Source organism: Streptomyces tateyamensis, from assembly GCF_003205575.1.
In the GTDB taxonomy this organism is placed as follows: domain Bacteria; phylum Actinomycetota; class Actinomycetes; order Streptomycetales; family Streptomycetaceae; genus Kitasatospora; species Kitasatospora tateyamensis.
In genome coordinates, this window is record NZ_PYBW01000024.1 from 1 (window position 1) to 95,752 (window position 95,752).

Here is a 95,752-nt window from a genome sequence, read left to right on the forward strand (position 1 = left end):
CGCCCGGCGCGACCGCGGGCCTGTGCGAGACCGCCGAGCGGTACGGGCAGTGGCCGCCGGGCTCCGAGCAGGAGCGGCTGTGCCGCAGCGTGTACGGCTCCTGAGCCTGCCGACCTGTGGCAGCATGCGGGCCGGGGTCGGCGTCGGAGCCTGATTCCGAGTCAGGAACCGAGGAGGAGCCGGATGATCGCCGCGTTCAGTGTCACCCCGCTCGGTGCGGGTGAGGAGGTCGCCGAGGCCGTGGCCGCCGCCGTCAAGGTGGTCCGGGCCAGCGGGCTGCCCAACCGGACGGACGCCATGTTCACCTCGATCGAGGGCGAGTGGGACGAGGTGATGGCCGTGATCAAGGCCGCGGTCGAGGCGGTCAAGCCGTTCGCCAACCGGATCAGCACGGTGATCAAGATCGACGACCGGGCGGGCGTGACGGACGGTCTGAGCCGCAAGATGGCCTCCCTGGAGCGCCACCTGGCCGACTGACCGTCAGCGTGGGGCCCTGCGGGCAGGGGGTCTCACACACCCGATGTTCTACGCGCGTCACCAACAATTCACCGCCCGCCCCCTTCGAGCGCCCCCCGGTCGCTGCTGTCATGGACGCATCGCACCGGCAACCCCACGCCGGGTCAACTCCCTTGGAGCTCCCATGCGTTCGACGGACCGACGAATAGTCACCGGCGGCACCGCCCTCCTCCTCACCCTCGCGACCGGCGCCCTGACCCTGGCCGCCTCCCCCGCCGCGCTGGCCGCCACCGCCCGACCGACCGCGCACCCCGCGCTCGCCACCGCGAGCTGCTCGCAGGCCTACCTGCCGCTGCCGGACCCGTCCTGCACCCCGGGCGCGCTCAACTCCGACGTCACCCAGGACACCATCTACAGCACCATCTGCGTCTCCGGCTGGACTGCCACCGTCCGGCCCTCGACCACCTACACCAACCGCCTCAAGGCCCAGGGCATCGTCGACTACGGCTACGCCGACACGTCGATGAGCGACTACGAGGAGGACCACTTCATCCCCCTCGAGCTCGGCGGCAGCCCGACCTCCCCGCTCAACCTGTGGCCCGAGCCGCACTACACCACCAACGGCAGCGGCACCTCGTCCACCAAGGACGGCGTCGAGAACAAGCTGAAGAAGGCCGTCTGCGCCGGCACGGTCAGTCTGAGCGACGCGCAGGACGCGATCGCCACCGACTGGCGCACCGCCGTGGCCTCGCTCGGCCTCTGAGCCGCTCCCCCGTCCGGGTCACACCCGCGCACCCACCGGCGCGGGTGCCCGCCCGGCGGGGTCCGGTGTGGCGATCGTTGGCCATGACCGAACTGGACCGCCGGGCGCTGCTCGCGGTGCTGCTCGGCGCGACGGGGTGTGGGAGCAGCACCCACCCCGTCGCGCCGAGTCCGTCTTCCGCCGCTTCCGCAGCCACCGCAACGGCCACGGCCACCGCCACGGGCGCGAGCCCGGCGGCCACCACGGCCGCGAGCCCCGCCGCGAGCCCCGCCCTGCCTGCCGTCACCCCGTGGCTGCCAGGCCCGGGCGAGATCCGACCCGACGTCAAACTGCGGGCCGTCCAGGTCGTCGAGGCGCTCGGCAACTGGCCCCCGGGCGGCACCGGCAGCGCCGCCGCCCAGGCCCGGCTCGCCGCGCTCGGCGGCCTCGACCCCGCCCTCGTGGCGCAGGCCGGCCCGCTGCTCCCCGCCGCCGACCAGGCCGCGCTCCAGGTGCGGGACGCCCAGTACGGCGGGATCCTCAGCGACTCGGCGAGCGTGCTGGTCGTCTGCGACCAGTGGGCCACCGGCGCCCCGCCCGGGGGCACCACGGTGGACGTGCGGCTCAGTGCCGCCACCCCGCGCTGGCAGGTCACCGCCCTGCACCCGGCCGACCCGGGCGCGCCGGCGGCCGCGCTCTCCGCCGCCGCCCGGCAGGTGCTCGCCCAGCCCCGGATCGAGCTGCCGCCCGCCGCGCTGGCCGACCTGCGCAGCGGCCAGGTGCACGACTCCGTGCTGGAGGCGATGCTGACCCTGGCGCAGCACTACACCCTCACCGTCAGCGTGATCCGCTCCGGCCACCCGCTGGACGTCTTCGGCACCACCCGGCCCAGCGACCACCCGCTCGGGCGCGCCTTCGACGTCTGGCGAATCGACGGCCACGCCGTGGTCGACCCGGCCACCCCGCCCGACCTGGTCGACGGCTTCATGCGCGCCGCGGCGGACGCCGGCTCGGACAACGTGGGCGGGCCGCGCCAGCTGTCGGGCGGTGCGACGGCCAATCAGTTCTTCACCGACGACACGCACCACGACCACGTGCACGTGGGGTTCAGCAGCTGACCGGCGCTCATTCGGTGCCGGGCCTTCAGTCGGTGCCGGGCCTGAAGCGCAGCGCCGACCAGGTGTCGTCGACGGCGATCTGCCGCACCGGCCGCACGCCCTGCTCGATCAGCGCGGCGCCCAGGCGGTCCCGGTTCAGGTCGGTGCCGAGCCGGCCCGCCTTCGGGTAGGCCACCCAGGCGAGCGCGTCACGCCGGGCGGCCGCCAGGGCCGCCTGCGCGGGCGCTGCGCCGAGTTCCTCGGCCCGGGTGACGAAGGCGATCACCGCCTCGGCCGAGTCGGCGTCAGCGCCGGCGTCGGCTACGACGTCCCAGTCGACGTCATCGGGCTTGCCCAGCACCGCGACCCGCCGGCCGGGCTTGATCTGCAACTTGCTCGCAACGGACACGCCCACGATCCTGCCATCCGCCCGGGAGTTCCGTACCCTCGAAGCAGTCACCGAGAAGGGCCTGCGATGCGCACAGTGACCTATTCCATGGGTGTCTCCCTGGACGGCTACATCGTCGGGCCGGACGGCAGCTTCAACTGGTCGGCGCCCGACGAGGAGGTCTTCCGCTTCGTCACCGAGGAGATCCGCGGAGTCGGCGTCCACCTGCTCGGGCGGCGGCTGTACGAGACGATGCTGTACTGGGAGACCGCCGACCAGGATCCCTCGCTCGATGCCTCGATGCGGACCTGGGCCGAGCTGTGGAACCCGCTGCCGAAGGTGGTCTTCTCCACCACCCTGCAGTCGGTGCACGGCCATGCCCGACTGGCCCGCGGCGGCCTCGCGGCGGAGATCGCACAGCTGCGGGCCGAGCCGGGCGAGGGGGAGATCGCGATCGGTGGCGCGGCGCTCGCCGCCCAGGCCGCCGCGCTGGGCCTGCTCGACGAGTACCGGCCGCGGGTGCACCCGGTACTGCTCGGCGGCGGCATCCCGTTCTTCCCGCGGGAGCAGCAGCGCAGGGACCTCGAACTCGTCGAGACCCGCACCTTCGCCTCCGGCGTCGTCTACCTGCGCCACCGCGTGGCCCGGCCGGCCTGATACACCCTCAGGGCGAGCGCCAGCGGCGCTTCTTCGGCGCCGGCTCGTCCATCACCTCGGGGTGGGCCACGAAGAGCAGCAGATGGCCGCAGACACGGCAGGCCACGCCCTCCACCTCGCTGCTACGGGCGAACATCCGACCCGGCACGAACACCTTGACCAGCAGGCTCCCCGTCCGGTCCGTCCGGCAGGCCGGCTGCACCGCGCGCAGTTCCCCTCCGCAGAGCGGGCAGGCCTGCGGCGCCCGGTAGCTCGACCCGTCCGCGGGCCACTCGTCCTCGACCATCGTCCGCCCCCGTCCCCGGACCGTTGTCCGTGCCAACAGGGTAGGGCCTGTCCGGTCCAGATCGGTCGGCCCGGTCGACGCAACTGGTCGGGCCCCGCTGCCCGCCGGTCGCGGGGCTTGCCGGGTGATCTGCGGGTTCCTACACTCGTTCAGATGTTCGAGACGACGGATATTCAGCTCCCCGACGGGCGCGCCCTGCGGGTGTACGACACCCACCCGGGTGCCCGGGACCGGCTCGCCGTGCTCTGGCACCACGGCACGCCCAACGTCGGGCAGCCGCCCGAGCCGCTGTTCGCGGCCGCCGAGCGGCTGGGTCTGCGCTGGATCTCCTACGACCGCCCCGGGTACGGGGGTTCGAGCCGCCGGCTCGGGCGTGACCTGGCCTCGGCGGCCGGTGACGCGGCGGCTGCGGCGGATGCGCTGGGGGTCGGGCGGTTCGCGGTCTTCGGCCACTCCGGCGGGTCCAACCATGCGCTGGCCTGCGCGGCGCAGCTGCCCGACCGGGTGGCCGGCGTGGTCAGCGTGGCCGCGCTCGCGCCGTTCGGGGCGGCCGGGCTGGACTGGTTCGCCGGCATGTACCCCGGTGGCGAGGCCGAGCTGCGCGCCTCGGTGGCGGGCCGGGCGGAGCTCGAGCGGTGCCTGGCGGAGGGCAAGTACGACCGGGAGATGTTCACGCCCGATGACCACGCCGCCCTGGCGGGCCGCTGGCGCTGGCTTGCCACGGTGGCCGGACTGGCGATGGAGGGCGGCCTGGACGGCATGGTCGACGACGACCTGTCCTACGTCGCCCCCTGGGGCTTCGAGCTCGCCGACATCACCGCCCCCGTCCTGCTGCTGCACGGCGGCGCGGACCGGATCGTGCCCGCCGGCCACGGCCGCTGGCTCGCCGACCAGCTGCGCGCCACCTGCTGGACCCGCGCCGAGGACGGCCACCTCTCGGTGCTGACCGAGGGCGACCGGGCGCTGGCCTGGCTGGCCGAGTCGGCGCACGGCTAGGGCCGGCCCGGCCCTGGGCGGCTCGGCCCACCGGTCGACTGGGGGGCCGTGCATGGCATAGTGGCGGGACACGAGGCTGGCAGTGGGGGTTCCGGTGCGGTTCGGGTCGATGGTGCGCGAATACCGGCTGCGCCGCGGGTGGACCCAGGAGGACCTCGCCGAGGAGTCGGGCGTCTCCGTCCATGCGATCAGCATGCTGGAGGCCGATCGCCGCAAACCCCGGCTCTCCTCGGTGAACGCCCTCGCCCAGGCGCTCGGGCTCGGCGCCGCGGAGCACGCCGAACTGATCGCGGCCGCCCGGGGGCAAACCGCCCGCGGCCAGGCCGGCGGCGGCGAGCAGCCCGCAGGGCGGACCGGCGAGCCGGCCGCACCGCCGCAGCAGCAGGCGCACCGCCCGATCGCCCAGCTTCCGCCCGATCTGCCCGACTTCACGAGCCGGGCGGACGCGGTCGCGGCGATCCGGCAGGCGTTCGGGCAGGGCGGCACCGCCGGCCACACGCCCGTCTTCGCGGTCACCGGCCCCGGCGGGATGGGCAAGACCAGCCTCGCGGTGCACGCCGCGCACGCGCTGCGCGAGCGCTACCCGGACGGGCAGCTCTTCGCCGACCTGCAGGGCGCGAGCGCGAACCCGGTGCCGCCGCCGGAGCTGGTGGCCCGGTTCCTGCGGGCGCTCGGGGTCGGCCCGGCCGAGGTGCCGGACACCCTGGACGAGCGGTCCGCGCTCTACCGCAGTCTGCTGACGGACCGTCGGATCCTGGTGGTGCTGGACGACGTGGGCGACGGCGCCCAGGTCCGCCCGGTGCTGCCCGCCAGCAGCGGCTGCGCCGTGCTGCTCACCAGCCGCAGCCGGCTGCCCGAACTCGACGGCGTGGCCCGGCTGGAGCTGGCCGCGTTCACCGACCAGGAGGCCCGCGAGCTGCTCGACCGGATCGCCGAGCCGAGCGCGCTGGCCGCCGACGCGACAGCCACGGCCGAACTGCTGGCCCACTGCGCCGGCCTGCCGCTCGCGCTTCGGATCACCGGCAGCCGGCTGCTCACCGAGCCCGGCCGGACCGTACGCACCCTCACCGACCGACTGGCGGACGCCGCGGACCGGTTGGACGAGCTGCGGGTAGGCGACCGGGCGGTGCGGGTCAGCTTCGAGGCCAGCTACGCGCAGCTCGACGCCGAACAGGCCCGCGCTTTCAGACTGTTGGGCGCGGCGCCGACCCGCTCGCTGGGCCAAGCGGCCGCCACCGCGCTGCTGGGGCGCGAACCGGTGCGCACCGAAAGGCTGTTGGTCGCGCTGACCTCCCGCCACCTACTGCAACGCGTCGACCAGGCCGCACCTGTGCCGCGCTACGGATTCCACGACCTGATCCGGCTGTACGCCCAGGAACGGTCCGGGGCGGTCGACCAGTCGGGCGAACAGCGCGCCGCCGACGAGCGGTTGACGCTCTGGTACCTGCACGCCGCGCGGCGGGCCGGGCTGCTGCTGGTGCCGCACGCCCGCCAGACCCCCGTCCCGCCGCCGCCGGAGCACCTGCCGCTGCCCGAATTCCCCGCCGCCGAGGAGGCGATGGCCTGGTGCGAGGCCGAACGGGCGAACCTGGTGGACCTGGTCCGGCACACCGCCGGGTGGGCGGGCGACCGGGTCTGCTGGCAGCTCGCGCACAGCCTCTGGCCATTCTTCACGCTGCGCCGGTACTGGACGGACTGGGCAGCGGTGACGGAGACCGCGCTGGACCACGCGCGGCGCTCGGCGGACCGCGAGGGCGAGGGCCTGATGCTGGTGCAGTGGGGGACGCTGGCCCACGCCCAGGCCGACTACCCGGCGGCGATCGAGCGCTACCAGGAGGCCGCCCGCTGCCTGGGTCCGCAGGACCCGGCGGTGACCGCGATGATCGAGGCCAACCTGGGCGTGAGCTACCGCCAACTGCGCGACTTCGAGCCCGCGGTGGACCACCTCACCCGCGCGGCGGAGGCGTTCCGGGCGGCCGGCGACCGCTACGGCGAGGCGGTCTGCCTGCTCAACCTGGTCCCCGCGCAGCGCATCCTGGGCCGCCACGAGTCCGCCCTGGCCCACTCCCGGCTGGCACTCGCGGCCTTCGAGGAGCTCGGCTCGGCGTACGGACAGGGCCACGCGCTGCACGCGGCCACCCTGGTGCTGGTGGAGCTGGGGGACCTGCCGCAGGCCCGGGAGACGGCCGAGCAGGCGGTCGCGCTGCGCGAGGCGATCGGTGACCGCGACGGGGCGGCCTCCAGCCTGGAGAGCCTCGGCGCGCTGCACCGGCAGCTGGGCGACCGACCGGCCGCCGTCGCCGCCTGGACCCGCGCCGAGGCCCACTACGAGGCACTCGGCTCCCCGAAGGCCCAGGCCGTGCGCGAGCAGCTGGCGCAGGCGGCCGAGGAGTGACGGGCCGTCGGCTGGTCAGCCGCCCGTAGCTACCACCAGTCCAGTCGGCGCAGCGCGGCCACCCCCGACGGCAGCACCTGGTGGTCCCGTCCGCAGGCGAAGCCCTGACCGGGTGGGCCCACCTGGCGCCCCGTCACTCCTCGGTCAGGTCCGCGGCCAGCAGGTCCATCAGCAGGCCGTCGTGCCACTGCCCGTCGGCCCCGCGCTCGTACCCGCGCATGATCCCGACCGGCCGGAAGCCCACCTTGGCGTAGCAGCGGATGGCGGCCGCGTTGTCGGCGGCCGGGTCGATGACCAGGCGGTGGTGGCCGCGGTCCTCGATCAGGTGGCGGGCCAGCGTGCGGACGGCGTCGGCGCCCAGGCCCCGGCCGTGCAGCGCGGGGTCGAGGTAGAGGTCGATGCCGGCGTGCCGGTAGTCCGGCTCGCTCTCCTCGTCCCACTGGATGTACCCGGCCACCGCCCCCTGGTACAGCACGACCAACGACTCCCCCGACTCGGCCAGGTCCTCGGCGACGGCCGCCGCCGGGTCCGGGCCGCCGCGCCAGCGCAGGTACACCTGCGGGGTGCGCCGGATCGCCGCCAGCGCGGGGATGTCGGCGGCGGTGGCGGGCCGCAGTACCACACGGGCGCCGACCAGTTCACGTTCCGTGCCGACGGACTCGCCGTCCATCAGGAGCCTCGCCTCCGCTGCCGATCCCCCGGCGCTTGCCGTTCGGCGCCGACCACCTGGCGCCGACCCTCTGGTGGTTCGTCAGCTTAGGCCGGCGTTGGTCAGAGCTCCAGCCACTCCGGGTCGTCCGTGGTGTGCATCGCGGCCTCCTCGGCGCTCGCTGCGCCGCCGCAGATGCCGGTGTCCTCGGCGAGCACGTCGCTGCGGGCCTGGTCGGCGGCGACCAGGCGGCCGGTGCGGCGGTCACCGAACTCCGGGTCCAGCGGTTCGCCGTCGGCGCCGCCCGCGTCCCCGATGCCGTCACCGTCAGGCGGGACCACCTCGGGCAGTTCGGCGGACAGCCGCAGGTCCAGGCTCTCCCCCGTGCGCTGCTCGGCGGCCGTGGTGCCCCAGCGCTGCACGGCGAGCGGGTGCTCGGGCGGGTTGTACCCCTCGTCCAGCGCGGACTCCACCCCGCGGTCCTCCAGGGTGTCCTCCGGCTCCAGCGGCCCGATGTCGTCCTGGACCTCGGAGCCGTCCGGCTGGTAGACCTCGTCGCCCATCAAGGCTTCGTCCGACATCAGTCACTCCTCGCTGCCCGCGGCTCCTCCCAGAATCCCACGCGCCGCGCGGACTCGCAGCGGACCCCTCGCCCACGGGGTGCGGGTGCAGCCCGGGCACCGGCCGCCCGCGTCAGGCAGGGCACCGGTGCCCGGGTCAGGAATTCCCGGACTCGGAGTCAAGTCCGGGCTGCGCGTTCTCGTGCGGCCCATTCCTGTGCGCAGCGCACGAGTCCGCCGGATCGGGGACGGACGTCCTCCCCAGGTCGACCGTCCACGGGGTCCGGCGAAACCCACCGCCTCCTCCCTGGACAGGCGGTGGGCCGGTGGATCCGGGTGGCACGGCCCGGATCCGATTCGGACAGTATTGATGTGCCGAAGGCGGCGAATCAACTGGAGCGGACCCCCCTGGCGACAATGGTCCGAAAACCCGCCGACCGGCGCCGGATAAGGTGCTTTGGGGACCCCTGGACCCCGCCGATCGGCGGGGGTCGGCACCCGCCGGTCAGGGGGTGCGGAATTCGGAATTCCGATCCGTATTCGGCGGGCGATTCGCGGGGGCATCGCGGACTCCATTGTCAGGGCCATTGTCATCCCCATGGCGAGCCGCATTGCAGACGCCATTTCGATTCCATCCGGCGGGCTCGTCACGGGTCCCACCCGGGATCCCATTGCGAGCCCGAAATGGCCCGGGCGGGTCGACCCGGGAGCTGCCGACCCGCCCCAGGAGCCCCGCAATACGTTTCAGCAACTTTCGGCAAGAACTTCCAACCGGCTCTTGACGCGCCCCCGCGCGGCACGGGATCGTCTCGTTCGCGGCCACCGCCCGGGTCGGCCGCGGCTGACAGCACGTCAAGGTCCGGTGGCGATCCCGCCGGACGCAGTCGGCCGCCGCGCACTGACGAGTCGGACCTCGGACGTCGTGCGGCTCCGGCGCTGGCGCCTGCCCCACCTCCACCGGTGCAGGGTCCGCCACTCCCCCACCCACCCATCGGGACCGCCCGCACCGCCTCCTTGCGCCCTGTGCGCCACGGCCCTGCCCCGGCCTGGCGCCGGCGCCCCGAGCGGGCGGTCCCAGAGCCTCGGGAGACACCCCCATGAGCATCTTCCGCAGATCGGCCCGCCCGGGTGCGCCCGGCCGCCGTGCCCGCACCGGCCTGGTCGCCGCCGGCGCGCTGCTGGCCGGCTCGCTACTGCCACTGGGCCTGCAGGGCACCGCGCAGGCCAGCGCCCCCAACGGCGGTGACGTGATCGCCAACCTCTTCGAGTGGAACTGGCCCTCGGTGGCCGCCGAGTGCGGCTCGGTGCTCGGCCCCAAGGGCTACGGCGCCGTGCAGGTGGCGCCGCCGCAGGACTCGATCCGCCTCGCCCAGAGCAGCCACCCCTGGTGGGAGGTCTACCAGCCGGTCGCCTACGACCTGCACTCGCGGATGGGCACCCGGGACCAGTTCGCCGCGATGGTGACCGCCTGCCACAACGCGGGCGTCAAGGTCTACGTGGACGCGGTACTCAACCACACCGCCGGCACCAACCAGTCGAGCACCGACTCCTACGGCGGCGCGAGCTTCAACGAGGGCAGCTACTCCTACTCCTCGGCCGGCTACGGCTCGGCCGACTTCCACAGCTACCCGAACAACTGCCCCAACTCCAACCTGGCGATCAACGACTGGAACAACCAGCAGCAGGTCCAGGAGTGCGACCTGGTCTCGCTCTCCGACCTGTCCACCGAGTCCGACCACGTGCGCAGCATCGAGGCCGGCTACCTCAACGACCTGGAGGGCCTGGGCGTCGACGGGTTCCGGATGGACGCGGCCAAGCACATCAACCAGGCCGACATGTCGGCGATCCTGGCCAAGGTGAACAACACCCAGTGGGGCGGCCGGCCCTACGTGTACCAGGAGGTGATGCCGGGCGGCGGCGGCCAGCTGGCGATGAGCGCCTTCGAGGGCAACGGCAGCCTGATCGAGTTCAACTACGCCGGCGACCTGCGCGGCCAGTTCACCGGGAGCATCGCCAACCTCAAGACGTTCGGCCAGAGTTGGGGCCTGGAGCCGAGCAACAAGGCCACCGTGATGGTGGCCAACCACGACACCGAGCGCAACGGCTCGACGCTGAACTACAAGAACGGCGCGACCTACAACCTGGCCACGATCTTCGAACTTGCCTGGGGCTACGGCACCCCGCAGGTCTACTCGGGCTTCAACTTCAACGCCTCCGACGACTCGCCGCCGGCCGACGCCAACGGTTACGTCACCAACACCGACTGCGCCAACGGCTGGACCTGCACCGACCGCAACCAGGGCGTGGCCAACATGGTCGGCTGGCACAACGCGGCCCAGGGGCAGTCGGTGGCCAACTGGTACGACGACGGCTCCAACCTGATCGCGTTCAGCCGGGGCAGCAAGGCCTGGATCGCGATCAACAACGAGGGGTCGACGGTCACCCGGACCTACCAGACGGGCCTGGCGGCCGGCACCTACTGCGACGTGATCCACGGCAACTACGCTGCTTCGAGCGCTAGTTGCTTGGGCCCGACGGTGGTGGTGGACGCGAGCGGCAACGCGACCGTCTCGGTGGCAGCCAAGGACTCGGTGGCGTTGTACGCGATCTCCACCCCGAGCCCGAGTCCCACGCCGACGCCCACCCCGATGCCCAGCCCGAGCCCGACGCCCAGCCCGAGCGCGACGCCGACGGCTTCGCCCACCCCGACCCCGACGCCCACCGCCACCGGTACCACCGCGCCCGGGCAGGTCGCCGAGACCTTCACGGTGACCGGAGCGCCGACCAGCGCGCCGATGTACCTGGTCGGTTCGATCGCGGGCCTGGGCAGCTGGGCGCCGGCCGCGGCGGTCCCGATGACCCAGTCCGGCTCCGCCTGGACGGTGACCGTCAACCTGCCGCAGTCCACGGCGGTGCAGTACAAGTACGTCGAGAAGGACGCCAACGGGAACGTCACCTGGGAGCCGGGCGGCAACCACTCCGCCGGTACCGGCAGCGGCCCGACCGCCACCGTGAGCGACACCTACAACGGCTCCTCGGCCACCGTCTCGCAGACCTTCGACGAGACCGCCACCACCTGGCTCGGCCAGAACGTCTACCTGACCGGCTCGACCGCGGCGCTGGGCAACTGGAACACCGCCGGTGCGGTGGCGCTCTCCTCGGCGAGCTACCCGGTGTGGAGCGCGAGCGTGGCGCTGCCGGCGAACACCGCCTTCCAGTACAAGTACTTCAAGAAGGACCCGGACGGCACCATCGAGTGGGAGAGCGGCGCCAACCACACCGCCACGACCGGTAGTTCGGGCAGCTCGACGCTGAACGACAGCTGGACCGCGGCGAGTACCGGCCCGGTCGGCGTGACCTTCCACGAGAACCGGACCACCGCGACCGGGCAAAACCTCTACCTGGTCGGCTCGATCTCGGCACTCGGCTTCTGGGACCCGGCCGGCGCCCTCCCGCTCTCCGCCGCGGGCTACCCGGTCTGGTCGAAGACGGTGAGCATCTCGCCGAACACCGCCTTCGAGTACAAGTACATCATCAAGGATGCTGCCGGGAACGTCACTTGGGAGAGCGGCAGCAACCGCTCCTACACCACCGGCTCCTCCGGTGCGGTCACCCTGAACGACACCTGGAAGTAGCCGCAGACGGTCGGGCCGGGTCCGGTCGGCGACCGGGCCCGGCCCGCCCTGCGTTTTTGGGCCGGCCTGGCTCCCTCAGGCCAGTTCGAGGCGGTCCGCCAGATCGGCCCGCTCGAAGGCGGCCCGCAGCTCCTCGCGGCCCTCGGTGAAGTGGGCCCAGCTGTCGAAGTGCACCGGGACCACCCGGCGGGCACCCAGCAGCACGGCGGCCTCGGCGGCCAAGGCGCTGTCCAGAGTGAGCAGCGCGCCGTCGAAGAGCTTGGTGCGGGCGGCGCCGGCGAAGATCACCGCGGTGTCCACCGGGCCGAACCGGTCGGCGATCTCGCGGACCACGTCCAGCGAGGCGTTGTCGCCGCTGATGTAGACCGAGGGCAGGTCGGGCGCGCTGAGCAGGAAGCCGACCACCTCGCCGCTGATCGGCTCGCAGCCCTCGGGGCCGTGCAGGGCGGGGGTACCGGTGACGGTCACCGTGCCGCCGTCCGGCCGGGTCAGCTCGACCGAGGTCCAGGGGGCCAGGGCGCGGGCGGTGCCGCCGAGCCGGCCGGCACCGCTCGGGGTGGTGAGCACCAGCGGGACCTCGGCCAGCAGGGCGCGCCCGGACCGGTCCAGGTTGTCGGGGTGCTCGTCGTGCGAGAGGAGCACCGCGTCGATCGGGCCCAGGGTGGCCGGGTCGACGGCGGCGGGCGCGGTCTTCTCCAGGAAGACGCCGGGAGCCCGCTCGTAGGCCTGCGGCGCGTCGAAGCTCGGGTCGGTCAGCAGGCGCAGGCCGCCGTACTCGATCAGCGCGGTCGGCCCACCGAAGACGGTGATCGGGAAGTTCTCGTCCAGACTCTGCTTGCTCATGACGCCACCTTGTTGCTCGTTCCGCTCATCACGGAGAACTAATCGCTTTGCCGTGAGAAACACTAGATGCTCCTCACGGAGAAGTGCAAGGTTTAACATGAGAGGCATGACCGAGACCGCGCCGCCTGCACCGCCCGCCGCCCCCGGCGCCGACCACCACCCGGCGCTGGACTTCGCCAACACGCTGCTCTCACTGCCGGCCGGCCGCCGAGACCTGCTGGCCACCCCGGCCGAGGCGACCGACTGGCTGGTCGAGCGCGGCCTGGCCCCCGCCGACGCCGAGCTGTTCGAGCTGTGTACCGAACGGCTGCGCGGACTGCGCGACCAGGTCCGGGAGTTGCTGGGCGCGGCGGTGGCCGGCGCGGCCCCCTCGCCCGAGGCGCTGCAGGCGGTCAACACCGCGCTGGCCAGTACGCCCTCGGCGCCGCTGCTGGCCTGGGACGAATCCCAGGGCCTGCACCGGGAGCTGGCGCACCCGGCCGACCGGGTGGTCGAGCACGCGATGGCGGTGCTGGCGGCCGACGCCGCCGAGCTGCTCACCGGCCCGGACGCCGAGCGGCTGGCCCGGTGCGCGGGCGCGCCGTGCACCCGCTACCTGGTCCGCACCCACGCGGCGCGGCACTGGTGCTCCACCCGCTGCGGCGACCGGGTCCGCGCGGCCCGCGCCTACGCGCGCCGCAAGCAGCAGGGCTGACTGCGTATCAGGACCCCTGTGCTCAGGAGACGTGCGGCCGCGAGCCCGGTTCCTGGTGCGGGCGCGGCTGGCTCACCCGGGGCAGCACCGGCTCGGGCAGCGTGGCCACCTCCCGCTCGGCGCGGGCCAGTTGCTCGGCCGTCCCGGGCAGCGCGGGCGCCGGGCCGGCCGAGCGGTGGAACCGGAAGGCCGAGGTCAGGTCGCCGAAGGTGGCCCGCCGCCAGCTGGACAGGTTCGGCTCACGCACCCCGGTGAACCGCTCCAGGAAGCCCAGCACCGAGGTGTGGTCGAAGGGCTGGGAGGCCACCCAGCCGCCCGTCGTCCAGGGCGAGACGATCACGCACGGCACCCGGAAGCCGGCCCCGACCGGCAGGCCGCCGACGAACTCGCCCGGGATGCCGGGCCGCGGCACCGGGGGCGGCACGTGGTCGAACAGCCCGTCGTTCTCGTCGTAGTTGAGGATCAGCACGGTCTTGGCCCAGACCTCGGGGTTGGCCGCGATCGCCTCGATCTTGGCGGCCACGAAGTCCGCGCCCGCGGCCGGCAGGAAGCGCGGGTGCTCGGACTCGCGGGCGGTGGGGATGATCCAGGAGACCGCGGGCAGCCGGTCGTTGCGGGCGTCGTCCTCGAAACTGCCGCGCGGTCTCGGCTTGATGCCCTTCTCGTAGAGCGGGTGGCCGGGACCGGCCTGCTGGTAGGCGGCGAACAGCGAGAGCACGTCGCAGCCGAAGTTGTCCTTCTCCTGGTAGACCTGCCAGGAGACGCCCGCCTCCTCCAGCCGCTCCGGGTAGGTGCGCCAGGTCAGCGGCACCGGGACGTTGTTGCTGGTGATCGGGCCGCCGTGGCGGCCGTCCGGGTCGATCGTGCCGGTCATCCAGTACAGGCGGTTGGGCCAGGTGGGGCCCAACACCGAGCTGAAGTACTGGTCGCAGACGGTGAAGCTCTCGGCCAGCGCGAACTGGAACGGGATGTCCTCGCGGGTGTAGTAGCCCATCACGTAGGGGCCGTTGACGCCGTCGGCGGCGCGGTGCGCGGGCAGCCAGCGGTCCATCCGCCCGTGGTTCCACGCCTCGTGCTGCACCTCCCACTGGTGGCTGGTGGACGGGATCGCCTGGGCGCTGCTGCGCGTGGTGTCCAGGCGGAACGGCAGCAGGTGCCCGTCGGGGCTCTGCGCGTCCGGCTGGTGGAACACGTCGCGTCCGGTGTCCAGCCGCAGCGCCTGCGGGTCGTCGAAGCCGCGCACCCCGGACAGGGTGCCGAAGTAGTGGTCGAACGAGCGGTTCTCCTGCATCAGCAGCACCACGTGGCGGACGTCGCCGAGGCGGCCGGCCGCGGGGGTGCCGGCCGCCAGGGCGCGGCGCAGGTTGGGCGGCAGCACGGTGGCCGCGGACGCGGCCGCGGTCGCCCCCGCCGCGCCCAGGAGTCGACGGCGGGTCAGTTCTGGCATGGCGGCGGCCCTTTCGTCGGGTCCATTGACCCGTGGCCGACCGGCCGGGTCAAGGACCGCCGCGCGCGGCGCGACGTCAGTCGCCGGTCCGGGTGATCAGCGCGGCCAGGTCCAGGTCGGCCAGGTCGGGACGGGCGGTCAAGGCGGCGTGGACCGCCTCGCCGACCGGCAGGCGAGCGCTCGCGGTGGCCAGCGCCACGTCCTTGGCGGCGAGCCGGACCGGGAAGAGCACGCCCTCGGCGAAGGCCCGCTCGGTCAGCGCGCCCACCGGGCTGGCGGCCAGTGCTTCGTGGCCCGGGACTGGATGGCCAAGCTCGGCCTGGTCGCCGCCGGGCTCGGCGTCACCCTGGTTCCCACGCTGGCGGCCGGGGTGACCTGCGGGGCGGCGGGCAGGCCGGTGGGCCGGGCAGCGGGGAGGGCGGCGAGCAGTGGTGAGACAGCTGTCGCCCATAATGAGCGGGTGCACCAGGACCAGCCCCCGCAGGGAGCCCCGAGCAGTATCCGTTCGCTCAAGTTCGTCCAGGACCGTCTGAGCCTGCAGGTGGCCCGGGCGCTGCGGGCCGCCGTGGTCTCCGGCGAGCTGCAGCCGGGCGTGGTGTACTCCGCGCCTTCGCTGGCGGCCGACTTCGGCGTGTCGGCCACCCCGGTGCGGGAGGCGATGCTGGTGCTGGCTCGCGAGGGGCTGGTGGAGATCGTCCGCAACAAGGGCTTCCGGATCACCGAGACCACCGAGCGGGACCTGGCCGACTGGTCCGAGGTGCGCGCGCTGCTGGAGGTGCCGACCGTGGCCCGGGTCACCGCGCGGGCGACGCCGGAGCAGCTTGCCGCGCTGCGCCCGCTCGCCGAGCAGGGCGTGGCCGCCGCCGAGCAGGGCGACCTGGCCGGCTACCTGGCCGCCGACGGCGAGTTCCACGCCGCCCTGCTGGCGCTGGCCGGCAACGCGAGGCTGGTCGAGACGGTGGCCGACCTGGCCAACCGGACCCGGCTGCACGGCCCCGCCGGCCTGGACCGCACGGGCGACCTGCGGGCGGTGGCGGCGCAGCACCTGGAGCTGGTCGAGCTGATGCTGGCCGGCGACGCGGCCGGCGCGCAGCGGTGCCTGGCCCGGCACCTGGGGCAGCCGGTCGACTGAGGGCGGTGGCCCGAGGGCCCGGCGCCGGCCCTCGCGCTGGGTGGCGGTCGGAATGGATCCGCCCACGGTGCGTGTTCTTCCCGATACCAGGGAGTTGGTGTCGACGGAAGGGTGTGAGGACAGTGTCGCGTGCGGTCGATGGAGCTCAACCGCTGGTCACGGCCTGCGGGCGGGCGATCCGGGTGGGCGAGCTTCGGGTCGAGGCGCCCGGGCTGCGGGTGGCCCGGGTGACGCTGGCGGTCGGCCCGGAGCGCGGTGGCACGTCCAAGGTCTGGGCGGGCCTGACTCCCGCCGAGGCCCGCGCCCTGGCCTGGCAGCTGCTCGACCAGGCCGGCCGCGCCGAGCACGCGCTCTCCGAGCCCTGGTAGGTCCTGGGCCGCGATCTGACGGCGCCTCGGCCTGGTCGCCGACTCCGCCCCAGTCTGTGCTCAACTGGCCGTCCTGAGCGGGGCGGGCTTGCACGGTCACCGGTCCGACCAGTCGTCCGTTACGCTGGAAAATACCCGTGGGGGTATTCAGAAAGGAGACGACATGGACTACGGCATCACCGTCACGCTCGACCGGCCGTTCGCCGCAGCGGTCGAGCAGGTCCGCACCGCCCTGGCCGAGCAGGGGTTCGGCGTCCTGACCGAGATCGACGTGCAGGCCACGCTGCGCGCGAAGATCGGCGCGGAGCTCGACGACTACCTGATCCTCGGTGCCTGCAACCCGCCGCTGGCCCACCGGGCCGTCCAGGCGGACCCGCGGATCGGCGTGCTGCTCCCGTGCAACGTGGTGGTCCGCACCGCCGAGGGCCGCACCGTGGTCGAGGCGATGAATCCCGATGTGATTGTCCAGCTCACCGGCCGGCCGGAGCTCGCCGAGGTCGCCGCCGAGGCCGGCACCCGGCTGCGGGCGGCACTGGCGAGCCTGCCGGCTTCCTGACTCCGCCGGCCCTACCCGCTTGGCCAGGCTCGGCGAACGGGTGATGGCCGCCTCAATACCCGCCGGGGTATCTTGCCGATGTCCGAAGGAACGAGAACGAGCTATGTGTCGACGTGTCGTGTGCCGCAAGTGCGGCAAGGCCGGATTCGCCGGGTGCGGGATGCACGTGGAGCAGGTCCTGGCCGGGGTGCCCAAGAGCGCGCGCTGCTCCTGCACCAAGGAGGCCGGCGGCTGGCTGGCGAGGCTCTTCGGGCGGCGGTGAGCCGTTCCCTCAGTCGAACCGGATGTGCTTGAGGCCGGTCAGCGTCCTGCGCAGGCGACCACGCAGGGCACTGTCCGTGTTCGGGAGCAGCCGCAGGGCGGTGGCGGCCGCCAGGTGGTCGGCCACCTGGGCGACGGTGAGGCGGTCGGTCCACAGCTGTTCGGCGAACTGCGGCCGCTGCAGCTGCTCGAGGCAGTGGTCCAGCTTGGCGAGCGCCCAGCTCTCCCGGCGCAGCGGCGCGTCCTTGCCGCCGACCACCCGCAGCAGGTGCCCGAAGCCGCGCTCGCGCAGCCGGCCCACCACGGTCGCGCGCTCCGCGAGCAGCGCGAAGTGGTGCACCTGGTGGCCGCGTTCGCGCAGCGGGTCGAGGATCTCGGCGAGCCGGTCGGGGTCGGTCACCGTCATCGGGGCGAGCACGGGGCCCGGGTGCTCGTTGAGCGCCAGGTCCAGCACCTCCGTCACACCGTGGCGCCAGGCCGCGAACTCCTGGAAGTCGCCGCGCAGTCCGGGCGGCGTCATCCGGTGCAGACCGAAGCCGACGTGCTCGGGGTCGCAGATGACGCTGCCGGGCAGCCGGCGGTGCAGCTCGTGCGCCGTCTGCGTCTTGCCGCCGCCGAACGGGCCGTTGATCCACAGCAACATGCCGCGAGCCTACGCCCCGGATCACGGGAGGTACGCGACCTCCGGGAAGGCGGCCGAGGGGCCCTCCAGCAGGCGGCTGCGGCGGTGGCGCAGGTGCTGGTCGAAGAAGGCGAGCGGGTAGGCCTGTTGGATGCGCACCGCGCGGTCCGGGTCCAGGGTGCCGATCAGGTTCTGCAGTTGGGCGTCGGTCAGCCCCGTCAGCTTCGCCAACTGCGGGTACAGGTACTGGGCGTCGGTGTAGGAGGTGTGCACCGCGCCGGCGGCCTGGACCTCGAGCCGCCAGCCCTTGAGCCGGGCCCAGAACGCGGCCACGTGGGGATCGGCGGCGCGGGTGAACCGGGCGGTCATCATCATGAACGGGCGGTCCAGGTCGGTGGTGATCCCCGGCTCCATCGTGCCGTCCAGGCTCAGGCCCGCCTTGACCCGCGGGTCGGCGGCCATCGCCAGCGCGGTGGCCGCGCCGCCCTTGGACCAGCCGAGCAGGCCGACCCGGTCCAGGTCGAGCGCCTCGGCCAGGCCGTCGGGCAGCGGGCGCCGCCCGGCGTCGGGGTTGCGGCCGGCGGCGAGGTCCTCGATCCGGTCCAGCACGAGCCGCAGGTCGTCGGCGAAGGACTGCGAGCCCGGGTAGTAGCTGTTGTCCCAGGGCGTGCCGACCCGGCCGTCGCGGAACCGGGTGAACGCGTCCCAGGTGTGGTCCATGGTGACCACCACGTAGCCGTGGCTGGCGAGCTCCTGGACCGTCAGGGTGGCGTCGGAGCGGTGGCTGTGGGCGCCGTGCGAGTACAGCAGGACCGGGCAGCCGCGGCCGGTGCGGTGCACGGGTGCGGCGACGTGACCGCTGGTCAGGGGCCCCTGCGAGACGCCTATCGGGTAGCCGCCGTCGGTGATGAAGGCGAGCAGCGACTCGTCCGGCATCCACGGCGCCTGCGGGTGGCGGTGGGCGTCGCGGGCGGGGTACCAGATGCTCGTGGGCAGCTCGCGGTAGCGGCCGGGCCCGGCGGCGGGGTCGAGGTGGGCGTGGTCGACCAGGTTCAGGTCGACCACGCCCACCGGATGCGGGCCGGTGGGCGCCGAAAGCACCAGCCGGCCCGACCCCGGCCCCGGCGCGGCCCCGGGGGCGCCCGGCGTGCCGACCGGGGCGGCGGCCCAGCCGGCGCGCGCCGTGAGCAGCGGTGCGGCGAGGCCGGCGCCCACGGCGGCGGCGAGCATCCGGCGGCGGCTGATTACCTGACGGTCCGTCATGATGGCCCTTCCTGGTGGCGTGTCCTGTCTTCGCTGACACGCTGTCAGCTGCGGCCACCGACCCGCATCCGCCCGTCGGCGACGCTGCCGGCCGCCGGGTACACCCGGCGACGTAGTCCCCTGGGCTACCTCCCGGGGTCTGCGGTGACCGGGAGCTGGAGTTCGGTCACCCAGTCGGCGCGGTCCTCGGGGCACTCCAGGTTGACCTCCCTGGGGTAGCCGGTGGACCGGTAGGCGTTGGCGTCGATCCAGCGGGCCAGGGTCTGGCCGGTGTGCAGGACGGCGTCCATCGAGCCGCGGTGCACGATGGTGGCCGCCTGCTCCAGCGGCGGCAGGTCGAGCACCCGGACCTCGCCCTGCTGCAGCGGCGCGGCGACCTGGATGCCGGCGTGCACCAGGATCCGGCCGCCGCCCTCCGGGGCGTCCTCGTAGCGGGCGATGCCCGGGCCGGTGACCGGGATGCCGGCCGCAGCCAGGCGGCGGAACAGCTCCTCGTACAGCGGTCCGATCACCGGGCTGATCGCCCCGGGCTCGAAGCTGTCGGCGGTGGCGGTCAGCTCCGCCACCCGCACGGTCGGGACGGTCTTCAGGACTACGTCGTCGGTGGGCATCTGCCCCTCGCTCTCGATCGCTCGCAGCCTCGCCTCGACCTGGACCAGCCGGGCCGCCGCCTGGCTCATCGCCGCCTCCAACTCGGCCTGGCGCAGCCGGAGCATGGCGCGCAGTTCGTCGGTGCCGAGCTGCTCGTCCAGGGTCTGCTGGACCTGCTGCAGGGTGAGCCCGAGGTCCTTGAGCGCGATGATCCGGTTGAGCCGGGCCAGCTGGGCGGCGGCGTAGTGGCGGTAGCCGGTGGCAGGGTCGACCTGGGCCGGGCGCAGCAGTCCGGTGGCGTCGTAGTGGCGCAGCATCCGGACCGAGACGCGGCCGTGTCTGGCGAAGTCTCCGATGGTGAACATGATGGTTCCACTCCAGGCCCTGACACGGTGTGAGGGTCAAGACGGTACCCGAAGCCCTTCGCTGACCAGCGCGGATACCTCTCAGGCCACCGCCCGGATGCGGCGCACCAGCGCGCCCGCGAGCAGGGTGAGCAACGCGGTGAGGGTGTACAGGCCGCCGTAGCCGCCGGCGTGCGCGATGACGGGGGCAGCCAGCGCCGGGGCCAGCACCTGGGGGCCGGAGTTGGCGATGTTGATCACGCCCAGGTCCTTGGCCCGGTCGGCGGCGGCCGGCAGGACCTGGGTGACCAGGGCCTGGTCCACCGCGAGGTAGATGCCGTAGCCGGCGCCGAGGACGACGGCGGCCAGGATCGTGGCGGGCCAGCTGTGCACCCCGGCCAGCAGCAGCGCCGCCACCGCCATCACCGCGCAGGAGAGCAGCACCAGGTTCTTGCGCCGGCCGGTGCGGTCGGAGACCAGACCGGCCGGGATCGCGGTGAGCAGTGCGGCGAGGGTGTAGACGGCGGTGAGGATCAGCACGCCCTGGTCCGGGGAGCGGTAGTGCACCGCGTCGGTGAGGTAGTAGAGCAGGTAGAGGGTGCCGATCGCGTTCCCCAGGTTGATCAGAAAACGGGTCGCCCAAGCCCAGCCGAAGTCCGGGTGGCGGCGCGGGCTGACCCAGTAGCCGCCGAGCAGTTCGCGGGCGGTGATCGCGGCGCGCCGGCGCAGCACCGGCTCGCGGAACCCGAGCACGAACGGCAGCGCCGCCGCCACCGTCGCGCCCGCGGTCAGCGCGTAGCCAGAGAGCACCCCGGTCACCACCGTGGTCACCAGCACCGCCCCGACCACCAGCCCGAGCGACTGGCTGATGCCGGTCCAGCCGGAGACCAGCGCCCGCTGCCCGACCGGGACCTGGTCGGCGACCGGGGCCGTGGTCCCGGCCAGCATCACGTTCAGCCCCAGCTGCGCCACCGCCCAGCCGGCCGCGATCCCGAGCACGGTGTGCTGCACGGCCGTCAGCAGCAGGCCGAGCGCGCCGAGCAGCGCGCCGGCCAGGATCCACGGCCTTCGCCGGCCGAACCGACTGGTGGTCCGGTCCGAGAGGGCGCCCGCCAGCGGGTTGGCCAGCATCGCCACCAGGGCGCCGACACCGGTCACCCAGGAGAGCAGCGCCGCCTTGTGAGCGGAGTCGACGCGTTCCAGTTGCAGCGGCAGCAGGATCTGGATCGGGGTGAAGAAGCCCAGGAACACGCCCAGGTTCGCCAGGCTCAGCGTGGTGATCCAGGCCGGGCGCACCGGTCTGCCCGGTTCGGCGAGCGCGTCCGGGAGTTCGGTCCGGTCCAGCACGATCCCCACCCTTGATCAGTCAAACACGAGGGACACTCATGTTAGTGATCCGGGGCGGAACTACCAGGGGTAGCGCAGAACTTCCTCAGCCGAGCGCGGCCGTGTCCGGCACCACCAGCCCGTACGTCGGCGAGGGTGCGGGACCGCTGGGGCACGGGGGGCGCGCTCCGAGGGCCACGGGACTTGTCCGGTCTCCGACAAGACCGCCGACACACATGCGTTCGCCTACCCGACGGCGGGTAGTCACTGGCCAGCCGACCACGAGTTGTTCGGACAAGTTTTCCTGATCGGCAATCCGCCCCCTCCCCCATGTGAGGTCTGCTCATGGCTGAGCTCGATCGCCGCAACTTCCTCAAGCTGTCCGGCGCCACCCTCGCCTTCTCGACCCTGGCGCAGAGCATCGCGCGCGCCGCCGCCATCGCACCCCAGGGCACCACCGGCACCATCCAGGACGTCGAGCACGTCGTCGTGCTGATGCAGGAGAACCGCTCCTTCGACCACTACTTCGGCGCGATGAAGGGCGTGCGCGGCTTCGGCGACCCGCGCCCGGTCACGCTGCCCAGCGGCAAGTCCGTCTGGCACCAGGTCAACAGCTCGGGCAAGGAGGTGCTGCCGTTCCGCCCGCAGGCGAACAACCTGGGCCTGCAGTTCATCCAGGACCTCAACCACGACTGGACCGGCACCCACAAGGCCTTCGACAACGGCAAGTACGACCAGTGGATCCCGGCCAAGTCCGCCACCACCATGGCCTACCTGACCCGCCAGGACATCCCGTTCCACTACGCGCTCGCCGACGCCTTCACCCTCTGCGACGCCTACCACTGCTCGATGCTCAGCTCCACCGACCCCAACCGCTACTACATGTGGACGGGTTACACCGGCAACGACGGCACCGGCGGCGGCCCGGTGCTCGGCAACCAGGAGGCCGGGTACAGCTGGACCACCTACCCCGAGCGGCTGCAGCAGGCCGGGGTGTCCTGGAAGGTCTACCAGGACATCGGCGACGGCCTGGACGCGGCCGGCTCCTGGGGCTGGATCAGCGACGCCTACCGCGGCAACTACGGCGACAACTCGCTGCTCTACTTCAACAACTACCGCAACGCCCAGCCCGGCAACCCGCTCTACGACCGGGCCCGCACCGGCACCGACGCCAAGGCCGGCCAGGGCCTGTTCGACATCCTGAAGTCCGACGTGCAGGCCGGCACGCTGCCCCAGGTCTCCTGGATCGTCGCCCCCGAGGCCTACACCGAGCACCCGAACTGGCCCGCGAACTACGGCGCCTGGTACGTCTCGCAGGTGCTGGACGCGCTCACCGCCAACCCCGGCGTGTGGGCGAAGACCGCGCTGTTCATCACCTACGACGAGAACGACGGCTTCTTCGACCACGTGGTGCCGCCGTTCCCGCCCTCCTCGGCCGCGCAGGGCCTGTCCACCGTCGCCACCGCCCCCGACTACTTCGCGGGCAACTCCAGCTACGCGGCGGGCGCCTACGGCCTGGGCGTGCGGGTGCCGATGCTGGTGGTCTCGCCGTGGAGCACCGGCGGCTACACCTGCTCCGAGACCATGGACCACACCTCGATCATCCGCTTCATGGAGACCCGGTTCGGCGTCCACGAGCCCAACATCTCGCCCTGGCGCCGCGCCGTCTGCGGCGACCTGACCTCCGCCTTCGACTTCACCACCTCCAACGCCACGCCGGCCGCGCTGCCCTCCACCGCCGGCTACCTGCCGCCGGACGGCAACCGCCACCCCGACTACGTGCCCACCCCGCCCGCCACCGGCAGCCTGCCCAAGCAGGAGGCCGGCAGCAAGCCGACCCGACCGCTCAAGTACGCGCCGTATGTGGACGGTTCGGCCAACACGACGGCCGGCACCTACGCCCTGACCTTCACCGGCGGCAGCGCGGCGGGCGCCCAGTTCCTGGTCACCTCGGCCAACCGCACCGACGGACCGTGGAGTTACACCACGGAGGCCGGCAAGACGATCTCGGACAGCTGGAACTCCAAGTACTCCAAGACCGTCACCGACCTGACCGTCTTCGGCCCGAACGGCTTCCTGCGCCGGTTCCGCAACCCCGGCAAGACCCTGGGCCCGGAGGCGACCGCCCGCCACAACGCCGCCACCGGCAACCTCGACCTGACCTTCACCAACGCCGGCAGCACCACGGCCACCCTCACCGTCGCCAACGCCTACGCGGGCACCCCGCGCACGGTCACCGTGGCCAAGGGTGCCACCGTCACCCTGACCCTGGACCTGAGCGGCTGCCGCAACTGGTACGACGTGACGGTCACCTCCAGCACGACCACGGACTTCGTGCGCCGGTTCGCGGGCCACGTGGAGACGGGCGCGCCCGGCCTCTCGGACCCGGGCCTGATCACGGGCTGACCCCCGGCCGGGCGTGCGGGAGCGGGACGTCGGCCCGGTCGACCTCCCGCTCCCGCACCGGCCCGCAGGGGGCGCGATCCTGGCCCCCTGCCGGCCGCCGTAGGCTGGCGGTGGATTCGCGGACGAAGGAGTGACCATGGGACGAGTGACCGTACGGCGGCCGGTGCTGCGGCTGCGCGACGGCTCGCCCACCCAGCGGCCGGACACCCTGGCCGCCGAGGAGCCGATGGAGATCCGGGTCGGCGGTCGGCCGCTGACCGTCACCATGCGCACCCCGGGCGACGACTTCGACCTCGCGGCCGGCTTCCTGGTCAGCGAGGGGGTGCTGCACCACGCCGAGCAGCTGGCCGCCATCCGCTACTGCGCGGGCGCCACGGCCGACGGCGGCAACACCTACAACGTGGTGGACGTGGCCCTGGCCCCCGGGGTCGCGGCCCCGGACGCCTCGCTGGAGCGCAACTTCTACACCACCTCCTCCTGCGGCCTGTGCGGCAAGGCCAGCCTGGACGCGGTGCGCACCACCGCCGCCTGGACCGTCGCCGAGGACCCGCTGCGCACCACCCCCGAGGTGCTGGCCACGCTGCCCGACCGCCTGCGCGCCGCCCAGCGCGTCTTCGACACCACCGGCGGTCTGCACGCGGCCGGCCTGTTCACCGCCACCGGCGAGCTGATCGCGGCGCGCGAGGACGTCGGCCGCCACAACGCGGTCGACAAGGTGATCGGCCACGCGCTGCGCCAGGGCCTGCTCCCGCTGCGCGACACCATCCTGATGGTCAGCGGCCGGGCCTCCTTCGAACTGGTCCAGAAGGCCGTGATGGCCGGCCTCCCGCTGCTCGCCGCCGTCTCGGCCCCCTCCTCGCTCGCCGCCGACCTGGCCGCCGACTCCGGCCTCACCCTGGTCGGCTTCCTGCGCGGCACCTCGATGAACGTGTACTCGGGCGCGGAGCGGCTGACCCTCGGGGAGTGACGCGCCGTCAGTTCGCGAGCTCGCGCTCCTCGGCCGAGGCGAGGCGGAAGAAGAGCGGGGGCAGGGCGAGTTCGAGGACCGTCAGGACCATCACTGGCTCACCGAGCCGGCCTGCGACCGGACGGCGCTGCGCGACATCTGCGTCGGCGCCCTCCTCGGCGCCCTGCGCCCGCTGCTGCCCCCGGATCCGGAATCGGCGTGACGCGGCAGGCGGCAGCGGAGTACCGTCCCCGGATGCCCACGCTCTTCGAACCGCCGCTGCTCACCCGCCTGCAGTCCGCCGAACGGATCCTGATCGCCGGGGCCGGCGGCGGCTTCGACGTCTACGCGGGGCTGCCGATCACGCTGGCGCTGCGCGCGGCGGGCAAGGAGGTGCACCTGGCGAGCCTGTCGTTCAGTCACCTCTACGGGCTGGACGCGGAGGTCTGGCTCGAGCCGGAGGTGGCCCGGATCACCCCGGACACCCGCTCCGCCGAGCGGTACTTCCCCGAGCGGACGCTGGCCCGCTGGCTGCGGATCCACGGCATGCCCGACACCGTGTGGGCGTTCGCCTCGGTCGGGGTGCAGCCGCTGCGCGCGGCGTACCGGGCACTGGTCGCGCACCTGGGGATCGACGCGATCCTGCTGGTGGACGGGGGCACCGACATCCTGATGCGCGGCGACGAGGCCGGGCTCGGCACTCCCGAGGAGGACATGGCCAGCCTGGCCGCCGTGGCGGGGCTGACCGAGGTGCCGCAGCGCCTGGTGGCCTGCCTGGGCTTCGGGATCGACGCCTACCACGGCGTCAGCCACACGCTGGTGCTGGAGAACCTCGCCGCCCTGGACCGCGCGGGCGGCTACCTCGGGGCCTTCTCGCTGCCCCGCGACTCGCGGGAGGGTGCGCTCTACCTCGACGCGGTCGCGCACGCCCAGGCCGCGTTCCCGGAGCACCCGAGCATCGTGCAGGGCTCGGTGGCGGCCGCGCTCGAAGGGCGGTTCGGGGACGTCCGGTTCACCGAGCGGACCAGGCACAGCGAGCTGTTCGTCAATCCGCTGATGACGCTGTACTTCACCGTGACCGTCGAGGCGCTCGCCGCGCACAACCTCTACCTGGACCGGATCGAGCGCACCGTGCTGACCCGTCAGATCAGCACGGTGATCGAGGAGTTCCGGGACGGGCTGGCGAGCCGGCGCCCGCCCCGGATGTTCCCGCACTGAGCGGCGCGGGCGAGACGGGCGCGCCGGCCGGCTCGGCGCCGTGCGGGATGGAGCCAACCGGATGGCGTGCGGTGACATACCGTCAGGCCGACGACCGTGCAGCACCGTTTCTGCGGTGCGGGTACCTACCATGCCGACCATGAGCAGAATGATCCGTGGCCGCCTGCACGCGTGGGCCGCCGCTGCCGCCGCTGTGCTGGTCGTCACCGCCACCACCGCCGCCGCCCCGGGCGCCGCCCCGCAGGACGAGCTGCCGCCGGACATCGCCGCGATCATGCACAAGGCCCCCTACGACCACGCGCAGTGGGGTCTGCTGGAGATCGACACGTCGACCGGACGGACCGTGCACTCGCAGTTCGCGGACCAGTTCTTCACCGCGGGCTCGACCACCAAGCTGGTGACCCTCTCGGCCGCCTGGCACACCGTCGGCCCGGACCACCGGTTCACCACCCCGCTCCAGGCGGTCGGCACCCGCAACGGGTCGACGCTGACCGGGAACCTCGCGCTGGTCGCCCAGGGCGACCTCACCATGGGCGGCCGCACCCGGCCCGACGGCACGGTCGACTACGTGCCGCTCGACCACACCTACGCCAACGACCTGCCTGGGGCCACCCTCACTCCCGAGGACCCGCTGGCCGGCCTGGACCAGATCGCCCAGCAGGTGCGGGACGCGGGCATCACCGAGGTCGACGGCGACGTGGTCATCGACCCCCGCCTGTTCACTCCCCCGGCGCTGGACCCGCAGCCGACCCCGATGATCATCAACGACAACGTGATCGACCTGCTCAGCACGCCGACCACCCAGGGGCAGCCGGCCCAGCTGAGCTGGCGCCCGCAGGTGGCGCCGTACCAGGTGACCTCGACCGTCATTACCGGCGCACCCGGCAGCCCGACCGACATCAGCGTCTCCGCATCCCCCGACGGCACCCGGATCTCGCTGTCCGGCTCGATCGCCGCCGACGCCAAGCCCGCGCTGAAGATCTCCCAGGTACGGGACCCGAACGCGTTCGGCCGCACCGCACTGATCGAGGCCCTGGCGCGGGCCGGGGTCACCGTCACCGCCCCGTCGACCGGCAGCAACCCGGACGCGAAGCTTCCCGCCTCCTACGACGGCGACCAGCAGGTGGCCGCCTACGTCTCGCCGCCCTACCAGCAGTACGCCAAGCTGGTCCTGAAGGTCAGTCACAACCTCGGTGCCAACCTGGCGCTGTGCCTGATGGCCACCGCACGCGGCAGCCACGACTGCAACGACGGCTTCGGGATCGAGCGGGAGTTCCTCGCCGGTACCGCCAACGTCGACCCGGGCCAGTTCCAACTGGTGGACGGCCGCGGCGTGGCCGAGGACAAGGTCACCCCGACCGGAATCAGCCAGATCCTCACGTACTGGCTGCACTCCCCCGAGGCGGAGGCCTTCCGCTTCGCCCTGCCGATCCTGGGCGTGGACGGCACCGGCGCCCTGTCCTGCACCCACGACTGCCCCGCCAAGGGCAAGGTCTTCGCCAAGCCCGGCACCGTGATCGGCCTCGACGACCTGAACCAGCGGCTCACCGTCGGTGCCCAGGGCCTGGGCGGCTACCTGGAGACCGACGACGGCTGCCTGCACATCTTCTACGTCATGGTCAACGGCGCGTCGACGCCGGACATCCCGGGGTACCTGGACATCAACGAGGACGTGAACACCATCGCGGCACTGCTCCAGGAGCACGCCTCGGCGGACCGTTCGCACCCCTGACGCCTGACACCGAGCGCCGTCGGGCAGTCCGACCGGACTGCCCGACGGCGCTCAGCCGCTGCGGATGCTGATGAGCGGTCAGCGGTCAGCGGCCCGGCTCGACCTCGGCCGGGCCGCTGCTGTCCGGTGCCACCCGGGTCGGCGTGGTCGCCCCGTCCTGCGGGGTGCCCAGGCCGCGGCGGACCGAGTCCAGGATGGTCAGCCCCTGGCTGACCAGGCCCGCGGCGATCTCGCCCAGGCCGTCCGCGCCGTTGAGCACGTTGACGTTGGCGCCCGCCAGGCCGCCGGCCGCCTCCTTGACGATCTGCGGCAGCTGGTCGATCAGCATCCGGTCCAGCGCCACCCGGTCGTACGAGGCCGCCGCCTCGGCCTGGATCTTCATCCGCTCGGCCTCGGCCAGCGCCAGGACCCTGATCCGCTCGGCCTCCGCCTCGGCCGGCTTGACCACCTCGGCCACCAGCTGCTGCTGGCGCAACAGCGCGGCCCGCTGCGCCAGTTCGGTCTGCGCGTCGAGCACCTCCTGCTGGGCGTGCGCCTGGGCCAGCGGGCCGGCCTGGGCCGCCTCGGCCTGGGCCCGGTCCACCTCGGCGCTGTACTGCGCCCTGACCACCGCCGTCTCCCGGGCGTACTCCGCCTGCCGCCGGGCCGACTGCTGCTCCGCCTCCACCGAGGCCTGGGTCGCCTGCGCCTGGGCGATCTGGGCCTGGCGCTGGATCGCCGCCCGGTGCGGGGCCGACATCGCCGAGATGTACCCGGTGTCGCCGTCGTCGATCGACTGGATCTGCAGCGAGTCCACGGTCAGGCCGATCTTCGCCATCTCGGCCTTCGAGGTGTCCAGCACCTCGGTGGCGAGCTTCTGCCGCTCGGTGACGATCTCCTCGACCGTCATCGAGCCGATGATGGCGCGCAGGTGGCCGGCGAAGATCCGGCCGGTCAGCACGGACATCTGGTCCTGGTCGGAGAGGAAGCGCTGGCCGGCGTTGACGATGCTCTCGCCGTCGTTGCCGACCTTGAAGGCGATGACCGCACGCACCGTCAGCGCGATGCCCTGCCTGGTCACGCAGGTCTCGGCCACCTCCGCCTCGCACATCGCCAGGGTCAGGAAGCGGACCTTGCGGAAGACCGGGAACACGAAGGTGCCGTGCCCGGTCACCACCCGGAACGGCGCGCCCGACAGGCCCCGCTTCCCCCCGGAAATCAGCATCGCCTGGTCGGGGGCGGGAACGCGGTAGCCGAACATCCTGATTGTCTCCTCAAGCCTGACCGTCGGCGCTGTCGGCCCACGGATCCTCGGTCGGGTCGGTCCACTCGGCGACGTCGACCTGCCGAGCCCCACGCGACTCGATCACCAGGACCGTCGTCCCCCTCGGCAGCGGCTGCTCCGACCAGGCGAGGAAGGTCTCCGAACCGCCCCTGATCCGCACCAGCACCTCGCCGGGACCGGCTTCGCCCCGGGTGGCGATCAGCAGCACCCCCGGGGAGCCGATCACGGCCTGGTCCGACACCATCGGCGACGGCCCCTTCCTCGTCGAGCGTCCCCCGGCCATTGTGCCAGTCAGGACCGCCCTTGCCGAGAAGGCGCGCAGCCGGGTCACCGGACCGGAGCAACCGCGGGCGTGGCCGTGGTGGACGTGCGGTGCGGGGCCGAGCGCCCCCCGGCCGGCAGCAGGTACTCCGCCACTGCCAGGGCGCCGCCGGTCTGCGCGCCGGACAGGTGCACCAGGTAGGAGCCGGCGGGCGCCCGAAGCCGTTCCGCGGTGCCGGGTCGGATCATCGCCGGGTCGGTCATGGGCGCGGCACACCGACCGCCGCTACCTCCTGCTCACCGGCCCGCAGCCTGACCCGACGCCCTATCAATTGTCAACCCGGCAGCTTGAGTTCGTCCTGTTGACTGACGTCCTGTCATGACCAGACTGAGTCAGGTCCCGGTTCCCTCGTCGAGACTGAGAAGAGATCAGACCATGACGGTGTACGCGGCCCCCGGCCGGACCGGATCGATCGCCGACCTGCACAACCGCTACGACCACTGGATCGGCGGGCAGTTCGTGCCGCCCGCGCGCGGCCAGTACTTCGAGAACCCGTCCCCGGTGACCGGCGAGGTCTACTGCGAGATCGCCCGCGGCACGGCGGAGGACATCGAGGCGGCCCTGGACGCGGCGCACGCGGCCGCCCCCGCCTGGGGCCGGACCGCCCCGGCGGAGCGCGCGCAGGTGCTGCTGCGGATCGCCGACCGGATCGAGCAGCACCTGGAGATGCTGGCGGTCGTCGAGGTCTGGGACAACGGCAAGCCGGTACGCGAGGCGCTGGCGGCCGACCTGCCGCTCGCGGTCGACCACCTGCGCTACTTCGCCGGCGCGCTGCGGGCCCAGGAGGGCTCGCTCTCGCAGCTCGACGAGGAGACGGTGGCCTACCACCTGCACGAGCCGCTGGGCGTGGTCGGCCAGATCATCCCGTGGAACTTCCCGCTGCTGATGGCGATCTGGAAGCTCGCCCCGGCGCTGGCGGCGGGCAACGCCGTGGTGCTCAAGCCGGCCGAGCAGACCCCCGTGTCCATCATGGTGCTGATGGAGCTGATCGCCGACCTGCTGCCGCCCGGCGTGGTCAACGTGGTCAACGGCTTCGGCGTCGAGGCGGGCAAGCCACTCGCCGCCAGCTCCCGGATCCGCAAGATCGCCTTCACCGGCGAGACCACCACCGGCCGCCTGATCATGCAGTACGCGAGCGCCAACCTGATACCGGTCAGCCTGGAGCTGGGTGGCAAGAGCCCCAACCTGTTCTTTGCCGATGTGGCCGACCGGCGCGACGAGTTCTACGACAAGGCGCTGGAGGGCTTCGCCATGTTCGCCCTCAACCAGGGCGAGGTCTGCACCTGTCCGTCCCGGGCACTGATCGAGGGGTCGATCTACGACGGCTTCCTCGGCGACGGCCTGGCCCGGGTGGCGAAGATCCGCCAGGGCAACCCGCTGGACACCGAGACCATGGTCGGCGCCCAGGCCAGCAACGACCAACTGGAGAAGATCCTCTCCTACATCGAGATCGGCCAGGCCGAGGGCGCCAAGCTGCTGGCCGGCGGCGAGCGGGTGGACCCGGGCGGCGAGCTGTCCGGCGGCTACTACGTCGCGCCGACCGTGTTCGAGGGCGACAACGGCATGCGGATCTTCCAGGAGGAGATCTTCGGCCCGGTGGTCGCGGTCACCCGCTTCGACGGCTTCGACCAGGGCATCGCGATCGCCAACGACACCCTCTACGGCCTGGGCGCGGGCGTGTGGAGCCGCGACGGCTCGACCGCCCACCGCGCCGGGCGGGCCATCCAGGCCGGCCGGGTGTGGACCAACTGCTACCACCTCTACCCGGCGCACGCCGCATTCGGCGGCTACAAGAACTCCGGCATCGGCCGGGAGAACCACAAGGTGCTCCTGGAGCACTACCAGCAGACCAAGAACCTCCTGGTCAGCTACTCCCCCAAGGCGCTCGGGTTCTTCTAGGACGACGCAGCGCGAAGACCGAAGAGGAATCCCGGACAGGAAGACCGGTTCCCCCGCGATGACCGAGTTCTCCCAGGTCGCCGTCACGCCCGCAGCAGCCGAGCTGCTGCGGGCGCTGACCGCCGACCACGGCCCGCTGATGTTCCACCAGTCCGGCGGCTGCTGCGACGGCTCCGCCCCGATGTGCTTCCCCGCCGGCGAGTTCGCCACCTCCGAGGCCGACCACCTGGTCGGCCACCTGGAGGTCGCGGGCCTGGCCCCGATCCCGGTCTGGATGGCGCGCGACCAGTACGCCTACTGGTCGCACACCCACCTGACCATCGACCTGGTCCCCGGCCGCGGCAGCGGCTTCTCCCTCGAAGCCCCCACCGGCAGCCGCTTCCTGACCCGCTCCCGACTGCTCACCGACGAGGAGGCGGCGGCGCTGCTGACCTGAGGCGAGGTCTGACGGCCCGAGCCGGCAATTGGATGGTGTGCCGGCTCGGCACCCCCGTAGACTCCCGTTCCCGTGACTGAGCAGTGGACAGAGCAGTGGGACCGGACCGCGGCCGTGGCGGCCGACGCGAAGCTCGTCGGCGCGGCGGTCTCCGTCGCCGGGGCCGGGATGGTGGACCGCGAGGTGCTGGCCGAGGTGGTCGCCCTGTGCGCCGTCGCGGGTGAGCACCTGCTGGTGATCGGTGCCCCCGGGACGGCCAAGTCCGAGGTGGTGCGGCGGGTCGCCGGGCAGCTCGGCGGCGAGTACTTCGAGTACCTGCTCGGCCGCTTCACCGAGCCCAACGAGCTGTTCGGCTCCGTCGACCTGCGCCAGCTGCGCGAGGGCGTCGTCGAGTTCGAGACCGCCGGGATGCTGCCGCAGGCCGAGGTGGCCTTCCTGGACGAGGTCTTCCTCGGCTCCACCGCCGTGCTCAACACGCTGCTCGGCCTGTTGAACGAGCGGGTCTTCCGGCGCGGCCGCACCACGCTGGCCAGCCCACTGCGGATCTGCGTGGGCGCGGCCAACAGCCTCCCCGAGGACCCGGCGCTGGAGGCCTTCGCCGACCGCTTCCTGGCCCGGGTGTTCGTGGAGCCGGTGCCGGACGACCGGCTGGAGGAGCTGCTGGAGGCCGGCCGCCGGCCCGCACCCGCGCTACCCACCGACGGCAGCCTGCTGCCCGCCCTGGACCGGCTCGCGACGGCCGCCCGCGACTGCGCGCTCGACCAGGTCACGCCCGCGGTCGCCGCTGCCGTGCGGCGACTGCGGGCGGCCGGCGTGCCGCTCAGCGACCGGCGGGCGGTGCGGGCGCAACGGCTGATCGCCGCGGCGGCGGCGCTGGACGGCCGCACCACGGCGACCTCCCGCGACCTGTGGGTGCTGCCGCTGGTCGCGCCGACCGCCGACGCGCAGGCGCTGGCCCGGGACACCCTGGCGGACCTGGTCGGCGAGGCCGGCAGCGGCAGCCTGGTGTACGCCGCCGAGGAGCTGTCCAGGGGTGCCCGGGCCCGGGCGGGGCGGCTGGGCCGGGCCGGCGCCGAGCTGCTCGCGGAGCTCGCGGCGACGGTCGCCGAGGTGTCGGCCGACAGCGCGGCGACGGCTCCCGGCGCAGGTGCCGGCGTTGGCGTTGGCGCGACCGCCGCCGCCACGCCTGCCGTCCGTGACCTGCGGCTGCGCCTGGAGGCCACCCTGCGCGAGATCGACGCCTCCTTCGACCCCGCCGACCTGCCCGAGGAGCTGGGCGGCATACGGGCGCAGTTGGTCGCCGCGGTCCGCCCGTGACCGGGCCCGCCCGCACCGCGCTGCGCTGGGAGCGCCGGGAACCGCCGCTGCCGGTCGCCGGGGTGGCCGGCCTCGGCCCGGCCGCCGTCGGCCTGGCGGTGGCGACCCGTGAGCGGCTGGCCGCCGGCGCGGGTCTGCGCGCCGCCGCCGACTCGGACACGCTGGTCGTGCTCGGCGAGCCCGGCGAGCTGCCGTGGGCGGAGGGGGTCCGCTACCTGGGCTGGGACGGCGGCGCGCTGGTCCCGACCACCGCGCGGCCCTGGCCGTCGGCCGCGCTCTGGCGGGAGGCCCTGGTGCCGACGGCAGCGAGCGACGGCGGTGCGCCGCGCCTGGTGGTGCTGCTGCCGGAGGCGGCACTGGTCGCCGAGCTGCCGACCCGGTCGGCCGCACCCGAGGCCCTGGACCTGGTGACGGGCTACGCCGCCGCAGTCGCCTTCGACGGCGGACCGGAAGGGAGCTGAGCCGGTGACCACCGCACAGTCCACCCGCCTCCTCCCGGCCGCCCTCGCCCCCTGGAGCGAAGGCCTGTCCGTGCTGACGCCCGCACTGGCCCTGGCGATCGGCCCGCTGGTGCGCCGGATCGACACGCTGATCACCGAACGCGAGCCGCGCACCGCCCGGTCGGGCGAGCCGGACGGCTACGGCGGGCTGACCCGGCGCGGCGCGCTCGATCAGCTGCGCCCGTCCGAGTGGCTGCTCGCCGACGAACTGCCCGAGGAGTTCCTGCGTCGCTTGACGAGCCGTGAACTCCTCTACACCGCGCCGGAGTTCCGCGACCTCGGCGCACGCGGCCGAGTCGTCGTGCTGGTCGATACCGGCCCCGGCGCGGCGGGTGCGGCACGGCTGGTGCAGCTCGCCGCGCTGGTCGTGCTGCACCGCCGGGCCGCCGCGCGCGGTGCGGAGCTGGTGGTGGGCGTCCTCGGCGATCCGCCGGACGACTGGCTGACCGGCGAACTGCCCGAGCTGCTGCCGCGCTGGCTGGACGCGCGCCGCGACACCGAGCCGGACGCCGCCGCCGTGGCCCGCGCCCGCGCGGCGCTGGACGCGCCCGACGAGGCCTGGCTGCTCACCACGCCCGTGCTCGCCGCCGAGCTGCCCGGCAGCCGCCGCACGCTCACCGCCGATCCTTGCGGCTGGAGCGCCGCCGGTGCCACCCGGGTGCGCCTGGCCCTCGGTCCCGCGGTGGCCGAACTACCGCTGCCGGCACCGGACCTGGCCGTCCGCGCGCTGCGCGGCGCCGAGTTCCGCCGGGCGGCGCAGCGCGTCCCGATGGCGGTCGGCGGAGTCCGGCTGCCCGTCTTCAACAGCACCTTGCCGATCCTGCTGGCCCGCGGGAAGACCGCCGACCACCTGGTCACGACCAAGCTCAACGGCGCCACCCGGCAACCGGGCCGACCGCGGACCCACGGCTTCGGGTACCCCGTCGTCGCGGCGGCCTCGGTGGGGCGGCGCCTGATCGCCCTGGTGAAGGCGGCCGACAGACTGGAGCTGCGGTCCATCGGCCGCCCGCTCGGCCCGGCCCCCTGGCCCGGCGTCGATCTCGGACGGACCGCCCTGGACCTCCCGGACCTGAACGCGCTGCTGGCCGGGCCGGTGCTGCCGCTGACCTTCGAGGACGGCCTCGTGTCGGTCCCGCTGGCAGGCCGCTGGTGGTCCTTCTCCGCGACCGGCGAACTGCGCGACGACGGCCCGGCCGGCACGCCCGCCGACGACCCGACCGCGTTCAGCTGGGCACGTGAACCACGGCTGTTCGGCGGCGAGTTGCCGAGCGAGGTCGCGGCGGCCGAGCGGCTGGTGTTCGCCAAGCACGCGGTCGCCTGGTCGCCGGACGGCGAGCAGTGGCAGGTCCTGCTGCGCGACGGCACCCGGACCAGGCTGGTCGTGCCGGACGGCGCCGAGGTGATCGGCCTGGTCCACCACGGCCCCACCGTCGCCCTGATCACCTGCTCCACCGCCGGCGTCCTGCTGCGCAGCGTGCGGCCCGAGAGCACCCGCACACTCAGCCGGCTGTCCGGCGGCACCACCCGCCCGGTGGTCCACCCCAGCCTGCCGTTGATCGTCACCGAACCGGCGCCCGGCCGGGTCCTGGTGGGGGACGCGCTGACCGGGCAGATCCACCTGACTGTCAGGAGCGCCACGTGAACGGTACGGCGGCCGGACTCCACCGGCGTCTGGTGACGGCCGCGGCCTTCGTCCTGGACGTGCCGCTGCTCGGTGTCGACGAGGCCGCCGAGCGGGTGCTGCGGTACTGGCGGGGCGGCGCCCGCCTCAGTGAACTCCCCTGCGGTTCCTGGCTGCTGCAGCTCGCCGAACCGGTCCAGCTGCGGGCCGACCGCGGGCCGGGGCTGCCGCTGCTGGCCCGCGGCGGCGCGCTGGTCGCACTCGATGCGGTCGACGCGGTCGACCCGGTCAAGGCGGTCAAGGCGGTCCACGCGGCTGACGCGGTCAGGGCGGTCGACGTGGTCGACGTGGTCGACGTGGTCGACGTGGTCGACGTGCCGGAGGTGGCGGCCGAGGCCGGGCAGCTGGTCCGGTGGCGCGGTGGTGTGCTCGAGCGCCACCACCTCGCCGAACTGCCGCGACTCGACCCGGCCGGCTGGCTCGACCTCGCTCAGCTGACGGTCCGTACGCTGCTGCCGCTGGACACCGCGCCCGATCCGCTCCCGGTGCTCGATGCGGTGCTGGAGCCGCCGCGACCCGACCTGCGCGCGGCGGCCGGAGTGCGCCCCGCCTCAGCGCGGGCGCAGCGGATGCAGGAGCGGGGCCTGCCCGCCGCGGCGGAGACCGGTGGCCGTGGTGTCGTGCGAACCGTGCTGGGGTGCGTCTGCGCCCTCGCCGTGCTGGGCCGGTTCGGGCCGGCGGCCACCCGCGGTGGCGCGGAGGCCGTCCTCGCGCTGGTGGTGCTCGTGGCCGCGGTCGCTGTCTTCGCGGCAGCGTCCCGGCGGGCGGACACGGGCGGCGGACGCGGGCACGGGGCACCCGCCCGCCCGGCGGCGCCCGCACCCGGCCGCCGCGCCCGGCGCCGGACCTGGTGGTCGTCCCTGCTGGCGACGCTGCTCGGCCGCCGAACGGCCGCCGGACCCGACAGTGCTTCGCACAGCGCCGGTGCGGCGAACCGCCCCGCCCCGGAGGCCCGCGCCGGTCGCCGCACCGGCCGCACCGCCTGGTCCCGGCTGGCCGGGTGGGCCGCCACCCTCACCCTGCGCACCCCCGTCGCGGGGGCGGTGCAGGGTCGGCACGCCCGCTACCTGCGGGCGCTGACCGAGGCGTTCGAGCAGCGCAGGTGGGAGGACGCGCTGCGCGATGCGGTGGCCCTCGGCGGCCGGCCGGACCAGACCGAGGCCTCCTGGCTCAGCCTCGGCCTGCCCCCGCGGCGCACCGGCGAGCTGCGCCCGAGCCCGCACCGTGCGTCCATCACCCGGACCTCGCCGCTCTCGCTGCCCACCGTCCACCAGCACCTCAGCGCGCTCTACCGCCAGGCGGCCGAGGCCCTGGAGCGGGAGGGCCGGATCGACGAGGCCGCCTTCGTGCTGGCCGACCTGATCGACGCCCCCGCCGAAGCCGTCGCCCTGCTGGAGCGCCACGGCCGGCACCGCACCGCCGCCGAGCTGGCCGAGGGCCGCGAGCTGGGCGCCGAGCTGGCCGTGCGGCTCTGGTGGCAGGCCGGCGACCGGGACCGCGCCGTCCGACTCGCCGAGCGGACCGGTGTCTTCGCCGCCACCGTGCAGCGGCTCACCGCGATCGACCTGGACGCCGCGCGCGGCCTGCGCACCGCCTGGGTGCGCTCCCGTCAGGCGGCCGGTGACCGGCTCGGCGCCGTCGAAGCCGCCTGGCCCGACGAGCGGTTGCGCCCGCTGATCGCCGGGGACCTGCGGGACGGCGTCGCCCTCGGCGGCGCGGCCCGGGCGTACTCGCTCGCCCACCTGCTGGCGCTCGGCGCGGGGGAGTCCTGCGCTCCGCTGGTCCGCACCCTGCTCGCCGACCGCGCGCCCGAGCACCACGCGCAGCGCGCCCGGCTGGCCGCCGCACTGGCCCGTCGCCCCGGCAGCGACCCGGCCCTCGACCGGGAGCTGGCGACGGCGGCGGTGCGGGCCGTCGTCCGGGACGGCGGCTTCGGCCCCGACATCCACGAGCAGACCGGACGCGAGCTCTTCGACGGGCTGCGCAAGCGGGCCGATCCGCTCACCGCCGCCGACCTGCGCGCGCCGCGGGCCGCCTCGACCGGCGCCCCGACGTCCGGCGGCTCGCCGCGGGCCGTCAGCGCGGACCCGGAGCCGGGCCGCCTGCCGCTGCACGACGCGGTCGCCCTGGACTCCGGCTCGGTGCTGGTCGCCTGCGGTCACGCGGGTGTCCGGCTGCTCAGTGCCGACGGCCGGGTCCGAGCCCGCTGGGACACCCCGGCCGACCGGCTGGTGGTCGCCGACCACGGCGGCGTCGCCCTGCTGGTCGCGCGCTACGGGCGCACCAGCGAGATCTCCCGGCTGGACCTGGCCACCCGCTCGGTCCGGCGCTGGACCTCCCTGAGCGCCCGCGAGGTGGTGCGGTCCTTCGACGGCCGACTGCTGATCACGGTGGACGAGGACGGCATCGCCGTGCTCGACACCCTGGCACCCCGGCCGACCGTGGTCTGGCGCGAACTCGGCGGCGGCTCCCGCCCGGTGGGCCTGCCGGCCCGCACCCCGGGCAGTTGCAGCGCCGTGGTCGCCACACCGCGAGTGGCGGGCACGGCGTCGCGGGCGGGGACGGGCGCGGGCTCGCCGTGGTTGGCGGGCTCGCCGCCGCTGGTCGAGCGGTGGCGCTGGGAGCTGCCGGGCTGGCATCTGCGGTCCCGGCTGGCGCTGACGGACCTGCCTTCGCCCGACGCGGTGCTCGCCGACGGGACGCTGCTGGCGCTGACCGCGACCGAGGACGGCACGGAGCTGACCGCCCACCGTGAGTCGCAGCAGCCGGAGCGGCGCACCCTGCTCGGCGACCGGCGGCCGATCCTGCTCGCCGACGGCGACCTGCACGCGGTGGCGACCGGCACTCCCGAGGGTGCTGCCACGCTGGCCGTCGGGCGCGGTGCCGACCTGCGGGTCCGGTCCCAACTCAGCTTCCCGGGCGCGGACCCCGCCGGCCTGGGCCTGCGCCGGCACGGCGGCACCGTGACCTGCTGGCACCGCGACGGCCGCCTGGTCGCGCTCGGCGCCGAGGACAGCCGGGTCCTCGCCAACCTGCGCATCACGGCTGACTGACCGCCGGCCGACCGCCGGCCGGCTACCGACCGAGCGCCGACCGAAAGCCGACCGGCTGACCGCCGACCGAGCGCCGATTGGCCACCGGTTTCCCCGGGCACCCTGCTGTCGTTCCTCCGTGATCGGCGCGTAGGGTGCAGTCCCGGAGCTCAGTAGGGGCCTTCGGCCGGAACGGGGTGGACGCGTGACAGGGTCGTGGAACGGGGCCGGGCTGCCGCCCGTCGCGGCGGCGCGGGTCGCCGAGGTGCGGGCCAGCGGGACCTGGTCGTCCGCGCTGTCGACCGGCGAGTTCGCCGCGATCAGGTCGGTCGGCTTCGAACCTGTCGGCCAGGTGATGGGCTCGGCGGTCTACCACGTCGGTCGCAGCGGCCGGTACTGGGGCTACTACGACTGCCTCTATCCGGGTGCGGGCCGGGTCGGCCGCTGGTCGAGCCCCGCGGGCGTCGCGCTCTCCGGCAACGGCGCGCCCTCCGCCGGTCTGGTCCAGGTGCTGGACGCGGCGCGGCGCGCGGCGCTGGGCCGGATGACCGCCGAGTGCGCCGCACTGGGCGGGGACGGCGTGGTGGCCGCCCAGCTGAGGATGGCTCCGTTCCCGGCCGCGCCGAACTGCCTGGAGTTCAAGGTGATCGGCACCGCCGTACGGGCGGCCGGACCGGTGCGCCCGCGCTGGCCGTTCACCTGCCACCTGGACGGCCAGGGCTTCGCCAAGCTGGTCGCGGCGGGCTGGGTGCCGGTCGACCTGCTGGTCGCGATGTCGATCGGGGTGCGGCACGACGACTACACCACCAGGCGGCAGTCGAACTCCTGGTCCAACACCGAGGTCGACGGCTGGACGGCCCTGGTGCACCACGTCCGAGCCGACGCCCGGGTCCAGTTGCGCCGCCAGGCCGGGCTGCGCGGGGGCGACGGGCTGATCCTGGCCGACAGCGGCCTGGAGGTGTGGGAGGAGCCCTGCATCCACAGCAGCCAGAACAACGAGCAGCAGGACCACGTGGTGGAGAGCACGCTGCTGGCCACCACGATCGCCCGCTTCGCCACCGCGCCCGCCGCGCCGCGCACCCTCACCGTGCTGCCGCTGGACGGCAGCGGCGACCGCCTGCGCCGCCGCCTCGCCCAGGCCGCGCGCCGCTGAGCCGCCGGTCTGCTGCACCGGCCCGTTGGCGGCCGGTCCGTTGAGCCGCTGGTCCGCTGAGCTGCTGGTCCGCTGAGCCGCCGTCACATTTACCACCAAGGGGAGAATGACCCAGATGAGCACCTTCGATCCCACCGCCCAGGGTGTGCCCGCCGACGCGATGCGGCGGCTTGCCGAGCTGCAGCCCGGCAAGCCCGGCTCGATCTTCACCAGTGACCTGTCGGTCAACGAGTTCCTGCTGGTCCGCGAGGCCGGGTTCCAGCCGATCGGCCTGGTGCTGGGCAGCTCGATCTACCACGTCGGGATCCAGCTCGGCCGCTGGGGCAAGAACCAGGAACTGGAGACGCTCAGCCAGGCGATGTACCACGCCCGGGAGTTGGCGATGACCCGGATGGAGGCCGAGGCGTCCCAGCTGGGCGCGGACGGCATCGTCGGCGTCCGCCTCACCGTCGAGGCCCGGGAGTTCGGCTCGGACATCGCCGAGTTCATCGCCATCGGCACCGCGGTCAAGGCCGACCGGCCCGCTCCCGGCGGCACCAGCTGGCGCAACAACAAGGGCCAGCCGTTCACCTCGGACCTGTCCGGCCAGGACTTCTGGACCCTGATCCGGGCCGGCTACGCACCGCTCGGCATGACCATGGGCACCTGCGTCTACCACATCGCGCACCAGAAGATGGGCTCGGTCTTCTCCAACATCGGCAAGAACGTGGAGATCGAGCAGTACACCCAGGCGCTCTACGACGCCCGCGAGCTGGCGATGGCGCGGATGCAGGCCGAGGCCGAGGAGCTGCAGGCCGAGGGCATCGTGGGCGTCCAGCTGAACGCCCACAACCACCGCTGGGGCGGCCACACCACCGAGTTCTTCGCGATCGGCACGGCGGTCCGCCCGCTGCGTGCCGACCACGAGATCGAGCGGCCCACCATGGTGCTCAGCCTGGACGGCTGAGCCTGCAGACCCACCAAACCGCTTCGAGGAGTGAGATGACCGACCACGGCGAGATCGAGCCCACCGCCCAGGACCAGGGCTCGATCGACCTGCTCGCCGCCGCGCTGCGCCGCGACGCCGCCGATCTGGAGGTGTACGCCCAGGTGCTGACCGGCACCCTCGCGGACGCCCTGCCGCCCGGCGCCGTCGCGGTCGAGCGCAAGCGCAGCCTCGGCGACCGGATCGCCGGCCGGCCCGGCCACGTCGAGCGGCTCGAAGTCACCCTGGACGACCAGCGGTTGATCCTGACCGTGGCCACCGGGCGGCCGAGCGGCGAGATCTGCAAGGTGGTCCGCGGCGTGGTGCTGTCCCGCCGCCCGGTCCCCCTCGACGAGTGGACCCGCGAGCTGGCGGCCGCCGTGACCGCCGAGGCCCGCTCCAGCGCCCGCGCCCGCGAGGCCCTGGAGCGCCTACTGCTCGGCGGCTGACCCGGCCACCCGACTACCCGGCCCGCAGCAGTCGGTGACGGGCGATCAGCTCCCGGTACCAGCCGTACGAGGCCCGGGGCGTGCGCTGCTGCGTCTCGAAGTCGACGTGCACCAGGCCGAATCGCTGGTGGTAGCCCTCGGCCCATTCGAAGTTGTCCAGCAGGGACCAGGTGTAGTAGCCGCGCACGTCGACGCCCTCGCGCAGGGCGGCGGCCAGCGCGTCGAGGTGGCCGGCCAGGTAGTCGATGCGCGGCTGGTCGGGGACGGTCTCCTCGGCCACCGCGCAGCCGTTCTCGGTGATGGTGATCGGCGGGAGCGCCGCGCCGTAAAGCTCCTTGAGGCCGACCAGGAGCTGGCGCAGTCCGTCGGGGACGATCGGCCAGCCGAAGGCGGTGTGCGGGACGTCGGCGATGTCGAGCTGGGTGAACGGCAGGGCCGGGTCGGTCGGGGCGCCGATCCGGGTGGGGTTGTAGTAGTTGACGCCCAGTCCGGCCAGCCGGGGGCCGGCGATCAGGTCGAGGTCGCCCGGCCGGACGGCGCCATACAGGTCGTCCGGGACGCCGAAGGCAGCCAGGTCCGGATAGCGGCCGAGCAGCAGCGGGTCGGTGAACAGCCGGTTGTGCAGGGCGTCGTAGGCCTGCGCGGCGGCCACGTCGGCCGGCCCGTCGGAGGCCGCCCATACCGGAGTGAGGTTGTTCGTGATCAGCACCGCCAGCCCCCGCTCCTGCAATGCGGCGGCGGCCAGCCCGTGCCCGAGCAACTGGTGGTGCGCGGTCGGCAGCGCCTCCAGCATCAGCGCCCGCCCCGGGGCGTGGACGCCTAGCGCATAACCGAACACCGTGTGCACGAAAGGCTCATTGAGGGTGATCCAGGCCGGCACGCGGTCCCCGAGCCGGTCGGCCATGATGCCGGCGTACTCCGCGAACCGGTACGCCGTGTCGCGGGCCAGCCAGCCGCCGCCCTCGGCGGAGCCGCTGTTGGACGGAGTCTCCAGGGCCTGCGGCAGGTCCCAGTGGAACAGGGTCGGCAGCGGGGTGATCCCGGCCGCGAGCAGCTCGTCCACCAGGCGGTCGTAGAAGCCGAGACCGGCCTGGTTCACCGGACCGCGGCCGGCGGGCTGGACGCGCGGCCAGGCGATCGAGAACCGGTACCCGTCCACCCCGAGCTCGCGCATCAACTCCACGTCCTCGCGGTACCGGTGGTAGTGGTCGCAGGCCACCGCCCCGGTGTGCCCGCCCTTCACCGCTCCCTCCCGCCCCACGAACACGTCCCAGACCGACGGCCCCCTCCCGTCCTCGCCCACCGCCCCCTCGATCTGGTAGGCGGCCGTGGAGACACCCCACCGGAAGCCCGCCGGAAAATCATGCAGGTTCGGCACTACACCACACCCTCTCCATCGAACATGAGCAAATCTCATATTAGTGCCCGGTCGTCGGAGCACCAGAGGCGGCACGCTCGTGCCGACGAAGTCGGTGGCCGTCGCCGAGGCTGCGCCAGCGGTGACGTCAAGGCGCAGCGTGAGCCGAGCCAGGCGCTGTGGTGCTCAGCGTGGTGCCGACGCGGCGCGTAGCGCTGGTCAGGCGGGCGCCCAGGGTCGGACGTCCCGGCCAATGACTGCCCACCAGGCCGGAGTTACGGCCGGTACCCCGATTCGGTCCGGGGGTGGACTGGGCGGCCCGGACGGAGCGGACCGGCCCGCGCGCCGGGTGGCTGTCGGAATCCCGCCCGGCGCTTTGGCGCCAGCCTGAAGGGCTACTGGTAGGGCTGGGCGGCAGCCAAGCTTGAGCCATCGCCACCGGGAAGCAACCGGACGGCGAACGGACGAGGCGCCACCGCGGGACGCCGGGTCCACTCCCGTCCACCACCTGCTCTCCAGAAGGACAACGCTCGTGACCCGTCTGCCCGTTGCCGTCGCCACCGCGGTCGCCGCCCTCGCCACCGCCACCGCCGTCCTGCTGCCGGCCGCCTCCGCCACCACCCTTGCCGAAGCGGCGACCGTTTCCGTCGCAGCCACTGCGGGCACCTCCACGGCCCCGGTGGCCCCCGGCGAGCTCCAGTGGGGCTGACCCGGCGGTCGGCGTCGTCCACTCCGGCGTGGAGTGCCCTGCAGGACATCCCCGCCGTCGTGCAGGAACTCCGCACCCAGAGCACCGCGCACCCGGGCGAGCTGCTGGGCGTGATCTGCGCGGACACCAGGGTGGGCGAGCTGATGGTCCGGGGCATCGCCCAGCATGCACGCATCGTGCCTGCCTCCGAAGCACGCGGCCTGGAATTCGACGGGGTCGTCGTCCTGAACCCCGAGGAGATCATCACGACCCGCCCCGGCGGCGAGAGGGACCTGTACGTAGCCCTGACCCGGGCCACCAAACGCCTCTGCACCATCACCACGGCCACGGGCGCGGGGCCAATCCACCTCGCTCCATAAATCCAGTGGCACTGGTCGTCAGTTCAGCCGTACTGTCCGATGGTTCGCCTACTTCCAATCTTCCCGAGAGGCCACCTGTGCGCCGCTGGTCCTATCTGCTTCCCCCGTTGCTGCTCTGCGGACTTCTGGGCATCCCCTCGTCGGCGACCGGCGCGGTCACTGCGGCGCCGCTCCCACCACTCAGCGGCCAGATGCCCCTGGGGGCGTACCTCCCCGGCGACCCCAACGCCAACACGCACATCGACCCGCAGACGATAGCCCCTGGCGTGACCTACACGACGTACACCCAGGGCTACGCGTCCGACCGCTGGACGGTGGACGTGCACATCACCGTCGACAATGAGGCGGGCGCGACGCTCGTCCAGGACTTGTCGACCGCGACGGACGAGGTCAACCTGCTCGCCGGCAAGAATATCGTCGCGATCCCGGTGCCGATCGGTCCTCAGCCGGATCCGACGGGCAAGCCCGTGGCGTACGCCGTGCGACTGGTCACCAACCCCGGTCTGAAGAGCACGGATCCGGACTACGTCAAATTCGCCGCTCTCGCCGATGCGCAGAACGCGGTCAAGAACATCCTGAAGCCCAACGCCGTCGACGGCGAGCCCCTCTACACCGCCCAGGACGGCAACCCCAGCACCGGCCCCTGGAACGTGCGCGTGGTCACCATTGACCCGACCTCCCCCTATGCCCTGCGTGTGACCCACGGCCAGGACATAGCGACCCCGGAACCGCTGCGCAAGCAAGTCGCGCTGAGCGGGGCGCTGTTGGGGGTCAACGGCTCCGATGCGACCCCCGGTGTGGCGGTCGGCCCGCCGCCGGTGCCCCCGAACCTCCCGAAGACGGCGAACGGCGTCCCAGTGTTGGAGGGCTACACCGGCGTGCCCGAAGGCCTCGACGTCGAGGGCGGTGTGACGATGAACGCCGCCAACGACCACCGCACCGCCCTGCTGCTCAACGGCGCGAACGGGCCGGCACAGATCACCGAGGTCTCCACCACGTACACCCTCTCCTCGTCCGACAAATCCTCCACCACCGTCAACGGCATCGACCGGCTTGCGGGGAACGTCTACGGCTGCGGCCAGCCCGGTGCGATCATCGACGATTCCCGGCTCAATCCCACGCAGGCCGCGCAGGATCCGATTCAGGCGGTGCACCACGGGCAGTGCCACAACCCGAACGACCTGGTTCTCTTCCGGCCGGAGTGGGGTAGCGCCACCCCCAAGGTCGTAGGCGCGGACCCCGGCTACGAGGTCGTGCTGAACAACAATTGGGTGGTCACCGGCTCCCGTGTCGCCGGCGGACCGATCGCTCCCGGACAGCGGGTCCTTCAGGGCATCGGGACGGGTGCCGACTGGCTGCGCCAACACGCTCCGGTCGGCGCCACGCTGATCGCGACGGGCAGCCTGACCGACGACGGCGGCAAGTCCGTGGCCGCTCCGGCGCTCGATGCGATCGCAGGCGGCGGACCCGGCCTGGTGCGCGGCGGGAACATCGACGTCAGCATGGTCAAGAACGGCTTCCCGGCGCACAGTAACGTGGACGTCGAACGCCAGCCGCGAACCGTCGTGGGTATCGGCGCCGCCGGTCAGATCGAACTGGTCACCATCGACGGCCGGAACCCCTACCCCGGCGGCAGTGTCGGCGTCACGATGGGCGAGGCGGCTGCCGTCATGAAGTGGCTCGGCGCCACTGACGCTGTCGAGATGGGTTACGGCGGGGACACCGCGATGATCATCAACGACTCTCTCTACAACACGCCGATGAACTTCTGGGGCGCCCCCGTCGGCCCCGGCATTCCCAACTACGAGCGCGCCTTGGGGAACGCTCTGGTGCTGGTCCACAAGCCTGGTCCGTGACCTCTGGGAGTCAAGGGTCGCGGGTTCACGTCCTATCGCCGGGCCGCGAGCTTTCGCAGGTCGGAGGGCGCTCTCATCAAAATGATGGGAGCGCCCTTTTTGTGCGGCGGTCGCCCGGTCGTCGGAGCGTTCGGGTGAAGAGAGCCGGTACACGCCTCGGAATGGTTTGGGGCTGCGCACTGCGGCTAGGCGAGCTGGTGAGCAGGTTCACCGCGCGTGCTGCGCACCGCCCGACACACCGAGAGGTCGCCTCATGGTCACCTTGCAGGGAAAGACCATCGCGTTCCTCGTCGCCTCCGAGGGCGTCGAGCAGGTGGAACTGGCCGAGCCCTGGCAGGCCGTCGCCGAGGCGGGCGGCACGCCGCGCCTGGTGTCCACCCGGAGCGGCAAGGTCCAGGCGTTCAACCATCTGGAACGCGGTGACACCTTCGAGGTCGATGACGTGGTCGGCACGCTCTCGGCTGACGACGCTGGCGACTACGACGCCCTGGTGCTGCCGGGCGGCGTGGCCAACCCGGACGCGCTGCGCCTGGACTCCTCGGCGGTGGACTTCGTCAGGTCCTTCTTCGAGGCCGGCAAACCCGTCGCCGCGATCTGCCACGCGCCGTGGACGCTGATCGAGGCCGACGTGGTCCGCGGCCGCACGCTCACCTCGTGGCCCAGTCTGCGTACTGATCTGCTCAACGCCGGAGCCCGCTGGACGGACCAGCAGGTCCAGGTCTGCACCGACGGTCCCAACACCCTGGTCACCAGCCGCAAGCCGGACGACCTGCCGGCCTTCGGCGATGCACTGGTCACCGCCTTCGCCCACGGACAGCACGGATAGCGAGGTCCTTTCCGATGGCGCACCAGCTTCAGATCGAACCCCAGGGCGACCACGAGTACCTGGTCCGCATCCCTGGGGGGAGTGACGACACGACGGCCCGGGTCCGGGCCACGTCCGACGTGCTGCGCCGGGTGTCGGATTCGGCCGCGGACGAGGCACGCGTGGTCGAGCAGACCGTCCGGTGGCTGCTCGAGCGCCAGCCGGTGGCCGACCTGCCGCAGCTGATCGACCTGGACGATGTTGCCGCGGCGTACGACAGCTATCTGAAGGACCTGGCGCACCGATTGTCCGAACGACCCTGAACGGAGACCCCGCACATGGCCACCACCCAAGCTACCGACGTGGGCCCCGACTCCGGCCTCGCCGACGTCTTCGAACTCGCCCAGCAGCTGCGGGCGGACTCGGTGCGGGCCAGCACCGCCGCCGGCTCCGGTCATCCGACGTCGAGCATGTCCGCCGCTGATCTGATGGCCGTACTGATGGCCCGTCATCTCCAGTACGACTGGGACGATCCCGGCAATCCGGCCAATGACCATCTGGTCTTCTCCAAGGGCCACGCCTCCCCGCTGCTGTACTCGATGTTCACGGCGGCCGGGGTGGTGGAGGAGAAGGAGCTGCTCACGACCTACCGGCGGGCGGGCGCCCGCCTGCAGGGGCACCCCACGCCGGTCCTGCCGTGGGTGGACGTGGCCACCGGGTCGCTGGGCCAGGGAATCGCCTACGGCGTCGGGATCGCCCTGGCCGGCCGCGACCTGGAGCACCAGCCCTACCGGGTCTGGGTGCTGTGCGGGGACAGCGAGATGGCGGAGGGCTCGGTCTGGGAAGCCCTGGACAAGGCCGGGCGGCACCGGCTCGCGAACTTCACCGCGATCGTGGACGTCAACCGGCTCGGCCAGAGCGGCCCCACCGAACTGCAGTGGGACCTGGAAACCTACGTCCGCCGGATCGAGGCGTTCGGGTGCCGTGCCTTGACCGTCGACGGGCACGACCTCGCCGCCGTGGACCGGGCCCTGCACGCCGCAGCCGACGGGCAGGGGCCGACGGTCATCGTGGCCAGGACCGTCAAGGGCAAGGGTTTCAGCGAGGTGGAGGACGCGGAGGGCTGGCACGGAAAGCCCTTCCCGACGGAGATGGCGGACCGCGCCGTCGAAGAACTGGGCGGCATCCGGCACCTGACGGTACGGGGCCCCCGGCCGGCCGCCGTCGACGAGGCGTCCGGGCGTCGGCCGGACCCGGGCCCGGTGAGCCCGCCGCGGTTCGCCGTGGGTGACGAGGTGGCCACCCGGTCCGCCTTCGGGAAAGCCCTGGTGGCCCTTGGCGGCGGACGCCCGGAGGTGGTCGCGCTGGATGCCGAAGTGGGCAACTCCACCCACTCCGAGGACTTCGCCAAGGCCTACCCCGAACGGTTCTTCCAGAGCTACATCGCCGAGCAGCAGATGGTCGCCACCGCCGTGGGCATGGCCGTGCGCGGATACCGGCCCTACGCGACCACTTTCGCGGCCTTCCTCACCCGGGCCCACGACTTCATCCGGATGGCGGCCGTCTCCCAGATCACGATGGCGCTGTGCGGCACGCACTGCGGTGTGGAGATCGGCCAGGACGGACCCTCCCAGATGGGACTCGAAGACCTGGCGATGATGCGCGCCGTCCACGGGTCCACCGTGCTCTACCCCGCCGACGCGGCCAGCGCCGCCGCCCTCACCATCGCCATGGCCGACCTCGACGGCATCTCGTACCTGCGCACCACGCGCGGTGCCTACCCCGTCCTGTACGACCCGGCCGAGCAGTTCCCCGTCGGTGGTTCCAAGACCCTTCGCGGCAGCGGCGAAGCCGACCAGGTCACCCTGCTGGGAGCGGGCGTCACCGTTCACGAGTGCCTGAAGGCGGCCGACGAACTCGCGGAACACGGCATCGCCGCGCGCGTCGTCGACCTCTACTCGGTCAAGCCGCTGGACGCCGAAACCCTGGTGCGTGCCGCCAGGGAGACCAGCGGCCTGGTGGTGGCCGAGGACCACCATCCGCAGGGCGGGCTCGGTGAGGCAGTGCTCTCCGCGCTCGCCGCCCAGGGCAGTTGCCCGGCCTTCGTCCACCTGGCCGTCCGTGGTCTGCCCGCCTCCGGCACCCCGGCGGAACTCCTTAAGGCTGCCGGCATTGACGCCGGCAGCATCGCGGACGCGGCCCGGAAGCTTGTCGATGCGGCGGACCGCGGTGAGGGCCCCACGCAGGACCTCGGGTAGTACCGGGAGCTCGACCTGGCCCTGTGCGTGCGGGGTTACGGCAGAGGGACAAGTAGCCCCGCCGTAACTCCGCACGCGCAGGACCGGTGAGCAGTCAGGCGGCGGCCCGCAGTTCCTTGACGGCGTCCTTCGACAGGCGGATGCGTACCAGGGCGGCGGCGAGCCGGCTCAGGTCGTTCGCCGGGACGAGTTCGGAGCGCGTACGCGCGGCCCGCGTGGGCGGCGTCGGGCCCGGAGCCGGGGTCGAGCAAGGCCTGCACCGCGACCTCGGCGATGTCCCGCTGGTGGACGGGCGAGGTGGCGGCGGCGCCGTGCACGCCCCGGGCCCGGCCGGTCGCCCGGATCTGCGGCGCCCAGGCAAGGGCGTTGGCGGCGAAGTCGGCACACCGCAGGAACGTCCATGACAGCCCGGAAGCCCTGGCTGCGGCCTCGACCTGCGCGAACTCCTCGGCGAAGCGCCGGTACCCGCCACCGTATTCGACGGTTACGGCCGACAGCACGACCACCCTGCGCACGCCGCGCTCAGCCGCCAGCGCCAGCAGCTCGGCGCTCGCGCCGCCCACAGCACGCGGGCTGAGCAGCAGGGCCGCCACACCTCCCAGCGCCGGTGCCAGCGACTGCGGCCTGGACGGGTCCCCGACGATCTGTCGGACACCGTCGGCGAAAGCGCCCGGGGCCGGGGCCGGGGCCGGGGGCTGGGCCGGGGCCGGATTCCTGCTGACGGCTGCGACTGCGGCGCCCTGGCCCGCCAGCAGCTTCACCACTTCGCGACCGACGTTCCCAGTCGCACCAGTGACCATGATCATCTCTCTGCTCCTGTTCATGCACGTGTCCGTGCTGTCCGTGCTCTTGTCCGTGCTTGTGTTGACGGGATCTCATCCGCCCTCCCAGGGGAGCCGGGCGTGCCCACCGTGCCCGGTGCCCCGCTCCCCCACCGCCGACGGCGATCCGCCTCAGTGAAAGTCACGGGAAGCCAGATGCTTTCGCAGGAACGAGAGTTGTGCCGCGACGGCCTGTTCGTGCGACTCGAGGAACGGCGCGTAGTGACGGCCCGTAAGGCGGACCACCTCGGAGCGCGGCGCGTTACGTGCCGCCCGAACCGCGGGGCGGGGGAGCACGCTCTGGTCCTGGTCGCAGACGATCACCAGCAGCGGGCACCGGATCCGGGCGGCGTGGCGGCCGGGCCGGTATCCGCCAAGCCGCAGGGCGATCCGGGCGGCGACCGTCTGGTCCCAGTTCGCGTAGCGCCCTTCGGGGTCGAGGGCCTGGTCCCCGTCCATGGCGTCGGGGGTGGTGAGCGAGGCGACGGCGCCGCGCGGTCCGGCCGCCGGGACCAGCAGCGGTTCCCGCCCGACCAGCCCGCCGAGCGCGTCCGCGACGGCCCGGCCGAAGAGGCCCAGCATCGCGAGCGGCGTCATGGCCCGAAGCGCGTGCGGAGCGACCGCACGGCCGTCGACCAGCGGGGTCTGGGCGATCGCCGCAGCGAGCCGCGGGTGGTCGGCCGCGACGCGGAAGATGTGGCCGCCGGCCAGTGAGAAGCCCCAGAGCGCGATCCGGTCGGGGTCGACGTCGGGCAACGTGGCCGCGTACGCGATCGCCGCGTGCCAGTCGGCCACCTGCTCGTCGAAGCGGACGATCTGACGCGGCGTGCCCCCGCTCTCGCCGAACCTCCGGTGGTCGAAGGCGAGGACGGCGAACCCGGCGTCGTTGAACCGCGCGGCGAACAGGTCCGAGGCCGGTTCCTTCGTCACGGCGGTCCCGCCGGCCATGATCACGCAGCCGCCGTTGGACCCCGGGTAGTGCCACGCGGCGCACGAGGTGTCGCCGCTGGCGAAGCGTACGTTCTGGCGTCTCTGGAGCGCGGGCACCTGGGCCTCCATGGTGAATCCGGTCTTCTCGGGGTGCTGGGAGTGCCTCCATCCTTGGCGCGACAGCAGCGGAACGGGCACCGCAGGGCAGCAGAATGAGCGAAACTTGCAGCCATGGCCCGCGAATCGACGAATTCCGTCCTGAGCCTGCTCGACCAGCGGCTGGTGGCCGCCCTGCAGTGCGAGGGCCGGCTGACCGCCGAACGGGCGGCGCAGACGCTGGGACTCAGCCCCGCCACCGTCCGCCGCCGCCTGCAGGCACTCACTGCCGACGGCATCGTGCGCGTGGTGATCTCACCGGTTGCGCGACCGCGAAACGGGGGTTCGGCCGGGGCGCTGTTCCTGCGCATCCGGGTCCTGCGGGGCCGGCTCGACCCGATCGTGGCCGCGCTCGCGGCGCGCGAGGACATCCCCTTCATCGACGTCACCACGTCCGGGGACGAGATCTTCGCGGTCGCCCGCACCGAGCCCGGCTCCAGCGACCCGCTGGTCTTCCGTCAACTGCCCTCCACCCAGGCGGTGACCTCCCTGGAGAGCGCCACCATCCTGCACGTCTTCCGGCTCACCTCCGAGTGGCGCCACCAGGTGCTGACCGCAGCCGAACGCGCCGCCCTCTCGGCGCGCGAGCCGGTCCCCGGAGCGACGACCGCCACGTCCCCGGGCCCGTACGGCGTCGATTCCGACGCCCTGGAGCAGTCCCTGATCGAGGTGCTCGAGCCCGACGCGCGCCTGAGCGCGGTGGCGCTGGCCGAGCGCACCGGCCACCCGGAGAGCACGGTGCGCCGACGGCTGGCCCAGATGGCCGCCCAGGGGCGCCTGGTCACCCAGGTGCTGGTCGACTCCCGGCGGCTCGGACTGCCCATCGAAGCCAAGCTCCTGCTGCAGGTACCCCCCGATCACCTGGCCGCCACCGGGCAGGCGCTGGCCGATCACCCGTCGGTACACGGCGCGTTCGCCACCTCCGGGCCGTCGAACCTGCACGCGGCCGCGTACTTCCCGGACCTGACGACCCTCTACGGCTTCCTCTCCCACGACCTGGCCGGCCTGGGCATCACCCACGTCGAGACGGCCATCGTCAGCCGCGCCGTCAAACGCACTCCGCTGCCTGTACCACCGGCCTCGCCCAAGTAAGTTGCTGTCAGCGGAGGTTCGCGTTCCCCGGCCACGGTCAGCGGCGACGTCGGCGCGCGGATTCGCGACGGCGCGCAAGCTCGGCGCGCGCGGTCAGCCACCGCTCCCGCAGCTGGGCGATGACGTTGTCCCACTCCCGGCGGACCTCGTCGGCGGGAGGCCGCTCGCCTCGGCGGATGCGTTCCAGTTCGTCGGTGACCTCTCTGCCGAACGCGGCCGACCACACCAGGGCGAGCATCGTTCCGAAGAGTGCAGTGATCATCGCGAAGACGGCCCCGACCGGACCGTAGCGGCTCGCGTAGGAGCTGAACAGCCCGGGCAGGTACACCGCGGCCCCGACCGAGTACGCAGCGATCAGCACGGCCCCCAGCACCGCGAACGGAACCAGGCCGCGCCACGGCGTGCGTTTCGCCGACAGCGTCCAGCCGCTCCATGCCAGAAAGACCGCCGTCAGCGGCCCCTGGCACGCCGCGGCAGCCAGATCGAACCGCCCGCGGCCGAGAACCACGTGCAGCCAGCCGGCGGCCATGGCGTAAAGCACCAGGACCAGCAGCCACCTCAGGTCGTTCACGGTGTTGCGCACGCTGAGCGCCGGCAGTTCCCAGACCCGCTCGAACAGCCGTTGCGCAGCGCGCGCGAAGCTGAGGGCGGAGATGAGCAAGAAGAGCGAGCCCAGCACATCCAGCGTCGCGTCGGGGCCGTGAACGAACGAGAAGAGCTGGCGGACCGCGTCCGCTCCGCCGCCGCTGAGGCCGTAACGGCGCACGATCCGTTCGGCCAGGTCCTGCCGACCGAAACTGGTCAGGACCGTCGCCACCAGAACCGCGAGCGGAATCAACGTCGTGAGCGCGCTGGAGGCCAGGGCCATCGAGCGCTCCAAGCCGGTGACCTGCTGGAACCGGGAGACCGCACGGAAAGCGAAGGCCGGACGCAGCCAGAACGTGAGTATTCGAACAGCCCGCTTGGGGCCGGACTGAACGCTCATGCGGCCCGAGGCACGAGCGGGTGCATCTCGTCCTGGCCCTCCTGGATGACGCCGTAACACGACTCCGGCACCGGGTTCCAGGCTCCGGGGAGGTCGCCCAGCGGTTCCGAGACCACCAGGCGCGTCTCGTCGGAGAGTGGGCCGGGGTGAGGCCATGGGCGGCCAGCATCAGGGACGCGTCCCTCGGTCGCCGGGTCGGCCTGGGACTACCGGTGGTCCCCCGTCAGCGGCGGGCGCTGGCCAGGACGACGAGGAACTGGCCGCCGCCCGCCTCGATGTCGGCGGTCACCGGCAGCCCCGGTACCAGTCGGGAGAACCGGTCCACCAGCCAGTCCGCCGCCTCCTGGGCGTCCTGCCGGGTCGGACAACGGCCCACGATCTCGCGGCCCGCCTTGCGCTCCAGCCTCCCGGCAACGGTGATCAGCGGTGCGGGTTCGACCACGTACAGGCGCTCCGGCCAGGCGATGACCACCTTGACCGCGCCCTTGCGGCTGTTGCACCCGCGGTGCGCGAGGCGCTCGGCGACCTTCGCCTTGCGGTCGGCGGTCCGGCTGTCCACGCTGGGCCCCCGCAGGTCGTTCACCGACTTGTCGGGGTCGACCGGTTCGTCGCACACCCAGCATCGCCAGCCGTCACGCTCGGCCACATCATCAAGGAGACTCACCCGAGCAAACTAGCCTGCCCAGCCGCCACCCCGCGCACCAGGGCCTCAGCAGAGACCTCGCGGCACCGACACGTTCAGCGCCACCGGAAGGACCCACCGGTCATCGCCGGGAGCAGCACGGGGCCGCCCACGGCGGTGTCGGGGCAGCCGGCGCGGCCGAGATCGCCGAGCAGCGAGCAGCGGAGTCCGGCGGGGCGCTGACGGCGGATCAGGCAGAGGCGAACCCGGACGACCGGGCTCCACCCTCCGCCAAGGTAGCCGTGCGTCTAGAGTGGTTTAGGCGGACACGAACGATCCCGATCCGGAGGGAGATCGTCCATGTCCGTCAACCGAGTGCGACCCGATGTCAGCGTCCTCAGTGACAGTCTCGAGGTGCCGGGGATCGGCCACATTCCCGTCAATTCCTTCGTGCTCCGAGCGCAGCAACCCGTCGTCGTCGACACTGGCCTCGGGCTGCCCGACCGCAGCTTCCCGGACACGCTCGCCGGAGTCCTCGACCCGGCAGACGTGCGCTGGATCTGGCTCACCCACCCCGACCGGGACCACACCGGCGGCATCCATGCGCTCCTCGAAGCGGCACCGAAGGCGAAGGTGGTGACCACCTTCATCGCGGTCGGCATCATGTCCTGCGAGCGACCGCTCCCGCTGGACCGGGTCCATCTGCTCAATCCCGGTCAGTCACTCGACGTCGGTGACCGCACGCTCACAGCGTTCCGGCCGCCCCTGTTCGACAATCCCGCTACCGTCGGGTTCTTCGACGACCTCACCGGCGTCTGCTTCAGCTCGGACTGCTTCGGCGCCCCGATGACCAGCGCGGACACGGCGGAGGAAGGGGACGTCAGCGCGATCCCGGTCGAAGAACTTCGGGCGGCGCAGTTGCTGTGGGCCAGCGTGGACAGTCCGTGGGTCGAGAACGTCGACCCGAAGCGGTTCCTCGACACCTTCCGCCTGCTGCGGGACCGCGAGCCCGAGCTCGTCCTGTCGACCCACCTGCCGGCTGCGGCCGGAATGACCGAGCGGATGATCGACACCCTTGGGTCCGCGGCGGGGATTTCACCCTTCGTGGGCCCCGACCAGGCGGCGCTGGCCCAGATGCTGGCCGCCTTCGAACCAACGGCAACAGCTGACCCGGACCTGCCCGTCACCTAGCACCCGGTCGGACCTCGCATCCGGCCGAGTTCTCGCGGGCGTTCACGAAACGGTCCGCGCCTCGGCAACGGCTTGCGTACAGAGCTGGTCGGCCGTGGCGCCGGAGTCGGATGGAGGGCTGAACTCGAGTTGCTGCGCCGTCCCGCCCGCGGTCCAGTCGACGACCACTCCCCCGTCTCCGTCCGAACGGCAGACGGCGGGAGCCCCGTTCACGGCCGTGCGCTGCGTCCCCGGGGTCCCCGGGGCGTCAGGCTCCGGTGCCGTCGGGTCGAGAGACTGGTACAGCATCCAGCGGGTCTGGCCCGAGGTGTCGCGGTAGAACCGGACGAGAGCCAACGAGCCGCGGCAGACGCCGGGCTGGGAGCGCGGACGTGCGGCGGAGCACAGTTCGCTGCCCTCCTCGGTCAGGCCCGGATCCCGCGGTCGCGGAGCCGTGGCCTCGGAGACGGTCTGCAGTGGCCGCCCGTGAGCGTCCGTCAGCGTCCGCATGCCGAGCGGGTGGGCGAGGTCACCCTCGATCCCGGTGAACTGCGCACAGCTGCCCCTGGGTCCTCCCTGTTCCTGCGGAGCGCTGCCCAGGTGGAAGTGGACGGCCACGGTGGCGGCGTGCTCCTCGGTCACCACGTCGACGGTGAGGCTGCCGAAGCAGTCCTCCGGAGTCCAGGCCGGATCGGGCACGCCGGTGAGGGTGAGGGTTCGCCCGTCGGCGGAGACGAGGACGGGCCCCTGGGCGTCCACGTTCCATTCCTTGATCCCCCCGAAGGCGATGGAGTACCCGACCCAGCCCACCAGTGCGCAGGCCACTGCCACGCCCAGTACGACCAGCGGCACCCGGCCCCTGCGCGACTCTGTTGCCCTCATGACCCTCCCCCTCGATGCGCGCCCTTGGACGCGGCCGGCCCCGCACCGGTTCCGCACGGCGCCGCCCGACCCTGCCCCGCCCCCGTCTCGTCCGACTTATCCGCCTCGTCCGACGACACCGCGCGGTGGGTACGTCCCCGGGACCCTACGAGAGGGCGTGGCGCTCCACGGGGGCCGGCTGGATCTGGGCCGCCGCCCCGGCGCAGATCAGCCGCAGGCCGAGCTCGAACCGCCCGTCCGTGCTCACCGCGGCCGCGGCGGCCACCGTACGGGGGAAGTCCCGGTGCACGGCCGCAGCCTCGGACGCGTCCGGTACGGCAGGCGCGGCGCCCTGCTCCTGCAAAACGAACCCCGTGACATGGCTGAGCAGCGCATCAGCGGCCACCGCCGCGGCCAGCCCCGGCACCCGGCCCTCGTCCAACGTCACCAGCAGGCGCTCCATCAGGTTCAGCGCACCGAAGCTGAGCACCTTGGGGCTGTCGGCGAGCATCGCCGCCCCGCCCGGGTGCGCCCGCAGGGTGTGCCGCAGCGCACCCAGCTGCGCCACGACCCGCTCCGCCCACCCGGCATCGCCGGGCAACGCGGCCAGCGCCGCCGCGCCCGCCCGGTATGCCTGCCAGGCCACCCGGTCGGCCATCAGCCGCAGCAGGACCGCCTTGTTCGGCACGTGGTAGTACAGGCTGCCCGCGTGGACGTCCAGGCGCGCGGCCACCCGCCGCATCGACAGCCCCGGGTAGCCGGCCTCCGCGTAGACGGCCATCCCGGCATCGACGATCCGATCCACCGTCAGTTTCACGGCCCTACCCTACTCCTGTGTTCCAACAGTGTTTGAAAACAGCGGCCGCCGCGCTAGGGTCATGATCATCGGAATCTGTCCGCTCGAAGGGGGGTGGTAGCGGTGGACGCCCTGGTGTTCAACGCGACCACAGCAGCACTGATGGTCTTCATGTTCAAAGCGGGCGCGGCCCTGACCGGCCCCGATCCGCTGCGCCGGCGCCGGATCCCGTGGGCCGCGGTCGCGCTCACCGCCGTCGCGGTCGGCGCGGTGGTCCTGCAGCTGTGCTGGTCCGGCGCGATGGCGGCGCTGGACGCCGACCCGGCCAGGCAAGGCTGGTGGCGGACCGTCACCTCCGTCTTCATGCAGAACGGCGGCCTGGGCGGCGGCGGCTGGAACCTGGCCACCTTGGCCGTCATGGCAGCCTTCGCCCAGTGGTTCTGGGGCGGACCGGCGATGCTCGCCCTCTTCCTCACCGGCATCCTGCTCCCCGAGCGGATCGACGCCCTGCTCGGCCAGACCTCCCGCAGCACCGACCCGCGCAACTTCGCCGGCAGCTCCGGCGCCACCTACTTCCTCGGTGCCACCCTGGCCGCCGCGCTCCTCCTGCACGGCCGGCACCACGAGGACGGCGGGCAGGGCCGTTCGGGTCAGCGCCAGGACCAGCTGCTCGCGCTCGGGGTGCCGGCGTTCGGCCTGATCCTGTGGTTCGCGCAGGCCAACGGCCACGGTCTGGTCAGCGCATACGGCTTCGCGGTCGGCGTCCTCGCCTGGTTCGCGCTGCGCCACCGCCTCCAGCCCGAACGCTCGTTGCGCCGGCCCGCCACGACCACCACGGCTGCTGCGGCTGCTACGGCTGCCGCAGGACAGGCCACCGAGCACCCGCCGACCGGACCCGCCACCAACCCGGCGCGACAGGGTGGGTGAGCACGCACCGTCGGACCAACACCCGGATCAGCACTGAGGTCGACGGACGGGGGCAGGGGTGGAACTGCGCGACATCGAGATCTTTCTGACGTTGGCGAAGGAGCTTCATTTCGGCAGGACCGCCGACCTCCTCCACGTCTCCCCGGCGCGGGTGAGCCAGGCGATCAAGAAGCAGGAACGCCGGATCGGCGCCGAACTGTTCGAGCGCACCAGCCGCGCCGTTCGGATGACACCGATCGGTGAGCAACTCCGCACGGACCTCCTGCCGCTCTACCAAGGGCTGCAGGAGGGTCTGGAGCGGGCCCGGATGGCGGCGCAGGGAAAGGTCGGCGTGCTGCGGGTGGGCATGATCCCCAGCAACGCCCACGACCTGCGCCCCTTCTGGGACACCTTCCGCTCCCGCCGCCCCCAGTGGGGACTGCAGATCCGCCACAACCCCTTCATCAACGCGTTCGACCCGTTGCGGTCCGGGCAGATAGACGCCCTGGTCTCGTGGCTGCCCGTCGAAGAGCCCGACCTCTCGGTCGGGCCGGTCCTGTTCACCGAGTCCCGCGTGGTGGTCGTGGCACCCGATCACGACCTGGCCCAGCGCGCATCGGTCTCCCTCGAGGTTCTCGGTGACTTCGGTGTCATCGGGCCGGCCTCGCCGCTGCCCGACTACTGGGAGGACGCCTTCACACCGTTCCAGACCCCCAGCAGACGCCCGATCGAGCGCCGTTCGCAGATCGGGGCCCACCTGGAGGACATCTTCACCAATGTCGGAGCCGGCGAAGCCGTCCACACCCTGGGCTTCCATGTCACCCGGTACCACGCACGCCCCGACATCGCCTACCTGCCCGTGCACGACGCCAGGCCGCTGAGCTGGGGACTCGTCTGGCGCTCCGACGCCGAGACCGAGCCCGTGCGCGCCCTCGCCAAGGTCATCCGCGACCTTGGCACCCCGGCCCTCTGAGGCGATCAGCGTGATGGTGGAGAGACCAGCGCCGTCTCCCGTCGTGAGCTGGGCCGATCCCCCGCAGACCGTCAACCCCACGGTTAACGGCCGTTGCGCCGATCGCCGTTGTTCCCCGGGCCGCCGCACTCGAAGCTTGATCCATCCCGAGAGCAAGGGATCGAGCACGAAGCGGAACGCACGATGACCCCTGTGCCCTCCGCGATGAAGAGTCTGAAGGAGTGCCCACCATGTCCATCACCCTTACCGACCGGGACCGTCCGGAGCTGCAGAAGGCCCTTGGGGCGATCGTCGATTCGGGCTTCGCCGGGGTACAACTGCGCGTGAACGACGAACGGGGCGAGTGGGTCGGCAGCGCCGGGGTGCGCAAGCTGGGCGAAGACGACAAGCCACCGACCGACGGCCGGTTCCGGATCGGCAGCAGCACCAAGACCTTCACCGCGACCGCGGTGCTGCAACTGGTGGCCGAGGGCAGGATCGGGCTGGACAGCCCGGCCGACGACTACCTGACCCGGTTCGACCTGGACCGGCGGATCACGGTGCGGATGCTGCTGCAGCACACCAGCGGGCTGTTCAACTACACCGGCGAGTACTACGAGGACGGGACGGTCGCGCCGGGAATCCCCTGGCAGGGCCAGGAGTACGTGGACCGCCGGTTCCACACCTACCGGCCGGAGGAACTCGTGCGGCTGGCGCTCTCCAAGCCGGCCCGGTTCGAGCCGGGAACGGACTGGAGCTACTCCAACACCAACTACGTCCTCGCCCGGCTGCTGGTCGAGGACGTCACCGGCCGCCCGTTCGCCGAGGAGATGCAGCGCCTGGTCCTGCAGCCGCTGGGACTTACGGCCACCGTGGTACCGGACGCCTCGCCGGAGATCCCCGAGCCGCACGCCCACGCCTACTACCGGTACGAGCACGACGGCCAGTGGAAGCTGGTCGACGTCACCCGCTCCAACGCCTCCTGGATCTCCGCCGCCGGTGACATGATCTCGACCACCGAGGACCTCCACACGTACTTCTCCGCCCTGATGACCGGCAAGCTCCTCCCGGACTCGCTGCTGGTCGAAATGCGCACGCCGCACCCCGAACTCGGCTACGGCCTGGGCCTGTTCGTGGAGGAGACGGCGGGCGGCACCCTCGTCCACCACAACGGCGGCTTCTGGGGGTGGGCGACCCTGATGTACAGCACGCCCGACGGCAGCAGGACCCTGACCGCCTCACTCACCACCGGGGACGCCGAACTCGACTTCGCCGCAACGGCCGAGATGTTCCAGAAGGCGCAACAGCGGCTCCTCAAGGAGGTGTTCCGCCAGGAGCCGGCCGAGCCGGCTCAGTAGCCAGTACCCAGGCTCAGCCGGCATCCAGGCGTAGCCTCGTCGAGGCAGGTGTGGGCCCTGACCGCCCGCCGGCCTGGACGGAATCGTCCCGGCGATACCGCCCAGGCGCCGTGAAGCTCTTGTGAATCTCCCGCTGTGACCGCGAACAGCTCCAGCAGGAGGCCCGGATCTCCCTCAGTGAACTGGGCCGCCGGGTCAACCTCAGTCCGTCAGCCACCACCGAGCGGGTACGGAACCTGGAGTCGCTGGGCGTCATCACCGGTTACCACGCCGCCGTGGACCTGGCCAAGGTCGGCTACCCGGTGCTCGCCGTCGTCCGGCTCAAGTACCCCGGCAACCGCCACCAGCCGCTGCACCAAGTGCTCGCCGAGGCCGCAAGATCCTGGAGTGCCTGCGCACCACCGGAGACGACTGCTACACCCTCAAGTGCTACACCCTCAAGGTCGCCGCACCGTCCGATCCGCCGGCCTGACCGGCTCTCAATTCGCCTGACAGCAAACCGATTACGGGAGTGCGCTTCCGGCTGTCGTCAGCTGGCGCTGTCCACGGAGCCGGCGATGCCCTTCAGCGCGTCGCCGAAGTCCGTGGTGTCGCTGGCCGGCGGCGGGGTGACGGTGATCGCTGCGGTGCCGTAGTCGGAGCAGTCGGCCGTCACGTCGAATGTTCACGAACTTTCCGGACCGCACGCTACACCCGACCTACGACCGCGAACGAGCCGGTATCGGTCCCGTTGCCGGGACTGGTACCGGCCCTGACGGCGGCAGCGCCACGCTGCCGCCCCCTGAGAACCACCGGCCAGATGCGCGGGCCGGCGAATCGCCGGCCCGCTCGGGAAACCGGCCCGCGTCGTGTCCGAGTCAGTCGCGGCGGTCGAGGAGGACCACCTCGAACTCCTCCAGCGCGATGAGGTTCATCGAGGTTTCCGCTACCGCCTTCGCCCGGCTGGCGGCCTGGGCGCTGCGGGAGGCGACCAGCGCCTCACGGGTGGCCCACAACGTGCCGACCGAGCCGAGTCCGGTGCGACGGTCCGCGAGGAGTGCGGCTCCGGCGAAGCCCGGCGTCGCCTGGAAGGCGGGCACGGCGGCGGACCGGAACTGCTCGGCCATCTTGTCGAGGTTCTCCAGTGGGAGCTGGAAGCGCCCCAGCCGGAATCCGCCTCCCGCCTCGACCTGAGGGCTCGGCGTGAAGGCCAGCGCCTCCGTGGTCATCACGGACTGCGACGATGCGAAGGGCGCCAGCAGCTCGGCCCGACGCTGCTGCAGGTGTTCGTTGCTGGCCTGGGCCTGTTCGAGGCTCTCCCACCAACTGCCCATGATGATCTTGCCGACCTCGCGGTCGGCGAAGAGTCCGTATCCCTGGTAGCCGGGCTCGCCGGAGAGCAGCTTGACGGCCTCCACCAGCAACCCGTCCAGGGCCTGGTCGATCCTTTGCGGATCGCCTGTCACATAAGCCGTACGTACGTACATGAACGGCCCCCATTCCTGTCTCGCCTACCCCCTGCTTACGACGCTCCTCCGGCGGATTGGCCGTCGCAAGTCGGAGATGGGGGCCGGAACCTGAACCGCAACCGGAGGGAGACAGGGCGGCGTGCCCAGCCGCGGAGCCCTGAGACGGCCACGACCTCGCCCGGGCTGTCGAAGATCACGACCGCTTCCGGCAGGACCACGGGCTTGGCCTCCCCCTCACCCCCGGGGCGGCCGCGGCAGGAAGCTGCTGGTGCGGGCCACGTAGGCGTCCCAGCCCGGCTTGGCGGCGCTCAGTTGGCGCTCCAGCAGGGGCCGGCCGCTGCCGAAGGCGAGCAGGTAGGTCATCAGCACCGGGCTCAGCACGAACGCCCAGCCGATCGGGCGGGCGGCGGCCAGCAGGAAGAGGGCCCACCAGACGCAGGTGTCGCCGAAGTAGTTGGGGTGGCGGGTCCAGGACCACAGGCCGCGGTCCATCACCTGGCCGCGGTTGGCGGGGTCGGCCTTGAAGCGGGCCAACTGCCAGTCGCCGACCGTCTCGAAGAACATGCCGAGGGTCCACAGGGCGACCGCGGCCCAGGCCAGCGGGCCGAGCGGGGCGGTGAGGTACTGGGCGGCCTGGACCGGTAGCGAGACGAACCAGACGAGCGCGGCCTGCAGCAGGTAGACCATCCGGAGGGCGTAGGCCGCGCGCCGCTCGGGCGGGGCCTTGGCCAGCAGCCGGGCGTAGCGCGGGTCCTCGCCATGGCCGCGAGAGCGCCACCAGATGTGGGCCGCCAGCCGCAGGCCCCACACCGTGACCAGGAGGGTGGCCAGCAGGCGGCGCGCCGGGTCGCCGTGGCCGGCCGAGAGCAGGTAGCCGGTCCAGGCGACGGCGGTGAAGCCCAGCCCCCAGGCCACGTCGACACCGCGGTGCCGGCCGGTGCGCAGGCCGACCGCGAAGGCGGCGAGCAGGACGAGCAGTGCCGCGCCGGCTGTGGCGGCGAGGTTGACGGCGAAGGCGGTGGCGTTCACGGCTGCCCCTGTCCCTGGTACCAGTCGGCCGGGGTGGCGGATGCGCCGCTCGCGCCGGCGGCGGTGGGGCGGACGGCGAGGATCTGGTCCACGCCCATCCGCCGCTCGCTGAACGCCAGCGAGCTTCCGGCCAGGTAGAGCTGCCACAGACGGACCGTCACCTCGCCCACCAGGGCGGTGAAATCGGGTCGGCGCTCGCGCAGGTTCTCGTACCAGGCGTCGATGGTCCGGGCGTAGTGCTCGCGCAGCGCCTCGACGTTGCGGACCTCGAGTCCCGCGGTCTCCAGCAGGGCGACGGTTTCGCCGACCGGGCGCATCGACATGTCGGGGGCGATGTACGTCTCGATGAAGGCACCGCCGCCGGGCGCGGCCGAGCCCCGGGACATCTGCTGGACCAGCAGCCGGCCCTGCGGATGCAGCAGACCGTGCAGGCGGCGCGCGAAGGCGGGGTACTGCTGGTCGCCGACGTGCTCGCCCATCTCGACGCAGCTGATCGCGTCGTACGGTCCGTCGGCGATCTCCCGGTAGTCGCGCAGCCGGACGGTCACCAGGTCGCCGAGGCCGGCCGAGTCGACCGCGGCGGTGGCGAAGGCGTGTTGGCGCTGGGACAGGGTGACGGCGGTGACCTGTGCGCCGTAGTGCCGGGCGGCGTGCACGGCCAGCGCGCCCCAGCCGCAGCCCACGTCGAGCAGGCGGCTGCCGGGGTGGAGGGCGAGTTTGCGGCAGATCAGGTCGAACTTGGCTTCCTGCGCGCTCTGCAGGCTGTCGCTCTTGGGGGTCCAGTATCCGCAGGAGTAGGCCATGGCGGGGCCGAGCAGCAGGGCGTAGAACTCGTTCGACAGGTCGTAGTGGTGGCTGATCACCGCCCGGTCGCGGGCCCGGCTGTGCAGGGTCCCGTGCACCCGGGCGCGGCCGCCGACCGGCGCTGGGCGCGGCCCGAGTGCGCCGAGTCGGGCGGCGGTCGCGAGCAGCCCGGGCCAGTCCCGCAGGCCCGGGCGCAGCGGGCCGAGTCCGGCCAGCGCGGCCCGGACCTGCGACAGGGCGGGGGCCAACTCCCCCACCACCTCGAGGTCGCCGCTGAGGTAGGCCTCCGCCAGCCCGAGCTCCCCGGGCTGCCAGAGCAGGCGGCGCAGCGCGCGCCGGTTGCGCAGCACCACGCTCGGCCCGTCGGCGGGCCCCGCCGTGGAGCCGTCCCAGGCCGTCAGGTGGAACGGCAGCGGGCGGCCCGACAAGCCGGTGAGCAGCGCGGCCAGCCGGGTGGCGGGGGTCATCACGCGTCCTCCCCGCGAGTGAGCAGTAGCTGCTGGACGTCCAGGTAGCCGGTGCGGAACCCGGCTTCGGAGTAGGCGAGGTACAGCTCCCACATCCGCCGGAACACCGCATCGAAGCCGAGGTCGGCGACCTCGCCGGCCCGGTCGGTGAACCGCTCGCGCCACAGCCGCAGGGTCTGCGCGTAGTGCGGGCCGAAGGAGTCGCAGGCCGCCACCCGCAGGCTGGTGTGGCGGGCGGTGGCCTGCCGGATCGCCTCGGTGGAGGGGATCTGGCCGCCGGGGAAGATGTACTTCAGGATCCAGGTGTAGGTGCCGCTGCTGGCGAGCATCCGCTCGTGCGGCATGGTGATGGCCTGCAGTGCCACCCGCCCGCCGGGGGCCAGCACGCGGTCGATGGTGGCGAAGTAGGCGGGCCAGAACGGGCGGCCGACGGCCTCGATCATCTCCACGCTGAGCACGGCGTCGTACTCGCCTTCGGCGGCGCGGTAGTCGTTCAGCCGCACCGTCACCCGGTCGGCCAGGCCGGCCTGCTGGGCCCGGCGCCGGGCGAGCTCCGCCTGCTCCGCGGAGAGTGTCAGGCTGGTGACCCGGGCCCCGCGGGCGGCCGCGCGGATCGCCAACTCGCCCCAGCCGGTGCCGATCTCCAGCACCCGGGTGCCTCGGCCGACCCGGGCCAGGTCGAGCAGCCGGTCGATCTTGCGGTGCTGGGCGGCGGCCAGGTTCTCCCAGCAGGCGAGCGGCGCACCGCCGGGCTCGGTCGGGAAGAGGGCCGCGGAGTAGGACAGGGTGGAGTCGAGGAAGAGCGCGAACAGCTCGTTGGACAGGTCGTAGTGGCGGCGGATGTTGGTCCGCGCGTTGTCGGGCGTGCTCAACTCGCCCGCGGGCGGCCGCTGGACGTACAGGCGGCGCAGCCACTGCGCGCCGGTCGGCACCAGGGTCTCGGGGGCGACGGCCAGTTCGGTGAGCAGCGCGACCAGGTCCGGCGAGTCCCAGTCGCCGGCCTGGTAGGACTCCCCGAAGCCGATCAGGCCGCTCTCGCCCACCCGGTGGAAGAACGCACCGGGCCGGTGCAGCCGCAGCACCGGGGCGCCGGCGGGGGCCGGTGCGAGCAGGCGGCCGTGCGGCAGTTCGACACGCAGGCCGCGCCGACGGGCGGCGCGGCGCAGCAGCCGCTCGGCCACCGCCGCCCGCAGCGGCACGTGCGGGACGCGGGTGACGTCCGGCCAGCGGCCACCGTCCACCCGATCGTCCGGGTTGTCCGGGTGGGGTGCTAGGCGGTCGACGGACAGGGTCATCGGAGGCAGCCCCTCTGTTCGGTGGACGGTCGGGGGTGGACCGGCAGGCCGCGCAGCCAGAGCCGGACCCCTTGGAGACGGATGTGGACGCTGACCCACAGGGTCGAGAACGGGTGGCGCACCACGGCCCGCAGCAGCTGACCGGGGCCGGCCGCGCGCCGGGTGCCGCGCACGGTGGCGGTGAAGGCGCGCCCGCCCTCGCGGTCGAGGTGGACGGTCAGGGCGAGCCGCTCGCCCGGCACCGGCAGCGCCATCCGGTACTCGCCGTCGACGGGGAAGAACGGCGAGACGTAGAACTCCTTGGCCTGCCGCGCCCGTCCGTGTGCGTCGGGGCACAGCAGGTAGCGGTGGCGTCCGCCGTAGGTGTTGTGCACCTCGGCGACGGTGCACAGCGCCCGGCCCCGGCTGTCGTAGCACCAGAAGACCGTCAACGGGTTGAACACGTGCCCCAGGGAGCGGGCCTGAGCCAGCATCAGCACGCGGCCGCCGGACAGGTCGAGGCCGTTCGAGGCCAGGTAGCGGTCCAGGTCCTGACGGATCGTCAGGCCAGGGGTGGCGCAGTACTCGGCGGCCGGAAAGGAGGCCAGCCTGCGCAACGGCCAGGGGAGGGCCGGCGGATGGTCAAGGTCGACCAGCCACAGGTAGGTGCGGTGTTGGAAGGCGTGGTGCAGCGGGGCGGTGCGCACGTGGCTGATCCGGCACTCGTACAGCGCGGCCCGCCACGGGCCGGCCGGCACGGCCGGCGGGAGGACGGCCGCCGCAGCGGTCTGTGCGGCGGTCACGGCGCACCCACCCCGAGCAGGGCGCGGGCGGCCGCCAGGCCCGCGCGGCAGCCGTCCTCGTGGAACCCCCAGCCGTGGTAGGCGCCGGCGAACGCGGTGCGTCCGGTGCTGAGTTCGGGCAGCCGGGCCTGGGCGGCGACGCTCTCCGTCGTGTACACGGGGTGCTCGTACACGGTGCGGGAGACCACGTGCTCGGGCGCGACGGGGTGGTCCGCGTCCTCGTTGAGGGTCACCAGGTAGTCCTCGGCGGTGTCGAGGCCGAGCAGGCGGTTGAGGTGGTAGCTGACCCGCACGCCCGCGGCATCGTCGGCGCAGTGCGCCATCCGGTAGTTCCAGGAGGCCCGGGCCCGGGCGGCGCGCGGCAGTTGGGCGGTGTCGCGGTGCAGCACGGTGGGGTTGCGCGAGTAGTGGAAGGCGCCGAGCACCTCCTGTTCGGCCCGGCTCGGGTCGGCCAGCAGGGCGAGCGCCTGGTCGGCGTGGGTGGCGATCACGACGGCGTCCACCTCGGTGGTCCGACCGTCCCGCGTGGTGACCGCCACCCCGTCGACGTAGCGGCGCACCGTCCGCACCGGCGCGCCGCGGTGGACCGCCGGCAGGCGTTCGGCGATCCGGGACACATAGTCCTGCGAGCCCCCCACCACGGTGCGCCAGCGGGGCGAGCCGGTGACCGAGAGCATGCCGTGGTTGGCCAGGAAGTTGAAGAGGTACCGCGCGGGGTAGTCGCCGGCCAGGTCCGGGGCGCAGGACCAGACGGCGGCCACCACCGGGGTGCTGAAGTGGCTGGTGAAGTACGGCGAGAAGCCGCCGTCCGCCAGGAACTCACGCAGCGTCGGGTCGCCCGCGCCGGGGTCGGCCAGCAGCCGGCGGGCCCGGCGGTGGAAGCGCGGCACCTCGGCGAGCATCCGCAGGTACCGCCCGCGGCGCAGCGCGTCCGCCCGGGCCAGCAGTCCGGCCGGGCCGCGCGCGCCCGCGTACTCCAGCCCGCAGCCGTCGCACCGCACCGACATGCTCATCTCGCTGTCACGGGTGGTGACGCCCAGTTCACGGAACATCGCCACCAGGTGCGGGTAGGTCCGCTCGTTGTGCACCAGGAACCCGGTGTCCAGCGCCACCCGGCGGCCGTCGGCGCCCGTCGCCCACTGCGTGTGGGCGTGGCCGCCCAGCCGCTCGTCGGCCTCGAAGAGCGCGACCGCCACCCCGGCCCGGTGGAGCTGGTAAGCAGCCGTCAGCCCGGCGACACCGGAGCCGACCACGGCGACCGTCCCCCGGCCGCCGGCCCGCCCTCGTCCCGCTGCCGTCCCACCGTCAACTTCTGCCACCACCATGGAGTCCTCCCACCCTTCTCACCTCCGATTCGGAGCGGGAGGCCAGGTGGTTTGCTCCAAATGGCGGTCATCTGGTCATGAGCTCTTCGAGCAGGTCGAGCGCGCCCGCCAGACTGCGCGGAGCCGCGACGCCCGCGGGGTGCTCGGCGCGCCGCCAGCCGGGGCCGGCGGCCAGTACGGCGGCCCGGCCGTGGGATCCGCGCGGGCCCCAGCCGGCTGCGGCCACCCGCAGCGCCAGCGCGCGGTCGGCGGTGCGCGGGCCCTGGGACCAGAGCAGCACGGCGGCCGGTCCGATCCGCTGGACGGTCTCCAGCAGCGCCCGGGGCGGTACGGCGGCGCCGAGCATCCGGAACGGGAGCCCGCGTTCGGTCAGCCCGGCCGCGACCGCCTCCAGCGGCAGGGTGTGCTCCTCGGCGGGCGCGGCCGCCAGCAGCGCCGGCGGCACCGGCCGCAGCGCGGTGGGGCGCACGGCCGCGGCGCGCAGCACGGTGGAGACGTGCCAGGAGAGTAGGTGCTCGACCTCGACGTACTGCTCGCCGTCCGCCGCCCACTTGCGCCCGGCGGCCCGCAGCGCGGGCAACATCACCCCGGTCCAGGCCTCGAGGATCCCCAGCGAGTCGACGGCCTGTTGCAGGATGTCGGCGACCCGGGGCGCGTCCAGTCGCACGGCGGCCCGGGTCAGGCCCCGGCACTCCGGGCGGACGGCGCCCAGTGCGAGCTGCCGGCTGCCGCCCGGTTCGCCGGGACGGGCTTCCGGGCCGCCCGCGGAGCCGACCGCGGAGGGGACGGGGGCGGGCAGGAGAGCTGTGGACGGGACGGCCGCCGCCGGCCGGGCGTCGGCACCACGGGCGAGCAGCGCCGCCCGGGCCGCCTCGCCCGGTGGGACCCCGCGGGCGGTCAGGCGGCACATCGCCTCCAGCACCGCGATGTCCTGCGGGCTCCACCGCCGGTGGTGGCCGGGCTCGCGGTGGGTCGGGCCGATGCCGTAGCGGCGTTCCCAGGAACGGACCGTGGTCGGCGAGACCCCGAGCCGGCGCGCCACCGCCCCGGTCGGCATCGCCACCTCGCCGCCCGGCAGCGCCTGCGCGCCACCCGCCGCCACCGCCTCACCCGTCGCCATCGGCTCCCGCTCGCTCATGCTTCCTCGTACGCGGTGCGCAGCCTGCGCAGCCCGGCCCGCATCCGGCTCTTGACCGTGCCCAGCGGCAGATCGAGGATCCGGGCGATGTCGCTCTGCGAGTACCCGCCGTAGTAGGCCAGCACCAGCGACTCGCGCTGCGCCCCGGTCAGCCGTGCGAGCCCGGACCGGACGCGCTGCGCCTCGATCCGCTCCTCGACCTGCTCGGGCACCGAGCCGCCGACCGGCCCCGCGCGCCGGGCGTCGCGCTCCTCGCGGGCCCGGGCCGCCCGCACCGACCTGACCCGGTCCACCGCGCGGCGGTGCGCCATCGTGAGCACCCAGGCCAGCGCCGTCCCCCGCTCGGGCCGGTAGCGCGGGGCGGTCCGCCACACCTCCAGCAGCACCTCCTGCACCACCTCCTCGGCATGGACAGTACTGTGCAGGATCCGCCGGGCCAGACCGTGGACCGGCGCGGCGACCTCGCGGTACAGCGCGGCGAACGCGGCCTCGTCCCCGTCGGCCACCCGCACCAGGAGGTGGTCGAGGTGGTCGCTGCCGGTCCTGGTCGCGGGGCGCTGATACAAGTGCACGGTCACCCGTTCACCGTGGTACCAGGCACGGAGCGGACACCACTCGCAGCCTTTGTGCAGCGATTCACCCCGCCGTGGGCGAATCGCTGCGCGAGCGCTGCGAATGGCGGTTCGGCGGCCCCGGATCGACCCTGATTGGTGGCCCCCAGCAGACTCCCGGAGGTACCGATGAGCGGACCGAACCCCGCCGGACCGCGCTGCCTGGTGACCGGCGCCACCGGGTACATCGGCGGCCGGCTGGTGCCCGAACTGCTGGCTGCCGGCTACCGGGTGCGCTGCCTGGCCCGGAACCCGCAGCGGCTGCGCGACTACCCCTGGCGCGACCAGGTCGAGGCTGTCGCCGCGGACGTCACCCGGCCCGAAACGCTGCTGTCGGCCTTCGCGGACGTGGACATCGCCTACTTCCTGGTGCACTCGCTCACCTCCGGGCCCGGCTTCGAGGCCACCGACCGCGCCGCCGCCCAGGCCTTCGCCCGGGCGGCCGAGGCTGCCGGGGTGCGCCGGATCGTCTACCTGGGCGCGCTGCTGCCGCAGGGCGTGCCGGAGGCCGACCTCTCCCCGCACCTGCGCTCGCGGGCCGAGGTCGGCCGGGTGCTGCGGACGGGCGCGGTGCCGACCGTCGAACTGCGCGCCGCCGTGATCCTCGGCTCCGGCTCGGCCTCCTTCGAGATGCTGCGCTACCTGACCGAGCGGCTGCCCCTCATGGTGACCCCGAGCTGGGTCGACACCAGGATCCAGCCGATCGCCGTCCGCGACGTGCTGCGCTACCTGGTGGCCGCCGCCTCCTTCACCATCGGGGCCGAATCCGGAGCCGGGGCGCAGGGTGCGGCCGGCGCCGGCCGCAGCTTCGACATCGGCGGCCCCGAGGTGCTGACCTACCGCCAGATGATGCGGCGTTACGCCCAGGTCGCCGGGCTCGGCCGGCGCCGGATCCTCCCGGTGCCGGTGCTCACCCCCGGCCTGTCCAGCCACTGGGTGGGCCTGGTCACCCCCGTGCCGAACGCCATCGCGCGCCCACTGGTCGAGTCGCTGCGCCACGAGGTGGTCTGCACCGAGCACGACATCGCCGACCGGGTGCCCGACCCGCCCGGCGGCCTGATCGGCTTCGACCAGGCGGTCCGACTCGCGCTGCGCCGGATCCGGGACGACGAGGTGGTGACCCGGTGGTCCTCCGCGACCCTGTCCGACGCCCCCAGCGACCCGCTGCCCACCGACCCCGACTGGGCCGGCGGCAGCCTGTACCAGGACGTCCGGGAGCGGCGGACGGCCGCTGCGCCGGCGGAGGTCTGGCGGGTGGTGGAGGGCATCGGCGGAACCAACGGGTGGTACTCGTTCCCGCTCGCCTGGGCGCTGCGCGGCTGGCTGGACCGGCTGGTCGGCGGGGTCGGCCTGCGCCGCGGGCGGCGGGACCCGGCCCGGCTGCGGGTGGGCGACGCACTGGACTTCTGGCGGGTGGAGGCCATCGAGCGCCCGCACCTGCTGCGCCTGCGCGCCGAGATGCGGCTGCCCGGGCTGGCCTGGCTGGAGCTGTCCGTCGAGCCGGACGGCGAGGGCGGCACGCGCTACCGCCAGCGCGCCCTGTTCCACCCGCACGGCCTGGCCGGCCACGTCTACTGGTGGGCGGTGGCCCCGTTCCACGCGGTGGTCTTCGGCGGGATGGCCCGCAACATCACCGAGCCGGCCCGGGCCGGGCGGGCGGCCGCGGTCAGCCCTCCGGCCGCCCCGCCCGTCAGCCCTCCTTCAGCTCAGGCGGGTAGAGGAAGTAGTTGGCCGAGGAGGCGGCCTGCGAGCCCTCGTGCACGGCGACGCTGACCTGGTGCGAGTGGCGGGAGCTGAGGTCGCCGGCGGCGTAGACCCCGGGCATCGAGGTGTGCTGCTCCTCGTCCACCACCACGTAGCCGGCCGCGTTCAGTTCGACCCCCAGTGAGCGCAGCGCCCGGGTCTCCGGGGTCGCGCCCTGAATGCTGAACAGCGACTCCAGTTCGAGTCGGCGCCCGCCCTTGGTGAGCACCGCGGTGAACATGCCGTCGGCGCCCTCGGCCCCGTGCAGCTGGTCGTGGATCACCTCGATGCCGGCCTTGGCGAGCCGGCCGCGCAGCACCGGGCTGATCTCGTCGCGCTCGCTGTTGGTCAGCAGCCGGATCCGGTCGGTCAGGCTGAACAGCTGCATCGCCTCGCCGGCGGCGGCGTCGGTGTGCCCGACCACCAGGATGTCGCGGCCGCGGTTCTCGTAGCCGTCGCAGGCGATGCACCAGAACATCGACCGGCCGACGTAGGACTCCCAGCCGTGGAAGTGCGGGAAGTGGTCGAGCACGCCGGTGGCCAGCACCACCGTGCGCCCGCGCCAACTGCGGCCCTGGGCGTGCGCGGTGAAGCCGTTCTCGGCGTCCCCGGTGAGGTGCGTGATGGCGTGCTGGTGGAACTCCACCTGCGGGTAGCGCGAGACCTGCTCGCGGGCGATCCGGCGCAGCTCGATGGTGGGAATGCCGTCCGGGAAGCCCAGGTAGTTGCGGTTCACCTGATGGTGCGTCGACCGGCCGTGGCCGGTGTCGAAGACCAGCACCCGGCGGTTGTAGCGAGCCAGGCAGAGCGCGGCCGACAGACCGGCCGGGCCGCCGCCGACGACCAGGGCGTCGACCATCTCGCCGGGCGTCCCATCGACCCGCCCGTCCTGGTGAGTTGACGTCACGGCGGCACTCCTCCGGGTGGTCCTGCGAGCTGCACCGACCATATCGGCGCCGGCGGCCGCGACCGCGGTCCAGGCCGAAATGCCGCTTCACTACGTCGGATCGGGCGCCAGGCGTTCTCGGCCCGCCCCGTTCACTGCTCGGTGCCGTCGTGGACCCGCAGCAGCACCTGCTGGACGGCCTCCCGCTCGGCCGGCCCCGCGACCAGCAGGAAGTGGATCCCGTCGGCCCAGGTGCAGGTGGTGCGGCCGGTGTGCGCGTCCCGGTAGCAGGTGGCGGTGCCGCCGATCCGCAGGGCCGGGCAGGGGACCGGGGCGGCGTCGCCGCCGGGGCCGCCGGCGGTGAGCCAGGCGTCGGCCTGCCCGTGGTCGTCGGGAGCCGTCAGCACCACCCAGATGTTCGGCGTCCCGGGCGCGTCGCCGTAGACACCCCCTTGCAGGCCGGGCAGTGCGCCCCCGGGCAGGCCCTCCGCGCCCGTCCCGTCGCCCCCACCGCCGGCACCCGCCACCAGGCGCTTGTGCTCGACCGTCTTCGGCAGCGCGAGGGTCCCCTGCTGCGACCCGCCGCCGAGCGAGCTGCCGGGGTGCCCCAGGAAGAGCAGTCCGAACAGCACCGCCAGCGCCCCCACGATCACCACACCGGCGCAACCGCCGCCGGACCGCACCCCGCTCATCCCCGACCCCCCGTCGTGGCTTCCCCGCCCGAGCCACTGTAGCGACACCCCTCCCCCGCCCGGCGACCCGTTTGCGGTCCGCTTCGCCAGCGGCCCACGATGAGATGTGGTGGGACACCGGCGAGGGCCCCGGTCGTCGCGCAGCCGCAGTGAGCCGCGGTCGCGGGGCGCCACCGGGGTGCGTGCGCTGCTGTCGGTGCACAGCCTGGCGGGGCGGATCTTCCTGGGCGAGCTGGTCGTGGTGCTGCTGCTGGTCGGCGCCGCCGTGACGGCGATGGTGCTGCAGGCCCGCTCCAGCGCGAACGCCGAGGCCCGCCGGGTGACCAGCAGCGTGGCCGAGTCCTTCGCCCGCGCGCCCGGGCTGGTCGAGGCGCTGGAGAGCCCGGACCCGTCGGCCGTCCTGCAACCGCAGGCCGAGGCGGTGCGCCAGGCCACCGGGGTGGACTCGGTGGTCGTCTTCTCCACCAGCTTCGTCCAGCTCACCTCGCCCTACCCGGACTACATCGGCCGCCCGTACAGCCCGCCCGCCAACGTGGCCACCAAGGTGCTGCCCGAACTGCGCGCCGGACGGTCCGTCACCTTCGACATCGACGACCGGGGCTACCGCTCCACCGCCACCGCCGTCCCGGTCTTCGGGCCGGACGGGAAGGAACGGGGCGTGGTGGCGGTCAACATCACCGTCGGCAAGGTCAACTCGGTGGTAGGCGCCCACCTGCCGGTGCTGATCGGCGGGACCGCGGCCGCCGTGACACTGGCCGCGGTGGCCACCGCGTTCACCGCCCGCCGGCTGCTGCGCCAGACCCGGGGCCTGGGGCCGACCGAGCTGGCCCGGATGTACGACCACCACAACGCGGTGCTGCACGCGGTGCGCGAGGGCGTGCTGATCGTCAGCGCGGACGGCTGGCTGCTGCTCGCCAACGACGAGGCCCGCCGGCTGCTCGACCTGCCCGAGGACGCCGAGCAGCGCCCGGTCACCGAGCTGGGGCTGGACCCGGCGACCACCGCGCTGCTGACCGGCGGGACGGACCTGACCGAGGTGACGGACGTGATCCACCAGGCGGGCGATCGGCTGCTCGCGGTGAACCGGCGGCCCACCGCTCCCTACGGCGGCCTGCCCGGCAGCGTGGTGACGCTGCGCGACTCCACCGAGTTGCACGAGCTGAGCAACCGGGTGGCGGCGGCCGGGCAGCGCAGCCGGCTGATGCACGAGGCGGGCATGCGGATCGGCCGCACCCTGGACATGACCCGCACCTGCGAGGAGCTCGCCGAGGTGGCGGTGAACGGGTTCGCCGACACGGTGGCGGTCGACCTGCTGGAGGAGGTGACCCAGGGCGAGGACCCGGAGCGGGCCGGGCGCCGGCTGCACCGCACCGCGGTGCGCGGGGCCGAGCCGGCCCGGCTGGCCCGGGTGGGCACCGAACTCACCGCACGGGACCGCACGGACCAGGCCCGCGCGCTGGCCACCGGACGGGCGGTGTCGAGCGAGGCCGGGGCGGTGGTGCTGGCCCCGCTGGTGGTGCGCGGCCTGGTGCTGGGGCTGGTGGAGTTCCGCCGCTCGGCGCCGGGCCCGGGCTTCGACCCGGAGGACCTGGTGCTGGCCGAGGAGCTGGCGGCCCGGGCCGCGGTCTCGATCGACAACGCCCGCCGGTTCACCCGCGAGCACGGGTTGGCGGTGGCACTGCAGCACAGCCTGCTGCCGCGGACCCTGCCGCACCGCACCGGACTGGACGTGGCCTTCCGCTACCTGCCAGCGCACGCGGGGGTGGGCGGCGACTGGTTCGACGTGATCGGCCTGCCGGGCCTGCGCACCGCGCTGGTGGTGGGCGACGTGGTCGGCCACGGCATCAACGCGGCGGTGGCGATGGGGCGGCTGCGCACCACGATCCGCAACTTCTCGGCGCTGGACCTGCCGCCGGAGGAGGTGCTGGGGCGGTTGGACGAGCTGGTGGCCCAGCTGGACGAGGAGGGGGCGGGGCTGGAGATCGCCGGGTCGACCTGCGTGTACGCGGTGTACGACCCGGTCTCCGGGAGCTGCGTGCTGGCCCGGGCCGGGCACCTGCGGCCGGCCCTGATCGAGCCGGACGGGACGGTGGGGTACCCGGAGGTGGCGGTGTCACCGCCCCTGGGCGTGGGCGGGCACCCGTTCGAGACCACGGAACTCAAGCTGGCGCCCGGGTCGCAGCTGGTGCTGTTCACCGACGGGCTGGTGGAGACCAGGGACAGCGACATCGACGTGGGGCTGGCGCGGCTGCGCCGCACGCTGGCGGAGCAGGCGGGGCGGGATCCGGAGCGGATCTGCGAGGCGGTCACCCGGGCGATGCTGGTCGGGCACCCGGCGGACGACGTGGCGTTGCTGGTGGCCAGGACCGGGCTGCTGGCGGCCGACCGCAGCGCCGAGTGGGAGGTGCCGATGGACCCGGCGGCGGTGGCGCCGGTCCGCGCCGCCTGCGCCCGCCAGGTCGCCCGCTGGGGCCTGGACGGGCTGGGCTTCGCGACCGAGCTGATCCTGAGCGAGCTGATCACCAACGCGATCCGCTACGGGGCGGCGCCGGTGCGAGTGCGGCTGCTGTACGACACCAGCCTGGTCTGCGAGGTGTCGGACGGGTCCAGCACGGCGCCGCACCTGCGCTGGGCGGCCACCACGGACGAGGGCGGCCGCGGGATCTTCCTGGTGGCCCAGCTGGCCCACCGCTGGGGGACCCGGTACACGGCGGAGGGAAAGGTGATCTGGTGCGAGCAGACCCCGGCGGAGGGCGGGCCTTCGGAGGGCACGGCGGACGGGATCGGGGGCGTGGCGGGGGTCGTGGGTGCGCCGTGAGGCGCTGTGGTTCGAGTGGAGGTGAGAGACCTTCACCGCTGACCCTGTCGCAGCAGGGCGGTGGAGCTGAGGGCAGCCTGATCCGGGTGACGCCGGGGAGGGTGGGAGCAGCCCTGACAAAGCCGGGACGGGCCGGTACTGCCAGACGGTTCGGGTTCGGCGAGCGGGACGGAGAGGAGTACGCGAGGAACCGGCGTGTGACACCCCCTTTATGCGACGCCAGCTCGAACCTGGTGGATCTGGGCTGGAAGCGGTGCGCACCCGTCGCCGTTGGTGGCGGGGAACTTCCGAGGTGGTGGGCATGAGCTGCCAGGGAGGCTGCGAGGAAGGTCTGCGGCGTACTCGCAGCGATGCCGCAGGGGCATAGTCGGGCTCCTACTTCGTTGAGCGAACCACAGTGAACACGGGAACCGTCCCGGGTCTTGCCCTGCGCGTCGTGTCCAGCGGCGTTGGTGGGGTTGGGTGCGTCGACCGCCGATCGGCCTGGGGCGGGGCGGAGCCGCCGTAGTACTCCGAGGTCGGGAAAGCCGGCCACATGGGGAAGGGCGGCAGCGGTTTCGAGAGGGGAGGGATGCTGCAATGCCGGAAGACGCGTCGCCGAACGGCGGTGCTCCTCGTCCTGGTCCGGCCGGGCCGGGAGCGAGGGTATCGGAGATGCAGGCCAAGCTTCACCGTTGGGCGGTGGCCGATCCTGGCCGCCGGTTCGATGACTTGTTCAACTTCGTGTGTGACCCGGCGACGCTGATCGTGGCGTTCGACCGGGTCGCGGGGAACCAGGGTGCGCGCACCGCTGGCGTGGACGGCCTTACGGTCGCCGACGTCGCGGAGCGGGTGGGCGTGCCCGGGTTCCTGGACGACCTGCGGGCCGGTCTCAGGGGCGGTTCGTTCCGACCACTTCCGGTGCGGGAGCGCAAGATCCCGAAACCGGGCGGGTCGGGGAAGGTTCGCGCGCTCGGGATTCCGACGGTTGCGGACCGGGTCGTCCAGGCGGCGCTGAAACTGGTGCTGGAGCCCATCTTCGAGGCGGAGTTTCTGCCGTGCTCGTACGGGTTCCGGCCCAAGCGGCGTGCGCAGGACGCGATCGCCGAGATCCACCACTTCGGCTCCCGCGGCTACCGCTGGGTGCTGGATGCGGATATCGAGGCGTGCTTCGACTCGATCGACCACGCGGTGCTGATGGACCGGGTGCGTCGCCGGGTGAAGGACAAGCGCGTCCTGGCGCTGGTCAAGGCGTTCCTGAAGGCCGGGATCCTTACGGAGCTCGGTGAGCATCGGGAGACCATGACCGGCACGCCGCAGGGTGGCATCCTGTCTCCGCTGCTGGCCAACATCGCCCTGTCGGTGCTCGATGAGCACGTGATGGGGCCGTGGAAGCCGGGCGGGGCGATGTCGACCCCCGGCAAGCGCGAGTACCGGCGCTCCAAGGGGCGGCCGACGTGGCGGCTGGTCCGCTACGCGGACGACTTCGTCGTCTTGGTGCACGGTGAGCGCGAGCACGTCGAGGCGCTGCGCGAAGACGTCGCCGTCGCGCTGGCCCCGCTCGGGTTGCGGCTGTCACCGGCCAAGACCCAAGTGGTGCATATGAGCGACGGGTTGGACTTCCTCGGCTTCCGCATCCGGTGGAAGCGCAAGAGGGGGACGGCGAAGTGGTACGTCTACACCTTCATCGCGGTCCGGCCCGTTCGGACGTTGAAGGCGAAGATCCGTGCCCTGACGCACAAGACATCGCAGCAGGACTTCGCGTCGGTTCTGATCAGGCTCGGTCAGATCATGCGCGGATGGGCCAACTACTTCAAGTACGCCGTGGCCAAACACACCTTCAGCAAACTGGACGACTTCACCTGGTGGAGACTGGTCCACATGCTGCGGGCGCGCCACGGCTGGAACTGGGGTCAGGTCCGACGCCATCTGGCCGCCTCCGGGCGGTGGAAGATAGCGGCGGACGGGGTCGAGTACTTCCGGATCGAGGGTGTGACGGTCTCCCGCTACACCTACCGGGGCAACAAGATCCCAGCCCCATGGCCACCTGCGAACCCCGCCTGACGGCAGGAACCGTGGAGAGCCCGTTGCCGAGAGATCGGCACGGCGGGTTCGGAGAGCGGTCCGGGGAAACGGACCGGGAGTAATCCCGCCACCGCGCCCCGGGCCGACTCACCACCTGGAGTCGTGGGCGCAGGAGTGACCGGGCGCGCCGGGCGGGGGCCCGGGGCGGGCGCGGGTCGGCGCGCGGTGTGCGCGGAGCGCGTGCCGTTCGCGCCGGCAGCCTGCACGGGGTGACTTCTCGGCCGTTCTGGCGCTCCGCCGGACGGGTTGTGCGGAATCGGTTGATTGGCACTACTGTCGACGCCTAGATTTCTGACGATTGATCAGTTGATCCAGTTGCGAACTGCGCCCGGTTCACCACGGACCGCAGGACCAGAACAACAGCACGACGCGGAGCAAGGGGGCGGATGGCTCGGGTGCCGGAGGCGGAGACCGGGGACGACCCGCGCCGGCACCGCGCCGAGGTCCGCCGCGACCTGCTCGCCCTCGACGCGGCCGGCCGTCGGCTGCCCGACCTGGTCCGCGCGCTCAGCGTGCTGCGGCTGAACGGCCGCCAGCAGCCGCTCACCCCTCGCTGGGCCACCCGGCGCGGCCACCCCGCCCGCCTGCACACGCTGCGCGGGGGCATCGGCCTGGCCGGCGCGCTGGCCACCGTCACCGGGGCCGACGGCGTCCCGCTGGCCGTCACCGCCGGGCGCCAGGGAGCGGCCAACAGCTGGGACCTGCGCACCGGGCGCCGCCGCCACGCGCTGGCCGGGCACACCGGCCAGCTGACCGCCGTCGCCACCCTGGCCCCGCCGGACGGTCCGCCGCTGGCCGTCACCGCCGGGCGCGACCGGCTCGCCCTGGTCTGGGACCTGAGCACCGGTCAGCCGCGCCACACCCTGGTCGGCCACACCGCGGCGCTGTCCGCGGTCGCCGTGCTGACCACCGAGGACGGCGAGCCGCTGGCCGTCACCGCCGGCCACGACCACACGGTCCTGGTCTGGGACCTGACCAGCGGCAAGCTCCGGCACACCCTGCGCGGCCACACCGACACCGTGGTCGCCCTGGCCACCGCCACCACCCCGGACGGGCGGGCGCTGGCCGTCACCACCAGCTGGGACGGCAGCGTGCTGGTCTGGGACCTGGCCGAGGGGCGCGGTCGGCACGTGCTCACCGACCGCGCCGACTCGGTGGGCGCGCTGGCCACCGCCACCAGCTCCGACGGACGGGCACTGGCCGTCACCACCAGCTGGTTCGGCAGCGCCACCGTCTGGGACCTGGCCGAAGGGCGCCGCCTGCACCTGCTCAACGGCCACGACCGCCCCGTCACCGCCCTGGCCACCGCCACCGCCGCGGACGGCCACCCGCTCGCCGTCACCGGCAGCCACGACCGCACCGCCGTCGTCTGGGACCTGGCCACCGGGCAGGCCCTGCGCACCCTGACCGGCCACACCGACCAGGTCACCGCCGTGGCGGTGGCCCCGGCCCAGGACGGCACCCTGCTGGCCGTCACCAGCGGACCGGATCTCGGCATGGCGGTCTGGGACCTGGCCACCGGGGTCCGCCAGGAGGTGCTCACCGGCCACACCGACACCGTGCTCGCGCTGGCCACCGCGACCGCCGCCGACGGCAGCCCGCTGGCCGTCACCACCAGCCGGGACCTGACCGCCGGCGTCTGGCGGCTGGCCGGTGCGGCCGGACCGCGCCCGCTGCTCGGCCACACCGACGGGATCACCGCGGTCGCCACCACCGCCGCGCCCGAGGGCACCGAACTGGCCGTCACGGTCGCCGCCGACCACACCGCGCTGGTCTGGGACCTGGCGGCGGGGCGGCGGCTGTACCCGCTGGGTGAGCCGGCCGCACCGGTGCTGTCGGTGGCCACCACCACCGCGCCGGACGGCACCCCGCTCGCGTTGACCCTGGACCGGGACCGCGCGGTGACGCTCTGGGACCTGGCCACCGGTCGGCCGCAGCAGGTGCTGTCCCGGTCCGGCCGGGCGGTGGCCACCGCGCAGACGGTGGACGGGCGGCCGCTGGCGGTGGTGCTGGACCGGGCCGCCGGGCTCACGGTCCGGGACCTGTCCGCCGCCGGCAGCCCGGCGCACACCCTGACCCGCCGGCTGGAAGCGAGCGCCCTGACCGTGGCGGTGGCGGCCGACGGCGCCCCGCTCGCCGTCAGCAGCGGGCCGGAGGCGGGGCTGTCGGTCTGGGACCTGGTCAGCGGCAAGCACCGGTTCCAGTTGCCCGGCCGCACCGAACTCGCCCCCGTGGTCAGCACGGCGGCCGACGGCACGCCCCTGCTCCTGACAGTGGGTCCGGACCGCACGCTGACGGCCTGGGACCTGAGCACCGGTCAGGCCCGGCACGCCCTGACCGGCCACCTGGGCCCGGTCCGGGCGCTGGCGGCGAGCACGGCCGGCGACGGCACCCTACTGGCCGTCACGGCGGGCCGGGAGAGCGGCGTCGCGGTCTGGGACCTGGCCGCAGGGCGGCTGCGGCACACCCTGACCGAACCGGTCAACCCGATCTGGTCGGTGGCCACCGCCACCCTGCCGAACGGCACCCCGGTGGTGCTCACCACCGGCGACGACCAGCGGGTCACCCTCTGGCACTGCGCCACCGGCCGCGAGCTGCACCACTTCCACCTGCCCGACCCGGGCACCCTGCTCGCCCCGGTCCACACCGGCTTCGTGGTCGGCTACGGCACGGAGTTGGCCTACTTCCCGTGGCCCTGAAATCTGCTGACGGACCGTCAGGCTGCTTCGAAGGCGAGCCAGGTCCAGCTGACGCCCGGGCGCCCGTGCAGGTCGGCGCGCTCGGCCCGGTGCAGCGGGGTCAGGGCGTGCTCGGCGGCCAGCGCGAGCGTCTCGGCGGCCGTCACCTCGAACATCCGCCGGCCGGGCGGGACCGGGCCGTGGCGCAGCGAGAGCACCAGCCGCCCGCGCGGGCGCAGCAGCGCGGCGAGGGAGGCGAAGCCGACGGCGCGCTCGGCGGCGTCCAGGTGCATCCAGACGGCGGTGAGCAGGACCAGCTCGAAGCGGGACGGACGGGCGGTGAGCACCGGCAGGCCGGGCAGGGCGTCGTCGACCCAGTCGATCGCCCGCCCGGCGTGCAGCCGGCGGCCCAACGCCCGCAGCTCGGCGGTGGGTTCGGCGGCGGTCACGGTGTGGCCCAGGGCGGCGAGGGCGGCCGCGTCCCGACCGCTGCCCGCGCCGACGTCGAGCACCGTGCTCGGGTGCCGGGGATACAGGTGGTGCACCGCGCGGTGCACCTCCTCGAAGCTGACGCTCTCGTACTGCTCGGCCAGCTGCGCGGCGGCGGCGCCGTACCCGGCGGCGCTCGGCCCGGGCGCGGCGGAATCGGTGGTCATCCGCCCGAGGATATCCAGAGGCCGGGTACGCCCGCTCCGCGCACCCGGCCTCCGTACCGGTCAACGAGCGGTTGTACGGGGGCGGTTCACCGGGCGCCGGGCCGACGGGAACATGAGGGGTGCTCAGGCAGGTGATTCGCGCCCGACGCACCCGATGCGGCAGAGTGGGAGCGGCCAGGCAGCAGGAAGGGGCGGCGCGATGACCGGACGGAGCACGGACGAGGCGAGACGGGGCGGCGGTACTTCCGCGGCGACCGAACCCGGCCTGCGCCGACGGCCGGTGCAACAGCGCAGCCAGCAGCGGCTGGAGCGGATCCTGGACGCCTGCGCCGAGTTGCTGGACGAGCAGGGTGCGGCGGCGCTGACCACCAAGGAGATCGCGGCCCGGGCCCAGGTGCCGATCGGCACGCTGTACCAGTTCTTCACCGGCAAGCAGAGCCTGCTGGCCGCGCTGGCCCGGCGCAACCTGAGCCGCTACCTGGACCGGCTGACCCGGCGGTTGGCCGCCGAGAGCCCCCAGGGCATCGGCGGCTTCGTGGACTTGGCGGTGGAGGAGTTCGTCGCGATGAAGCGGGCGGTGCCGGGCTTCGGAGCGCTCGACTTCGGACTGACCGGCCCCACCCCGCCGCTGCTGGACGACGTCGAGCACCTGTTGGACCTGGACCTGGACAACAACAGCGCGGTGGCCGCACTGTTGCACCGGCTCACCTCCGAGCACCTGGCCGGCGACGGCCGGCGACCGGGCGCGCTCGCCCTGCGGGTCGCGCTGGAGTGCGCCGACGCGGTGCTCAAGCTCGCCTTCCAGCGGGACCGGGACGGCGATCCGGAGCTGATCGCGGAGTGCAAGGTGCTGCTGCGCCGCTACCTGGGCTGAGCCGGCCCGGGCCGGCCACCCGGGCCGATGTGCCGGAACATGAGTTCGGCACACGTACACCAGCGCGATGCCGGCGTCGCCCGGACGGGTCATTCCACCGGCGGGGCCGGAGAATCGGCGAACCGAACGGGTGCGCGTGATTATCGTCCTGCTTCATGGATGGGGACCGAGAAGTCGACCGAACAGTCGAAGGATCCGGCCACGGGGACCGCGCCGGCCACGCCGGTGGGGACCACGAGGGCGGGAACCGCGGGGACGGGGACCGCGAGGGCGGGGACCACGACGGCCACCACGGCCACGACTGCGACCAGCACGGCCACCACCACGGGAACGACCACGGCCACGCGCACCAGAACGACTGCTGGTGCGGCTGCCCGCCCGATCCGCCGCCACCGCCGCCGGTGCCGTGCCCCCCACCCCCGCCACCCCCACCGCCGCCGCCCCCCACGCACCCCGTCGTCCCGCCACCCCCACCCCCGCCCACACCGGTCAAGCCCGCTCCCCCGCACCCGGCCCCACCGCCGCCCGCGCCGAAGCCCACCCCGACCCACGCGTCCCCCACTCCCACACCCGCCCTGCCCGCTCCGCCACCAGCCACCCAGCTGAAGACCGCGACCGCCACCCCCGTCCAGCACCCCGTGGACCTCGCCACCCCTGCCGGCGACCCGCAGAACGTCTTCGCCTTTGTCGCCATCACCATCCCGGCGGTCGTCGCGGCTGCCGTCAGCTTCATCAACCACACTGCAGGGAGACGTCGTTGAGCATCGGTATCGTCCTCGCCGTGATCCTCGGCGCCGGACTGGCCGTCGGCATCCTGGCCGCCTTCGGCCGCACCACCCGCTCCCGCGAGGGCAACTTCTCCTCCGGTGCGCTCAGCTTCCTGGGCTCGGCCTCGCTCTCCTCGTTCATCCTGGTCGCCGCCTTCCTGATCGCCGGCTCCTGGTCCAACCTGAACACCGCCCGCGGCCACACCTGGGACGAGGCCCGGGCGCTGAACGCGGCCTACACCGACGCCGACCCCAGCACCCGTCCGCTGCTGCGCAGTTACGTCGACTCGGTGATCGGGCAGGACTTCTCCGCGATGGCGAACGGCAACGCCGCGCCTACCGCCTGGAGCAGCCTGGACGCCGTCCGCACCCACGTCGAGGCGCTCCCGGCCTCACCGCAACGCTCCACCCTGGTCAGCGACTTGGACGACATCTACACCAAGCGCCAGATCCGGCTGGCGGACACCTCGCTCTCGCTGCCCGCCCCGCTCTACCCGGCGCTGATCGGCACCGGGCTGCTGGTGCTGCTGTACGCGCCGATCGCGGGCCTGACCTTCCACCGCCGGGAGTCGATCGCGCTCGGCCTGGTCGGCGCGGTGGTCGGCTTCGGGATCTACCTGGTGCTGCACATGACCCACCCGTACTCCGGCCCGATGCACGTCACCCCGGTGGCCTACCAGCAGAGCCTGGACCGGTTCAGCCAGCTCTCCGCACAGCCCACTCCGGCAGCGCCGCCGGTCGCACCGATGGGCAACTGAATCTCACGTACCCCCCTCTCCGGGCCCCGGCGCACCGCGCCGGGGCCCACCCCGTTTCAGCGGCCGCCGGAGTGATGATCGACAATGGCTGGCATGAGGACGATCGCCGCGCTGGGCGGACTGCTGCTGCTGACCCTGACCGTGGCCAGCATCCTGCGCACCATGGTGGTGCCACGCGGGCTGTACTCCTCGCTGGTGATGCGGCTGTGGCGGTCCCTGCGGGCCCTGCTGCACCTGGCCGCCCGCCCGTTCGGCAACACCTACCGGGCCCACGACCGGGCCCAGGCCTGGCTGGCCCCGCTGGTGCTGACCGGCATGCTGCTCTGCTGGCTGCTGGCGATGCTGGCTTCCTACACCCTGCTGACCTACGCCAACTCGGGACTGTCCTGGACCGTCTCGCTGCGCGAGGCCGGGTCCAGCCTGTTCACCCTGGGCTTCGCCAGCGGCGACCGGCTGCGGCTGTCGATGCTGGACTTCGTGGCCGCGGCCAGCGGCCCGCTGGTGATCGCGCTGCAGATCGCCTACCTGCCGACCCTGTACGGGTCCTACAACCGCCGCGAGGTCGAGGTCACCCTGCTGCAGTCCCGGGCCGGCGAGCCCGCCTGGGGCCCGGAGCTGCTGGCCCGGCAGTCCCTGGTGGACACCGAGACCGCGCTGCCCCGGCTGTACCGGGACTGGGAACGGCTGGCCGCCGAGCTCGGCGAGAGCCACTCCAACTACCCGGCCCTGCTCTCCTTCCGCTCGCCGCAGCCGTACCGCAGCTGGATCGTCGGGCTGATCGCGGTGATGGACGCGGCCGCCATCCAGTTGGCGATCAGTCCGCGCACGGCGCCGCCGGAGGCCCGGCTGGTGCTGCGGGCCGGGTTCACGGCGCTGCGCGACATCGCCCGGGTGGTCCGGATCGACTACGACGCGGACCCGGAGCCGGACGCGCCGATCCGGCTCAGCTTCGCCGAGTTCGACGCGGCGGTCGCGATGATCGTCACGGCCGGCTTCGAGGCGGAACGGACCGCGGCGCTGGCCTGGCCGCACTTCCACGGCTGGCGGGTCAACTACGAGGCGATCGCCTACGAGCTGGCCCGCCGCGGCGATGCGGTGCCGGCGCTGTGGACCGGTCCGCGGGACTTCCCCACCCCGTCGATCCCGCCGCGCCGCCCGGCCGACCGCCGGCCCGGAGAACCGCGTTGACAGCGGAGTAGGTTTATAACCCGAGCCCGGAACCCGCAGACAGCGGTTCCATATAAGTCGTACTTTCCTATCAGCTGCGAATAACGATCTTCGGGGAACGTTTCTCCAGCTCAGCCCCTTCCACCAGGCGGATCATATGGGGGGCGCGCGGCTTTCCGCTCACCTCTCCCGTGCCCGGGAAAATGTCGGCCGCCCACCCACACGGCATGCCCATGCGGTGCAATCGGATTGCGCGGCGGAATTCCCTCGTTCGCGCTACATCCCGTGAACCTGAATGGGAGACAGTCGATGTCGATCGAGACCGGGCCGGCCCCGGCCGAGCCGCAGCAGGCACCGGGTCAGAGCCGGCTCAGCCTCAGCACCGTGGCGGCGCGCAACCTCGCCACGACCACCAAGTCCGAGCCGCAGATGCAGGGCATCAGCTCGCGCTGGCTGCTCAAGGCGCTGCCCTGGGTGCAGGTCTCCGGCGGCACCTACCGGGTCAACCGCCGCCTCAGCTACGCGGTCGGACGCGGCCGGATCAGCTTCGCCAAGACCGGCGCCGAGGTGCGGATCGTGCCGCCCACGCTGCGCGAGATGCCGGTGCTGCGCGATGTCGCCGACGACGCGCTGCTGGCCGAGCTGGCCGGCCGGTTCACCCAGCGCGAGGTGGCCCCGGGCGAGGTCCTGGTGGAGGCCGGGCAGCCGATCGAAGAGGTCTACCTGATCGCGCACGGCAAGATCAACAAGATCGGCACCGGCAAGTACGGCGAGACCACCGTGGTCGGCCACCTGGCCGACGGCGACCACCTGGGCGACGAGGCGGTCCGCCAGTCCGACGCGCTCTGGGAGTACACCGTCAAGGCGGCCACCACCGCCACCGTGCTCACCCTGCCCTGGGGCGCCTTCCAGGAGCTGGTGGACCGCTCGCCCGAGCTGCGCCAGGCGATCAGCGACTACCTGGACACCCACACCCAGGCGCAGAACCAGCACGGCGAGGCCGAGATCGAGCTGGCCGCCGGCCACGACGGCGAGCCGGACCTGCCCGGCACCTTCGTCAACTACGAACTGAGCCCGCGCGAGTACGAGCTGAGCGTGGCGCAGACCGTGCTGCGGGTGCACAGCCGGGTCGCCGACCTGTTCAACGACCCGATGAACCAGATCGAGCAGCAGCTCAAGCTCACCATCGAGGCGCTGCGCGAGCGGCAGGAGCACGAGCTGGTCAACAACCCGGAGTTCGGCCTGCTGGCCAACGCCGAGTACGACCAGCGGATCCAGACCCACTCCGGCCCGCCCACCCCCGACGACCTGGACGAGCTGCTCAGCATGCGCCGGGAGACCTCGCACATCTTCGCCCACCCGAAGGCGATCGCCGCCTTCGGCCGCGAGTGCAGCCGGCGCGGCATCTACTTCGGCAGCGTGGACCTCGGCGGCCACCACATCCCGGCCTGGCGCGGGGTGCCGATCTTCCCCTGCGGCAAGATCCCGGTGCTCGGCGGCCACACCTCCTCGATCATCGCGATCCGGGCCGGCGAGCACAACCAGGGCGTGGTCGGCCTGCACCAGACCGGCATCCCGGACGAGTACGAGCCGGGCCTGAACGTCCGGTTCATGGGGATCAACGAGAAGGCCGTGATCTCCTACCTGGTCAGCACGTACTTCTCCGCCGCCGCCCTGGTCCCGGACGCGCTCGGGGTGCTGGAGAACGTCGAGGTCGCGCGCCCGCGCGACTGAGTCCGAGCGGCCGCCAGGCCTCCTGACCTCACGTCAGTCCCTCAGCCCTGCCTACGAACGGAGTACCGCCATGACCACGACCGCACCGAACCCGGCCCAGGTCCTGCGCACCGCCTTCCAGAAGTCGGTGGCCAACTACTGGAACACCAACCAGGAGGATCCGGTCAACCTGCGGCTGGGCGAGGTCGACGGCCTGTACCACCACCACTACGGCCTGGGCGAGTACGACCCCTCGGTGCTGGCCGGCCCGGAGGAGACCAGGCCGCAGCGCATGATCAACGAGATGCACCGGCTGGAGACCGCCCAGGCCGAGGTGCTGCTCTCCCAGCTCGGCGCGGTCGGCCCGCAGCACAAGCTGCTGGACGCCGGATCCGGCCGCGGCGGCACCAGCATCATGGCCAACGCGCGGTTCGGCTGCGAGATCGACGGGGTGTCGATCTCGGAGTACCAGGTCGGCTTCGCCAACGAGCAGGCGCAGCTGCGCGGGGTCTCCGACAAGGTGCGCTTCCACTTCCGCAACATGCTGGACACCGGCCTGGAGACCGGCTCGCGCAAGGCGATCTGGACCAACGAGACCACCATGTACGTGGACCTGTACGAGGCCTTCGCCGAGTTCTCCCGGCTGCTGGAGTTCGGCGGCCGCTACGTCTGCATCACCGGCTGCTACAACGACGTGACCGGCCTGCGGTCCAAGGCGGTCAGCCAGATCGACCAGCACTACATCTGCAACATCCACGCCCGCAGCGAGTACTTCAAGGCGATGGCGGCGAACAACCTGGTGCCGATCTCCGTGGTGGACCTGACCGCGGACACCATCCCGTACTGGGAGCTGCGGGCGCAGTCCTCGGTGGCGACCGGCATCGAGGAGCCGTTCCTGACGGCGTACAAGGAGGGCAGCTTCCACTACCTGATGATCGTCGCCGACAAGGCCTGACGGGTCCTCAAGGCGGGCCGGGCCGCCCGGCCCCCGTCCCCGTCACTCCGGTGCTCCTGGCCCGGCCGCGCTGTGGGCGGCCGGGCCAGGCCCGCGTCAGCCGCCGACCCGGATTAGGGTGAAGCCGTCGTAGCCCTTGCTGCCGACCGTCTGCACCGCGGTGGCCTCCAGCTGGGGGTGGGCGGCGACCAGCTCGTGCATCCGGCGGACGCCGAGCACCGACGGATCCTGGCTGTCGGCGTCGGCGACCGCGCCGCCGCGGATCACGTTGTCCACGATGATCAGCGAGCCGGGGCGGGTCAGCTTGAGCGAGAAGTCCAGGTACTCGGGGATGCTGGCCTTGTCCGCGTCGATGAAGACCAGGTCGAAGGGCTCGGCCCCGTCGTCGACCAGCTCGGCCAGGCTGTCGGCGGCCCGTCCGGTGCGCACCTCGGCCACCTTCTCCAGGCCGGCCTCGTGCAGGTTGGCCCGGGCCACGGCGGCGTGCGCCGGGGAGAGCTCCAGCGAGACCAGCCGGCCGTCGGCGGGCAGCGCGCGGCCCAGCCAGATCGCGCTGTAGCCGCCGAGCGAGCCGATCTCCAGGATCCGGCGGGCGCCGATGCTCGCGGCGAGCAGGTTGAGCAGCTTGCCCTGGGTGGGCGATACCGCGATCTCGGGCAGGCCTGCCTTGGCGCTGGTGGCCAGCGCGGCGGTCAGTGCCGCGTCCTCGCCGATCAGCACCTCGTTCAGGTAGCCGTCCACCGCGGTCCACTGCTGCTGGGTCATCGGGTCCTCCGCTTCGCTCGCCGGTTGTTGCCGGTCAGGATCCTACGCGGAGCTGATGGTCACTCACCTGTGCCGATCCCGGCCCCCGCGGCCTCGACGGCCTCGCCGCTGTCGGCGGCCGTCGAGGCCTGCTCCGCCTGCCGGGCGGCGTGCGCCTTGGCGGCGCGGTGCTTGAACACCAGGCCGGAGACGGCGCCGCCGACCACGGCCAGCCCCAGCCCGACGTAGGAGAAGCCCTGCAGGTACTGCTCGACCCCCTTGCCCACGTAGTAGACGGCCACCGTGGTGCCGCCGGCCCAGAGCACGCCGCCGAGCACGTTGGCGACCAGGAACCGCCAGTAGGCCATCTTCAGCGCGCCGGCCAGCGGGCCCGCGAAGATCCGCAGCAGGGCGATGAAACGGCCGAAGAAGACCGCCCACATGCCCCAGCGGTGGAAGGCGTTCTCGGCGGTGGCCAGGTGCTCGGGCCCGAAGTGCCGGGGGAACCGGCGCCCCAGCTTCTCGAACAGCGGCTTGCCGTACCGGCGGCCGATCGCGTAACCGATCGAGTCGCCGATGATCGCGCCGGCGCTGGCGCAGACCGCGAGCAGCACCGGGTCGACCACGCCCTTGGAAGCCATCAGACCGGCCGCGACCAGGGCGATCTCCCCGGGCAGCGGGATGCCGAGGCTCTCCGCGCCGATGATCAGGGCGATCAGCGCGTACACCGCGGCGGGCGGGACGCTCTGGATCCACGCGTCGATGTGCAGCAAGGCGGGGTCCTCCACGAGAAGCGGTCGGGGCTGGTCGGCCGGTCGGTCGGGCAGCGGGCCGCCCTGGTAGGGCAGCCTATCCGCTGCCCCTGGCCCGAACGGTTTGCCAGCCCTTTGGGTTCCCGGACCCCGCGCTCGGGCTACCGCCCGGCCTGCGGCGCCGGTCCGAGCACCCGGTCCAGGTAGGGGTTGGCGAAGACGCCGCTCGGGTCCACGGCGTCGCGCACCGCGAGGAACTCGTCGAAGTGCGGGTAGCGCGGCCGCAGCTCCGCGGCGGTGAGGGTGTGCATCTTGCCCCAGTGCGGGCGGCCGCCGAACTCGGCGAGGATCCGCTGGCAGGCCTGGAAGTACCGCTGGTGCGGCATCCGGTGGTACTGGTGGAAGGCGATGTAGCAGTTCTCCCGTCCCTGGGCGGTGGAGAGCCAGATGTCGTCGGCGGCGACGAAGCGGACCTCCAACGGGAAGATGATCCGCTCGTCGTGCCGGTCGACCCAGTCCTTGATCGCCCGCAGCGCCTCGGTGGTGTGCTCGCGCGGGATGGCGAACTCGCCCTCCAGGAAGCGGACCTCGCGCGGGGAGGCGAAGACGCGGTAGGACAGGTCGGTCCACTCGCGCGCCGACATCGCCTTGGCCGCGAACCGGGCGATCGGGCGCACGGTCGCCGGGAACCGGGTGCCGATCCGGCACAGTGCCTCGAAGCCGGGACCGTTGAGCGCGGCGTCCAGGCGGCGGGTCAGCTCGGGGACGGGGCTCAGCGCGGTGTCGCCGGGCAGCCGGGTGAACCGGCGGGTCAGCGAGGTGGTGCTGTGCGGGAACCAGAAGAACTCGAAGTGGTCGTTGTCGTCCGCCAGTTCGTGCACCTGGTCGAGCACCTCGGCGATCGGCCGGGCGGTGTCGCGCACCTGCAGGGCGAACAGCGGCACGCACTGCAGGGTGACCTGGGTGATCACGCCGAGGGCGCCGAGGCCGATCCGGGCGGCGGCGAACAGCTCGGGGCGCTCGGTGGCCGAACAGTGCGTCACCGTGCCGTCGGCGAGCACCAGTTGGAGACCGCGGACCTGGGTGGCGATGCCGCCGAACCGGACGCTGGAGCCGTGGGTGCCGGTGGAGATCGCGCCGGAGACGGTCTGGCGGTCGATGTCGCCGAGGATCTCCATGGCCAACCCGTGCTCGGCGAGCAGCGGGTTGAGCCGCCACAGCGGCATGCCGGCGCCGACCGTGACCAGTCCACTGGCCGCATCCACCGCCACCAACTGGTCGAGGCGGTCCATCCGCAGCTGGACGCCGGGCGCGACGGCCACCGGGCTGAACGAGTGGCCGGAGCCGATCGCCTTGACCGCCAGCCCGTCCTGGACCGCGCCGGCCACGGCCGCGGCCACCGCGCCGGCGTCCGGCGGAGTGACCACCCGCGCGGGCCGGGCCTGCTCGTTGCCCGCCCAGTTGCGCCACGTGCCCGTCATGTCCGGGTCCTCTCGGCTCTGCTCAGCCGGGTCCGGCTCAGCTCGGTCCAGCTTGGTGAATTGCGAGGAAGAATGAACTTGGACTGATGTCCAAGTCAAGCGTCCAAGAGTCTTGACTTGCCCGCCCGGCCGGGCCAGGGTTGCGCCCACCCGACACGGGGCCGGGCCGAGGAGAGGACCGTCCGTTGAGCATCGACCGGCTGCACCAGGCGACCGCCGCGCTGACCCCGCCGTTCGCGGTGGTCGATCTGGACGCCATGCACGCGAACACCACCCAACTCGTCCGCCGGGCCGGCGGCAAGCCGATCCGGCTGGCCAGCAAGTCGCTGCGCTGCCGGGACCTGATCGAGCGGGTGCTGCGGGTGCCGGGCTTCGACGGCGTGCTCGCCTTCACCCTGCCCGAGGCGCTCTGGCTGGCCGCCACCCTGGCTCCGGAACTCGGCGACATCGTGGTCGGCTACCCCTGCGTGGACCCAGAGCCGCTGCGCGCCCTGGCCGCCGACGAGCAGGCCGCCGCCCGGGTGGCGCTGATGGTGGACGGCGTCGAGCAGCTGGACCTGATCTGCGCGGCCGTCGGCCCGGACGGCCCGCCGCTGCGGATCTGCCTGGACCTGGACGCCTCGCTGCGCCTGCTCGGCGGCCGGCTGCACCTGGGCATGCGCCGCTCCCCGCTGCACGCCCCGGCCGAGGCGGCCGCACTGGCCCGCGCCGTGCTGGCCCGGCCGCGGCTGCGCCTGGTCGGCGTGATGTCCTACGAGGGCCAGATCGCCGGCCTCGCCGACAACCGCCCCGACAAGCCGCTGCTGCGCACCGGGGTGCGCGCGATGCAGCACCTGTCCCGGCGCGAGCTCGCCGACCGCCGGCACGCCGCGGTCCGGGCGGTGCAGGCGGTGGCGCCGCTGGAGTTCGTCAACGGCGGCGGCACCGGAAGCCTGGAGAGCACCGCCGCGGAGGCCGCGGTGACCGAACTGGCCGCCGGCTCCGGGGTCTACGCCCCCGTGCTGTTCGACCACTACCGGGTGTTCACCCCGCGCCCGGCCGCCTACTTCGCACTGACCGTCTCCCGCCGCCCGGCCCGCGGGCACGTCACGGTGCTGGGCGGCGGCTGGATCGCCTCCGGCCCGGCCGGCCCGGACCGGCTGCCCACCCCGGTCTGGCCGCCCGGCCTGAGCCTGGTGCCCACCGAGGGCGCGGGCGAGGTGCAGACCCCGCTCACCGGCGTGGCGGCCGACAGCCTGCGCCTGGGCGACCGGGTCTGGTTCCGGCACGCCAAGGCCGGCGAGCTGTGCGAGCGGGTGAACCTGCTGCACCTGGTGGAGGACGGCCGGATCGTGGGCGAGGTGCCGACCTACCGCGGCGAGGGCCACGCGTTCCTGTAACGTGCCCCGCCTGGAAGACGTCGAAGGCGGCCGAACCGTTGAAGCAATCGAGGCCGTCGAAGCCGCCGATCGAGACCTGGGAGCCGCGCATGAGCCGTCGTTCGGCCGAGGAGCGCCGCGAGGAGCTGATCGAGGCGGCGATCCGGGTGATGATCCGCGACGGGGTGGCCCGCACCACCACCCGGGCCATCGTCGGCGAGGCCGGGCTGCCGCTCGGGGCCTTCCACTACTGCTTCCGCTCCAAGGAGGAGCTGCTGCAGAGCGTGATCGAGCGGATCATGGTGCGGGCGCTGGCCCCGGCGGTCGCCTCGGCGGTGGCGGGCGCGCCGGTCGCGACGGTGGTGCACACCACCCTGGGCGCCTACTGGGAGCGGATCCGCCAGGCCCCGGACGAGCACCTGCTGACCTACGAGCTGACCCAGTACGCGCTGCGCCAGCCGGAGCTGGCCGAGCTGGCCCGCCGTCAGTACCGGCACTACCTGGACGTGTCGCAGAGCTCGCTGGAGACCATGGCCGAGCTGGCCGGCATCGAGTGGACCGTCCCGGCGCCGGTGCTGGCCCGGTTCGCCCTCGGCGTGCTGGACGGCCTGACCCTGACCTGGCTGCTCGACCGCGACGACGCGCTGGCCGACGCGGCGCTGGCCCAGTACGCCGACTACCTGCTCTCGGTGGCCCGACCGCGCGAGCCCTGAGGCCGCAGCGTTTCCGAGGCACGCATCGCTGCGCAAAGTATTCAGTCAAATCCCGCAGCAGTTTGCAGAAATGACGCAAATACTTGCGCTGAATGCCCTACACTCCAGCCATGACACGACGACTTGCCGAGGTGGCCAAGAAGGTCGGGGTGAGCGAGGCAACCGTCAGCCGGGTGCTGAACGAGAAGCCGGGCGTCTCCGACTCGACCAGGGAAGCAGTGCTCACCGCACTGGACGTACTCGGCTACGAGCGGCCGACCCAGCTGCGCGGCGAGCGGGCCCGGCTGGTCGGTCTGGTGCTGCCCGAGCTGAGCAACCCGATCTTCCCGGCCTTCGCCGAGGCGGTCGGCGGCGCGCTGGCCGGCCAGGGGCTCACCCCGGTGCTCTGCACGCAGACGGCGGGCGGTGTCTCCGAGGCCGACTACGTCGAGTTCCTGCTCGCCCAGCAGGTCTCCGGCGTGGTCTTCTTCGGCGGCCTGTACGCCCAGCGCGACGCCCAGCACGAGCACTACGCCCGGCTGGCCGAGCGCGGCCTGCCGACCGTGCTGCTCAACGCCGCCATCGACGGCCTGGACTTCTGCCAGGTCTCCTGCGACGACGCGGTCGCCACCGAGCAGGCGGTGGGCCACCTGCGGCAGTTGGGGCACAGCCGGATCGGCCTGGTGCTCGGCCCGTCCGACCACATCCCCTCCCAGCGCAAGCTGGCCGCCGCGCGCGCGACCATGGCGCGGTTCGGCCTGGAGCTGCCCGACCACCACATCGAGCGGGCGCTGTTCGGCCTGGAGGGCGGGCAGGCCGCCACCACCCGGCTGCTGCGCCGCGGCATCACCGGCGTGGTCTGCGCCAGCGACCCGCTCGCACTGGGCGCGGTGCGCGCGGTGCGCCGGGCCGGGCTCTCGGTGCCGGACGACGTCTCGGTGATCGGCTACGACGACTCCTCGTTCATGATGTGCACCGACCCGCCGCTGACCACCGTGCGCCAGCCGATCGACGCGATGGGCCGGGCCGTGGTGGACCTGCTGGTCGGCGAGATCTCCGGCGTCCGGGTGACCCACGACGAGCTGCTCTTCGAGCCCGAACTGGTGGTGCGCGGCTCCACCGCCCCGGTCCGCGAACGGAGCTGACCCGCCGTGGCACGTCACCGCACGGGTAGCTGGTTCGCCACACTGGGCGGATGAGCGCGCCGTCTGCCGAAACCGCCCTCGAACCCCTCCGGGGCCCTCTGACGGGCTACTGCTACCGGATGCTCGGCGCCGCCGGCGAGGTCGATGACGCGGTGCAGGAGACACTGCTGCGCGCCCACCGGAACCTCCACCGCTACGACTGCGCCCGGGCGAGCCTGTCCACCTGGGTGCATGCCATCGCCACCAACGTCTGCCTCGACCTGCTGCGCGGGGCCGGGCGCCGGGCGCTGCCCTGGGACCTCGGCCCGGCCTCCACCACGGCCGAGTTGGGCGCACCGCTGCCTGCGACCCAGTGGGTCGAGCCGCTGGCGCACTCGCGCCTGGAGCAGGTCGCCGACCCGTCCGAGCTCGCCGTGCGCCGCGAGACGGTCCGGCTCGCCTTCGTCGCCGCCCTGCAGTGGCTCCCGCCCCGCCAGCGGGCCGCGCTGGTGCTGCGCGACGTGCTGGAGTTCACGGCGGCGGAGACCGCGCAGATCCTGGAGTGCTCCGCTGCCGCCGCCAACAGTGCCCTCCAGCGCGCCCGAGCCACCCTGGAACAGCACCGGCCTGCGCCGGCGCAGGCCGCGGACCCGGAGGACCCGGCGCAGCAGCAGCTGTTGCGCGACTACGTGGCGGCGTTCGAGTCCCACGACGTGGACCGGCTGATCGGCCTCCTCGCGCAGGACGTGCGCTCCGGCATGCCGCCGTTCCTGTGGTGGCTGCACGGCCCGCGGCGCATCGGCGCGGCCATGGAGGCGGGCGCGGAGTACTGCGCCGAAGACCGGATGGTGCCCGGGAGCCTCGCGAGCGGTTGCCTGACCCTCGGCCAGTACCGGCCGGACGCGGACGGCGTGCTGCGGCCCTTCGCGCTGCTGCTGCTGGAGCTGCGCGGTGATCGGGTCGCCGAGATCGTCACCTACCTGGGCTGGGGCGACCGGTTCGCGGAGTTCGGGCTGCCACCGCGGCTGTGAACCACAGCTGCGAACCAATTCCGCTGCGGCCGATGAATTCCGGGTCTCCCCGTCGTAGCAGGAGTGACACCACTCCTGCTACCGAAAGGGACGGCACGACCATGGCCATCCAGCAGACCGACCTGCAAGCCCAGACCTACGCCGAGCGTGAGCGCCTCGCCACGCTGCTCAGCGAGCTCACCCCCGCGCAGTGGGACGCACCGTCCCTGTGCGAGGGCTGGCGCGTGCGCGAGGTCGTCGCGCACATCACCCTCCCGTTCCGGTCGGGTCCGCTGCGGTGGGTGACCGGACTGGCCTTGGCCCGCTTCTCCGTCAACCGCTACTGCGACACCGCCGCCCGCCGCGACGGTGCGCGGATGACCGGGGCCGAGCTGCTGGCCGCCCTGCGCGACAACGTCCGCCACCCCTGGCAGCCCCCGGGCGGCGGTCAGGCCGGGGCGCTCAGCCATGACGTGATCCACGGCCTCGACATCACCGAAGCGCTCGGCCTGCCGCCGGCCCCTGCCGACCGCATCGCCACCGTCCTCGCCCACTCCGACGGGCGCGGGCTGGCCTTCTTCGGCGTCGACCTCACCGGCCTCACGCTGCGCGCGACCGACGCCGACGCGGAGTTCGGCACGGGCGAGCGCGTCGTCGCGCTGCCGGCCAAGGACGTCCTGCTGACCATCACCGGCCGCCGCCCGCTGCCCGCCGCCGACCGGGCGGTACGGGCGGACTGACGAAAGGTCACGGGTCGGCGCGCACCGATCTGCCGGCTGGGCCCGGCGGGGGCGCCGCGGGTTCGCGTCCTCGGAGTCAGAAGGTGAGCAGGCCGATGACGTGGCCGTCGTGGTCCACCACCGGCCACGTGTCCAGGCCGCGGGAGTGCATGGTGGCTGCCGCACTGGCGGCGGCCATGTCGGTGGTGGCGAACGGGGCGCGGTCGTGGACGATGTCGCGTACCGGGGTGCGCTCGGTGTACCAGGACCGGGCCTGGAACGGCGCCAGGTGCAGGCGGGTCAGCAGTCCCGCGCAGCGGCCCTCCTCGTCGCGGACCAGCAGGTGGTCCGCGCCGGAGCTGTGCATGATGTCCATCGCCGTGTCGACCATGACGTCGTCGCTGATCTGCAGCTCCGGGCGCTTCATCAGGTCGCCGACGGTGGCGGTGGCGGTACTCGAGGGGTGTTGGAGGGTGACGGTCATGGGCGGACTCCTTGGTGTCTGTCCCGCCGGGGCCGGCGGTGATCGGGGCACTGGGTGGGTCGGCCGACGGAGTCCGCCGGAGTGGCGCGCGGCCCGGTCCGCAGTGCGGACCGGACCGCGCGGGTGCTACGCGGCGAGGGCGACGCGCCGGGGCGCCCGGCGGCGCCCGGCGGACCCCTGGCTCTCCCGACCGGACGCCTGGCTCTCGCGACCGGCGGCCGCCCGGCTGTCGCCGGTGGGGCGGCCTCGGCGGCCGCGGCTCGCGGACTGGCTGCGGCGGGGCCGTTCGACCACGGGGTCGGCGATCACGGTGGGGATGCCGGTGGGCGTGCGGGCGCCGGTGATCCGGGCCAGCTCCTCGTCGCCGGCGTTGACCTGGGTGGTGGTGGGGGTGATGGCGGCCGTGGCCATCATGCGGGACATCTCGCGGCGCTGGTTGGGCAGCACCAGCGTGACCACGGTGCCGGACTCCCCGGCCCGGGCGGTCCGCCCGCCCCGGTGGAGGTAGTCCTTGTGGTCGTTCGGCGGGTCCAGGTTGACGACCAGGTCGAGCCCGTCGACATGGATGCCGCGTGCGGCGACGTTGGTCGCGATCAGGGCCGTGACCTGGCCGGTGCGGAACTGCTCCAGGGTGCGGGTGCGCTGGGGCTGGGACTTGCCGCCGTGCAGCGCCGCGGCCTTCACCCCGTTCGCGAGCAGGTCCTGCACCAGGCGGTCCGCGCCGTGCTTGGTGTCGATGAACATGATCACCCCGCCCTCGCGGGAGGCGATGTGGGCGATCGTGGCGTTCTTGTCGAAGCTCTGCACGTGCAGCACGTGGTGCTCCATGGTGCTGACCGCTCCTGCGGACGGGTCCACCGAGTGGGTGACCGGGTCCTTGAGGAAGCGCCGCACCAGGCGGTCGACGTTGCGGTCCAGGGTCGCGGAGAACAACATCGTCTGGCAGCCTTCGGCGACCTGGTCGAGGAGCTCGGTGACCTGCGGCAGGAAGCCCATGTCGGCCATCTGGTCGGCCTCGTCCAGCACCGTGATGCCGACCCCGTCCAGCTGGCAGTCGCCGCGCTGGATCAGGTCCTTGAGCCGGCCGGGGGTGGCCACCACGACCTCCGCGCCGCGGTTCAGCGCCTGGGCCTGCCGTCCGATCGACATCCCGCCCACCACGGTCGCCATCCGCAGGCGCACCGCGTGGGCGTAGGGGGTGAGCGCGTCGGTGACCTGCTGCGCGAGCTCGCGGGTGGGGACCAGCACCAGGGCCAGCGGGCGGCGCGGCTCGGCGCGCTGTCCGGCGGTGCGGGCCAGCACGGCGAGTCCGAACGCGATGGTCTTGCCGGAGCCGGTGCGGCCTCGTCCGAGGACGTCGCGGCCGGCCAGCGAGTTCGGCAGCGTGGCGGCCTGGATCGGGAACGGCGTGGTGACGCCCTGGCGGGTCAGTACCGCCAGCAGCGCGTTCGGCATGTCGAGCTCGTCGAACGCCTCGACGGCCGGCAGCGCCGGGGTGGTGCTCACCGGCATCGCGAACTCGCCCTGCGGGGCCGAGCTCTGACGACCACCCCGGCCGGCGGAGGACCGGCCGCTGGCCGGCCGGTCGCCGTAGAACGAGCTGCCACCGGAGCGGGAGCCGGCGCCTCCACCGGAGCGGGAGCCGTAAGCCCTGCCGCTGGAGCGGGAGTTGGCGTTCTGGTAGGAGGAGCGACTGGATCGGTTCATGCGGAAAACCTTCCTCGGGGCGGCACGTCACGAGGAAGGCTCTGCGGCGCGGGGCGCCGGCGAAGCCTGCAAGGAAACGGGCCGGAAGTATGACGGGCCGGACGGCCGGACGGGCCGGTCGGGCCGAAAACGTGACGGGTGGAGCGTGGACGGTAGAACCGTGCGGCTCACCTACGGTCGGCGCTCACCGCGTGAGGCGGGAGCGAAGAACCTCGAACCGTGAAGTCACGGCAGGGCGGCGATCCGGACGCGGCGCTGTGCGTCTCGCGTGGGAATGGCCGCCGGTGGCGGAGCCATGGGCCTGAACGGCCAGGGGTATGCGTCGAAGCGCAAGGCCGAGGGGCCCGCACCGTGCATGTACGCGGTGCGGACCCCTCGCTACCAGGCGGGT

At 73.2% G+C, this 95,752-nt stretch carries 89 protein-coding genes and 3 pseudogenes; 52 read left to right on the forward strand and 40 right to left on the reverse strand.

Going from position 1 to position 95,752, the window contains the following annotated elements:
- Positions 1–183 precede the first annotated feature (183 nt).
- From C7C46_RS07120 to C7C46_RS07130, 3 genes are all read left to right on the forward strand, one after another.
- On the forward strand, positions 184–477 hold the full coding sequence (locus tag C7C46_RS07120) for an MTH1187 family thiamine-binding protein (protein WP_110666913.1): 294 nt from the start codon (positions 184–186) through the stop codon (positions 475–477).
- Between the two features lie 163 nt (positions 478–640).
- Positions 641–1,219, forward strand: a complete 579-nt coding sequence (locus tag C7C46_RS07125) for a hypothetical protein (protein ID WP_245984263.1) — start codon at positions 641–643, stop codon at positions 1,217–1,219.
- 83 nt (positions 1,220–1,302) lie between these two features.
- Positions 1,303–2,316, forward strand: a complete 1,014-nt coding sequence (locus C7C46_RS07130) for a hypothetical protein (RefSeq protein WP_245984264.1) — start codon at positions 1,303–1,305, stop codon at positions 2,314–2,316.
- A 25-nt stretch (positions 2,317–2,341) separates the two neighbouring features.
- Here C7C46_RS07130 and C7C46_RS07135 read toward each other — a convergent pair whose 3' ends face one another.
- Positions 2,342–2,704 carry a hypothetical protein gene (locus tag C7C46_RS07135; RefSeq protein ID WP_110666915.1) on the reverse strand — a complete coding sequence of 121 codons (363 nt, stop codon included), beginning with the start codon at positions 2,702–2,704 and terminating at the stop codon, positions 2,342–2,344.
- A gap of 66 nt (positions 2,705–2,770) precedes the next feature.
- On the opposite strand from C7C46_RS07135, the gene C7C46_RS07140 reads away from it, so the two are divergent.
- Positions 2,771–3,340, forward strand: a complete 570-nt coding sequence (locus tag C7C46_RS07140; protein ID WP_110666917.1) for a dihydrofolate reductase family protein — start codon at positions 2,771–2,773, stop codon at positions 3,338–3,340.
- Between the two features lie 7 nt (positions 3,341–3,347).
- Here the strand turns inward: C7C46_RS07140 and C7C46_RS07145 are convergent, their stop codons facing one another.
- Complete coding sequence (locus tag C7C46_RS07145; RefSeq protein ID WP_110666919.1) at positions 3,348–3,626, reverse strand: hypothetical protein; 279 nt, start codon at positions 3,624–3,626, stop codon at positions 3,348–3,350.
- A gap of 153 nt (positions 3,627–3,779) precedes the next feature.
- Here C7C46_RS07145 and C7C46_RS07150 point away from each other — a divergent pair, with 153 nt between their 5' ends.
- Together C7C46_RS07150 and C7C46_RS07155 are read left to right on the forward strand one after the other, a co-directional pair.
- Positions 3,780–4,622 carry an alpha/beta fold hydrolase gene (locus tag C7C46_RS07150; RefSeq protein WP_110666921.1) on the forward strand — a complete coding sequence of 281 codons (843 nt, stop codon included), beginning with the start codon at positions 3,780–3,782 and terminating at the stop codon, positions 4,620–4,622.
- A gap of 109 nt (positions 4,623–4,731) precedes the next feature.
- The gene (locus C7C46_RS07155) at positions 4,732–7,017 is read left to right on the forward strand and encodes an ATP-binding protein (protein ID WP_146259009.1); all 2,286 of its coding nucleotides are present in this window, start codon (positions 4,732–4,734) and stop codon (positions 7,015–7,017) included.
- Positions 7,018–7,150: 133 nt separating this feature from the next.
- Here C7C46_RS07155 and C7C46_RS07160 read toward each other — a convergent pair whose 3' ends face one another.
- A complete protein-coding gene (locus tag C7C46_RS07160) occupies positions 7,151–7,687 on the reverse strand; it encodes a GNAT family N-acetyltransferase (RefSeq protein WP_110666925.1) in 537 nt (178 codons plus the stop codon).
- A 101-nt stretch (positions 7,688–7,788) separates the two neighbouring features.
- Positions 7,789–8,247 carry a DUF5709 domain-containing protein gene (locus tag C7C46_RS07165; RefSeq protein ID WP_181442233.1) on the reverse strand — a complete coding sequence of 153 codons (459 nt, stop codon included), beginning with the start codon at positions 8,245–8,247 and terminating at the stop codon, positions 7,789–7,791.
- A gap of 1,076 nt (positions 8,248–9,323) precedes the next feature.
- On the opposite strand from C7C46_RS07165, the gene C7C46_RS07170 reads away from it, so the two are divergent.
- A complete protein-coding gene (locus C7C46_RS07170; protein ID WP_181442234.1) occupies positions 9,324–11,861 on the forward strand; it encodes a carbohydrate-binding module family 20 domain-containing protein in 2,538 nt (845 codons plus the stop codon).
- A gap of 75 nt (positions 11,862–11,936) precedes the next feature.
- Here C7C46_RS07170 and C7C46_RS07175 read toward each other — a convergent pair whose 3' ends face one another.
- Positions 11,937–12,704: an MBL fold metallo-hydrolase gene (locus C7C46_RS07175; protein ID WP_110666929.1), complete on the reverse strand. Its 768-nt coding sequence runs from the start codon at positions 12,702–12,704 to the stop codon at positions 11,937–11,939.
- Between the two features lie 106 nt (positions 12,705–12,810).
- On the opposite strand from C7C46_RS07175, the gene C7C46_RS07180 reads away from it, so the two are divergent.
- Positions 12,811–13,398, forward strand: a complete 588-nt coding sequence (locus C7C46_RS07180) for a CGNR zinc finger domain-containing protein (protein WP_110666931.1) — start codon at positions 12,811–12,813, stop codon at positions 13,396–13,398.
- Between the two features lie 22 nt (positions 13,399–13,420).
- Here C7C46_RS07180 and C7C46_RS07185 read toward each other — a convergent pair whose 3' ends face one another.
- The gene (locus tag C7C46_RS07185; protein WP_110666933.1) at positions 13,421–14,845 is read right to left on the reverse strand and encodes an alkaline phosphatase family protein; all 1,425 of its coding nucleotides are present in this window, start codon (positions 14,843–14,845) and stop codon (positions 13,421–13,423) included.
- A gap of 76 nt (positions 14,846–14,921) precedes the next feature.
- Entirely contained in the window at positions 14,922–15,113 is a 192-nt protein-coding gene (locus tag C7C46_RS07190; protein ID WP_110666935.1) for a hypothetical protein, read from the reverse strand.
- A gap of 36 nt (positions 15,114–15,149) precedes the next feature.
- Between C7C46_RS07190 and C7C46_RS07195 the strand changes: the two genes are divergently transcribed.
- The 4 genes from C7C46_RS07195 to C7C46_RS34840 all read left to right on the forward strand — a co-directional run bounded on the left by C7C46_RS07195 (position 15,150) and on the right by C7C46_RS34840 (position 17,163).
- A complete protein-coding gene (locus C7C46_RS07195) occupies positions 15,150–15,977 on the forward strand; it encodes a GntR family transcriptional regulator (protein WP_110666937.1) in 828 nt (275 codons plus the stop codon).
- Between the two features lie 122 nt (positions 15,978–16,099).
- The gene (locus C7C46_RS07200) at positions 16,100–16,345 is read left to right on the forward strand and encodes a hypothetical protein (RefSeq protein WP_110666939.1); all 246 of its coding nucleotides are present in this window, start codon (positions 16,100–16,102) and stop codon (positions 16,343–16,345) included.
- Between the two features lie 163 nt (positions 16,346–16,508).
- Complete coding sequence (locus tag C7C46_RS07205; protein ID WP_110666941.1) at positions 16,509–16,901, forward strand: DUF302 domain-containing protein; 393 nt, start codon at positions 16,509–16,511, stop codon at positions 16,899–16,901.
- Positions 16,902–17,004: 103 nt separating this feature from the next.
- On the forward strand, positions 17,005–17,163 hold the full coding sequence (locus tag C7C46_RS34840) for a hypothetical protein (RefSeq protein WP_181442235.1): 159 nt from the start codon (positions 17,005–17,007) through the stop codon (positions 17,161–17,163).
- 9 nt (positions 17,164–17,172) lie between these two features.
- On the opposite strand, the gene C7C46_RS07210 is transcribed toward C7C46_RS34840, so the two are convergent.
- The 4 genes from C7C46_RS07210 to C7C46_RS07225 form a co-directional block, all read right to left on the reverse strand.
- Positions 17,173–17,805, reverse strand: a complete 633-nt coding sequence (locus C7C46_RS07210) for an AAA family ATPase (protein ID WP_110666943.1) — start codon at positions 17,803–17,805, stop codon at positions 17,173–17,175.
- 21 nt (positions 17,806–17,826) lie between these two features.
- Positions 17,827–19,047, reverse strand: a complete 1,221-nt coding sequence (locus tag C7C46_RS07215) for an alpha/beta hydrolase family protein (RefSeq protein ID WP_110666945.1) — start codon at positions 19,045–19,047, stop codon at positions 17,827–17,829.
- Positions 19,048–19,172: 125 nt separating this feature from the next.
- Positions 19,173–20,003, reverse strand: a complete 831-nt coding sequence (locus C7C46_RS07220; protein ID WP_110666947.1) for a MerR family transcriptional regulator — start codon at positions 20,001–20,003, stop codon at positions 19,173–19,175.
- Between the two features lie 81 nt (positions 20,004–20,084).
- Positions 20,085–21,329, reverse strand: a complete 1,245-nt coding sequence (locus tag C7C46_RS07225) for an MFS transporter (RefSeq protein ID WP_245984265.1) — start codon at positions 21,327–21,329, stop codon at positions 20,085–20,087.
- Positions 21,330–21,653: 324 nt separating this feature from the next.
- Here C7C46_RS07225 and C7C46_RS07230 point away from each other — a divergent pair, with 324 nt between their 5' ends.
- The 4 genes from C7C46_RS07230 to dacB all read left to right on the forward strand — a co-directional run bounded on the left by C7C46_RS07230 (position 21,654) and on the right by dacB (position 27,610).
- Complete coding sequence (locus C7C46_RS07230) at positions 21,654–23,714, forward strand: phosphocholine-specific phospholipase C (protein WP_110666951.1); 2,061 nt, start codon at positions 21,654–21,656, stop codon at positions 23,712–23,714.
- A 136-nt stretch (positions 23,715–23,850) separates the two neighbouring features.
- Positions 23,851–24,681, forward strand: coding sequence for a formate dehydrogenase accessory sulfurtransferase FdhD (fdhD, locus tag C7C46_RS07235; protein ID WP_110666953.1), 831 nt, complete (start codon positions 23,851–23,853; stop codon positions 24,679–24,681).
- Positions 24,682–24,915: 234 nt separating this feature from the next.
- Entirely contained in the window at positions 24,916–25,878 is a 963-nt protein-coding gene (locus tag C7C46_RS07245) for a DUF1152 domain-containing protein (RefSeq protein ID WP_110666955.1), read from the forward strand.
- Positions 25,879–26,017: 139 nt separating this feature from the next.
- Positions 26,018–27,610: a D-alanyl-D-alanine carboxypeptidase/D-alanyl-D-alanine endopeptidase gene (gene dacB, locus C7C46_RS07250; RefSeq protein ID WP_245984266.1), complete on the forward strand. Its 1,593-nt coding sequence runs from the start codon at positions 26,018–26,020 to the stop codon at positions 27,608–27,610.
- Between the two features lie 85 nt (positions 27,611–27,695).
- Here dacB and C7C46_RS07255 read toward each other — a convergent pair whose 3' ends face one another.
- The 3 genes from C7C46_RS07255 to C7C46_RS07265 form a co-directional block, all read right to left on the reverse strand.
- On the reverse strand, positions 27,696–28,850 hold the full coding sequence (locus C7C46_RS07255; protein WP_245984267.1) for a flotillin family protein: 1,155 nt from the start codon (positions 28,848–28,850) through the stop codon (positions 27,696–27,698).
- A 13-nt stretch (positions 28,851–28,863) separates the two neighbouring features.
- Positions 28,864–29,118: a hypothetical protein gene (locus C7C46_RS07260; protein WP_110666960.1), complete on the reverse strand. Its 255-nt coding sequence runs from the start codon at positions 29,116–29,118 to the stop codon at positions 28,864–28,866.
- A gap of 83 nt (positions 29,119–29,201) precedes the next feature.
- On the reverse strand, positions 29,202–29,399 hold the full coding sequence (locus C7C46_RS07265) for a hypothetical protein (RefSeq protein WP_110666962.1): 198 nt from the start codon (positions 29,397–29,399) through the stop codon (positions 29,202–29,204).
- 172 nt (positions 29,400–29,571) lie between these two features.
- Here C7C46_RS07265 and exaC point away from each other — a divergent pair, with 172 nt between their 5' ends.
- The 9 genes from exaC (at position 29,572) to C7C46_RS07310 (ending at position 40,627) form a co-directional block, all read left to right on the forward strand.
- The gene (exaC, locus tag C7C46_RS07270) at positions 29,572–31,095 is read left to right on the forward strand and encodes an acetaldehyde dehydrogenase ExaC (protein ID WP_110666964.1); all 1,524 of its coding nucleotides are present in this window, start codon (positions 29,572–29,574) and stop codon (positions 31,093–31,095) included.
- A gap of 58 nt (positions 31,096–31,153) precedes the next feature.
- Positions 31,154–31,531, forward strand: a complete 378-nt coding sequence (locus C7C46_RS07275; protein WP_110666966.1) for a DUF779 domain-containing protein — start codon at positions 31,154–31,156, stop codon at positions 31,529–31,531.
- Between the two features lie 72 nt (positions 31,532–31,603).
- Positions 31,604–32,848: an AAA family ATPase gene (locus tag C7C46_RS07280; protein WP_110666968.1), complete on the forward strand. Its 1,245-nt coding sequence runs from the start codon at positions 31,604–31,606 to the stop codon at positions 32,846–32,848.
- On the forward strand, positions 32,845–33,309 hold the full coding sequence (locus C7C46_RS07285; RefSeq protein WP_110666970.1) for a bpX5 domain-containing protein: 465 nt from the start codon (positions 32,845–32,847) through the stop codon (positions 33,307–33,309). Before C7C46_RS07280 ends, C7C46_RS07285 begins: the two co-directional genes overlap by 4 nt.
- Positions 33,310–33,313: 4 nt before the next feature.
- Positions 33,314–34,990, forward strand: coding sequence for a hypothetical protein (locus C7C46_RS07290; protein ID WP_110666972.1), 1,677 nt, complete (start codon positions 33,314–33,316; stop codon positions 34,988–34,990).
- Complete coding sequence (locus C7C46_RS07295; RefSeq protein WP_110666974.1) at positions 34,987–38,082, forward strand: bpX6 domain-containing protein; 3,096 nt, start codon at positions 34,987–34,989, stop codon at positions 38,080–38,082. Before C7C46_RS07290 ends, C7C46_RS07295 begins: the two co-directional genes overlap by 4 nt.
- Positions 38,083–38,266: 184 nt before the next feature.
- Positions 38,267–39,214 (forward strand): heavy metal-binding domain-containing protein, encoded by a 948-nt coding sequence (locus C7C46_RS07300; RefSeq protein ID WP_110666976.1) that lies wholly within the window; start codon positions 38,267–38,269, stop codon positions 39,212–39,214.
- Between the two features lie 115 nt (positions 39,215–39,329).
- A complete protein-coding gene (locus C7C46_RS07305; RefSeq protein ID WP_110666978.1) occupies positions 39,330–40,160 on the forward strand; it encodes a heavy metal-binding domain-containing protein in 831 nt (276 codons plus the stop codon).
- Between the two features lie 35 nt (positions 40,161–40,195).
- On the forward strand, positions 40,196–40,627 hold the full coding sequence (locus tag C7C46_RS07310) for a hypothetical protein (protein ID WP_110666980.1): 432 nt from the start codon (positions 40,196–40,198) through the stop codon (positions 40,625–40,627).
- Positions 40,628–40,640: 13 nt separating this feature from the next.
- Here the strand turns inward: C7C46_RS07310 and C7C46_RS07315 are convergent, their stop codons facing one another.
- Positions 40,641–41,996 carry a GH1 family beta-glucosidase gene (locus C7C46_RS07315; protein ID WP_425470033.1) on the reverse strand — a complete coding sequence of 452 codons (1,356 nt, stop codon included), beginning with the start codon at positions 41,994–41,996 and terminating at the stop codon, positions 40,641–40,643.
- Between the two features lie 520 nt (positions 41,997–42,516).
- Here C7C46_RS07315 and C7C46_RS34845 point away from each other — a divergent pair.
- From C7C46_RS34845 to C7C46_RS07340, 6 genes and pseudogenes are all read left to right on the forward strand, one after another.
- The gene (locus C7C46_RS34845; RefSeq protein ID WP_181442236.1) at positions 42,517–42,693 is read left to right on the forward strand and encodes a hypothetical protein; all 177 of its coding nucleotides are present in this window, start codon (positions 42,517–42,519) and stop codon (positions 42,691–42,693) included.
- A gap of 47 nt (positions 42,694–42,740) precedes the next feature.
- Positions 42,741–43,052 (forward strand): annotated as a pseudogene (locus C7C46_RS07320) (ATP-dependent DNA helicase); the annotation flags it as partial.
- Positions 43,053–43,318: 266 nt separating this feature from the next.
- Complete coding sequence (locus C7C46_RS07325; protein WP_181442237.1) at positions 43,319–44,908, forward strand: phosphodiester glycosidase family protein; 1,590 nt, start codon at positions 43,319–43,321, stop codon at positions 44,906–44,908.
- 253 nt (positions 44,909–45,161) lie between these two features.
- A complete protein-coding gene (locus C7C46_RS07330) occupies positions 45,162–45,734 on the forward strand; it encodes a type 1 glutamine amidotransferase domain-containing protein (RefSeq protein WP_110666987.1) in 573 nt (190 codons plus the stop codon).
- Between the two features lie 14 nt (positions 45,735–45,748).
- Positions 45,749–46,036 (forward strand): hypothetical protein, encoded by a 288-nt coding sequence (locus C7C46_RS07335; protein ID WP_110666990.1) that lies wholly within the window; start codon positions 45,749–45,751, stop codon positions 46,034–46,036.
- A 15-nt stretch (positions 46,037–46,051) separates the two neighbouring features.
- Positions 46,052–47,971: a transketolase gene (locus C7C46_RS07340; RefSeq protein WP_110666992.1), complete on the forward strand. Its 1,920-nt coding sequence runs from the start codon at positions 46,052–46,054 to the stop codon at positions 47,969–47,971.
- Positions 47,972–48,006: 35 nt separating this feature from the next.
- On the opposite strand, the gene C7C46_RS07345 is transcribed toward C7C46_RS07340, so the two are convergent.
- Positions 48,007–48,777: an SDR family oxidoreductase gene (locus C7C46_RS07345; protein ID WP_110666994.1), complete on the reverse strand. Its 771-nt coding sequence runs from the start codon at positions 48,775–48,777 to the stop codon at positions 48,007–48,009.
- Between the two features lie 147 nt (positions 48,778–48,924).
- The gene (locus C7C46_RS07350) at positions 48,925–49,920 is read right to left on the reverse strand and encodes an alpha/beta hydrolase (RefSeq protein ID WP_342775379.1); all 996 of its coding nucleotides are present in this window, start codon (positions 49,918–49,920) and stop codon (positions 48,925–48,927) included.
- A gap of 33 nt (positions 49,921–49,953) precedes the next feature.
- Here C7C46_RS07350 and C7C46_RS07355 point away from each other — a divergent pair, with 33 nt between their 5' ends.
- Positions 49,954–50,970 (forward strand): Lrp/AsnC family transcriptional regulator, encoded by a 1,017-nt coding sequence (locus C7C46_RS07355; RefSeq protein ID WP_110666996.1) that lies wholly within the window; start codon positions 49,954–49,956, stop codon positions 50,968–50,970.
- Positions 50,971–51,007: 37 nt separating this feature from the next.
- On the opposite strand, the gene C7C46_RS07360 is transcribed toward C7C46_RS07355, so the two are convergent.
- The 3 genes and pseudogenes from C7C46_RS07360 to C7C46_RS07370 form a co-directional block, all read right to left on the reverse strand.
- Entirely contained in the window at positions 51,008–51,955 is a 948-nt protein-coding gene (locus C7C46_RS07360; protein ID WP_110666998.1) for a YhjD/YihY/BrkB family envelope integrity protein, read from the reverse strand.
- Positions 51,952–52,092: pseudogene (locus C7C46_RS36290) on the reverse strand (class II glutamine amidotransferase); the annotation flags it as partial. The pseudogene C7C46_RS36290 and the gene C7C46_RS07360, both read right to left, overlap by 4 nt.
- An 86-nt stretch (positions 52,093–52,178) precedes the next feature.
- Positions 52,179–52,619 carry a hypothetical protein gene (locus C7C46_RS07370; RefSeq protein ID WP_110667000.1) on the reverse strand — a complete coding sequence of 147 codons (441 nt, stop codon included), beginning with the start codon at positions 52,617–52,619 and terminating at the stop codon, positions 52,179–52,181.
- A gap of 318 nt (positions 52,620–52,937) precedes the next feature.
- On the opposite strand from C7C46_RS07370, the gene C7C46_RS07375 reads away from it, so the two are divergent.
- Positions 52,938–53,768: an MBL fold metallo-hydrolase gene (locus C7C46_RS07375; RefSeq protein WP_110667002.1), complete on the forward strand. Its 831-nt coding sequence runs from the start codon at positions 52,938–52,940 to the stop codon at positions 53,766–53,768.
- Positions 53,769–53,810: 42 nt separating this feature from the next.
- Here the strand turns inward: C7C46_RS07375 and C7C46_RS07380 are convergent, their stop codons facing one another.
- Both C7C46_RS07380 and C7C46_RS07385 read right to left on the reverse strand, forming a co-directional pair.
- Positions 53,811–54,629, reverse strand: a complete 819-nt coding sequence (locus C7C46_RS07380) for a hypothetical protein (RefSeq protein WP_110667005.1) — start codon at positions 54,627–54,629, stop codon at positions 53,811–53,813.
- 145 nt (positions 54,630–54,774) lie between these two features.
- Positions 54,775–55,425, reverse strand: a complete 651-nt coding sequence (locus tag C7C46_RS07385) for a TetR/AcrR family transcriptional regulator (RefSeq protein WP_110667007.1) — start codon at positions 55,423–55,425, stop codon at positions 54,775–54,777.
- A 102-nt stretch (positions 55,426–55,527) separates the two neighbouring features.
- Here C7C46_RS07385 and C7C46_RS07390 point away from each other — a divergent pair, with 102 nt between their 5' ends.
- From C7C46_RS07390 to C7C46_RS07405, 4 genes and pseudogenes are all read left to right on the forward strand, one after another.
- Entirely contained in the window at positions 55,528–56,331 is an 804-nt protein-coding gene (locus tag C7C46_RS07390; protein ID WP_181442239.1) for a hypothetical protein, read from the forward strand.
- Positions 56,332–56,389: 58 nt separating this feature from the next.
- Positions 56,390–57,283: a LysR family transcriptional regulator gene (locus C7C46_RS07395; protein ID WP_110667009.1), complete on the forward strand. Its 894-nt coding sequence runs from the start codon at positions 56,390–56,392 to the stop codon at positions 57,281–57,283.
- Between the two features lie 230 nt (positions 57,284–57,513).
- Positions 57,514–58,620 (forward strand): serine hydrolase domain-containing protein, encoded by a 1,107-nt coding sequence (locus tag C7C46_RS07400; protein WP_110667011.1) that lies wholly within the window; start codon positions 57,514–57,516, stop codon positions 58,618–58,620.
- Positions 58,621–58,745: 125 nt separating this feature from the next.
- Positions 58,746–59,047, forward strand: a pseudogene (locus C7C46_RS07405) (Lrp/AsnC family transcriptional regulator); the annotation flags it as partial.
- A 102-nt stretch (positions 59,048–59,149) separates the two neighbouring features.
- On the opposite strand, the gene C7C46_RS37235 reads toward C7C46_RS07405, so the two are convergent.
- From C7C46_RS37235 to C7C46_RS07445, 9 genes are all read right to left on the reverse strand, one after another.
- The gene (locus C7C46_RS37235) at positions 59,150–59,275 is read right to left on the reverse strand and encodes a hypothetical protein (protein WP_281278525.1); all 126 of its coding nucleotides are present in this window, start codon (positions 59,273–59,275) and stop codon (positions 59,150–59,152) included.
- Between the two features lie 202 nt (positions 59,276–59,477).
- Positions 59,478–60,086, reverse strand: a complete 609-nt coding sequence (locus tag C7C46_RS07410) for an antibiotic biosynthesis monooxygenase (RefSeq protein ID WP_110667013.1) — start codon at positions 60,084–60,086, stop codon at positions 59,478–59,480.
- A gap of 216 nt (positions 60,087–60,302) precedes the next feature.
- Positions 60,303–61,097 (reverse strand): DUF1295 domain-containing protein, encoded by a 795-nt coding sequence (locus C7C46_RS07415; RefSeq protein WP_110667015.1) that lies wholly within the window; start codon positions 61,095–61,097, stop codon positions 60,303–60,305.
- Entirely contained in the window at positions 61,094–62,368 is a 1,275-nt protein-coding gene (locus C7C46_RS07420) for an SAM-dependent methyltransferase (RefSeq protein ID WP_110667017.1), read from the reverse strand. The genes C7C46_RS07415 and C7C46_RS07420 overlap by 4 nt, the downstream gene beginning before the upstream one ends.
- Entirely contained in the window at positions 62,368–63,663 is a 1,296-nt protein-coding gene (locus C7C46_RS07425; RefSeq protein WP_110667019.1) for a class I SAM-dependent methyltransferase, read from the reverse strand. Before C7C46_RS07425 ends, C7C46_RS07420 begins: the two co-directional genes overlap by 1 nt.
- Positions 63,660–64,400 (reverse strand): DUF1365 domain-containing protein, encoded by a 741-nt coding sequence (locus tag C7C46_RS07430; RefSeq protein WP_110667068.1) that lies wholly within the window; start codon positions 64,398–64,400, stop codon positions 63,660–63,662. Before C7C46_RS07430 ends, C7C46_RS07425 begins: the two co-directional genes overlap by 4 nt.
- A gap of 41 nt (positions 64,401–64,441) precedes the next feature.
- Positions 64,442–65,764 carry an NAD(P)/FAD-dependent oxidoreductase gene (locus C7C46_RS07435; protein ID WP_425470031.1) on the reverse strand — a complete coding sequence of 441 codons (1,323 nt, stop codon included), beginning with the start codon at positions 65,762–65,764 and terminating at the stop codon, positions 64,442–64,444.
- A gap of 73 nt (positions 65,765–65,837) precedes the next feature.
- Positions 65,838–66,908, reverse strand: a complete 1,071-nt coding sequence (locus C7C46_RS07440) for a MerR family transcriptional regulator (protein WP_425470032.1) — start codon at positions 66,906–66,908, stop codon at positions 65,838–65,840.
- A complete protein-coding gene (locus tag C7C46_RS07445) occupies positions 66,905–67,486 on the reverse strand; it encodes a sigma-70 family RNA polymerase sigma factor (protein ID WP_245984269.1) in 582 nt (193 codons plus the stop codon). The genes C7C46_RS07440 and C7C46_RS07445 overlap by 4 nt, the downstream gene beginning before the upstream one ends.
- 162 nt (positions 67,487–67,648) lie before the next feature.
- Here C7C46_RS07445 and C7C46_RS07450 point away from each other — a divergent pair, with 162 nt between their 5' ends.
- Positions 67,649–69,292, forward strand: coding sequence for an SDR family oxidoreductase (locus C7C46_RS07450; protein ID WP_110667023.1), 1,644 nt, complete (start codon positions 67,649–67,651; stop codon positions 69,290–69,292).
- Here C7C46_RS07450 and C7C46_RS07455 read toward each other — a convergent pair.
- Both C7C46_RS07455 and C7C46_RS07460 read right to left on the reverse strand, forming a co-directional pair.
- Positions 69,210–70,169 (reverse strand): NAD(P)/FAD-dependent oxidoreductase, encoded by a 960-nt coding sequence (locus tag C7C46_RS07455; protein WP_181442240.1) that lies wholly within the window; start codon positions 70,167–70,169, stop codon positions 69,210–69,212. The genes C7C46_RS07450 and C7C46_RS07455 overlap by 83 nt on opposite strands.
- Before the next feature lie 131 nt (positions 70,170–70,300).
- A complete protein-coding gene (locus tag C7C46_RS07460) occupies positions 70,301–70,840 on the reverse strand; it encodes a hypothetical protein (protein ID WP_110667027.1) in 540 nt (179 codons plus the stop codon).
- Positions 70,841–71,114: 274 nt separating this feature from the next.
- On the opposite strand from C7C46_RS07460, the gene C7C46_RS07465 reads away from it, so the two are divergent.
- The 3 genes from C7C46_RS07465 (at position 71,115) to C7C46_RS07475 (ending at position 78,421) form a co-directional block, all read left to right on the forward strand.
- The gene (locus tag C7C46_RS07465; protein WP_245984275.1) at positions 71,115–73,658 is read left to right on the forward strand and encodes a SpoIIE family protein phosphatase; all 2,544 of its coding nucleotides are present in this window, start codon (positions 71,115–71,117) and stop codon (positions 73,656–73,658) included.
- 654 nt (positions 73,659–74,312) lie between these two features.
- Positions 74,313–75,701, forward strand: coding sequence for a group II intron reverse transcriptase/maturase (ltrA, locus tag C7C46_RS07470; protein ID WP_245984270.1), 1,389 nt, complete (start codon positions 74,313–74,315; stop codon positions 75,699–75,701).
- A 407-nt stretch (positions 75,702–76,108) separates the two neighbouring features.
- Positions 76,109–78,421, forward strand: a complete 2,313-nt coding sequence (locus C7C46_RS07475) for a WD40 repeat domain-containing protein (protein ID WP_110667031.1) — start codon at positions 76,109–76,111, stop codon at positions 78,419–78,421.
- A 17-nt stretch (positions 78,422–78,438) separates the two neighbouring features.
- On the opposite strand, the gene C7C46_RS07480 is transcribed toward C7C46_RS07475, so the two are convergent.
- Positions 78,439–79,056: a class I SAM-dependent methyltransferase gene (locus C7C46_RS07480; RefSeq protein WP_110667033.1), complete on the reverse strand. Its 618-nt coding sequence runs from the start codon at positions 79,054–79,056 to the stop codon at positions 78,439–78,441.
- Between the two features lie 199 nt (positions 79,057–79,255).
- Here C7C46_RS07480 and C7C46_RS07485 point away from each other — a divergent pair, with 199 nt between their 5' ends.
- Positions 79,256–79,930 carry a TetR/AcrR family transcriptional regulator gene (locus C7C46_RS07485; RefSeq protein ID WP_110667035.1) on the forward strand — a complete coding sequence of 225 codons (675 nt, stop codon included), beginning with the start codon at positions 79,256–79,258 and terminating at the stop codon, positions 79,928–79,930.
- Between the two features lie 140 nt (positions 79,931–80,070).
- Here C7C46_RS07485 and C7C46_RS34850 read toward each other — a convergent pair whose 3' ends face one another.
- Entirely contained in the window at positions 80,071–80,274 is a 204-nt protein-coding gene (locus C7C46_RS34850; RefSeq protein ID WP_220040575.1) for a hypothetical protein, read from the reverse strand.
- Between the two features lie 294 nt (positions 80,275–80,568).
- On the opposite strand from C7C46_RS34850, the gene C7C46_RS37240 reads away from it, so the two are divergent.
- From C7C46_RS37240 to C7C46_RS07515, 5 genes are all read left to right on the forward strand, one after another.
- Positions 80,569–80,691: a hypothetical protein gene (locus C7C46_RS37240; RefSeq protein ID WP_281278526.1), complete on the forward strand. Its 123-nt coding sequence runs from the start codon at positions 80,569–80,571 to the stop codon at positions 80,689–80,691.
- Positions 80,688–81,455: a bestrophin-like domain gene (locus C7C46_RS07500; protein ID WP_110667039.1), complete on the forward strand. Its 768-nt coding sequence runs from the start codon at positions 80,688–80,690 to the stop codon at positions 81,453–81,455. The genes C7C46_RS37240 and C7C46_RS07500 overlap by 4 nt, the downstream gene beginning before the upstream one ends.
- Positions 81,456–81,548: 93 nt before the next feature.
- Positions 81,549–82,643: a hypothetical protein gene (locus C7C46_RS07505; RefSeq protein WP_181442242.1), complete on the forward strand. Its 1,095-nt coding sequence runs from the start codon at positions 81,549–81,551 to the stop codon at positions 82,641–82,643.
- A gap of 288 nt (positions 82,644–82,931) precedes the next feature.
- Positions 82,932–84,356 (forward strand): family 2B encapsulin nanocompartment shell protein, encoded by a 1,425-nt coding sequence (locus C7C46_RS07510; RefSeq protein ID WP_110667041.1) that lies wholly within the window; start codon positions 82,932–82,934, stop codon positions 84,354–84,356.
- Positions 84,357–84,426: 70 nt separating this feature from the next.
- Positions 84,427–85,290, forward strand: a complete 864-nt coding sequence (locus C7C46_RS07515) for a geranyl diphosphate 2-C-methyltransferase (RefSeq protein WP_110667043.1) — start codon at positions 84,427–84,429, stop codon at positions 85,288–85,290.
- Between the two features lie 96 nt (positions 85,291–85,386).
- On the opposite strand, the gene C7C46_RS07520 is transcribed toward C7C46_RS07515, so the two are convergent.
- The 3 genes from C7C46_RS07520 to C7C46_RS07530 form a co-directional block, all read right to left on the reverse strand.
- Complete coding sequence (locus C7C46_RS07520) at positions 85,387–86,055, reverse strand: O-methyltransferase (RefSeq protein ID WP_110667045.1); 669 nt, start codon at positions 86,053–86,055, stop codon at positions 85,387–85,389.
- A gap of 59 nt (positions 86,056–86,114) precedes the next feature.
- Positions 86,115–86,804, reverse strand: coding sequence for a DedA family protein (locus C7C46_RS07525; RefSeq protein ID WP_110667075.1), 690 nt, complete (start codon positions 86,802–86,804; stop codon positions 86,115–86,117).
- A gap of 143 nt (positions 86,805–86,947) precedes the next feature.
- Entirely contained in the window at positions 86,948–88,267 is a 1,320-nt protein-coding gene (locus C7C46_RS07530) for a D-arabinono-1,4-lactone oxidase (RefSeq protein WP_110667047.1), read from the reverse strand.
- A 185-nt stretch (positions 88,268–88,452) separates the two neighbouring features.
- Here C7C46_RS07530 and C7C46_RS07535 point away from each other — a divergent pair, with 185 nt between their 5' ends.
- From C7C46_RS07535 to C7C46_RS07555, 5 genes are all read left to right on the forward strand, one after another.
- Positions 88,453–89,646 (forward strand): alanine racemase, encoded by a 1,194-nt coding sequence (locus tag C7C46_RS07535; protein WP_245984271.1) that lies wholly within the window; start codon positions 88,453–88,455, stop codon positions 89,644–89,646.
- 89 nt (positions 89,647–89,735) lie between these two features.
- Positions 89,736–90,338 (forward strand): TetR/AcrR family transcriptional regulator, encoded by a 603-nt coding sequence (locus C7C46_RS07540; protein ID WP_110667050.1) that lies wholly within the window; start codon positions 89,736–89,738, stop codon positions 90,336–90,338.
- 110 nt (positions 90,339–90,448) lie between these two features.
- Positions 90,449–91,462 (forward strand): LacI family DNA-binding transcriptional regulator, encoded by a 1,014-nt coding sequence (locus C7C46_RS07545; protein ID WP_110667052.1) that lies wholly within the window; start codon positions 90,449–90,451, stop codon positions 91,460–91,462.
- Between the two features lie 50 nt (positions 91,463–91,512).
- Positions 91,513–92,472: an RNA polymerase subunit sigma-70 gene (locus tag C7C46_RS07550; protein WP_110667054.1), complete on the forward strand. Its 960-nt coding sequence runs from the start codon at positions 91,513–91,515 to the stop codon at positions 92,470–92,472.
- 101 nt (positions 92,473–92,573) lie between these two features.
- On the forward strand, positions 92,574–93,191 hold the full coding sequence (locus tag C7C46_RS07555) for a maleylpyruvate isomerase family mycothiol-dependent enzyme (RefSeq protein ID WP_110667056.1): 618 nt from the start codon (positions 92,574–92,576) through the stop codon (positions 93,189–93,191).
- Positions 93,192–93,267: 76 nt separating this feature from the next.
- Here C7C46_RS07555 and C7C46_RS07560 read toward each other — a convergent pair whose 3' ends face one another.
- Together C7C46_RS07560 and C7C46_RS07565 are read right to left on the reverse strand one after the other, a co-directional pair.
- A complete protein-coding gene (locus tag C7C46_RS07560) occupies positions 93,268–93,654 on the reverse strand; it encodes a CBS domain-containing protein (protein ID WP_110667058.1) in 387 nt (128 codons plus the stop codon).
- Positions 93,655–93,780: 126 nt separating this feature from the next.
- Positions 93,781–95,361 carry a DEAD/DEAH box helicase gene (locus C7C46_RS07565; RefSeq protein ID WP_110667060.1) on the reverse strand — a complete coding sequence of 527 codons (1,581 nt, stop codon included), beginning with the start codon at positions 95,359–95,361 and terminating at the stop codon, positions 93,781–93,783.
- Positions 95,362–95,752 lie beyond the last annotated feature (391 nt).

Coding starts and splice junctions, on each gene's coding strand:
- C7C46_RS07120 (WP_110666913.1), top strand. CDS start 184: ATGATCGCCGCGTTCAGTGTCACCCCGCTCGGTGCGGGTGAGGAGGTC.
- C7C46_RS07125 (WP_245984263.1), top strand. CDS start 641: ATGCGTTCGACGGACCGACGAATAGTCACCGGCGGCACCGCCCTCCTC.
- C7C46_RS07130 (WP_245984264.1), top strand. CDS start 1,303: ATGACCGAACTGGACCGCCGGGCGCTGCTCGCGGTGCTGCTCGGCGCG.
- C7C46_RS07140 (WP_110666917.1), top strand. CDS start 2,771: ATGCGCACAGTGACCTATTCCATGGGTGTCTCCCTGGACGGCTACATC.
- C7C46_RS07145 (WP_110666919.1), bottom strand. CDS start 3,626: ATGGTCGAGGACGAGTGGCCCGCGGACGGGTCGAGCTACCGGGCGCCG.
- C7C46_RS07150 (WP_110666921.1), top strand. CDS start 3,780: ATGTTCGAGACGACGGATATTCAGCTCCCCGACGGGCGCGCCCTGCGG.
- C7C46_RS07155 (WP_146259009.1), top strand. CDS start 4,732: ATGGTGCGCGAATACCGGCTGCGCCGCGGGTGGACCCAGGAGGACCTC.
- C7C46_RS07160 (WP_110666925.1), bottom strand. CDS start 7,687: ATGGACGGCGAGTCCGTCGGCACGGAACGTGAACTGGTCGGCGCCCGT.
- C7C46_RS07165 (WP_181442233.1), bottom strand. CDS start 8,247: ATGTCGGACGAAGCCTTGATGGGCGACGAGGTCTACCAGCCGGACGGC.
- C7C46_RS07170 (WP_181442234.1), top strand. CDS start 9,324: ATGAGCATCTTCCGCAGATCGGCCCGCCCGGGTGCGCCCGGCCGCCGT.
- C7C46_RS07175 (WP_110666929.1), bottom strand. CDS start 12,704: ATGAGCAAGCAGAGTCTGGACGAGAACTTCCCGATCACCGTCTTCGGT.
- C7C46_RS07180 (WP_110666931.1), top strand. CDS start 12,811: ATGACCGAGACCGCGCCGCCTGCACCGCCCGCCGCCCCCGGCGCCGAC.
- C7C46_RS07185 (WP_110666933.1), bottom strand. CDS start 14,845: ATGCCAGAACTGACCCGCCGTCGACTCCTGGGCGCGGCGGGGGCGACC.
- C7C46_RS07195 (WP_110666937.1), top strand. CDS start 15,150: ATGGCCAAGCTCGGCCTGGTCGCCGCCGGGCTCGGCGTCACCCTGGTT.
- C7C46_RS07205 (WP_110666941.1), top strand. CDS start 16,509: ATGGACTACGGCATCACCGTCACGCTCGACCGGCCGTTCGCCGCAGCG.
- C7C46_RS34840 (WP_181442235.1), top strand. CDS start 17,005: ATGTGTCGACGTGTCGTGTGCCGCAAGTGCGGCAAGGCCGGATTCGCC.
- C7C46_RS07210 (WP_110666943.1), bottom strand. CDS start 17,805: ATGTTGCTGTGGATCAACGGCCCGTTCGGCGGCGGCAAGACGCAGACG.
- C7C46_RS07215 (WP_110666945.1), bottom strand. CDS start 19,047: ATGACGGACCGTCAGGTAATCAGCCGCCGCCGGATGCTCGCCGCCGCC.
- C7C46_RS07220 (WP_110666947.1), bottom strand. CDS start 20,003: ATGTTCACCATCGGAGACTTCGCCAGACACGGCCGCGTCTCGGTCCGG.
- C7C46_RS07230 (WP_110666951.1), top strand. CDS start 21,654: ATGGCTGAGCTCGATCGCCGCAACTTCCTCAAGCTGTCCGGCGCCACC.
- fdhD (WP_110666953.1), top strand. CDS start 23,851: ATGGGACGAGTGACCGTACGGCGGCCGGTGCTGCGGCTGCGCGACGGC.
- C7C46_RS07245 (WP_110666955.1), top strand. CDS start 24,916: ATGCCCACGCTCTTCGAACCGCCGCTGCTCACCCGCCTGCAGTCCGCC.
- dacB (WP_245984266.1), top strand. CDS start 26,018: ATGAGCAGAATGATCCGTGGCCGCCTGCACGCGTGGGCCGCCGCTGCC.
- C7C46_RS07255 (WP_245984267.1), bottom strand. CDS start 28,850: ATGTTCGGCTACCGCGTTCCCGCCCCCGACCAGGCGATGCTGATTTCC.
- C7C46_RS07260 (WP_110666960.1), bottom strand. CDS start 29,118: ATGGTGTCGGACCAGGCCGTGATCGGCTCCCCGGGGGTGCTGCTGATC.
- C7C46_RS07265 (WP_110666962.1), bottom strand. CDS start 29,399: ATGACCGACCCGGCGATGATCCGACCCGGCACCGCGGAACGGCTTCGG.
- exaC (WP_110666964.1), top strand. CDS start 29,572: ATGACGGTGTACGCGGCCCCCGGCCGGACCGGATCGATCGCCGACCTG.
- C7C46_RS07275 (WP_110666966.1), top strand. CDS start 31,154: ATGACCGAGTTCTCCCAGGTCGCCGTCACGCCCGCAGCAGCCGAGCTG.
- C7C46_RS07305 (WP_110666978.1), top strand. CDS start 39,330: ATGAGCACCTTCGATCCCACCGCCCAGGGTGTGCCCGCCGACGCGATG.
- C7C46_RS07310 (WP_110666980.1), top strand. CDS start 40,196: ATGACCGACCACGGCGAGATCGAGCCCACCGCCCAGGACCAGGGCTCG.
- C7C46_RS07330 (WP_110666987.1), top strand. CDS start 45,162: ATGGTCACCTTGCAGGGAAAGACCATCGCGTTCCTCGTCGCCTCCGAG.
- C7C46_RS07335 (WP_110666990.1), top strand. CDS start 45,749: ATGGCGCACCAGCTTCAGATCGAACCCCAGGGCGACCACGAGTACCTG.
- C7C46_RS07340 (WP_110666992.1), top strand. CDS start 46,052: ATGGCCACCACCCAAGCTACCGACGTGGGCCCCGACTCCGGCCTCGCC.
- C7C46_RS07345 (WP_110666994.1), bottom strand. CDS start 48,777: ATGATCATGGTCACTGGTGCGACTGGGAACGTCGGTCGCGAAGTGGTG.
- C7C46_RS07355 (WP_110666996.1), top strand. CDS start 49,954: ATGGCCCGCGAATCGACGAATTCCGTCCTGAGCCTGCTCGACCAGCGG.
- C7C46_RS07360 (WP_110666998.1), bottom strand. CDS start 51,955: ATGAGCGTTCAGTCCGGCCCCAAGCGGGCTGTTCGAATACTCACGTTC.
- C7C46_RS07375 (WP_110667002.1), top strand. CDS start 52,938: ATGTCCGTCAACCGAGTGCGACCCGATGTCAGCGTCCTCAGTGACAGT.
- C7C46_RS07380 (WP_110667005.1), bottom strand. CDS start 54,629: ATGAGGGCAACAGAGTCGCGCAGGGGCCGGGTGCCGCTGGTCGTACTG.
- C7C46_RS07400 (WP_110667011.1), top strand. CDS start 57,514: ATGTCCATCACCCTTACCGACCGGGACCGTCCGGAGCTGCAGAAGGCC.
- C7C46_RS07410 (WP_110667013.1), bottom strand. CDS start 60,086: ATGTACGTACGTACGGCTTATGTGACAGGCGATCCGCAAAGGATCGAC.
- C7C46_RS07420 (WP_110667017.1), bottom strand. CDS start 62,368: ATGACCCCCGCCACCCGGCTGGCCGCGCTGCTCACCGGCTTGTCGGGC.
- C7C46_RS07425 (WP_110667019.1), bottom strand. CDS start 63,663: ATGACCCTGTCCGTCGACCGCCTAGCACCCCACCCGGACAACCCGGAC.
- C7C46_RS07440 (WP_425470032.1), bottom strand. CDS start 66,908: ATGAGCGAGCGGGAGCCGATGGCGACGGGTGAGGCGGTGGCGGCGGGT.
- C7C46_RS07450 (WP_110667023.1), top strand. CDS start 67,649: ATGAGCGGACCGAACCCCGCCGGACCGCGCTGCCTGGTGACCGGCGCC.
- C7C46_RS07460 (WP_110667027.1), bottom strand. CDS start 70,840: ATGAGCGGGGTGCGGTCCGGCGGCGGTTGCGCCGGTGTGGTGATCGTG.
- C7C46_RS07465 (WP_245984275.1), top strand. CDS start 71,115: ATGGTGCTGCAGGCCCGCTCCAGCGCGAACGCCGAGGCCCGCCGGGTG.
- ltrA (WP_245984270.1), top strand. CDS start 74,313: ATGCAGGCCAAGCTTCACCGTTGGGCGGTGGCCGATCCTGGCCGCCGG.
- C7C46_RS07475 (WP_110667031.1), top strand. CDS start 76,109: ATGGCTCGGGTGCCGGAGGCGGAGACCGGGGACGACCCGCGCCGGCAC.
- C7C46_RS07480 (WP_110667033.1), bottom strand. CDS start 79,056: ATGACCACCGATTCCGCCGCGCCCGGGCCGAGCGCCGCCGGGTACGGC.
- C7C46_RS07485 (WP_110667035.1), top strand. CDS start 79,256: ATGACCGGACGGAGCACGGACGAGGCGAGACGGGGCGGCGGTACTTCC.
- C7C46_RS07505 (WP_181442242.1), top strand. CDS start 81,549: ATGAGGACGATCGCCGCGCTGGGCGGACTGCTGCTGCTGACCCTGACC.
- C7C46_RS07510 (WP_110667041.1), top strand. CDS start 82,932: ATGTCGATCGAGACCGGGCCGGCCCCGGCCGAGCCGCAGCAGGCACCG.
- C7C46_RS07515 (WP_110667043.1), top strand. CDS start 84,427: ATGACCACGACCGCACCGAACCCGGCCCAGGTCCTGCGCACCGCCTTC.
- C7C46_RS07520 (WP_110667045.1), bottom strand. CDS start 86,055: ATGACCCAGCAGCAGTGGACCGCGGTGGACGGCTACCTGAACGAGGTG.
- C7C46_RS07530 (WP_110667047.1), bottom strand. CDS start 88,267: ATGACGGGCACGTGGCGCAACTGGGCGGGCAACGAGCAGGCCCGGCCC.
- C7C46_RS07540 (WP_110667050.1), top strand. CDS start 89,736: ATGAGCCGTCGTTCGGCCGAGGAGCGCCGCGAGGAGCTGATCGAGGCG.
- C7C46_RS07545 (WP_110667052.1), top strand. CDS start 90,449: ATGACACGACGACTTGCCGAGGTGGCCAAGAAGGTCGGGGTGAGCGAG.
- C7C46_RS07550 (WP_110667054.1), top strand. CDS start 91,513: ATGAGCGCGCCGTCTGCCGAAACCGCCCTCGAACCCCTCCGGGGCCCT.
- C7C46_RS07555 (WP_110667056.1), top strand. CDS start 92,574: ATGGCCATCCAGCAGACCGACCTGCAAGCCCAGACCTACGCCGAGCGT.
- C7C46_RS07560 (WP_110667058.1), bottom strand. CDS start 93,654: ATGACCGTCACCCTCCAACACCCCTCGAGTACCGCCACCGCCACCGTC.
- C7C46_RS07565 (WP_110667060.1), bottom strand. CDS start 95,361: ATGAACCGATCCAGTCGCTCCTCCTACCAGAACGCCAACTCCCGCTCC.